At 65.9% G+C, this 114722-nt stretch carries 104 protein-coding genes (2 of these 104 only partly in view); 44 read left to right on the top strand and 60 right to left on the bottom strand.

Going from position 1 to position 114722, the window contains the following annotated elements; genetic code table 11:
• From LA521A_RS09800 to LA521A_RS09775, 6 genes are all read left to right on the top strand, one after another.
• On the top strand, positions 1-310 hold the end of the coding sequence (locus LA521A_RS09800; RefSeq protein ID WP_281778729.1) for an AfsR/SARP family transcriptional regulator. 371 nt of this gene lie to the left of the window's left edge; 310 of the gene's 681 nt are visible here — the last part of the coding sequence; its start codon lies off the left edge, out of view; it ends in the stop codon at positions 308-310.
• A 196-nt stretch (positions 311-506) separates the two neighbouring features.
• Positions 507-2915 (top strand): hypothetical protein, encoded by a 2409-nt coding sequence (locus LA521A_RS09795; protein WP_281778728.1) that lies wholly within the window; start codon positions 507-509, stop codon positions 2913-2915.
• Between the two features lie 5 nt (positions 2916-2920).
• Positions 2921-4177, top strand: a complete 1257-nt coding sequence (locus tag LA521A_RS09790; RefSeq protein ID WP_281778727.1) for a hypothetical protein — start codon at positions 2921-2923, stop codon at positions 4175-4177.
• Positions 4178-4193: 16 nt separating this feature from the next.
• The gene (locus LA521A_RS09785; protein ID WP_281778726.1) at positions 4194-4598 is read left to right on the top strand and encodes a hypothetical protein; all 405 of its coding nucleotides are present in this window, start codon (positions 4194-4196) and stop codon (positions 4596-4598) included.
• On the top strand, positions 4595-5728 hold the full coding sequence (locus LA521A_RS09780; protein WP_281778725.1) for a hypothetical protein: 1134 nt from the start codon (positions 4595-4597) through the stop codon (positions 5726-5728). The genes LA521A_RS09785 and LA521A_RS09780 overlap by 4 nt, the downstream gene beginning before the upstream one ends.
• Positions 5729-5750: 22 nt before the next feature.
• Complete coding sequence (locus tag LA521A_RS09775) at positions 5751-8210, top strand: OmpA family protein (RefSeq protein ID WP_281778724.1); 2460 nt, start codon at positions 5751-5753, stop codon at positions 8208-8210.
• Between the two features lie 137 nt (positions 8211-8347).
• Here the strand turns inward: LA521A_RS09775 and LA521A_RS09770 are convergent, their stop codons facing one another.
• Together LA521A_RS09770 and LA521A_RS09765 are read right to left on the bottom strand one after the other, a co-directional pair.
• Positions 8348-9376: an NADPH-dependent curcumin/dihydrocurcumin reductase gene (locus LA521A_RS09770; RefSeq protein WP_281778723.1), complete on the bottom strand. Its 1029-nt coding sequence runs from the start codon at positions 9374-9376 to the stop codon at positions 8348-8350.
• A gap of 21 nt (positions 9377-9397) precedes the next feature.
• Positions 9398-10675, bottom strand: a complete 1278-nt coding sequence (locus tag LA521A_RS09765) for an MFS transporter (protein WP_281778722.1) — start codon at positions 10673-10675, stop codon at positions 9398-9400.
• Positions 10676-10749: 74 nt separating this feature from the next.
• Here LA521A_RS09765 and LA521A_RS09760 point away from each other — a divergent pair, with 74 nt between their 5' ends.
• A complete protein-coding gene (locus LA521A_RS09760) occupies positions 10750-11745 on the top strand; it encodes an AraC family transcriptional regulator (RefSeq protein ID WP_281778721.1) in 996 nt (331 codons plus the stop codon).
• 167 nt (positions 11746-11912) lie between these two features.
• Here the strand turns inward: LA521A_RS09760 and LA521A_RS09755 are convergent, their stop codons facing one another.
• Positions 11913-13439, bottom strand: a complete 1527-nt coding sequence (locus LA521A_RS09755) for a hybrid sensor histidine kinase/response regulator (protein ID WP_281778720.1) — start codon at positions 13437-13439, stop codon at positions 11913-11915.
• A 140-nt stretch (positions 13440-13579) separates the two neighbouring features.
• Between LA521A_RS09755 and LA521A_RS09750 the strand changes: the two genes are divergently transcribed.
• On the top strand, positions 13580-15313 hold the full coding sequence (locus LA521A_RS09750) for an alpha/beta hydrolase (RefSeq protein WP_281778719.1): 1734 nt from the start codon (positions 13580-13582) through the stop codon (positions 15311-15313).
• A 3-nt stretch (positions 15314-15316) separates the two neighbouring features.
• On the opposite strand, the gene LA521A_RS09745 is transcribed toward LA521A_RS09750, so the two are convergent.
• Together LA521A_RS09745 and LA521A_RS09740 are read right to left on the bottom strand one after the other, a co-directional pair.
• On the bottom strand, positions 15317-15790 hold the full coding sequence (locus LA521A_RS09745; RefSeq protein WP_281778718.1) for a DUF6491 family protein: 474 nt from the start codon (positions 15788-15790) through the stop codon (positions 15317-15319).
• A 107-nt stretch (positions 15791-15897) separates the two neighbouring features.
• Entirely contained in the window at positions 15898-16356 is a 459-nt protein-coding gene (locus tag LA521A_RS09740; RefSeq protein WP_281778717.1) for an outer membrane lipoprotein, read from the bottom strand.
• 225 nt (positions 16357-16581) lie between these two features.
• Between LA521A_RS09740 and LA521A_RS09735 the strand changes: the two genes are divergently transcribed.
• Genes LA521A_RS09735 through LA521A_RS09725 form a run of 3 tightly spaced genes read left to right on the top strand, consistent with a single transcriptional unit; the run spans position 16582 to position 19565 of the window.
• Entirely contained in the window at positions 16582-18018 is a 1437-nt protein-coding gene (locus LA521A_RS09735; RefSeq protein ID WP_281778716.1) for a MipA/OmpV family protein, read from the top strand.
• A gap of 5 nt (positions 18019-18023) precedes the next feature.
• Positions 18024-19064 (top strand): AI-2E family transporter, encoded by a 1041-nt coding sequence (locus tag LA521A_RS09730; RefSeq protein WP_281778715.1) that lies wholly within the window; start codon positions 18024-18026, stop codon positions 19062-19064.
• Positions 19065-19106: 42 nt separating this feature from the next.
• Entirely contained in the window at positions 19107-19565 is a 459-nt protein-coding gene (locus LA521A_RS09725; protein ID WP_281778714.1) for a hypothetical protein, read from the top strand.
• A 4-nt stretch (positions 19566-19569) separates the two neighbouring features.
• Here the strand turns inward: LA521A_RS09725 and LA521A_RS09720 are convergent, their stop codons facing one another.
• Genes LA521A_RS09720 through LA521A_RS09710 form a run of 3 tightly spaced genes read right to left on the bottom strand, consistent with a single transcriptional unit; the run spans position 19570 to position 21889 of the window.
• Entirely contained in the window at positions 19570-20085 is a 516-nt protein-coding gene (locus tag LA521A_RS09720) for a hypothetical protein (protein WP_281778713.1), read from the bottom strand.
• Positions 20086-20115: 30 nt separating this feature from the next.
• Positions 20116-20574 (bottom strand): DUF6491 family protein, encoded by a 459-nt coding sequence (locus tag LA521A_RS09715; protein ID WP_281778712.1) that lies wholly within the window; start codon positions 20572-20574, stop codon positions 20116-20118.
• On the bottom strand, positions 20555-21889 hold the full coding sequence (locus tag LA521A_RS09710) for a tetratricopeptide repeat protein (RefSeq protein ID WP_281778711.1): 1335 nt from the start codon (positions 21887-21889) through the stop codon (positions 20555-20557). Before LA521A_RS09710 ends, LA521A_RS09715 begins: the two co-directional genes overlap by 20 nt.
• A 256-nt stretch (positions 21890-22145) precedes the next feature.
• Here LA521A_RS09710 and LA521A_RS09705 point away from each other — a divergent pair, with 256 nt between their 5' ends.
• The 3 genes from LA521A_RS09705 to LA521A_RS09695 are packed head-to-tail and all read left to right on the top strand — an operon-like array spanning position 22146 to position 26352.
• Positions 22146-23564: a basic amino acid/polyamine antiporter gene (locus LA521A_RS09705; protein ID WP_281778710.1), complete on the top strand. Its 1419-nt coding sequence runs from the start codon at positions 22146-22148 to the stop codon at positions 23562-23564.
• Positions 23565-23612: 48 nt separating this feature from the next.
• Positions 23613-24878, top strand: a complete 1266-nt coding sequence (locus LA521A_RS09700; protein WP_281778709.1) for an arginine deiminase — start codon at positions 23613-23615, stop codon at positions 24876-24878.
• 43 nt (positions 24879-24921) lie between these two features.
• Complete coding sequence (locus tag LA521A_RS09695) at positions 24922-26352, top strand: basic amino acid/polyamine antiporter (RefSeq protein WP_281778708.1); 1431 nt, start codon at positions 24922-24924, stop codon at positions 26350-26352.
• A gap of 9 nt (positions 26353-26361) precedes the next feature.
• Here the strand turns inward: LA521A_RS09695 and LA521A_RS09690 are convergent, their stop codons facing one another.
• The 12 genes from LA521A_RS09690 to LA521A_RS09635 all read right to left on the bottom strand — a co-directional run bounded on the left by LA521A_RS09690 (position 26362) and on the right by LA521A_RS09635 (position 41336).
• Positions 26362-27378: a sialidase family protein gene (locus tag LA521A_RS09690; protein WP_281778707.1), complete on the bottom strand. Its 1017-nt coding sequence runs from the start codon at positions 27376-27378 to the stop codon at positions 26362-26364.
• 2 nt (positions 27379-27380) lie between these two features.
• The gene (locus LA521A_RS09685; RefSeq protein WP_281778706.1) at positions 27381-28943 is read right to left on the bottom strand and encodes a sodium/sugar symporter; all 1563 of its coding nucleotides are present in this window, start codon (positions 28941-28943) and stop codon (positions 27381-27383) included.
• Between the two features lie 30 nt (positions 28944-28973).
• A complete protein-coding gene (locus LA521A_RS09680; protein ID WP_281778705.1) occupies positions 28974-29879 on the bottom strand; it encodes an SMP-30/gluconolactonase/LRE family protein in 906 nt (301 codons plus the stop codon).
• Positions 29876-30637, bottom strand: coding sequence for an SDR family NAD(P)-dependent oxidoreductase (locus LA521A_RS09675; RefSeq protein ID WP_281782069.1), 762 nt, complete (start codon positions 30635-30637; stop codon positions 29876-29878). The genes LA521A_RS09680 and LA521A_RS09675 overlap by 4 nt, the downstream gene beginning before the upstream one ends.
• A gap of 5 nt (positions 30638-30642) precedes the next feature.
• On the bottom strand, positions 30643-31791 hold the full coding sequence (gene dgoD / locus LA521A_RS09670) for a galactonate dehydratase (protein WP_281778704.1): 1149 nt from the start codon (positions 31789-31791) through the stop codon (positions 30643-30645).
• Between the two features lie 34 nt (positions 31792-31825).
• Positions 31826-32452 (bottom strand): 2-dehydro-3-deoxy-6-phosphogalactonate aldolase, encoded by a 627-nt coding sequence (locus LA521A_RS09665; protein WP_281778703.1) that lies wholly within the window; start codon positions 32450-32452, stop codon positions 31826-31828.
• 37 nt (positions 32453-32489) lie between these two features.
• On the bottom strand, positions 32490-33206 hold the full coding sequence (locus tag LA521A_RS09660; RefSeq protein ID WP_281778702.1) for a FadR/GntR family transcriptional regulator: 717 nt from the start codon (positions 33204-33206) through the stop codon (positions 32490-32492).
• A 90-nt stretch (positions 33207-33296) separates the two neighbouring features.
• The gene (locus LA521A_RS09655; protein ID WP_281778701.1) at positions 33297-34886 is read right to left on the bottom strand and encodes an exo-alpha-sialidase; all 1590 of its coding nucleotides are present in this window, start codon (positions 34884-34886) and stop codon (positions 33297-33299) included.
• On the bottom strand, positions 34886-37627 hold the full coding sequence (locus LA521A_RS09650) for a TonB-dependent receptor (protein ID WP_281778700.1): 2742 nt from the start codon (positions 37625-37627) through the stop codon (positions 34886-34888). Before LA521A_RS09650 ends, LA521A_RS09655 begins: the two co-directional genes overlap by 1 nt.
• Before the next feature lie 67 nt (positions 37628-37694).
• Positions 37695-38852, bottom strand: a complete 1158-nt coding sequence (locus tag LA521A_RS09645) for a cellulase family glycosylhydrolase (RefSeq protein WP_281778699.1) — start codon at positions 38850-38852, stop codon at positions 37695-37697.
• Between the two features lie 114 nt (positions 38853-38966).
• A complete protein-coding gene (locus tag LA521A_RS09640) occupies positions 38967-40112 on the bottom strand; it encodes an aldose epimerase family protein (RefSeq protein WP_281778698.1) in 1146 nt (381 codons plus the stop codon).
• A 300-nt stretch (positions 40113-40412) separates the two neighbouring features.
• A complete protein-coding gene (locus tag LA521A_RS09635; protein WP_281778697.1) occupies positions 40413-41336 on the bottom strand; it encodes a 2-dehydro-3-deoxygalactonokinase in 924 nt (307 codons plus the stop codon).
• Between the two features lie 156 nt (positions 41337-41492).
• On the opposite strand from LA521A_RS09635, the gene LA521A_RS09630 reads away from it, so the two are divergent.
• Positions 41493-42506: a glycoside hydrolase family 43 protein gene (locus tag LA521A_RS09630; protein WP_281778696.1), complete on the top strand. Its 1014-nt coding sequence runs from the start codon at positions 41493-41495 to the stop codon at positions 42504-42506.
• Positions 42507-42804: 298 nt separating this feature from the next.
• Here the strand turns inward: LA521A_RS09630 and LA521A_RS09625 are convergent, their stop codons facing one another.
• Positions 42805-43326, bottom strand: coding sequence for a TIGR00645 family protein (locus LA521A_RS09625; RefSeq protein ID WP_281778695.1), 522 nt, complete (start codon positions 43324-43326; stop codon positions 42805-42807).
• Between the two features lie 54 nt (positions 43327-43380).
• On the opposite strand from LA521A_RS09625, the gene LA521A_RS09620 reads away from it, so the two are divergent.
• The 3 genes from LA521A_RS09620 to LA521A_RS09610 are packed head-to-tail and all read left to right on the top strand — an operon-like array spanning position 43381 to position 49158.
• Positions 43381-44550, top strand: coding sequence for an efflux RND transporter periplasmic adaptor subunit (locus tag LA521A_RS09620; RefSeq protein WP_281778694.1), 1170 nt, complete (start codon positions 43381-43383; stop codon positions 44548-44550).
• Complete coding sequence (locus LA521A_RS09615) at positions 44547-47705, top strand: multidrug efflux RND transporter permease subunit (protein WP_281778693.1); 3159 nt, start codon at positions 44547-44549, stop codon at positions 47703-47705. Before LA521A_RS09620 ends, LA521A_RS09615 begins: the two co-directional genes overlap by 4 nt.
• Positions 47698-49158, top strand: a complete 1461-nt coding sequence (locus LA521A_RS09610; protein WP_281778692.1) for an efflux transporter outer membrane subunit — start codon at positions 47698-47700, stop codon at positions 49156-49158. The genes LA521A_RS09615 and LA521A_RS09610 overlap by 8 nt, the downstream gene beginning before the upstream one ends.
• Positions 49159-49177: 19 nt before the next feature.
• Here LA521A_RS09610 and LA521A_RS09605 read toward each other — a convergent pair whose 3' ends face one another.
• Positions 49178-49426, bottom strand: a complete 249-nt coding sequence (locus tag LA521A_RS09605; protein ID WP_281778691.1) for a hypothetical protein — start codon at positions 49424-49426, stop codon at positions 49178-49180.
• Positions 49427-49614: 188 nt separating this feature from the next.
• On the opposite strand from LA521A_RS09605, the gene LA521A_RS09600 reads away from it, so the two are divergent.
• The 5 genes from LA521A_RS09600 (at position 49615) to LA521A_RS09580 (ending at position 53947) form a co-directional block, all read left to right on the top strand.
• The gene (locus LA521A_RS09600; RefSeq protein ID WP_281778690.1) at positions 49615-49755 is read left to right on the top strand and encodes a hypothetical protein; all 141 of its coding nucleotides are present in this window, start codon (positions 49615-49617) and stop codon (positions 49753-49755) included.
• A gap of 86 nt (positions 49756-49841) precedes the next feature.
• The gene (locus LA521A_RS09595) at positions 49842-50510 is read left to right on the top strand and encodes a MarC family NAAT transporter (RefSeq protein WP_281778689.1); all 669 of its coding nucleotides are present in this window, start codon (positions 49842-49844) and stop codon (positions 50508-50510) included.
• 177 nt (positions 50511-50687) lie between these two features.
• Entirely contained in the window at positions 50688-52007 is a 1320-nt protein-coding gene (locus LA521A_RS09590; RefSeq protein ID WP_281778688.1) for a choice-of-anchor Q domain-containing protein, read from the top strand.
• 43 nt (positions 52008-52050) lie between these two features.
• Positions 52051-53409: a right-handed parallel beta-helix repeat-containing protein gene (locus LA521A_RS09585; protein ID WP_281778687.1), complete on the top strand. Its 1359-nt coding sequence runs from the start codon at positions 52051-52053 to the stop codon at positions 53407-53409.
• 100 nt (positions 53410-53509) lie between these two features.
• Positions 53510-53947, top strand: coding sequence for a nuclear transport factor 2 family protein (locus LA521A_RS09580; RefSeq protein WP_281778686.1), 438 nt, complete (start codon positions 53510-53512; stop codon positions 53945-53947).
• A gap of 15 nt (positions 53948-53962) precedes the next feature.
• On the opposite strand, the gene LA521A_RS09575 is transcribed toward LA521A_RS09580, so the two are convergent.
• The 7 genes from LA521A_RS09575 to LA521A_RS09545 form a co-directional block, all read right to left on the bottom strand.
• Complete coding sequence (locus LA521A_RS09575) at positions 53963-54424, bottom strand: hypothetical protein (protein ID WP_281778685.1); 462 nt, start codon at positions 54422-54424, stop codon at positions 53963-53965.
• The gene (gene pgaC, locus LA521A_RS09570) at positions 54421-55674 is read right to left on the bottom strand and encodes a poly-beta-1,6-N-acetyl-D-glucosamine synthase (protein WP_281778684.1); all 1254 of its coding nucleotides are present in this window, start codon (positions 55672-55674) and stop codon (positions 54421-54423) included. The genes LA521A_RS09575 and pgaC overlap by 4 nt, the downstream gene beginning before the upstream one ends.
• Positions 55671-57416 (bottom strand): poly-beta-1,6-N-acetyl-D-glucosamine N-deacetylase PgaB, encoded by a 1746-nt coding sequence (gene pgaB, locus LA521A_RS09565; protein WP_281778683.1) that lies wholly within the window; start codon positions 57414-57416, stop codon positions 55671-55673. The genes pgaC and pgaB overlap by 4 nt, the downstream gene beginning before the upstream one ends.
• 33 nt (positions 57417-57449) lie before the next feature.
• Positions 57450-59285, bottom strand: a complete 1836-nt coding sequence (gene pgaA / locus LA521A_RS09560) for a poly-beta-1,6 N-acetyl-D-glucosamine export porin PgaA (protein ID WP_281778682.1) — start codon at positions 59283-59285, stop codon at positions 57450-57452.
• Between the two features lie 131 nt (positions 59286-59416).
• Positions 59417-61771: an arylsulfatase gene (locus LA521A_RS09555; RefSeq protein WP_281778681.1), complete on the bottom strand. Its 2355-nt coding sequence runs from the start codon at positions 61769-61771 to the stop codon at positions 59417-59419.
• 289 nt (positions 61772-62060) lie between these two features.
• Positions 62061-63455, bottom strand: a complete 1395-nt coding sequence (locus tag LA521A_RS09550) for a DUF1254 domain-containing protein (RefSeq protein ID WP_281778680.1) — start codon at positions 63453-63455, stop codon at positions 62061-62063.
• A 216-nt stretch (positions 63456-63671) separates the two neighbouring features.
• Positions 63672-63914, bottom strand: coding sequence for a helix-turn-helix domain-containing protein (locus tag LA521A_RS09545; protein ID WP_281778679.1), 243 nt, complete (start codon positions 63912-63914; stop codon positions 63672-63674).
• 331 nt (positions 63915-64245) lie between these two features.
• Between LA521A_RS09545 and LA521A_RS09540 the strand changes: the two genes are divergently transcribed.
• The 13 genes from LA521A_RS09540 (at position 64246) to LA521A_RS09500 (ending at position 73776) form a co-directional block, all read left to right on the top strand.
• Complete coding sequence (locus LA521A_RS09540; protein WP_281778678.1) at positions 64246-65214, top strand: helix-turn-helix transcriptional regulator; 969 nt, start codon at positions 64246-64248, stop codon at positions 65212-65214.
• A 151-nt stretch (positions 65215-65365) separates the two neighbouring features.
• The gene (locus tag LA521A_RS09535; protein ID WP_281778677.1) at positions 65366-66055 is read left to right on the top strand and encodes a MarC family protein; all 690 of its coding nucleotides are present in this window, start codon (positions 65366-65368) and stop codon (positions 66053-66055) included.
• Between the two features lie 26 nt (positions 66056-66081).
• Entirely contained in the window at positions 66082-66891 is an 810-nt protein-coding gene (locus LA521A_RS09530) for a bestrophin-like domain (protein ID WP_281778676.1), read from the top strand.
• A gap of 210 nt (positions 66892-67101) precedes the next feature.
• Positions 67102-67371, top strand: coding sequence for a hypothetical protein (locus LA521A_RS09525; RefSeq protein WP_281778675.1), 270 nt, complete (start codon positions 67102-67104; stop codon positions 67369-67371).
• A gap of 117 nt (positions 67372-67488) precedes the next feature.
• Positions 67489-68196, top strand: coding sequence for a hypothetical protein (locus LA521A_RS09520; protein WP_281778674.1), 708 nt, complete (start codon positions 67489-67491; stop codon positions 68194-68196).
• A gap of 286 nt (positions 68197-68482) precedes the next feature.
• Positions 68483-68866 carry a hypothetical protein gene (locus tag LA521A_RS09515; protein WP_281778673.1) on the top strand — a complete coding sequence of 128 codons (384 nt, stop codon included), beginning with the start codon at positions 68483-68485 and terminating at the stop codon, positions 68864-68866.
• Positions 68867-69524: 658 nt separating this feature from the next.
• On the top strand, positions 69525-69917 hold the full coding sequence (locus LA521A_RS09510) for a hypothetical protein (RefSeq protein ID WP_281778672.1): 393 nt from the start codon (positions 69525-69527) through the stop codon (positions 69915-69917).
• Positions 69918-70369: 452 nt separating this feature from the next.
• Complete coding sequence (locus LA521A_RS19015) at positions 70370-70792, top strand: phospholipase D family protein (protein WP_425494504.1); 423 nt, start codon at positions 70370-70372, stop codon at positions 70790-70792.
• A gap of 466 nt (positions 70793-71258) precedes the next feature.
• Entirely contained in the window at positions 71259-71501 is a 243-nt protein-coding gene (locus LA521A_RS19010) for a type II toxin-antitoxin system Y4mF family antitoxin (protein WP_425494503.1), read from the top strand.
• On the top strand, positions 71498-71893 hold the full coding sequence (locus LA521A_RS19005; protein WP_425494502.1) for an antitoxin Xre/MbcA/ParS toxin-binding domain-containing protein: 396 nt from the start codon (positions 71498-71500) through the stop codon (positions 71891-71893). The genes LA521A_RS19010 and LA521A_RS19005 overlap by 4 nt, the downstream gene beginning before the upstream one ends.
• Complete coding sequence (locus tag LA521A_RS19000; protein WP_425494501.1) at positions 71890-72423, top strand: HAD domain-containing protein; 534 nt, start codon at positions 71890-71892, stop codon at positions 72421-72423. The genes LA521A_RS19005 and LA521A_RS19000 overlap by 4 nt, the downstream gene beginning before the upstream one ends.
• Positions 72424-72675: 252 nt before the next feature.
• Entirely contained in the window at positions 72676-72954 is a 279-nt protein-coding gene (locus LA521A_RS09505; protein WP_281778671.1) for a hypothetical protein, read from the top strand.
• A 282-nt stretch (positions 72955-73236) separates the two neighbouring features.
• Positions 73237-73776: an RNA 2'-phosphotransferase gene (locus LA521A_RS09500; RefSeq protein WP_281778670.1), complete on the top strand. Its 540-nt coding sequence runs from the start codon at positions 73237-73239 to the stop codon at positions 73774-73776.
• Positions 73777-74722: 946 nt separating this feature from the next.
• Here LA521A_RS09500 and LA521A_RS09495 read toward each other — a convergent pair.
• Positions 74723-75580, bottom strand: coding sequence for a DNA-binding protein (locus LA521A_RS09495; RefSeq protein WP_281778669.1), 858 nt, complete (start codon positions 75578-75580; stop codon positions 74723-74725).
• Positions 75581-75680: 100 nt separating this feature from the next.
• Between LA521A_RS09495 and LA521A_RS09490 the strand changes: the two genes are divergently transcribed.
• Both LA521A_RS09490 and LA521A_RS09485 read left to right on the top strand, forming a co-directional pair.
• Positions 75681-76760: a site-specific integrase gene (locus LA521A_RS09490; protein WP_425494500.1), complete on the top strand. Its 1080-nt coding sequence runs from the start codon at positions 75681-75683 to the stop codon at positions 76758-76760.
• 167 nt (positions 76761-76927) lie between these two features.
• Positions 76928-82291: an ATP-binding protein gene (locus LA521A_RS09485; protein ID WP_281778668.1), complete on the top strand. Its 5364-nt coding sequence runs from the start codon at positions 76928-76930 to the stop codon at positions 82289-82291.
• Between the two features lie 211 nt (positions 82292-82502).
• Here LA521A_RS09485 and LA521A_RS09480 read toward each other — a convergent pair whose 3' ends face one another.
• Positions 82503-83270 (bottom strand): hypothetical protein, encoded by a 768-nt coding sequence (locus tag LA521A_RS09480; protein WP_281778667.1) that lies wholly within the window; start codon positions 83268-83270, stop codon positions 82503-82505.
• Between the two features lie 356 nt (positions 83271-83626).
• On the bottom strand, positions 83627-84532 hold the full coding sequence (locus LA521A_RS09475; RefSeq protein WP_281778666.1) for a hypothetical protein: 906 nt from the start codon (positions 84530-84532) through the stop codon (positions 83627-83629).
• 329 nt (positions 84533-84861) lie between these two features.
• Between LA521A_RS09475 and LA521A_RS09470 the strand changes: the two genes are divergently transcribed.
• Positions 84862-85077 carry a hypothetical protein gene (locus LA521A_RS09470; RefSeq protein WP_281778665.1) on the top strand — a complete coding sequence of 72 codons (216 nt, stop codon included), beginning with the start codon at positions 84862-84864 and terminating at the stop codon, positions 85075-85077.
• Positions 85078-85106: 29 nt separating this feature from the next.
• Entirely contained in the window at positions 85107-85457 is a 351-nt protein-coding gene (locus LA521A_RS09465; RefSeq protein ID WP_281778664.1) for a helix-turn-helix domain-containing protein, read from the top strand.
• Here LA521A_RS09465 and LA521A_RS09460 read toward each other — a convergent pair.
• Positions 85434-85757: a hypothetical protein gene (locus LA521A_RS09460; protein ID WP_281778663.1), complete on the bottom strand. Its 324-nt coding sequence runs from the start codon at positions 85755-85757 to the stop codon at positions 85434-85436. The genes LA521A_RS09465 and LA521A_RS09460 overlap by 24 nt on opposite strands.
• 53 nt (positions 85758-85810) lie before the next feature.
• Here LA521A_RS09460 and LA521A_RS09455 point away from each other — a divergent pair, with 53 nt between their 5' ends.
• Together LA521A_RS09455 and LA521A_RS09450 are read left to right on the top strand one after the other, a co-directional pair.
• On the top strand, positions 85811-86815 hold the full coding sequence (locus LA521A_RS09455) for an SOS response-associated peptidase family protein (RefSeq protein ID WP_281778662.1): 1005 nt from the start codon (positions 85811-85813) through the stop codon (positions 86813-86815).
• Positions 86816-86818: 3 nt separating this feature from the next.
• Positions 86819-87103 carry a hypothetical protein gene (locus LA521A_RS09450; protein WP_281778661.1) on the top strand — a complete coding sequence of 95 codons (285 nt, stop codon included), beginning with the start codon at positions 86819-86821 and terminating at the stop codon, positions 87101-87103.
• A 1-nt stretch (position 87104) separates the two neighbouring features.
• On the opposite strand, the gene LA521A_RS09445 is transcribed toward LA521A_RS09450, so the two are convergent.
• The 8 genes from LA521A_RS09445 to LA521A_RS09410 form a co-directional block, all read right to left on the bottom strand.
• Entirely contained in the window at positions 87105-87341 is a 237-nt protein-coding gene (locus tag LA521A_RS09445) for a hypothetical protein (RefSeq protein WP_281778660.1), read from the bottom strand.
• Positions 87342-87802: 461 nt separating this feature from the next.
• On the bottom strand, positions 87803-88192 hold the full coding sequence (locus LA521A_RS09440; protein WP_281778659.1) for a hypothetical protein: 390 nt from the start codon (positions 88190-88192) through the stop codon (positions 87803-87805).
• A gap of 115 nt (positions 88193-88307) precedes the next feature.
• Positions 88308-88844 carry a hypothetical protein gene (locus LA521A_RS09435; protein ID WP_281778658.1) on the bottom strand — a complete coding sequence of 179 codons (537 nt, stop codon included), beginning with the start codon at positions 88842-88844 and terminating at the stop codon, positions 88308-88310.
• A 186-nt stretch (positions 88845-89030) separates the two neighbouring features.
• A complete protein-coding gene (locus LA521A_RS09430; protein ID WP_281778657.1) occupies positions 89031-89489 on the bottom strand; it encodes a hypothetical protein in 459 nt (152 codons plus the stop codon).
• Positions 89490-89944: 455 nt separating this feature from the next.
• Positions 89945-90976, bottom strand: coding sequence for a hypothetical protein (locus tag LA521A_RS09425; protein WP_281778656.1), 1032 nt, complete (start codon positions 90974-90976; stop codon positions 89945-89947).
• Positions 90977-91172: 196 nt separating this feature from the next.
• A complete protein-coding gene (locus tag LA521A_RS09420) occupies positions 91173-91520 on the bottom strand; it encodes a hypothetical protein (protein WP_281778655.1) in 348 nt (115 codons plus the stop codon).
• Positions 91521-91683: 163 nt separating this feature from the next.
• A complete protein-coding gene (locus tag LA521A_RS09415; RefSeq protein WP_281778654.1) occupies positions 91684-92388 on the bottom strand; it encodes a response regulator transcription factor in 705 nt (234 codons plus the stop codon).
• A 33-nt stretch (positions 92389-92421) separates the two neighbouring features.
• Positions 92422-92856: an EamA family transporter gene (locus tag LA521A_RS09410; RefSeq protein WP_281778653.1), complete on the bottom strand. Its 435-nt coding sequence runs from the start codon at positions 92854-92856 to the stop codon at positions 92422-92424.
• Between the two features lie 694 nt (positions 92857-93550).
• Here LA521A_RS09410 and LA521A_RS09405 point away from each other — a divergent pair.
• Positions 93551-95083 carry a DUF1254 domain-containing protein gene (locus tag LA521A_RS09405; RefSeq protein WP_281778652.1) on the top strand — a complete coding sequence of 511 codons (1533 nt, stop codon included), beginning with the start codon at positions 93551-93553 and terminating at the stop codon, positions 95081-95083.
• A gap of 212 nt (positions 95084-95295) precedes the next feature.
• Here LA521A_RS09405 and LA521A_RS09400 read toward each other — a convergent pair whose 3' ends face one another.
• The 4 genes from LA521A_RS09400 to LA521A_RS09385 all read right to left on the bottom strand — a co-directional run bounded on the left by LA521A_RS09400 (position 95296) and on the right by LA521A_RS09385 (position 98253).
• Positions 95296-95805 carry a hypothetical protein gene (locus tag LA521A_RS09400; protein WP_281778651.1) on the bottom strand — a complete coding sequence of 170 codons (510 nt, stop codon included), beginning with the start codon at positions 95803-95805 and terminating at the stop codon, positions 95296-95298.
• Between the two features lie 150 nt (positions 95806-95955).
• On the bottom strand, positions 95956-96420 hold the full coding sequence (locus tag LA521A_RS09395) for a hypothetical protein (protein ID WP_281778650.1): 465 nt from the start codon (positions 96418-96420) through the stop codon (positions 95956-95958).
• A gap of 397 nt (positions 96421-96817) precedes the next feature.
• The gene (locus tag LA521A_RS09390) at positions 96818-97258 is read right to left on the bottom strand and encodes a fasciclin domain-containing protein (RefSeq protein WP_281778649.1); all 441 of its coding nucleotides are present in this window, start codon (positions 97256-97258) and stop codon (positions 96818-96820) included.
• A 653-nt stretch (positions 97259-97911) separates the two neighbouring features.
• Complete coding sequence (locus LA521A_RS09385; protein WP_281778648.1) at positions 97912-98253, bottom strand: response regulator; 342 nt, start codon at positions 98251-98253, stop codon at positions 97912-97914.
• A gap of 882 nt (positions 98254-99135) precedes the next feature.
• On the opposite strand from LA521A_RS09385, the gene LA521A_RS09380 reads away from it, so the two are divergent.
• Positions 99136-99465, top strand: a complete 330-nt coding sequence (locus LA521A_RS09380; protein WP_281778647.1) for a hypothetical protein — start codon at positions 99136-99138, stop codon at positions 99463-99465.
• Between the two features lie 50 nt (positions 99466-99515).
• Here the strand turns inward: LA521A_RS09380 and LA521A_RS09375 are convergent, their stop codons facing one another.
• From LA521A_RS09375 to LA521A_RS09305, 15 genes are all read right to left on the bottom strand, one after another.
• The gene (locus LA521A_RS09375; protein WP_281778646.1) at positions 99516-99686 is read right to left on the bottom strand and encodes a hypothetical protein; all 171 of its coding nucleotides are present in this window, start codon (positions 99684-99686) and stop codon (positions 99516-99518) included.
• Between the two features lie 245 nt (positions 99687-99931).
• Positions 99932-100282: a hypothetical protein gene (locus LA521A_RS09370; RefSeq protein WP_158982971.1), complete on the bottom strand. Its 351-nt coding sequence runs from the start codon at positions 100280-100282 to the stop codon at positions 99932-99934.
• A gap of 15 nt (positions 100283-100297) precedes the next feature.
• Entirely contained in the window at positions 100298-101050 is a 753-nt protein-coding gene (locus LA521A_RS09365) for a hypothetical protein (protein WP_281778645.1), read from the bottom strand.
• Between the two features lie 44 nt (positions 101051-101094).
• Positions 101095-103476 carry an arylsulfatase gene (locus LA521A_RS09360; RefSeq protein WP_281778644.1) on the bottom strand — a complete coding sequence of 794 codons (2382 nt, stop codon included), beginning with the start codon at positions 103474-103476 and terminating at the stop codon, positions 101095-101097.
• An 870-nt stretch (positions 103477-104346) separates the two neighbouring features.
• A complete protein-coding gene (locus tag LA521A_RS09355) occupies positions 104347-104760 on the bottom strand; it encodes a GFA family protein (protein ID WP_484503023.1) in 414 nt (137 codons plus the stop codon).
• Between the two features lie 290 nt (positions 104761-105050).
• Positions 105051-105494: a BLUF domain-containing protein gene (locus tag LA521A_RS09350; RefSeq protein WP_281778642.1), complete on the bottom strand. Its 444-nt coding sequence runs from the start codon at positions 105492-105494 to the stop codon at positions 105051-105053.
• A gap of 219 nt (positions 105495-105713) precedes the next feature.
• Positions 105714-106076, bottom strand: coding sequence for a hypothetical protein (locus tag LA521A_RS09345; protein WP_281778641.1), 363 nt, complete (start codon positions 106074-106076; stop codon positions 105714-105716).
• Between the two features lie 288 nt (positions 106077-106364).
• Positions 106365-107618 carry a putative Na+/H+ antiporter gene (locus tag LA521A_RS09340; protein WP_281778640.1) on the bottom strand — a complete coding sequence of 418 codons (1254 nt, stop codon included), beginning with the start codon at positions 107616-107618 and terminating at the stop codon, positions 106365-106367.
• A gap of 223 nt (positions 107619-107841) precedes the next feature.
• The gene (locus LA521A_RS09335; protein WP_281782067.1) at positions 107842-108102 is read right to left on the bottom strand and encodes a DUF5985 family protein; all 261 of its coding nucleotides are present in this window, start codon (positions 108100-108102) and stop codon (positions 107842-107844) included.
• Positions 108103-108108: 6 nt separating this feature from the next.
• Entirely contained in the window at positions 108109-108366 is a 258-nt protein-coding gene (locus LA521A_RS09330) for a DUF5985 family protein (RefSeq protein ID WP_281778639.1), read from the bottom strand.
• A complete protein-coding gene (locus LA521A_RS09325) occupies positions 108363-108713 on the bottom strand; it encodes a hypothetical protein (protein ID WP_281778638.1) in 351 nt (116 codons plus the stop codon). Before LA521A_RS09325 ends, LA521A_RS09330 begins: the two co-directional genes overlap by 4 nt.
• A 162-nt stretch (positions 108714-108875) precedes the next feature.
• The gene (locus LA521A_RS09320; RefSeq protein ID WP_281778637.1) at positions 108876-109331 is read right to left on the bottom strand and encodes a hypothetical protein; all 456 of its coding nucleotides are present in this window, start codon (positions 109329-109331) and stop codon (positions 108876-108878) included.
• A 333-nt stretch (positions 109332-109664) separates the two neighbouring features.
• Positions 109665-112037, bottom strand: a complete 2373-nt coding sequence (locus LA521A_RS09315; RefSeq protein ID WP_281778636.1) for a winged helix-turn-helix domain-containing protein — start codon at positions 112035-112037, stop codon at positions 109665-109667.
• 463 nt (positions 112038-112500) lie between these two features.
• On the bottom strand, positions 112501-114273 hold the full coding sequence (locus LA521A_RS09310; protein WP_281778635.1) for a S8 family peptidase: 1773 nt from the start codon (positions 114271-114273) through the stop codon (positions 112501-112503).
• A gap of 71 nt (positions 114274-114344) precedes the next feature.
• On the bottom strand, positions 114345-114722 hold the final stretch of the coding sequence (locus LA521A_RS09305) for a YadA-like family protein (RefSeq protein ID WP_281778634.1). The gene runs 2784 nt beyond the window's last position; only the last 378 of its 3162 coding nucleotides appear in the window; the start codon falls outside the window, past its right edge; its stop codon occupies positions 114345-114347.

Here is a 114722-nt window from a genome sequence, read left to right as displayed (position 1 = left end):
CGCGCATTACGACGCGTTCCGCATCCTGCGCGTGCAGGCGCTGGAGGCGGCGTGCCGCACGCTGACCGCGCTGGGCCAGCACGATCTGGCGACGCAGGCCGGCGCCGCGGCGCTCGCTGCCGAACCGCTGCGCGAATCGGCCGCCGAAGCGCTGATCGACGCGCACCTCGCGCAGCGAAACCGCTACCAGGCCGTGCAGTGTTTCCGGCTGCTCGCGCAGCGGCTGGACGATGAACTGGGCGTCGAACCCGATCCCGCGCTCGCGCGGCGCGTCGGCGAGCTCGCGCACGCCCGCACGCACGCTCACTGAATCCGGCAATCGCAGTGCCCAGCTCGCGCGTGGACGCGTTGCGGACGCAACGGCGACGCAGCGCGACCGATACGCCGACGCCGCGTTGATGCGCGTACGACGCAGCGCGCACGGCCTAGCAACGCACACAGGTACGTCGCTGGACGGGCGCCGTGGTGGACTGCCCGCGTGCAAGCCACCGCCGCGGAGCCGTGTCATGACGATGATCCAGGAAGCGCTCGACCGGGAATGGAACGCGCAGTCCGAGCAGAATCCCTTCGCCGAGGCGATGGCCGAGGCGATGCCCGAAGCGGAATCGCCGCCCGCCGAGCGCATGGCGCCCGGCGACGAGAGCGCCTCGCCGTTCGCCGAAGCCATCGGCGAGGCGATGCCGCAATCCGAATCCGATCGCCTGCTCGCGCAGGCCTTCGCCGAACTGCGCGACGAGGCGTTCGATGAGGCCGTCGCGTTCCTGACCGAGGAAACCGAACAGACCGTCGCCGACCGCTTCACCGACGAGTCGCCGTCGTCCGCCGCCGAGCGCGAACGCTACGCCGACGCGCAGCTCTCGCCGGTGCGCTTCGAAGCCGGGCAGTACCTGGAGTCGCTGGAGCAGGCGCTCGCGGGGCAGGACCTCGAATCGATGGGTGAGGAGCAATTGTCCGAAGCGCTCGATCGCCTGGACCCGCAGACCGGGGAAATGACGCCGGCCGGCGAGGAGTTCGTCAGCGCCATCGTGCGCAAGGCGAAGAAGGTGGTGAAGTTCGTCGCCAACACCGCCAAGACGGTGGGCAAGGTGGCGGGCACGTTGCTGGGCCCCGTGCTGCAGCGCCTGAAGGCGCTCATCAACCCGCTGCTCAAGCGCGTGCTGTCGATGGCGATCGGCCGGCTTCCCGCCGCGCTGCAACCGGCCGCGCGCACGCTGGCGGCGAAGATCACTTCCGAAGCGTTCGATTCGGAAGGCACGTACGAAGCGTCCTCGCCGACGAATCTCGTCGACGTCGAATCGCTGGCCGAATCCTTCGACGCCGCACTCGCCGAAGCGATCACGGGCGAGGCGACCGGCGGTTACAGCGGCGAGTACGAGGAGCCGGAGTACGAGTCCGAGTCCGGCGAGGACGGCCGCGCGCTCGAACACCTCGCGCAGGCGCGCGGGGTGCTGATCGACCGCATCCGCTCGGCCGACGACAACGAAGACCTCGCACCCGCCGTCGAACAGTTCGCGCCCGTGCTGCTGGGCGCATTGCGCGTGGGCATCAACCTGGTGGGGCGCTCGAAAGTGGTGCGCTTCCTGGCCGGCTACCTCGGCAAGCTCATCTCGCGCTGGGTCGGCCCGCAACTGTCGGGTCCGCTGTCGAACGCGATCGTCGACACCGGCATGCGCCTGGTCGCGCTGGAAGCCGAGGACGGCACGCGCGAATCGCGCGCGGACGAGGCCGCGCCGGTCGCGCTCGCGAGCGTCGTCGAGGACACGGTGCGGCGCCTCGCCGAGCAGGAGGACTACGTGTTCGAGAACGAGGACCTGCTGCAGCTCGCTGCATCGGATGCGTTCGGCGAGGCGGTGGCGACGCACTTCCCGCAGAACCTCGTGCGCCCGCCGTTGCGGCAGGCGCCTTCGGTCGGCGGCACGTTCGTCGCGCGGCGGCCGCGCAGCGTGCGCACGTACCGCAAGTACAACCGCACGCCGGAGGTTGAAATCACCGCGCAGATCGCCGACGCGCTGCCGACCTTCGGCGGCTCGACGGTCGGCGCCGTGCTGCGTGCGGCGGGCGCGACGTTCCCGTTCCGCGCGCGCATGCACATCTACCAGTCGGCGGCCGGCACGACCTTCCCGCGCATGATCCGCACCGATCGCGGCAACGGCGCGCGCGGCGCAGCGGCTTCCTGGCGCGTGCATCCGCTCACGCCGGAAGCGGCCGGCCTGCTGCTGCGCGAGCCGAAGCTGGGCGTCGCCACCGCGCCGGCGTTCCTGCGTTCACGTCATCGCATCGCCGTGGGACAGCGCTTCTACCTGCTCGAACCGGTCAACGCCGCGGGCGCGCTGGCGATGCCGCCCGCAGCCACGCGCGCCGCGGCGTCGCGACTCGCGCCCAGCCGCGCGTGGATCGTCGTGAACCTGCGTCGCGCGCGCATCACCGTAGGTTTCTATCTGTCCGAAGCGGACACGCAGACCGTCGCCGACGGCATTCGCCAGGGACGCGGGCCGGTGCTGCTGCAGGCGCTCACGCGTGCGTATCGGGCGATGCAGCAGCGAACCGCGAGCGCGCCGGCCGGGCACGTGCGCATCGTGCAGGAAGACAGCGAGGATCATGAGGACGAAGCGGCGAAGGCGCGCGTGTCGATGCCCCCGGCCGTCGCCGCGGTGCTGCGGCGCCGGATCGATGCGTGGGTGCTGCCGGCGCTGGCGACGTGGGCACGCGCCAACGGCGAGGCGTTCGCGCGCGCCGCGGGGCATCCCGATGCGGGCGTCACGGTACGCGTGAGGCTGGGCGCAGTGCCGGGCATGGACCTGCTCGCACAGGCCGGGCAGGGCGCGGCGAGGGCGACGCCGGCGGCCATCGAGAACGCGCTGCGCGGCACGCCGACCGTCGCGATCACCGTTACCCCGGGGCGTGGCCGCAAATGAGCGCCGTGCAGTCCCTGGACCACGCGCTGGTCGTCGCCGACCTGCAACGCCAGGTGGCGCACTGGCTGGCGGCCGCGCGCACGTTCCGCGATGCGGAGGAGTTCGCGTCGCTGGCAGCATGGAAGTCGGTCGAACGCGACATCGGCGCGCCGCTGCGCCAGCAGTTGCACGCGATCGTCGAGGAGCTGATCGCGCTGGGCGAGGCGAGCAACGCGCTGATCGCCAAGGCACGACGCGACCCGTCGCTGCTGTCGCAGGCGGCATCGTCGGTGCAGCGGTTCCGCCGGCGCTATGTGCAGGTCGACACCACGCTGGATTTCCTCGGCGACGCGGTGAACTCGCGCACGAACCCGACGCTGTGCGCCGCGTTGTCCACGCTGGACCGCCTCGCCGTGGCGAGCATGGCGCCGGTGCTGCAACGCGCCGGCAAGCCCGTGCCGCGCGCGCTCGTCTACCAGGACAAGGGCACGGGTGCGTCGATCCTGCGCGCGGGCATCCGCCTGTGGGTGCCGGGCGCGATCATGCCGGTGGCGGCGATCAAGATCGTGCGCCACAACCTGTACCGCCCGACCTCGCTGTTCCACGAAACCGGCCACCAGGTGGCGCACCTCACCGGCTGGGTGCCGGCGATGCGCGACGCCCTCGCACGCGCGCTCGCCGACGACGCGCAGCTGCAGGCGATGTGGACGCCGTGGGCGTCGGAGATCGCCGCCGACGTGCACGCGTTCCTGTTGACCGGTTACGCGTCGGTGGCGGCGCTTTACGACGTCGTCGGCGATTCGCGCACGATCCTGCAATGGCCGATCGGCGATCCGCATCCCATCGGCTGGCTGCGCACCGCGCTGGGCTGCGCGTTCTCGCGCCTGTGCTTCGGCGCGAACGGCCCGTGGGTGCACCTGCAGCGCGCAATGCAGGCGCATCACCCGGTCTCCAACGCCGAGGCCAGCGTGCAGCCCCTGCTCGCGCGCTCGATGGCCGCGATGCCGCGCATCGCCGCGGCGTGCCTGTCCGCGCCCGTGCCGGCGCTGAAGGGCCGGCCGATGACCGACGTGCTCGATCCGCGGCGCGTCTCGCCCGAAGCGCTCGCGCAACTGGAGCGCAGCGCGGGCCCCGCGCTGTGGACGAGCGCGCATTGGCGCAATACCGACGGCATCCGCATCGTCGCGCTGGCCGGCCTGCGCGAAGCCGAACACCCCGAAACCGCGCCTGCGTGGATCGACCGCGCGCGCGCCTGGCTGACCCACGAAGTCCGCGTCGCCTGACGAAGGAAGGAAGACCATGCCCAAAGACACCCCCATCGCGCCGCCGGAAGACCCGATGTACGACCACCGGCTCCGCATGCTCGAAAGTGCGTTCCTGCAGTTCGCCGCGACCAGCTCGACCGAGAACGTCATCGGGGTCGGCTTCGGTTCCACGTCGGAATGGCTGGAAACGGTGTCCCGCCATCTGGAGAACATCAGCGCGCAGATGGCGCCGCTGGTGGCGCTCACGAAAACCCCGCCGCTCAGCCGCGAGCAGGAGCAACTGCTCGAATACCTGATCGCCGGCTGGCGCGCGCCGGACTGGAGGAGCCTCACCTCGCTGTCGTTCGACACCGCGCCGGTGAAATACATCGGCGACGACGTGCCGGGCCGCTGCGACCACGAACCGGGCAGCACGCCCTACGGGAGGACCGCGTCATGATCCAGCAACTCATCCGGCGCATCCACGACATCGGCCTGCTTTCGGCGGGCCCGGATTATCCGGCGGTGCCGCCCGGCAACCTGGAGGCGGCTGCCACCGCCGTGCTCTCGGCCGATCCGCTGGACCTGACGCTCTACATGGAGCAGGTGTGGGACGCCTTCGGTCCGTGGTCGCCCAATCCCGCGCCGGCCGGTCCCGCGCGGCGCCAGCTGTGGGTGCTGGGGCGCTTCAGTTCGCTCGGCACCAACGCCAATCCCGCGTGGGACCACCTGGGCTACAGCTACGTGCTGGAGAACACGCGCGCCGTGCAGATCCTGCGCCGCGTGGTGCGCGAATACCGCGCCGGCGAATCGCTGGGCATTCCGTCCGTGGCGACGCAGCGCTGGCTCAACGTGTCCGAAGCGCTGCTGTTCGGCGCGATCAACCCGATGACCTCGTGGCTGCCGGCGGGCGCGCCGGTGGTCGATCCCGAAGCCGCACGCCGCGCGGCCTACCACCGCCTGCTGGGCCTGGACCTGGCGTTCGGCGCCGAGGACAACCGGCCGTCGACGTACATCAAGGCGGCCGCGTCCAACGCCAGCTTCGTGCGCCTGTTCGAGGAACTGCTGTTCGAGCTGTGGCAGGCGATCGCCAACCGCAAGAACTTCGCAGGCGCCAACAACGCCGACAGCGACCGCATCTACCGCATCGCCGAAGAATTGCAGTTCGTGCTGCGTTCGCGGCGGCAGAACCAGATGCTGGCGCGCGAGGAACTCGCCTCCTCGCTGGTGCTGGGCTGGATTGACGCGACGCTGGCCACCAACACGCCCGTCGTGCAGGACCTCAAGGCGAACGCGACCTCGTCGGCGAACCGGTTGAAGCTGATCGGCGAGCGCGTGGGCCTGCCGTCGCACAGCAAGTCGGCGGAGTTCTTCTCGATGGCCTCGGAGCTGTCGCTGTTCCTGCGCACGCTCGAATCGCCGCTGATCGCGAACACCTCGTCGGTGCAGGTGCTCATCGCCGAAGGCACGGAGCTGGGCAACGCGACGCGCCGCGTGATCACCGAGTGGGCCGCCGCCACCGGCAAGGACCTCAAGACACGCGCCAAGCCGGTGGAGGTCGGGCGCCCGCGCCTGGCCGCCGTGCGCTGAACCCTTCGAACGGAGAACCGCCATGGCCGCGCCACCGATCACCCCGTACGACGAACTGGGACTGGATGCGCCGTTCGCCGAATCCGACACGACCTCAAGCCGCTTCGAAACCACGCCGACGTGGAGCGAACTGGAAACGCCCTACAGCGGGACGATCGCCGGCGAGGAGGAAGCGTCCGATACGCGCCATGGCGAATACGAGGACGAAGGGCTCGCCTGGCTCGACGTGGAAGCCGAATCGGACGTTACGACGAACGAAACGCTGGAAGGCGAATGGTCGCCGGGCGAATCGGAGTCCGAGGCCGACGTGCAGGTCGGCTGGTCGGAGGACGAAGCCACGCCGGCGCAGGAGCACGAAGACCGGCAGCGCCTGCCCACGCCGGTGGACTTCCGCGAGCGTGCCGCGCTGGAGCTCGACGGCTTCCCCGAATACATCACCGACATCACGCCGGCGCAGCGCAAGGCCATCGAGGACCTCGCGATCCAGATCATCCGCAGCAACGAGACCAGCCAGCCGATCTACGCCTTTCGCGTGGAAGGATTCGCCGACATCGCGCGGCGGATTCCCGACCCGAAGGAGCGCAAGTGGTTCGAGGATGGCATCAGCAAGGAGCGCGCCGAGAACGGCTTCACGCTGCTGGTCGATGCGCTGCGGCGCAAGGGCGGCAACGCCATCGCCGACCGCATCGCGCGGCGCTCGACGAAGTTCGGCCTCGGTTCGCAGCGGCTGAAAGTGCCCAACGCGAAGAACGAAGCGGAGTTCCGCCGGAACCGGCGCGTCGTGTTCATCGTGCGCCAGGTGACCTTCATCCCGCCGCCGCCGAAGCCGCCGGAGCGGCCGTCGTCGGTCATCGAAGACCGCTTCTCCGTGCAGCTGCTGCGTGCGGCCACGATCGGAGTGAGCGTGGCGACGGGCGTCGAGGTGCTCACCGTCGCGGCCGACCTGCAGATCGTCGACCACATGGAGAACAAGCGCGCGGTGTTCAAGGTCGAGACGATGGGCGGGGGATTCGGCATCGGGCCGACGAAGCTCGGCGGCTCGTTCAACTACAAAGAGGGGCCGCCGCGGAAGTTCCGCACGTTCCGCCTGCTCGGACGCGGCGCGCCGAACATCGGGCTGGGCAGCTTCGACGGCAAGGTCACGGTGTTCGTCGATCCGGGCGGCGGCGCAGGTCCGAAGACCGCCGGCGCGTCGCTCTCGATCTCCTTCGACGCACTGGAGGCCAACGGCGCGAACACGCAGCCGTCTGTGATCCCGATCCCGGGCGGCAACAACGCAACCATCGCAACGCCGGGCATTTCGTTCGGCCACGCGACGCACGGCTACATGCGCATGGTCGGCACGCCGGCACCGAGCCAGGAAGCGGAGCAACCCGAGTCGCTGGACGAGCGCGGCTTCGACGAGTACTTCGATGCAACGCCTTCGAGCGAGTACCAGGTCGACCAAAGTCAGCTCGATGAAAGCCGGCTCGATGAAGGACGTTTCGATGAAAGCACGGTCGCGCAGGCGCTCGAATCGATGTCATGGCAACACGCAGGCGCCGAAAGCGAATACGAAGACGAAGCACGGCGCCGCCATCCGCAGGACGCCGTGAAGACCGACCGCTGGTCGATCGCGTTCCTGTCGTCCGTCGGCGGCGGCGCGAAGAAGGTCGGCGGCGCGATCGGCCTGTTCGACCTGATGAACCGCGAGACCAACCGCGCGCACCGCATGTCGATCAGCGCGCTCGGCAAGACGTCGGGCCTGCCGGTGGGCGTGTCGTTCCGCGACTCGGGCTACGTGAAGTTCAAGACGCGCGTGCCGATGAGCTTCGCCGATTTCCACGACCGGCTCGCACGCCTGACGTTGAAGGATCGCATCGGGAAGTCGTGGCGCTCGGTCACCGTGTACGACGTCGACAAGGTGAAAGAGCTGATGCGCGTGGAGGTCGACAACTGGAACCTGACCGGCTGGCACGGCTTCAACGGCTTAGGACGCACGTCGATCCATTACGGCAACGGCAGGCCGACCGGCAATCCCGACTACGACCTCAAGCTCAACCTGCCGGCGAAGGAGGACGTCCCGGTCGGTTTCAAGGTGGCGACCTTCGATTTCGGCCTCGTCATCCGCGCGCCGGGCGACGTGCTGTTCGATTTCGACACCGACTGGCTGCATTACCAGGCCGACCAGACGCTGAGCGACATCATCCGCTACATCAACACGCTGCCGCCGGGCTATGTGCGCATCGGCGTGGAAGGCCACACCGACAGCGTGGAGAAGAAACCCGGCTACAACCTCGCGTTGTCGAAGCGGCGCGCGCAGAGCGTGCTGAACTACTTCACGCGCAACAAGTGGGCGTTCAACCGCGACTACGCCTTCGACGCGGCGCGCGGGTTCGGCGCGACCAAGCCGGTCGAGCCGAACCGCAAGCCGGACGGCTCCGACAACCCGGACGGGCGGGCGCGTAACCGGCGCGTGGAGATCTACCTGTATCGCAAATAGGACACGCGCCACGTGGCAAATGCCGCACCGTCCTGGGTGCGGCGTTCCGCCTTGCCGGGGCATTGAAGCGCGGGCGTTCGTAGCCCGGGTAAGCGAAGCGCCCCCGGGGCTTTCCCATCCGCCCACATCAACCGCGACTACTCCGAAACCCGCACCACCAGCTTCCCGAAGTTGCGCCCCTGCAGCAGCCCGATGAACGCGTCCGGCGCCTGTTCCAGCCGCTCGACGACATCCTCCACCAGCACGATGCGGCCCTCGTCGATCCACTGCGTCATGTCGCGCCGGAACGCCGCGAAGCGGTCGGCGTAGTGGTCCAGGATGATGAACCCCTGCAGGCGCACGCGCTTGCCCAGCACGGTCGCGAGCAGCTGCGTGCGCTTGTCGGTGGCGGCGCCGCCGCGCTCCTCGTTGTAGTGCGCGATGAAGCCGCACACCGGCACGCGCGCGTGCAGGTTCAGCAGCGGCAGCACCGCGTCGAGCACCTCACCGCCGACGTTCTCGAAATACACGTCGATGCCGTCGGGGCACGCGGCTGCGAGTCGCGCCTTGAGATCCGGCGCGCGGTGGTCGAGGCATTCGTCGAAGCCCAGCACCTCCACCGCGTGGCGGCATTTCTCCGCGCCGCCGGCGATGCCGATCGCACGCGCGCCCTTGAGTTTCGCGAGCTGGCCCACGACCGAGCCCACCGCGCCGGTCGCCGCCGCGACGACGACGGTTTCGCCGGGTTTGGGCTCGCCGATGTCGAGCAGCCCGACGTATGCGGTGAAGCCGGGCATGCCGAGCCCGCCGAGCGCCAGCGAAGGCCGCGACATCTCGCCCAGCGGCGTGAGGTCGGACCCATCGGACAGCGCGTACTCCTGCCAGCCCGCGCTCGACAGCACGAGCTGCCCGACCTGGAAGCGCGCATTGCGCGAGGCGACGACCTCGCTCACCGTGCCGCCGACCATCGTCTGGCCGAGCTTCACGCCGGGCGCGTAGCCGGGGCCGGCCTCGTCCATCATCCCGCGCATGTACGGGTCCAGCGACAGGAAGCGCGTGCGCAGCAGCACCTGCCCATCGGCGGGTTCGGGCGCCGGTTGCGTGTCGAGCTGGAAATCGTCGGGCTTCGGCATGCCCTGCGGGCGCGCGGCGAGGAGGAAGCGGCGGTTGGTGCGGGGTGAGGTCATGGTCGCGGTCTTCGTGATGGATCAATGCGTCGGCGTGACGGCTACCGGAGTGGAACCCCGCGGCCCGTAACGCAGCGTCAGGATGGCGCCGAGCGTCATCGCGATAACCGCGAACCACGGCCCGCCCAAGGCGCCGATGCGGTCCACGAGAACGCCGCCGCCGATGGCGCCGGTGGCGATCGCGGTCTGGAAGGCGGCGACGAGCAGGCCGCTCGCGCCTTCGGCCTGGTCCGGCGCGGCGCGCACGATCCAGATCTGGAAACCGACCGGGAACGCGCCGAACGCGAATCCCCACAGCACGATCGCCACCGACGCGACGCTGGCCGATTGCCCGGCCAGCAGCAGCGCGAGCGCCAGCGCGGCGATGAACACGCTGCCGAGCACGATCGCATGGCGCTCGCTGCGCCCGGCCACGTAGCCACCGGCCAGGTTCCCGAAGAAGCCGCCGATGCCGTAGCCCAGCAACACCGCGGAAATCGCGCCGATCGACAGGTGCGTGACGTTCTCCATCAACGGCCGGATGTAGGTGAAGCCGGCGAAGTGGCCGGAAATCACCAGCAGCACGACGACCAGCGCCGCACGCACGGGCCCGCGCGTGATGAGCTGGCCGAGCACGCGCAGGTCCGGTTGCGACTTCGGCGGCAGCGCGGGGAGGGTGATCCACTGCGCGAGGAGCGTGACCAGTCCGACCGCGCCCGCCGCGACGAACGCGCTGCGCCAGCCCCAGGTGTCGCCCATCCACGCGCCGATGGGCGCCGCGCACACGGTCGCGACCGACACGCCGGTAAGGATCAGCGACATCGCGCGCGGGAACAGCGCGTCGGGCACCAGCCGCAGCGCGAGCGGCGCCGCCATCGACCAGAAACCGCCCAGCGCGACGCCCAGCATCACGCGCGCGACCAGCAGCGTCGTCAGGTCCTTCGCGAACACGGCGATCGCATTGGACAGCAGCAAGGCGAGGGTGAGCGCGAGCATGACGCGGCGACGGTCCATGCGCCGCGTGAGTACGGGGATCGACGGCGCCGCGATCGCGCCGACCAGCGCGGTGGCGGTGACGGTCTGCCCCGCCGCGCCTTCGCTGATGTGCAGGTCGGCGGCCATCGCGGTAAGCAGGCTCGCCGGCAGGAATTCGGCCGTCACCAGGCCGAACACGCCGAGCGTGAGCGAGGCGACGGCCGGCCAGTTCGCGAGGGTGGATGCGGCGTCGCTGACGGGATCATTGCGGGCGACGTCATCGCGATCGACATCCGCGCGATCGACCTCATCGCGCTCAAGAACGGAACACTCGGTTGAGGACACGGGAAGCTGCCGATGGGGTGGGGCAGCGCAGGTTAGGCGTACGATGCAGGCGTTTGAATGCCGGAACCGCCGCAATGCATGACGATTCCTCCCGCTTCATCGGGGCCGTCCAACCGCCCGAAGCGAGTGACCTGCTGACCCGCGTGCTGCTCGGCCTGCGCCTGGACGGCGTGGAATACGGCCGTTGCGTCATGCGCGAGCCGTGGGCGATCGCCTTCCCCGCGCAGCGCGACGCGCGCTTCCACTTCGTCGCGCGCGGCGGGGCCTGGCTGTGGACGCCCTCCACCGAATGGAAGCCGCTGCATCCCGGCGACGCGGTGCTGCTGCCGCGCGGCAGTTTCCACGTGATGGCCAGTTCGCCCGACGTTCCGGCCGTCGACATCCACGAACTCTCGCGCGAGGCGGTGTCGGAAAACCTCTACCTCGTGCGTTCGGCCGGTGCGAAGCAGGACGACGCGGCGGATGCCAGCGTGATGTTCTGCGGCGCGATGCGTTTCAACCTCGATCCGCTGCATCCGCTGCTGGCGATGATGCCCGACCTCATGCACGCCGGCGCCCTGGTCAAGCGCGACCCGGCGGTGCTCGCGCTGCTGGAGGCGATGGAGCGCGAGGTGTCGCTCGATCGCATCGGCGCGTGCGGCATCCTCGCGCGGCTGGCCGACGTGCTCGCCGCCAGCATCATCCGTGCGTGGGTCGAATGCGGCTGCAGCGATTCCACCGGCTGGATCGCGGCGGTGCAGTGCCCGAAGGTCGGCAAGGTCATCGCGGCGATCCATGCCGACCCGGAGCGCAATTGGGACGTCCCGGAACTCGCGCGCCTGATGGGCGCTTCGCGCTCCCGCTTCGCCGAAGCCTTCACGCGCATCGTCGGCGAAAGCCCGGCGCGCTACGTCGCCAAAGTGAAGATGTTCCAGGCGCGGCGCTGGATCCAGCACGACGGCATGCGCGTCACCGTCGCCGCCGAACGCCTGGGCTACGACTCCGAAGCGTCCTTCAGCCGCGCGTTCAAACGCATCATGGGCATGCCGCCGAGCGCGGTGCGCACGGCGCAGACGCCGACATTGGCGTGACGCCGCCGCGCGGCTATGCGCCCGCGCGGAGTGCTCCATCAGCAATTCCACCGTCGCGCGCACGCCGGGCAACGGCCCGCGTCGATGCGCGGCAGGGCGACGACGATGGACCGGCCGGGCGGCCGCATGACGGAATGCCCGGACGCGCCCGTCGCTGGGCGTCGCGATCAGGAATGCGCCGAGCTCGCCAGCGGCGCGCGCAACGCTTCGATGATCGCGCCGGGTTCGACCGGTTTGACCAGGTGCAGGTCGAAGCCGGCAAGGCGGGTGCGCTCGAAATCGGACTGCTGCCCCCATCCGGTGACGGCGACCAGGCGCATGTCGTGGCCCCAGTCGCGCTCGCGGATCCAGCGGCAGGCTTCCAGGCCGTCGCGGCGCGGCATGCCCAGGTCGATGAAGGCGACGTTCGGGCGCACCGCTTCGGCCAGCCGGCACGCTTCCTCGCCGTCGCTGGCGACGTGCACCGTGTGGCCTTCCAGTTCCAGCAGCATCGCGAGGGTCGTCGCCGCGTCTGGGTTGTCGTCGGCGACCAGCACGCTGACCGCGTCGGGGCGTCGCGCGACGGGATGCACGCCCGGCAGCGGCGGCGCGTCGGCGGCGCGGGGGAAATACGCCGTCGCGCGCGTGCCGATGCCGTCGGGTGCGCGCTCGAGCTTCAACGAACCGCCATGCAGCTGCGCGATCTGCCGGGCGAGCGCCAGCCCGATGCCGAGACCTTCCGGCGCCTTGTGCGGCGGCGGCTCGCCTTTCTCGAACGCCTGCATCAGCCGCCCGGTATCGCCCGGATCGATGCCCACGCCGTTGTCGGTGACGGTGAACGCCAGCGTGTCCGGGTCGGCCACGATTTCCACGCGGATCGCGCCGCCCGGCGGCGTGAATTTCGCCGCGTTGTTGAGCAGGTTGGTGACCGCCTGCGCGACGCGCACGAGGTCGCCTTCCAGCGCCCAGTCGGGATCGGGCTCGACGATTTCCAGCTTGTGGCGCGCGTGCTCGATGAACGGGCCCGCGGTTTCCAGCGCGACGGCGAGCACGTCGGTCGCGCGATGCGTGCCGATGCGCAGTTCGAGGTTGTCGCGCGCGATGCGGTTCACGTCCATCAGGTCCTCGACCAGCCGGTTGAGGTGCTCCATCTGGCGGTCGATGGTGGCGAGCGCGTCGGGCGTGCGCTTCTGGTCGCGCCGCGCGACCTCGATCGCGTACCGCACCGGCGCCAGTGGATTGCGCAACTCGTGCGCGAGCGTGGCGAGGAAGCGGTCCTTGCGCTGCGCTTCGGCGGCGAGCTGCTCGGCTTCGGCTTCCATCCGCGCCTGCTGCAGTTCGCGCTCGTGCAGTTCGGACTGGAACAGCCGTTGTCGACTTCGCGCACGGTGCAGCGAATGGCAGGCCAGGCAGATGCCGGTGCCGAAGGCGAGGTAGAGCGCCATGCCGGTCTGGCTGCGCGGATCGGAGATGGCGAAGTTCTCCAGCGGCGGGAAGATGCTCCACGCCATGAACGCCGCGCCGAGCGCGAGCGCCAGCAGCCCCGGTCCAAGGCCGCCGTACCACGCCGACAACAGCACGGCCCCAAAGAACGGAAGGAACGTGGCCTCGTGGAACACTTCGGGCCACAGCAGCGAGCGCGCGACGCACGCGGCGAATATCGCGCCGATCGCCACTGCCCACTTTGGCCAGCCGTGCCGCTCTAGGATCTGCATGGCCACACTATAAAGTGCCGCGCGTTCGCATGGACGGGCGCTGCGCACACTGCGCGCGCATCGCACGCGGATCACGGAACCATCACGTCGCGTACACCTATCCTCGCGCGCGTCCCGTGCGACGCCATTGCGAAGGGACCATGCGCGAGGAGATGGCCGATCGGAACGGCATCGCCGTGGCGACGCGGAAGCGGGCCGCCGCGTTCGCGCGCATCCGGGCGCCGCTGTCGCCAGCCGGGCTCATCCTGGGTGCGCTGTTCCTCGTCGCATCGCTTACGCCGAGCCTGATCCCGCGCACGCCGACGATGCAGGGCGTGCTCGCGGGCGTGGCCTTCGGCGCGGGTTACGCCATCGGCGTGTTCCTGCGCTGGCTGTGGGAAACCTTCGAACTGCCGCCGTCGCGCGGCCGCACGCCCAAGCGCGTGAAGCATGCGCTGTACTGGATGTGCGCGCTCATCGTGCTGTGGGCGTTCTGGCGCGCGCCGCACTGGCAGAACCATGTGCGCGCCGCGTTGCGGATGGCGCCGGAAGAAGGCGCCGATTCGTTCACCGTCGCCGCGGTGGCGCTGCTCGCGTTCGCGGCGCTGCTCGCATTGGCGCGCGTGCTGCGCGGCATGGCGGTGGTGTTCTCGCTGTCCCTCGCGAAGGTGTTGCCGCCGCGCGTGGCGAGCGTGCTGGGCGTGTCGGCGGTGCTGGTGGTGGTGATCGTGCTCAGCAACAGCATCGTGCTGCGCATCGCGCTGCAGGTCATCGATTCGTCCTTCCGCCAGGCCGATGCGCTGATCCCGCCCGACACCGCGCCGCCGCGCGAGGCGTATCGCACCGGAAGTCCGGCCTCGCTCATCGCATGGGAAAACCTCGGGCGCATGGGGCGGCGCTTCGTTTCGTCCGCTCCGGGCGCGCACCAGATCGCCTCGCTCGCCGGCGAACCGGCGCAAACGCCGTTGCGCGTTTACGCGGGCCTGCCGTCAGGCGAGTCCGCGCAGGCGCGCGCGCAACTGGCGCTGGCCGAACTCAAGCGCGTCGGCGGTTTCTCGCGCGGCGCGCTGGTGATCGTCACGCCGACGGGGACGGGATGGGTCGATCCGGCCGGCATCGAGTCGATCGAATACCTGCGACGCGGCGACGTCGCCAGCGTGGCGATGCAGTACTCGTACCTGTCCAGCCCGCTGTCGCTGATGATCGAACCCGAATACGGCGAGGAAAGCTCGCAGGCGCTGTTCGAGGCGGTCTACGGCTATTGGCGCACGCTGCCGCACGATGCGCGACCGCGCCTGTACCTGCACGGGTTGAGCCTGGGCGCGATGAATTCGGAGCGTTCGCTGGAACTGGTCGACGTGCTCGGCGATCCGCCGCAGGGCGCGTTATGGAGCGGGCCGCCGTTCGCCGCGCGGCAATGGCGACGCATGACGCTCATGCGCAATCCCGGATCGCCCGCGTGGTTGCCGACCTTCCGCGATGGCCGCTTCGTGCGCTTCATGAACCAGCACGGCTCGCCCGTGCCGGCCGACGCGCCGTGGGGGCCGATGCGCGTGATCTACCTGCAATACGCGAGCGACGCGATCACCTTCTTCGATCATCGCGACGTGTTCAGCGCGCCGGCGTGGCTGCACCCGCGCGGGCCGGACGTCGCGCCGCAGATGCGCTGGTATCCGGTAGTGTCGACGATGCAGCTGGTGCTGGACATGATGCTCGCCGACGACGCGCCGATGGGCTTCGGCCACGTGTTCGCGCCATCGCACTACGTCGCGGCGTGGCGGCAGGTCGCGGGCATCCAGGACTGGTCGGCGCCCGACATCGCCCGGCTGTCGCGCACACTCGATGCGCGGCGCGCGGCGCAGATTGCCGGCGACGAGGACGAAGGCGGCGGTTGAGCGCTATTGCGCCGGCGCCTGGTCGTCGGCCGGCACGGTGCTGCGGTCGACCAGCTGCGCCTCGCGCAGTTCGCGTTTGGCGTCGCGAAGGGCGCTGCCGTCGATCGGGCGGATCGTGTCGATGCGGCACGTGTTGCGCATGCCGCCGGCGGTGCGCGGCACCACACTGTCCATGCGCGTCACGTTGCCCAGCGAATTGGTCAGCGAGATGCCGCCGGCCGACAGCATCGACGGGCATCGGCTGCGCAGCTCGATCAGGTGGCCGCGATTGGCGCTGGACCACACCGCCAGCGCCTGGTCGCCGAGCGGCGTCCATTGCTGCGTGCCCGTCATTCGGTCCAGGCGGAAGGACATGACCGGCGCACCGGCGTGCGCGCGGTACAGGTCCAGGCGCTCCTGCGTGGTGAGCGTCGGACCGGTGGCGCAGGCCGCCAGCGCGGCCGCGACGAGCGGGAGAACCAGCGTGCGGGTCGTCATGTCGCTATCGTCCCTGTTGGATGTGCGTGTCGAAGCAGGTCGCAACGTTCGAACGCGTGCAACGGCCGCGATGCGCGCCGAAGGCACCGCAGCCGTATAGCGCGGACTCAGCGCGTGACGCGCGTGGTCGTGCCGTCGGAGGAAACCTGCACGCGATCGCCGACGCGGAAATCGTTGCTCGTGCCGTCCTGCGCGACCGCGATGCTGCGGCCGGAGTCGAGTTCGACCGTGACTTCCACGCCTGCACGCTGCCCGCGTGCCATCGCGTTGCCCGCCGCGCCACCGGCGACCGCACCGGCGACGGCGCCGGCGGTGTTCGCGCGCGTGCCGCTGCCGATCGTGCTGCCGGCGATGCCGCCGAGCACGGCGCCCGTCGCGGTGGGGACGCCGCGCGAGTCGTTCTGGATGGTGATGTCGCGCAGGCCGCGCACCGTGCCCATCTCGACCGTGCGCGCCGCGCCGACTTCGGAGCGGTTGAAGGTCGATGGCGTGCTGTGCGTCGCGCAGCCGGACGCGAGAACCAGGCCGACGCCGAACAGCGCGGCCGCCATTACGTTGCGTTTCATTGCGGTGCCTCCATGGTCCTGCCGGCGCGGTGCCGGCCCCACAAGCGCTGACGCGTGGCGCCGGATTACTCCCGGTGCGGTGAAGTCATGGTGAAGTGCTCGTGACGACGGGCGACCGCAATGACGCGGATTTCACGCGGCGCCCACGCGGCATGGACGACTTTCGCGGCTCGTGCGCGAGGAATGCGCGCACGCTGCGCTCGGGCGTCCCCGGAGGACGATGCCATGACGAAGCCAGCGATCCGATGCCGCCGACCGGCCGCGCCGAAAGGACGCGCTTCGCTGCGGCGCCGCACGCTGGTCGCGATCCTCGCGACGCTCTTCGTCATCCCCCTGCAGGCGACCGCGCAGGACGCGATGATGGGCACCGTGCTCGACGAGCCCGGCAGCGCGGGCCTGGGCTTCGCCTTCCGCGCCGAATCCTCGCCATACCGCGACGGCGGCACGCGCGACGACTTCCTTCCGCTGTACCTCTACGAGGGCGAGCGCTTCTTCCTTCGCGCGAACGAAGCGGGCATGCGCCTGTGGCGCAACGACACGATGGGGCTGGAGGGTTTCGTCGAACGTCGTCTGGAAGGCTTCCCCGAAGACGAGGAGCCCGCATCGCTGGACGGGATGACCGTGCGCAACACCGGTGCGGACCTCGGCGTACGCTACTACCTGCAGCAGGGTGCGTCGCGTTGGGATGCGGCGGTCCGGCACGACATCGCCGGCCTTTCGCACGGCACCGAAGTGCGCGCCGGCTACGCGTACACCATCGAGCGCCAACGCTGGCGCCTGCAACCGGTGGCGATCGCGACGTGGCGCGACGGCGACCTCAACGACTACTACTACGGCGTCGCGCCACTGGAAGCGCGCGCCGATCGTCCTTCGTACGACGCGGGCGATGGCTGGAACGCGACGCTCGCGCTGTACGGGAAGTACCGCATCTTCCAGCACTGGAGCCTGGTTGGCGGCGCGTACGTGACCAAACTTTCGTCAGAGATCCGCAACAGCCCGGTGGTGGACGACGACCTGCAGTGGGGCGTGATGGCGGGCGCGGCGTACGACTTCGGCAACGGCCAGGTGCGCTGGGACGAGGCCACCGCGCCGACCTACGTGAAGGTGTTCTACGGCCGCGACACCGGCGACGGCTGCCACCTCGTGCGCATCATGACGCTACAGTGCGTCAGCCTCAACGACGAGGATCCCACCGACATCTACGGCGTGCACGTCGGCCGGCCGTTCGTGTCGCGCTTCAACGGCTGGCCGCTGGACATCATCGGTTACGTCGGCCTGCTCAAGCACGACGAGAAGGGCCTGCAACCGGACGGATGGCAGGTCGATGCGTACATGAAGGGTTTCTGGTACGGCTTCCCGTGGAGCCATCGCGTGACCACGCGCGTGGGCTTCGGCATCGGCGTGTCGTACGCCGAACGCGTGCCGTACACCGAGGTCGTCACGCAGGCGCAGCGCGAGCGCAACACCTCCAAGCTGCTCAATTACCTGGAACCGAGCATCGACGTGAGCGTGGGCGACCTCTTCGGCAACAAACGCTGGCACGACGTGTACTTCGGTTTCGCGGTGTCGCACCGCTCCGGCATCTTCGCCAGTTCCGAACTGCTCGGCACCGTGGATGGCGGTTCGAACTACCTGTACGCCTACCTCGAAGCCGCGTTCTGACGCGCATGCAGACCGCCCGCGCCCCCACGCCCATCGCGACGCTGCTCGGCATCGCCGCGGTGTTCGTGATCCTGCTCGCGCTGTACCTGGGGCGTTCGCTGTTCGCGCCGGTGTTCTTCTCCGTTTTCATCATCGCGCTGGTCTGGCCGTTGCAGAGCGCGATGGAGAAGAAGCTGCCGCGCGTGCTCGCGATGTTCCTCGCGGTGGTCGTCACCGGCGCGGTGATGGTGGTGATGGCGAGCCTGGTGCTGTGGAGCCTCAATCGCGCGGTGCAATGGGCGTTCGCCAACGCGAGCGCCTTCCAGGCGCAGTATCTGCGCATGGACGCGTGGCTGCAGGCGCACGGGTTGTACCTGGCGAGCGAGTTCGTGCACAACTTCGATCCGCGCTGGTTGTTCGCGGCGTTGCAACGGCTCGGCGCCGGCTTGCAGTACGTCGCGAGCTTCGTCGTGATCGCGCTGGTGTTCGTGATCCTCGGCTTGCTGGAAGTCGATTCGACGCGTCGCAAGCTGGTGCGCGCGGGCAAGGTCGAGCTGGTGTCGGCGTGCCGCGCGGTGGCGGGGAAGTTCCAGCGCTACATGGCGATCCGCGCGGTGATGAGCCTGGCGACTGGGCTGGGCGTCTGGGCGCTGACGTATGCGCTGGGCGTGGACCTCGCGCTGGAATGGGGCGTCACCGCGTTCGCGCTGAACTTCATCCCGTTCCTCGGCCCGCTGTTCGCCACGATGCTGCCGACGCTGTTCGCGATCGTGCAGTTCGACAGCCTCCTCGTGCCGCTGTCGATCTTCGTCGGGCTGAACGTGGTGCAGTTCTTGATCGGCAGCTACCTGGAGCCGCGCGTCGCCGGCGACCAGTTGTCCATCTCGCCATTCCTGGTGCTGTTCGCGGTGTTCATGTGGAGCATGCTGTGGGGCATCGCGGGCGCGTTCATCGGCGTGCCGATCCTGATCGCCGCGATGACGCTGGCCGAATACCACCCGACCGCGCGACGCTGGGCGCTGCTGCTCGCGGGCGATCCGTCGCGCCACGCGCGCGCGAACGAGTGACGCCGCCGGTCCCGACATTCCGCCCGAGCCAAGGAGACGTGCATGTACCGGGTATTGCTGTTGATCGCGATCGGCGTGGTGCTCGCGCTGGTGGGCGTATTCCGGCTGCCGCACTGGCCGACCGCGCAGTCGACCGGTAGCGCCGCCAGCTGCGTGGACCTCGCGCAACCGGTGACGCGTGCACAGGCGCGGCGCGAGCTCGAGCGCCGCCGCGCCGAGGTCGCACAGGGCACGGATGCGGCCCGGCTCGCCGAGCGCAGCGGCGGCGTCGCCGAACAACGCCGCGCCGGCGCCGTCTACGGCGCGACGCGCGCGAACGAGCGCGCCGACGCACCGTGCATCGCCGAGCTGGAGCACATCGCCAGCGGCGATCGGTTGAGCGAGGCGCGCGGCGAGTGGATGCGCGTCACCGCGCTGATCCTCATCCTCTCGATCGGCGCGCTGGTCGCGCTGTATTTCGGTCGCATCGCCGCGTTGCGGGGGCGCTGGCGACGCCGATGAGTGCTCAGGGCGCGGTGCGTTTGTTCGCCACCGTTTCGACGAAGGATCGCGTGACGGCCCGCGCCTCCGGCACGCCCGCACCGTTGAGCCGCGCCTGCGCGTAGGCAGCGAGCACCGGCGGCAGCGGCGGGATCGCTTCGGGCGGCAGGCCTTCGGTAGCGAACAGCGCCGCGTCGAGCACATCGACGACGTCCTCGGTGTGCTGCTTGTGGATCGCGTTGCGCGTGGACAATGCGAGATCGGCAACGCGATCCTGGTCGAGGCCGAAGCGCGCCGACACGCGCGTGATCGCCGCATCGGCGCGCTGGATGCGCGGCGTGTTCGACGGCAGCGTCCGGCCGCTTTCCTCGTTGAGCATGCGATGCCCCGGCGACATGCCGCGTTCCACGAGCGCGCCCGGCGGGGCGTCCTGGCTCCCGTGCCGCTCGAACAGCGAGAACGCGAGGATCGCGAGCGCGACGAGGATCGCCAAGCCGATCAGCGTGGCGCGGTGCGAGGCACCGGCGTGGCGCGGCGTCATGGCGGCGCTCCTGTCATGGCGGAGCTCCTGTCATGGCGCCGAGCCTTCGGTGTCGTCGACCTCACGCAATGGGCCCGGTGCGTCGGCGGGTGCATCGCGGATCGGGCTGATCAGCATGATCGGGCAGGGCGTGCGCTGCATCGGACGCGAACCCGGGATCGACACCACGCGCACGGCGTCCTGTCGCGAACGCACGCGGCCTTCGCTGCGTGTGAGCTGGATCGCGCTGGCCTGGTCGAGGCCGGGGCAGGGCGAGGCGAGTTCGACCAGGAAGCCCGTGTCGCGTCGCGGCCACACCGCGAGCGCCTGGTCGCCGAGCGCTTCCCATCGCATGTTGCGGACGTAGTCGATGCCGGCGACCGGCGTCCCCGCATGCTGCCGGTAGAGCGCGAGGCGTGCCTGCGGGTCGGTCGGTGCGTGTGCGCAGCCCGCGAGCGCGAGCGCCGCGATCAGCACGAGTGCGGATGCTTCAGAAATCCGCGCGGACATTCAGCCAGGCCTCCGTCGAGCTGTAATTGAGCGCGACCACGTTGCTCTGGTCGCGGATGTAGAGCAGTTCCGGGCGGAACGACCAGCCGTCCGCGAAGCTCCACACCAGGCCGGCGCCACCTTCGTACAGGTTGTCTTCGCGACTGAAGGTCATGGCGACGTCGCGCTCGTCGGGATGGAAGCGCACGTCGTCGGCGCTGAAGTCATCGCGCTCCCACCAGACGAAGACGAACGCGTCGAGCGTGTCGCTGAAGGTCCAGTCGAGGTTCGCGGTGGCGCCGAAGACGTCCGAGTTCCCGTCGGGACGCGAGGTCGCCGTGTTGCGCCCGGCATGCGCGGTGATGCCGAAGTTCGCCGCGCCGTCGTTGAACGAATGCGACCAGCCTATCGTGCCGGTCGTGGTGGTGCGGCTCCTGTCGCGCAGCGGGCCTTCGGGATAGCGCCGGCGCTGCACCGACAACCCCGTCGTGAGCTGCGAATCGACGTCCAGGTTGTGCGTGTAGTCGATGAAACCCGCGACGTCGTTGCGATAATCGCCATTGCCGCGATAGCTCACGCGCCCGCGCAGGCCTCCGGAAAAGCGGCTGTCGTTGAAGCCGTGGCTCGCGGCGAAACTCCAGCGCAGGTCGCGATCGTCGCGCGATCCCGCGTCGTACTCGCGATGGCGGTAGTCGAGGCTCGCATCGAGCGAGGTGTCGTTCGCGAACGCGTGATTGAGCCCGCCGCCGACGCGCAGGTTGTAGAACGTCTCGCGACGATCGCCGCCGCCGAACGTGTTGGTGCCGCGCGTCGAGTTCACGCGATAACGGCCGACGCCGGTCGCCGCGTAACCGAAGGTCGTGGTGCGGCGGCCTTCTTCCAAGGCCTCGCGCGCCGCATCGTCGTAGATCCGCACCTGCGTCAAGACGTCAGGCGGCAGGTTCTCCAGGTGCATCGCCACTTCGAACTGATTGAGCGCGTTCGCGTGCTGGTCGAGCGCGTGGTACGCGCGACCCAGCGCGAGATGCGCGTTCGTGTCGTCGGGATCCAGTTCGATGCTGCGTTCCAGCGCGACTCGTGCGCGTTCGGCCTCGCCCGCGCCGAAGGCCGCGCGGCCCAGCAGGTAGAAGTAGCGTGCGTCGCCGGCGCTGGTGGCTTCCATCGGCGCGAGCAGTTCCAGCGCCTGGGCGTAGCGTCGTTGTTGCAGCAGCGATTGCGCATCGGCCGAAGGCTCCTGCGCGCGCGCATCGGGCGCGGTGAGCAGCGCGGCGCACAGCGCGCAGTGCATGAGCGCAAGGCGGCGCATCGCCGCGGACGGACTGCTGGGGCGTCGCATGGCTCCTCCATGCCGCGGCGGCTCGGCGCATCTGGCGGCGCACGGCCTGCAGTGCGCGCGCGTGGGCTATCTGGCGTTCGCGGCCGTTAACGGCGCGTCAAAATCGCGCGATTCGCAGCCAGAATTCGTGCAACAACCCGCCACCGCATTCACGTAAGCGCCGCGACGCGTGCACCAATCCTTCACGGGCCCATGACGGTCTTCACGCCATCGTCCGGTGCGCTGCCTGTGTTCAGCTCACCGACAGGATGTTGCCATGGCGTCTGCACAGAAGATGTCGCGGGCACAACTGACCGCGATGGTGGTCGGCGGAATGGTGGGCGCAGGCATCTTCTCGCTGCCGCGCACGTTTGCCGGCGCGACCGGGCCGCTCGGCGCGGTCATCGCCTGGCTCATCGCCGGCACCGGCATGTACATGCTCGCGCGTGTCTTCCAGGCGCTCGCCGAACGCAAGCCCGAACTCGACGCCGGCGTCTTCATGTACGCGAAGGAAGGCTTCGGCGATTACCCGGGCTTCCTCTCCGCGTTCGGCTACTGGATCGGCAGCTGCATCGGCAACGTGTCGTACTGGGTGCTGATCAAGTCGACGCTCGGTGCGTTCTTCCCGGTGTTCGGCGACGGCAACACCGTCATCGCGATCGTCGTGGCGTCCATCGGCATCTGGTCGTTCCACTTCATGATCCTGCGCGGCGTGCAGCAGGCAGCGGCGATCAACAAGATCGTGACGATCGCGAAGGTCATACCGATCGTCGTGTTCATCGTCATCCTCGCCTTCATGTTCAAGGGCGACATGTTCCGCTTCAACTTCTACGGCGGCGACCTCACCGACAGCGTGTTCGCGCAGGTGCGCTCGACGATGCTGGTGACGGTGTTCGTGTTCCTGGGCATCGAAGGCGCCAGCGTGTATTCGCGCTACGCGCAAAAGCGCGAGGACGTGGGCTTCGCCACCGTCAGCGGCTTCTTCATCGTCACCACGCTGATGGTGCTGGTGACGCTGCTTCCGTACGCGGTGCTCGAACGTTCGCAGATCGCCGGCATGCGCCAGCCCTCGATGGCCGCCGCGCTGGAAGCCGTGGTCGGCCCATGGGGCGCGGTGTTCGTCAGCGTCGGCCTGCTGATCTCGGTGCTGGGCGCGTACCTGGCGTGGTCGCTGATCTGCGCCGAAGTCCTCTTCGCCGCGGCGAACAACCGCGACATGCCGCGCGTGTTCGCCACGGAGAACCCGAACAAGGTGCCGTCGGCCGCGCTGTGGGCCACCAACATCGTGGTACAGCTGATCGTCATCACCACGTACTGGTCGCGCGATGCGTTCGCGCTGATGTTGAACCTCACCAGCGCGATGTCGCTGATCCCGCTGCTGCTGGTCGCAGGCTACGGCTACATGGTCGCGCGGCGCGGCGACGGCTATGCGCCCGGCGAGTCGCGCAACCTCGACCTGTTCATCGCCGGGCTCGCGACGGTTTACACGATCTTCCTGCTCTTCGCCGGCGGCCTGAAGTTCATCGTGCTGTCGGCCGTGCTCTACGCGCCCGGCACCGCGCTATACGTATGGGCGCGGCGCGAGCAGGGCGTTCCGGTGTTCGCGCGCACGTCGGACTGGGTGATCTTCGCCCTGGCCGCGATCGGCGCGGTGCTCGGCATCTGGTGGATCGCCACCGGTTACATCGAGATCTGAAACGCATATGCGCGCTACCCCAGGCGCCCCGCACAGGAGGGCCCAGACATGGCCATTGCCGCAGACCCAAAGGCTGACCTCAAGTTCGGCGTGCATTCCGAAGTCGGAACGCTGCGCAAGGTGATGGTGTGTTCGCCCGGTCGCGCGCACCAGCGCCTGACGCCGACCAATCGCGATTACCTGCTGTTCGACGACGTGCTGTGGGTGGAGAACGCCAAGCGCGACCACCACGACTTCGTGCTCAAGATGCGCGATCGCGGCATCGACGTCGTCGAGATGCACAACCTGCTGACCGAAACGATGGGGATCGCCGAAGCGAAGAAGTGGATCCTCGACCACCAGGTGGTGCCGAACCAGGTCGGGCTCGGGCTCGTCGACGAGATCCGCGGCTACCTGGAAAGCCTGGAGCCGCGCGCGCTCGCCGAAACGCTGATCGGCGGGTTGTCGGTGGAGGAGTTCCCGGAGAAGTTCGGCGGCGACGTGCTCAAGGTCGTGCACGAGGCGGTCGGGCATACCGAGTACCTGCTGCCGCCGTTGCCCAACACGCTCTACACGCGCGACACCACGTGCTGGATCTACGGCGGCGTGACGCTCAATCCGTTGTACTGGCCCGCGCGCCACGAGGAAACCATCCTCGCCACCGCCATCTACAGGTTCCATCCGGATTTCGCGGGCAAGGTGAACGTCTGGTGGGGCGACCCGCTCGCAGACCATGGCCTGGCGACGCTGGAAGGCGGCGACGTCATGCCGATCGGCCGTGGCAACGTGCTGATCGGCATGAGCGAGCGCACCTCGCGGCAAGCCATCAGTCAGCTGGCCGGCACGCTGTTCGCGAAGGGCGCGGCGGAGCGGGTGATCGTCGCGGTGATCCCGAAGATGCGCACGGCGATGCACCTGGACACGGTGTTCACCTTCGCCGATCGCGACGTCGTGCTGCTGGCACCGGAGTTCATCAACCAGGTGCGCACGTTCTCGTACCGGCCAAGCAGCCATCCCAGCGGCGTCGAACTGCATCGTGAGAACAAGCCCTTCGTCGACGTCGTCGGCGAGGCGCTGGGCTTCAAGACGCTGCGCGTGATCGAAACCGGCGGCACGGCGTACCAGCAGGAACGCACGCAGTGGGACAGCGGCGCGAACCTGGTGTGCGCCTCGCCGGGCGTGGTGTATGCCTACGACCGCAACACCTACACGAACACGCAGCTGCGCAAGGCCGGCATCGAGGTGATCACCATCGTCGGCGCGGAACTGGGGCGCGGGCGCGGCGGCGGCCACTGCATGACGTGCCCGATCATCCGCGATCCGGTCGATTTCTGAGTGCCACGCGTTACCCGCGTGGCGGGTGACGCGATCGCGGGCGATGAGCACCACGACGGACCAGCGTCTTTCGTTCGCGGCGCTGATCTCGCTCGTCGTCGGTTCGATGGTGGGCTCGGCGATCTTCGCGCTACCGGCGGCGTTCGCGCGCGCGACGGGCGTGGTCGGCGCGGCGATCGCCTGGTGCATCGCGGGCGTCGGCATGCTGATGCTGGCGCTGGTGTTCCAGACCTTGTCGCGGCGTCGTCCCGAACTGGATTCGGGCATCTACGCGTACGCGCGCGCCGGCTTCGGCGATTACGCGGGTTTCGTGTCGGTGATCGGTTACTGGATGGGCTGCTGCCTTGCCGACGTCGCATGCCTGGTGCTGATCAAGGCGACGCTGGGGCAGTTCTTCACGGTGTTCGGCGACGGCACGACGGCGGTGGCGATCGTGTGCGCCTCGCTGCTGCTGTGGGCGGTGCACGTGCTGATCCTGCACGGCATCAAGCAGGCCGCTGCGCTCAACACCATCGCGACCATCGCCAAGCTGCTGCCCATCGCGACGTTCCTGTTCGTGGCCGTGGTCGGCTTCCGGCGCGACGTGTTCGCCGCGAACCTGTGGGGCGCCGACGCGCCCGGCGTGGGCGGCATCGCCGGGCAGGTGCGTGCGACCTTGCTGGTGACGGTGTTCGCCTTCGTCGGCATCGAAGGCGCGAGCGTGTACTCGCGCTACGCGAAGCGACGGGAAGACGTGGGGCTCGCGACGGTGTTGGGCTTCCTCGGCGTGTTGTGCCTGCTGGTGCTGGTGACGATGTTCTCGTACGGCATCCTGCTTCGCCCGGAACTGTCCGCGCAGCCCACGCCGTCGATGGCGGGCGTGATGGAGGCGGTGGTCGGCCCGTGGGGCAGGGTGTTCGTCAGCGTGTCGCTGCTGATCTCCGTGCTCGGCAACTACCTGGCGTGGTCGCTGCTCGCGGCCGAAGTGCTGCATTCGGCGGCGCGCGACGGCACGCTGCCGCAGGCGATGGCGCGCGAGAACGCGCGCGGCGTTCCCGTCGTCGCGTTGTGGCTGACCAACGCGTTGATCCAGACCTTCCTGCTGGTCACGTGGTTCGCCGAATACGCCTTCCTGCTTGCGCTCAAGATGACCAGCGCGATGACGCTGGTGCCGTACTTCCTCGTCGCCGCGGCGGGTTTCAAGCTGGCCTGGAGCGGGCAGACGTACGCAGCCGCGGAGTCGGACCTGCGACGCCGCGGCATCGCGTGCGCCGCCATCGCGACGCTCTACACGGCGGCGATGCTGCTGCTTGGCGGCACGCGCTACCTGCTGCTTTCGGCGCTGCTGTACGCGCCGGTGTCGGTGGCGTTCGTGGTGTCGCGCGGCGGCGGCTTGCGGGTGCTGCGCGCGGGCGAGTGGGCTGTCTGCGCGCTCGTGTGCACCGCGGCGATCGTCGCCTTCCACGGCCTGGCGGCCGGCTGGCTGTCGGTGTGAGCGCCGGGGTCAGAACGTGCCGATGCGGATCTTCACGCCGCCGCCGGGCGTTCCGTTGACCACGCCGATCTCGTCCTCGCCCAGCTGGTAGATCGCCGGCCACGAATGGCGGAAGCCGCCCGGCCACGCCGGCGGCGCCACGCGTTGCCAATGCGCGCCGTTGTCGTCGCTGAAGGTGACCTCGTTCTGGCACGAGGTCACGAACACCGTGCCGCGCGTGGTCGTGGTGAGCTGCGGGCCGCAGCGCTGGTCCGCGAGCGGCGTGCCGAGGCCGTCGGGCCAGGCGACGCCGTCGTCCGACGCCTTGGTGGAGACCGGACATTGCGGATCGTCGCCGCAGATCTCGAACACCAGCAGGTAGCGGCCGTCCTGCATGCGCGACATCACCGGCATGCCGGGGCGCAGCTTGCCGCCGCCGGCCTGCTTCACCAGGACCGATTTCGCGCCCCAGCTTGCACCGCCATCACGCGAGAGCCGCTGGGACACGACCTGGTTATACGACGGGTCGCCATCGGCGAGCGTTTCGTCTGCGTAGAGCACCGAAAGCGCGCCGTCGGCGAGCTGCGTGAACACGGGTTCCCACACGCCGCGATCCTTGCGGCCGCGCGGATCCTCGTTGCGGTCGATGGTGCTGAGAAAACGCCACGTCCGGCCGCCGTCGTCGCTGGCATGCACGTTCAATCGATACGACTTGCCTTCCACCAGCGAGCGCATGCCCAGCAGGATGCGGCCGCCCGGCAGCACGATCAGCTCGCCGTTGTCGATGTTGCGACCGGCTTCGGCGACGCTCGAAAGTTCCTGCCACTGCCGGCCCCGTGCATCTCCCAGCGAGATCGTCAGCGTGCTCGGCGTTGCCTTGCCGTGGAAGCGCGTGGTCACCGCAAGCCAGCGGCCATCGGGAAGACGCGCGAGCCGTCCCCACGCCGCGTTGCTCTCGGCGAGGGTGGCGGTGTCGGTCCACTGCACGCCTGCCGTCGCGCAGGGCGCGGCGGCGAGCAATGCGAGTGCGAGGACGAAGGCGCGCATCGTCAGTGCCAGAACGTCGCGTACAGCGCGACGAGGATCGCCAGCACCGCAAGCGAGGCCACGTTGAACGACGGCGCCGTCGCATAGCTCACATCGTCGGTGCGGATGCGATCGCGCGCACCGCTCGCGGGGGTCGCCAGCGCGACCACGGTGGCAAGCGCGAACGACAGCAGGAACACCAGCCCGATGCGGTCCATGAACGGAAGGTCGGGCCACAGCAGCTTCAGCGCGAGCGAGAGCACGAACGAGCCGACCGCCGCCGCGAGCGCGCCGGCTTCGTTGGCGCGCTTCCAGAACAGGCCCTGCAGGAAGATCACCACGATGCCCGGCGTGAAGAAGCCGGTGAATTCCTGGATGTACTGGAAGCCCTGGTCGAAGCTGCCAAGCAGCGGGCGCGCGGTGAGCACGGCGATGAGGATCGACACGGCGGCGGTGATGCGACCGACGCGAACCAGCTTCGGCTGCGACGCTTCGGTGTTGCGCTTGGCGTAGAAGTCCAGGGTGAAGATGGTCGCGACCGAATTGATCTTGGATGCGAGCGAGGCCACGATCGCCGCCACCAGCGCGGCGAACACCAGGCCCAGCACGCCGCTGGGCAGCAGGCGCATCATCGTCGGATACGCCGCGTCGGGACGTTCCAGCGACGGCGCCAGCATCACCGCGGCGATGCCCGGCAGCACCACGATCACCGGCATCAGCAGCTTCAGGAACGCGGCGAACACCACGCCCTTCTGCGCTTCGCGGATGTCCTTGGCGGCCAGTGCGCGCTGGATGATGTACTGGTTGAAACCCCAGTAGCTCAGGTTCGCGATCCACAGCCCGCCCAGCAGCACCGACAGGCCAGGCAGGTCCTTGTAGAAGGGGTTGGACGGGTCGAGGATCATCTGGAACTTCGCCGGATGCGTGGTCCACAGCGTGTGGAAGCCCGCGACGATGCTGCCGTTGCCGATCTGCCCCAGCGTGATGCCGGTGACCAGCAACCCGCCCAGCACCAGCAGGGTGACCTGGACGATGTCGGTCAATGCCACCGCCTTCAGGCCGCCGTAGAGCTGGTACGCCAGCGCGAACAACCCCAGCAGGATCAGCGCCAGCGTCTGGTCCATGCCGGCGACCTGCGATACCGCGATGGAACCCAGCCACAGGATCGAGGTCAGGTTCACGAACACGTACAGCCCCAGCCAGAACACGGCCATCAGCGTGCGGATGCGGTTGCCGTACCGTTCCTCCAGGAACTGCGGCATCGTGGTGACCTGGTTGCGCAGGAAGATCGGCAGGAACCACTTGCCGACGATCAGCAGCGTCACCGCGCCCATCCATTCGTACGAGGCGATGGCAAGCCCGATCGCGTAACCCGAACCGGACATCCCGATGATCTGTTCGGCGGAGATGTTCGCCGCGATCAGCGACGCGCCGATCGCCCACCAGGGCAGGGCGCGGCTGGCGAGGAAGTAATCCTGCGCCGATTTCTGGTGCCCGCCTTTCTCGCGCGAGACCCACTGCGCCAGCACGAAGATGCCTGCGAGGTAGGCCAGCACGATGCCGACGTCGAGGGGGGAAAGGCTCATTCGCAAAGTCTCCGCAGGGTGGGCGCGGCGTCAGCGACGCGGCGCGGCATCGGGGTCGCCGGCGAAACGCGGCTCGCGCAGGCCGGCCAGGCCGGGCTCGAACGCGAACACGTCGCCGGCATGGCGATCGATCGAGCGCGCCGCATCGGCCATGCCGTCGTGCGCGCTGGTGACGTAGAGCGTGGACAGCGTCGGCCCGCCGAACGCGGGACGCGTGGGCTGCGCGGTGGGCATCGCGACGACGCGATCCTCGATGCCATCGGCGCGATAGCGCACGACACGCGACGCGCCCCATTGCGCGTTCCACACGCCGCCTTCGCGGTCGACGCACGAGCCGTCGGGTTCGCCGCCTTCCAGCGCGGTGAGATCGACGAAGGTCGAGACGTTGCCGACCTCGTCGCCGTATTCGCAACGCAGGATTTTCTTCTGCAGCGAGTCGCAGAAGTACATCGTGCTGCCGTCCGGGCTGAACGCAATGGCGTTGGCGATGGCGACGCGCGGCAACGGCAGTTCACGCACCGCTAGGTCCGCGTCCAGGCGCAGGAACGTGCCGATCGCGCGCTTGCCGCCCGTCGACGGCTCGTGCAGCGTGCCGACGACGAAACGTCCGTGGCGGTCGCACGCGCCGTCGTTGGCGCGCGTCTGCGGCGCGATGGGGAGCGTACAGATGTCCCGGAGTTCGCCCGTGGCGATGTTGAAGAAAGCGAACCGCGTCGCGAGCGCGAGCAGCAGCCAGTCGTCGGCGACGCACAGCGCGAACGATGCCAGGCGCTCGGGCATCGGCCAGCTGCGCACGGCGCCGTCGGCGGGCACGTAACGCCACAGCATCGCAGCGTGGATGTCCGTCCAGTACAGCGCCTGCGCGCGATCGCACCACAGCACGCCTTCGCCGAGCCGGTTCTCGGCCTGCACGGCAACCCGCACCTCGATGCTCAAACCCAGCCTCCGTCCACGATGAAATCCTGGCCGGTGCACATGCGGCTGTCGTCCGCGGCGAGGAACAGCGCCATGCGGGCGAGATCCTCCGCCTTCAGGTGGCCGGGCAGGCATTGCGAACGCGCGATCTGCGCTTCGCCTTCGGCGTCGAGCCACAGGCGCTGCTGCTTTTCGGTGATCACCCAGCCCGGCACGAGCGCGTTGATGCGGATGCGGTCGCGGCCGAGTTCGCGCGCCAGTCCGTTCACCAGCCCGTGCACGGCGGATTTCGCCATCGCGTACATCGGATAGCCCGCGTTCTTGATCATCCAGCCGGTCGAACCCAGGCAGATCACCGAGCCGCCGCCGAGCGCGCGCATGTCGTCCACCACCGCCTGCGTCGCGAAGTACTGGTGGCGAAGGTTCACGGCGATGTTGCGTTCGAAGTCGGCCGGCGTGGTGCCGCCAAAGGCGTGGCGCACGTCGTTGGCGGCGTTGTTGACCAGCACGCCGATGCGGCCGATCCGCTCGCGTGCCTGGGCGATGGCGTCGTGCAGTGCGTCGAGGTCCGTCACGTCGCAGCGCAGGTAGACGGGCGCGTGTTCGGCGTCGGCCAACGCGTCGATCAATGCGCGCGCGCCTTCATCGTCGATGTCCAGGAACGCCACGCGTGCGCCCTGTCGCGCGAAATGCTCGACGAAACCCGCGCCGATGCCCGTGGCGCCGCCGGTGATCAGGACCGCGCGGCCCGCGAGGCTGGGGTAGTTCGCCATGGTCATCGGGCTCACCACTCCGCCACGCTGCCGTCGGCGTGGCGCCAGATCGGATTGCGCCAGCGGTGGCCCTCGGCCGCGCGCTCGTCCACGTAGTCCTGGTTGATCTCGATGCCCAGGCCCGGGCCCTGCGGGATCGCGACGTAACCGCCTTCGTACGCGAACGGCGCGCGGTCGGTGAGGTAATCGAGCAGGTCGTTGTTGGCGTTGTAATGGATACCCAGGCTCTGCTCCTGGATGAAGGCGTTGTAGCAGACGGCGTCGAGCTGCAGGTTCGCGGCCAGCGCGATCGGGCCGAGCGGGCAGTGCAGCGCGAGCGCGACGTCGAAGGCCTCGGCCATCGCGGCGATCTTGCGCGTTTCGGTAATGCCACCGGAATGCGAGGGATCGGGCTGGATGATGTCCACGCCGCCGGTCTGCAGCACGCGCTTGAAGTCGTAGCGCGAATACAGCCGCTCCCCCAGCGCGATCGGGGCCGGGGACAGGGCGGCGAGTTCCGGGATGCATTCCAGGTGCTCGGACAGCACCGGCTCCTCGATGAACATCAACCCGAACGGCGCCAGTTCGCGCATCAGCACCTTCGCCATCGGCTTGTGCACGCGGCCGTGGAAATCCACCGCGAGGCCGACTTCGCGACCGACCGCATCGCGCACGGCCTGCACGTTCTCCAGCACGCGCGAGACCTTCTCGTGCGTGTCGACGAACTGCACTTCCTCCGTGGCGTTCATCTTCACCGCACTGAAACCGCGCGCGACGGCGTCCTTCGCGGCGCGTGCGGTTTCGGCCGGGCGGTCGCCGCCGATCCACGAATACACGCGGATGCGGTCGCGCACCTGTCCACCGAGCAGCGCGTGCACCGGCACGCCCAGCGCTTTGCCGTGGATGTCCCACAGCGCCTGGTCGATGCCGGCCAGCGCGCTCATCAGGATCGGGCCGCCGCGATAGAAGCCGCCGCGGTACATCACGTTCCAGTGGTCTTCGATGAAGCGCGGGTCCTTGCCGATCAGGTAATCGGACAGCTCGTCCACGGCGGCGGCGACGGTGTGCGCGCGGCCTTCGACGATGGGCTCTCCCCAGCCGGTGATGCCGGCATCGGTGTCGATGCGCACGAAACACCAGCGCGGCGGCACGAGGAAAGTGGTGATGGCGGTGATCTTCATGCGTGTGGGGGTCCGTGCTCGTTGCGTGCGTCGGTCAGGTGCGGTTGATGGAATTCCAGCCGTCGACGAAGGCGCGCGCGCGACGCGCGACCTCGTTCGCGTCCAGGCCCGGCGCATACAGCGCCGAGCCGATGCCGAAGCCGGCGGCGCCGGCCTTCCGGTAGTCGCCCATGTTGTCGGGCGTGATGCCGCCCACGGGCAGCAGCGCGGTGCCGCGGGGCAGCACGCTCGACCATGCCTTCAACACGGAGGGCGGGAGTTGTTCGGCGGGGAAGAGCTTCAGCGCGTCGGCGCCGGCGGCGAGTGCGGCAAAGGCTTCGGTCGGCGTCGCCACGCCCGGCGTGCAGGTCAGGCCTGCGTCCTTCGCGGCGCGGATCACGGCCGTATCGCCGTGCGGCATGACGATGAGCTTTCCGCCGGCGTCCTTCACCTGCGACACCTGTCCGGGCGTGAGCACGGTGCCGGCACCGACGAGGGCGCGCTCGCCGAATTCGCGCGCGAGCAGCGCGATGCTCTCCAGCGGCTGCGGCGAATTAAGCGGTACTTCGATGACGCGGAAACCGGCGTCGAACAGCGCGGCTCCGACAGGCAACGCGTCCTGCGGGGTGAGCCCGCGCAGGATCGCAACCAGGGGAAGGGGTTGCAGCCAGGCGGTGCTCATGCGCACTCCGTCGATGTGGGGGGTTGCGTGTCCCGGGCTAGCGAGCCGCCTTGCGCGCGCGTCCCCGTCCTTTGATGTTCGCGCGCGAGTCCACGATCATCCCGTGCATCGCTTCGCGCGCCTGTTCGGGCCGCTTCAGCCGGATGGCGTCGTACACCGCGAAGTGCCGCGGCAGCGAGTACTTGAAGTCCACCGCGGTCTTCGCCGACAGGATGAAATACGCACCCAGCGCCGTGTCGATCACCGAGAACAGCGAGCCCATCAGCTCGTTGTTGGCCGCGTCGAGCACGCACTCGTGGAACTCCAGGTCGGCCTTCGCCCAGGCATCCAGATCCTGCGCGGCCGCCATTGCCTCGTACGCGGCCTTGATGCGCGCCAGCTGTTCCGGCGTACGCTTGCGCGCCGCCGCGGCAGCCGCCGCCGGTTCGATGATCTCGCGCATCTCCACCAGCTTCTCGACGAAGTCCTCCGTCGGCATCGACGCGCAGCGCCACGCCAGGATGTCCGCGTCCAGCTGGTTCCAGTAGCGCGTGTCGCGCACGCGTGAGCCGGTCTTCTGCTTGGTTTCGATCAGGCCCTTGGAACCCAGCACCTTCAGCGCTTCGCGCAGTGCCGTGCGGCTGACGGCCATGCGCTGCGCCAGCGCTTCCTCGCGCGGCAGCAGTTCGCCCGGCTTGATCTCGCCGCTGACGATGAGCCGGCCGATCTCCTGGATGACCTGGTTGTGCAGGTTGCGTACCGCGATCTGTCTCACTGGTCCCCCTCCGCGACGCATCCGGCGTCGCTCCTATTATCCGACAATAGGGGTATAGCATGAGTTCGGTTGCGCGTACCGCTTCGAAGTTCATGGCGATGCGACCCCGCGCGTCGGGGCACCGACCTGCAGCCAGTCGTAGTCCAACGGCCTGTCGGGGTTGGTCAGCACGAGGCGGTTGTGGCCGCTCTTCAGCGATGCGGTGAACGTCGCTTCGCGCCAGCCTTCCGACGTGGACGGCTGCACGCCGCCGCTCGCGATATCGCCGTTGACGCGCAGTCGCGGCGCGGCGGCGAACCCGATGTCGGCGAAGCGCACGGTGAGTGTGCGCGGCCCGGCCTCTCCGATGACCACGTCGAACGTCAGGTCGGCATCCTCGCCGCTGGCCAGCCGCACCTTGCGATACGCCGATGCGTCGACGTTGTCGATCTGTGCACCGCCACGACGCACCGCGTCCTCCGCTTCGTAGCGATCGAGCGCAAGCGGCGCCGCGGCGAACAGGATCTCGTTGGTCTCGTCGGGCGCAGGCGCATTGGCCGTGGAGGACGAGGTGACGTGCAGGAGCTTGCCGTCTTCGCGAGGAATCAGCGCCTGCGTCCAGCCCGCGTGGATGTTGCCCGTGCGCTTGCGCACCGGCGCGCCGGCTTCCCACCACGGGCCGCGACCGCCATCGGCGTTCCAGTAGAACGTGCGTCCGCCTGCATCGCCGCCGCCACCGGCGCGCTGCGCGGCGACGACGATCACGCCGTCGGGCGTTTCGCCGGGGAGCCAGCGGATGGTCGGGCAAGCGGCCGGATAGGCGCCGGACGCGGTCTGGATCGGCGTGCCGCGATCGGCCGCGTCGCCCCAGTCCAGTCCGTCGCGGCTGAACTTGATGTGCACCTGGCCGTTATGCGCAGCGCCGGTGTTGTCGATGTTCTCGTAAACCATCGCGTAGCCGCGGCCGGGAATGCGTTCGACGATCGCCATGCCCGGGCGCTCCACGCCGCCCGGCAGCGCGACGTCGAACACTTCCTTGCCCCAGCTGCGACCGCCGTCGGTCGACACGCGATGCGCGAGCAACTGGTTGAAGCCCCGCGCCTTGTGCTGTTCGGTCGAGTAGAAGACCACCATGCGGCCGTCGTCGAGCACGACGATGTACGGCTCCCACACGCCCTTGTTCAAACGGTCCGATGGCTGGCCGCCGCCCTTGACGATGCTGCTTCGGTACGTCCACGACTTGCCGCCATCGACGCTGGCGTACAGCTGCAAGTCCTGGTCGGTGATGCGTTCGCCGCCATCGCGACGGATCGCGTTCGCCGCCAGCAGCAGCGTCCCGGCGGGAAGATCGCCGCTGCTGCGCGCCAGTTCGCTCAGGTGCGGCTGCCAGCGCAGTGCCCAGCTTTTGTCGCCGCGATGCGCCGTTTCGTCGATCGAACCGACGCGCTTGAAGCTGTCGCCATCGTCGCGGCTTTCGAAGAGCGGCACGTTGCCGGCTTCGGATGGCTCGTACACCAGCAGCAGGCGGCCGTTGTCGCTGGCGTTCGACTGGTGCGCGAGCTTCACCGCCGACGCGTAACCGATGCCCGGCGCGAGCTTCTCGCCGACGACCTCATCGGGCGCGTCGGCCATCGCCACGCCCGTGCACAGCAGCACGGACGCGGCGAGCAGGCAAAGCGCGGGGGAGGGCGCGCGTCGCATCACAGCTTGAACCGGTAGCCCAGGCCGATGGTCTGGTCCTGGAAGCGGATGTCGCGCGGACGCGTGTCGCCGTCGCCCCAGAACTGGTGCAGGTTGTTGCCCAGCAGGTTGGTCGCCGACAGGATCACCGTCTGGCGCGGCGTCACGTCGTAGCTGATCGAGAAGTCCAGCGAACTGGCCGGCTCGACCTGGTCCTCGTTGCCCGCCACGGTGGGCTGGGTGAAGAAGTCGATGTAACGGCTGCGGTAGCCGTAGGCCAGTCGCGCCGACAGGCCGTAGTTCTCGTAGAACAGCACCGCGTTGTAGTTGTTCTTGGAGACGTTCTGCAGTGGGCGCGAGATCTCCGGGCCGCCGATGAACTGCGGCGAGCGCGTGGAGCCGTCGATGTAGGTGTAGTTGAACTGCGCGCCCAGGCCGCTCCATGCGCCGGGCAGGAAGTCGAAGGTCTGCTGCCAGGCGAACTCGACGCCCTGCAGGTGGCCGCTGCCGGCACTCTGCGGGGACGACAGTTCGAAGTCCTCGCCTCCGATGACGGTGTTGGTCACGTAGTTCTGGATGTAGCCGTCGATGTCGCGGTAGAACAGGCCCAGGCTGGTGTAGCCCACCGGCGAGAAGTACCACTCCAGCGACGCGTCGTAGTTCATCGACTCGATCGGCGTCAGGTCCGGGTTGCCCGACGAGGCGATGCCGGCGCGATTGATCGTGCCCGGGTTGAGCGAGATCGACGGATTGAGCGCGCCGAAGTCCGGGTAGCTCAGCGTCTTGGCCGCCACCAGTCGCAGCTGCCATTCATCGCTGAAGTGCAGGTTCATGCTGGCGTTGGGCAGCGTGTTGGTGTCCTTCGTGTTGCGCGCGATCGGGCTGTAGATGCCGGTGGAGGCATCGAAGGAGAACGCATTGAGGTCGCGCTCCACGCGCTCCACGCGCACGCCGACCAGGCCATCCACGCGCAGGCCGAACATCTCGGTGTCGTACTCCGCCTGCAGGTAACCGGCGAGCTTTTCCTCGCCGATGTCGAAGAAGCGGCCGGGGTTTTCCGCGGCCAGGCCCGGCTGCAGGCCGTACAGCGTGCGCAGGTAGTCGGCGCTGTCGATCAGCGTGTCGTAGCACGGCGTCAGCCAGCTCTGGTGCAGGGCGTCGTTGCCGCGCTTGCTGCAGAAGAAATCCAGGCCGGGCAGGCGTGCGATGACCTGGTTGTCCGGGTTCGGGTTGGCCGTGATGTTGCCCGTGCCGGCGCCGCCCGGCGGCGGCGTGGAGATCTCGACGGAACCCTTCGCCTCGGCGTTGCGGTCGGCGTAGCGCAGGCCGAACTGCAGCGAGGCGATGGGACCTTCGACGAAATCGAAATGGCCGTCGCCGCGCCAGCTGTTTTCCTCGCCGTAGGAATAGCCCCAGGTCTGGAACAGGCCATTGAGGTAGAAGCGCGACGGGTCGAGGGCCGGATCGCCCTGCAGGTACCAGTTCTGATGGCGACCGGAGGTGCCTTCCCACACGGTCGTGATGGGACCGGACAGGAACGTGTCGATGATGAAGTTCTCGTCGCGGTAGTAGCCGGATGTGCGCGAGAACTCGGTGGACAGGTGCAGCTGCTCGCCGTCCCACTTCAGGCCGAGCGCGTTCTGGATGTCCTGTCCGCGCTGCTTGTGCGCCTGCGTGCTGGTGGCCGCGTACGTGTCGCCGGTCCACACGCCGTTGGAGGCGTCGCAGATGGTCTGGCCCTGCAGCGCGCCTTCGAGCTGGTTCGGGTAGCAATGACCGCTCACGCCCAGTTGCTGCGGCGTCACCACGCCCACCGGGAAGGTGAAGTAGAACGCGTTCGAATAGCTGTCGCGCACCCAGTCGTACAGGCCTTCCAGGTAGATCTCGGTGTCTTCGCGCGGCTTCCACTGCAACGCGTAGTTGAACGCGCCGCGCTCGCGGTAACCGTCGTTGTAGGACGTGCCCCAGCCGTTGGGCGCGGCGATCAGGTTGCCATCGCTGGTGCGGATCGGATCGCCCGTGCCGTCGGTGACGACTTTCGGGAAATCGCCCCACACCGCGTCGTAGGCGTAGTCCTTGGCCTGGTAGCCGAAGTTGACCAGCACGCCGAACTCGCCGGCGTCGGTGTCCCAGCGATCGCTGAAGAGCAGGCTCGCGTTGGGGTCGACGCTGCCGCCGTACTTGCTGTGCGTCGCGGTGTAGGTGCCGGCGATCTCGCGGCCATCGAAATCGAACGGACGGCGCAGCTGGATGTCGACAAGACCGGCAATGCCGCCGAGAGGGAGGGAGGCCTCGGATGTCTTGTACACGCTGAGCGTCCTGACCGCGGTCGCCGGCAGGTTCTGGAATGCGAAACCACGGCCGGAGCTGGAGAAGATCTCGCGGCCGTTGAGGGTGGTGATGACGTTGGGCAGGCCGCGGATCACGACGCTGGTCGTCTCGCCCTGGTTGCCCTGCGCGATCTGCACGCCGGTGACGCGTTGCAGCGCGTCGGCCACGCTGTTGTCGGGCAGCTTGCCGATGTCCTCGGCGACGATGGAATCCACCACCATCGCCGCGTCCTGCTTGAGCGACTGCGCGGTTTCAAGGCTCTGGCGCAGCGCGGTCACCGTGACGGTGTCCAGTTCGGTCGCTTCCTGCGACGAGGCGGGCGCCTGTGGCGCCGTGGCCGTGGTGGCGTCCTGTGCGAGCGCCATCGGCGGCAGCACCAGCGCGGACAGGATCGACAGCGACAACAGCGAGCGTGGGAAGCGGCGGTTCATGGGATCGTCTCCGGAACAATGGCGTGGGTGTCCGCGGCGGCGACGCAGCCGCTGCGCGGATCACGGATCACAGGGCGGGAACTTCGTTCTTCGGTGCGCGGCTGAGGGCGCGGATGATCTCGATCTCGCGCGCGCGATACGGCTTTCCATCGCCATGCAGCAGATCGTGGAACCACAGGGTCGGCGGCTTCTGCGTGTACGGGCGCTCCCACGAATCCCACGGGAAGCGCGTCTGCGTCTTGCCGTCGACGAAGCCCCAGTTGTACATGCCGACGTTGAGCTTCTTGGCCACCGGCAACACGCCGTCGATGGTCGAACCGGCGCCGCGCGCGAGGTACTCGGTGCACAGCAGCGGACGGCCGTAGACCTGCAGCTCCTGCACGCGCTGGGCGAAGTCTTCCGGCCAGGCGTAGGTGTGGAACGAGATGACGTCCGACAGCTCGATCTGCGCCTGCTCGACGCGGTTGAGGCCTTCGAGCTTGTTCCAGTCGGGGTCGTGCCACAGGCCGCTGGTGAGCGGCTGCGTCGGCTTGCGCGAGCGCGCCCAGGCGAACGCCTTGGGCAGCAGCTCGGCGACGCGGTCGAACTTGTGCTTGCTTTCGCGCGGCTGGTAGAAACCGCTGCCGCCGCCTTCGTTGTCCGGCTCGTTCCAGATGTCCCACGCGAGCACGCGATCGTCCTTGGCGAAGCTGCCGACGATGTCCTTCACGTACGCCTCAAGGCGCGCGTGCTGCTTCGGGTCGTCCATTGCGGCCGTGCCCGGACCCTGCACCCAGCCGGAGTTGTGCACGCCGGGGATCGGCGGACGCTGCGGACCGAGTTCGGGATCCGGATCCCAGCAGGAATCGAACAGCACCAGCATCGGCTTGATGCCGTGTTTGGCGGAAATCTGCAGGAAGGTTTCCAGGCGGGCCTTGAAGCCCTTCGGGTCCTGGTGCCACGCCATGTCGTGCAGGAACACGCGCATGGTGTTCATGCCCATGTCCTGCGCCCAGCCCAGTTCCAGGTCGATGCGCGCAGGGTCGAACGTGTCGGCCTGCCACATCTCCAGCTGGTTGATCGCGTTGGCCGGGATGTAGTTGCTGCCGACCAGCCACGGCTGCTTCGCGTACCAGGCGTTCGCTTCTTCCTGCGACCAGCGTTCGCCCGGGGCGGCGTGCGCCGGTGCGAGGACGGCGCCGGCCAGCACGACGGCGGCGAGCAGTTTGGGTAGCCACTTGAACATCGGATGCCTCTCCTTTGTGCGTATGGGTGTCGTCTTTCCTGCCGGCATGCCTCCGGCATCCACGACGGCGTCGGCCGTCGCGTCGAAGGTGGCGCGGGGTCGAACGGGTCGCCGTTACGGCGTGGCGCTGGCGCCCCGATCGGTGGTGAAGCGATAGACCATGCGGTTCACGTACTGCTTGCCGGGCGTCAGACGCGCCGAGCCGAACGACGGCTGGTTCGGCGTGTCGGGGAACAGTTGCGGTTCGAGCACGAAGGCATCGCCCTGGCGATACACGCGGCCGCTCTTGCCGACCGTGGTGCCGTCCAGGAAGTTGCCGGAATAGAACTGCAGTCCGGGCTGCGCGGACGACAGCGTCATCACGCGACCGGAGCGCGGATCGTGCATACGCGCGACCTCGCGCGGCTGCTTCGCGATCGCGCGGCCCACGACCCAGTTGTGGTCGTAGCCGCGGCCGCGCAGCAGTTGCGGCTCCGAACCGGTGCGCAGGTCGCGACCGATCGGTTTGGCGTTGCGGAAATCGAACACGGTGCCGGCGACGGGCGTCACTTCACCCGTCGGGATCAGCGTCTCGTCGACCGGTGTGTACGCATCGGCGGCGATGGTGAGTTCGTGGTCCATCGCCGTGCCCGAACCCTCGCCGGAGAGGTTCCAGTACGCATGGTTGCTCAGGTTGACGATGGTCGGCGCGTCGGTGGTCGCGCGGTATTCGATGGCCAGCGTGCCGTCGCCTTGCAGCGCGTAGCTCGCGGTGACGGTGAGCTTGCCGGGGTAGCCCATGTCGCCATCCGGGCTCACGTAGCGCAGCGTGGCGCGATCGGGTTTGGCTTCGACCACGTCCCACACGACCTTGTCGAAACCGCGCGTTCCCCCGTGCAGCGTGTTGGGGCCGTCGTTGGTCGGGATGGTGTACGCCTTGCCGTCCAGCGTGAACCGGCCCTTGGCGATGCGGTTGGCGAAGCGGCCGACGATCGTGCCGAAGTACTGCGGCTTGGCGAGCGTGGCATCGAGCGTGGCGTCGGCCAGGATGACGTCGGCGTACTTGCCGTCGCGATCGGGCACCTGCAACGCGTGCAGCGCGGCGCCCAGCGTCCACAGTTGCGCCTGCATGCCGCTGCCGTCGCGCAGCGTGATGGATTCGACCTTCGTGCCGTCCGGCGTCGTGCCGATGACGGCGCGTTCCTGCGCGCCCGCCGCGCCCATCGTCGCGAGCGCCAGCGTGCCCAGGCACAACCGCGAGATCCCCTTGCCAAGCCCCATTGCCCTTCACCCTCCAACGGACCGCCATAGCCAGCGTGGGACAGACAAAAACATATAATCAGACAATATGCACGTTGCGGCGCAACACGGTAAGGACAGCAATCGCACAGGTCGGGGTGAAGGATCTGGCAGGAAATGCAAAGGACGTGCGCGGGCAGGGGCGAAATAGCGGCGCCGGATTACAGACTCTTCCAGCTTTTGTAGCCCGGGTAAGCGCAGCGCACCCGGGGGCGCGGCAAGTCCCTGGATGCGCGTGCGCTTACCCGGGCTACAAGAGCAGAGCAATGCGACTGCGGCGAATCAGCGAGCGCGGACGCGCGCATCGATCTCCACGAACCCGCGCGCGATCGCCTGGGCCGACGCCACCGTGCGCGACGCGATCCCCAGTTCCTCCAGCGCCGCCGCATACAGCGCGCACACCGCAGGCGAACCCACCAGGGGAATCGCAACGTCGTCGCCGCGCGGAAACAGGGCCAGCGCATCGGCGATTTCCGAGCCGATCAACAGCCCGCGCAGGTACGCGCTGGCGTCCGCCTTCGGCAGCAGCCCGCGAATCACCCGCGCACGCGCACCGAACAGGAGCGCGCCTAGTCCGAGCGTGCGCGATGCGCTCGTGCGGACGCCGTCGCGGAACGCATCGCCGTCCTCGCCGGGTCCCTCGACGATCGACGCGAGCAGCCCCGCGGCGGTAAGCCGGTCGTAGATTTCGCCCGACATCGCCGTCATGAACTCGATCACGCGCCCGTCTTCGATGCGCACCCATTTGGTGTGCGTGCCCGGCAGCGCGACGAGCGGGGCGTCGCCCAGATCGCCACCGGCGTGCAGGCCGAGCAGTTCGGTTTCCTCGCCGCGCATGATGTCCGGCGCGCCGTCGCGCTCGCGCACGCACGCCAGGCCCGGGACGATGCGCAACGCGAGCTCGCCCATCCGCGTGGGCACGAGCCCGTCGCACAACCGGTCGAAGCCGGCCGGGCAGTGCACGTAGCCGGCGTCGGTCCAGCCGACGTTCGAGCCGATCATCCCGGCGGCGTAGACGCGTGTGGCATGCGGCCATCGCGTGCGGACGCGTGCGGCCATCTCGACCATGCCGTCGCGCTGCACCGTCGCCACGCCTGCGGGCGCTTCAAGCGAATCGAGCACCGTGCCGTCCGACGCGATGAGGTGGGCGCGGAAGTTCGAGCTGCCCCAGTTGATGCCGATGAAGGAGTCGGAGGTGTCGCTCATGGCGCGTGGACCGGGTGCGGGCCGCGTCGTGCGGCGTGAGGGTGTGCAGCGGTAGCCCGCTGCCTTGCGAATTGTCCGATTATATGTTTACGTCGTCTGTCACGCGCAATGGCGTGTCGCGACGCATCGCGCGATGCCACGCAAGGAGAAGAACGCATGTCCGTCCGCATGACGCTGTTGTCCGCCACGCTGCTGATGACGCTTGGCGCGTCCGCCCAGGCCGCGGAGCCGGCGACCTTCCGCAATCCGCTGCTGCCGTCCGGGCCGGACCCGTGGATCGTGCGCGACGGCGGCACCTACTACTACATGGCCACGCGTGGCGACCGGCTCACGATCCGCAAGACCTCCGACCTCACGCGACTGGCCGACGCGCCCGAAACCACGGTGTGGACCCCGCCGGCGAGCGGCCCGAACGCGCAGTCGATATGGGCGCCGGAGCTGCATCGCATCGACGGCAAGTGGTACCTGTATTACACCGCCGCCGCGAGCGGCCACGACGACGATGCGCATCGCGGCATTTTCGTCCTGGAGAACGCCGGCAGTGATCCGGCGCAGGGGCAATGGGTCGATCGCGGGCAGCTGAAGACCGAACACACCGGCATCGACGGCACCACGTTCGTGCACGAAGGCAAGCGCTATTTCGTGTACTCGCCGTACGTCGGCCCGGACAGCGTCCTCTCAATCGTCGCAATGGCGACCCCGTGGACGCTCAGCGGGAAGGAAACGATCATCGCGCGCCCCGACCAATCGTGGGAGCGCCAGGGCGGTCGACAGATCCTCGAGGGGCCGGAGTACCTGGCCGGGCCGAACGGCGATCTGTTCCTCACCTATTCCGGCAGCGCGTGCTGGTCGGACGACTACGCGATCGGCCTGCTGCACGCCGCGCCAGGAAGCGATCCGCTACGCGCCGAGTCGTGGCGCAAATCGCCGCGACCGGTGCTCGCGAAGGACGCACAGCAAGGCGTCTACGCGCCGGGCCACAACGGCTTCTTCGAAGCGGCTGACGGCACGACGTGGATCGTCTACCACGCCAATCCCGGGCCCGACATGAAATGCACCGCGAAGCGTTCGCCGCGCATGCAGCCGGTGCAATGGAACGCCGAAGGCCACCCCGTGTTCGGCAGCCCGGCTGGCGCGTCGACCACCCTGAAGGCGCCCGCTACGCCTTGAGCGTCTGTAGTCCATAAGCGAAGCGCGCCCGGACCGCGCCTCAACCCGGTCGATCAGCTTCGTGACGACGGTATGAGCAAACCGTTGGCTCGGCGTGAGAAAGCCGATGATTTACCGTAAAACGCGGGGTTTTTGTTCGCGCGCCCTTCACGAATGCACTACGGCGGCTGAAGCATCGTCCGCGTGACGCATCTCGCGTGCCAGGGATCAGGTGATCGCCATGCCGTCGCCCCGTCCGGAAGGTTGCGATCTCGGCTACGGCGCCGTACTCACGCCGATGCTTGCAACGCGATCCGCATCAGGCGGCTGGCGGCACCACCCTGCGGTGTTCGGCGATGCGGTCGGAGATGCTGAGCACGAGCGCGGACAGGATCAGCGCGCCGTGGATCACCGTCATCCACAACAACGTGCGCTCGTCGATCGTGGTGCCTTCTTCCAGCTTCATGAAGATGCGCAGCAATGCGATGGCGGAGATCGCGGTGATCGAGCCCATCAGCTTGATCTTCATGCCGGCGAAATCGACGGTGCCCATCCACGAAGGCCGCGTTTCGCGGCCGGAATCCACGCGCCCGACGAAGTTCTCGTAGCCGGCGAGGGTGACGATCAGCAACAGGTTCGCCACCAGCGACAGGTCGATGAGGGCCAGTGCGAGGAGGATCGCGTCGGTCGGCGTCATGCCGCCGATGGCGAGCAGGCCATGCACGAGTTCGCGCACGAACACGAACAGCAAGGCCGCAAGCGCGACGACGAGGCCCAGGTAGAACGGCACCATCAGCCAGCGGGCGTCGAAGAGACTGCGGGACAGCAGCTGCCTTGCCATGGTCCGTCGGCCTCCTGCGGTGTCGGATGCGCGCTGCGCGCATCATGGCGTACTTTGCGGCGCGCGGGTGTCAACGTTTCTGCATCGCCGCGCGTCGCGATTCCCGCACTCGCGCTGGCGCTGATCGCCGGCGGCTGCCGTGGCGACGGCGATGAACCCGCGCGGCAGGGACCGGCCGCCGTCGTGCAGACCGAAGTCGTGCGCGGCACCGCCGTGCCGAACGTGGTGGAGCTGCCGGGTCGCATCGAAGCCGTGCGATCGGCGCAGGTGCGAGCGCGCGTGGACGGCATCGTCGAGCGCCAGGTCTACCGGGAAGGCACCGACGTCGCCGCCGGCGCCGTGCTGTTCCAGATCGACCCGCGCGACCTGCGTGCGCGACTGCAGCAGGCGCGCGCTTCGCTGGCGTCGGCGAAGGTGGCGCGCGCGCATGCGGCCACGATGTCGAACCGGCTGTCGATGCTCGTCGGCCGACGCGCCGTGAGCGTGCAGGAGAACGAAAGCGCCGAGGCCGCGTTGCGCCAGGCCGAAGCGGGGCTGCTCGAGGCGCAGGCCGCGGTGGAACGCGCCCAGCTGCAACTGGGTTACGCCACCGTGCGTGCGCCGATCGCGGGCCGCGCCGGGCGCGCGCAGGTCAGCGAAGGCGCGCTGGTCAGCGCCGGTGCGGCGACGCTGATGACGCAGGTGGACCAGCTCGATCCGGTGTTCGCGACGTTCAACCCGTCCAGCAGCGCGCTCGCCAGCCTGCTCGAACGCGTCGAAGGCGGCGACAGCGCCGCAAGCAAGCGCATGAGCGTGGCGCTGATCATGGAGAACGGCGAGCGTTTCCCGCACGAGGGCGTCGTCGACTTCACCGAGAAGGCCGTCGATCCGGTCACCGGCAGCCGCACCTTGCGCGCGCGGTTCGACAATCCGCAGCGCGTGCTGCTGCCCGGCCAGTTCATCCGCGGCATCGTCACCGCCGGCACGATTCCCGACGGCGTCAGCGTGCCCGAGCGCGCCGTCGCCATCGGCGCGGACGAAGCGAGCGTGATGACCGTCAACGACGAAGGCGTGGTCGCGCGCCAGCCGGTGACGCTGGCGGGGCAGGCGCAAGGGCGCTGGATCGTGGCCTCGGGGCTCAAGCCCGGCGAGCGCGTGGTCATCGACGGCTGGCACAAGGTGCAACCCGGCCAGCACGTCGCGGTGGCGCCGGCGGATGCGAAGGCCAAAGCAGCCGCTCCATGAGCAGCTTCTTCGTCTACCGGCCGGTGTTCGCGTGGGTGGTGGCGCTGTTCGCCATCCTGTTCGGCGGCCTGGCGCTGCGCGGGCTGGCGGTGGAGCAGTATCCCGACGTCGCGCCGCCGTCGCTCAACATCTCGGCGACCTTCATCGGCGCCGACGCGACGACGCTCGATCGCACCGTGACCTCGGTGATCGAACAGGAACTCAACGGCGTGGACGGCTTCCTGCACATGTCCTCGACCAGCCGCGCGAACGGCACCGCGTCGATCCGCCTGACGTTCCGCACCGGCACGGACCTGGACGTCGCGCGTTCGCAGGTGCAGGACCGCATCGCGCGCGTGGAGCCGCGCCTGCCGGAGGAAGTGCGGCAGATGGGCGTGCGCGTGACCGAATCGGCGACGGGCTTCCTCATGCTGATCGCGCTGCAATCCACGGGAGGCGTGCGCGACGCGCTGGAACTGGGCGACTTCGCCTCCACGCGCATCGCCGACGAGCTGCGGCGCCTCAACGGCGTGGGCGACGTGACGCTGTTTGGTTCCGGCTACGCGATGCGGATCTGGCTCGATCGCGAGAAGCTGGTGAGCTACGGGTTGTCCGCCGCCGAAGTGATGGCCGCGGTGCGCGAACAGAACTCGCAGACGGCCGGCGGCGGCATCGGCCTGCAGCCGCTCGCCGCCGGCACCGAGACCACCGCGCAGATCGTCATGCGCGGGCGCTTCACCACCGCCGAGCAGTTCCGGCAGGTGATCGTGCGCGCCACGCCGGACGCCGCCACCGTGCGCCTGGGCGACGTGGCGCGCGTGGAGCTGGGGAAGGACACCTACGCCTTCTCGCTCGCGCTCAACGGCACGCAGACGGCCGGGCTGGCGGTATCGCTCACCAGCGGCGCGAACGCGCTCGCCACCGCAACGGCGGTGCGCCACCGCATGGCGCAGCTGGAAACCACGTTCCCGCCCGACATCCAGTGGACCACGCCGTTCGACACCACGCCCTTCATCACCGAATCGGTGAACAGCGTGTTCGTCACGATGGTGCAGTCGATGGTGCTGGTGTCCATCGTCGTGCTGCTGTTCCTGCAGAGCTGGCGCACGATGTTCCTGCCGACGCTGGTCGTGCCGATCTCGCTGATCGGCGCGTGCGTGGGCCTGATGATGTTCGGCGTGTCGATCAACCTGCTGTCGCTGTTCGCGATGGTGGTGGCCATCGGCATCCTCAACGACGACGCGATCGTCATCGTCGAGAACGTCCAGCGCATCATGGTCGAGGACAACCTCGAAGCGAGGGAAGCCACCGCCAAGGCGATGGAGCAGCTGACCGGCGCGATCGTCGCGACCACGCTGGTGCTGCTGGCGGTGTTCATCCCGATGGGGTTTTTCCCGGGTTCCACCGGCGGCATCTACCGGCAGTTCGCGGTGACGTTGAGCGTGTCGCTGGTGGTGTCGACGATCCTCTCGCTGACGCTCGCGCCGGCGATCTGCGGCGCGATGCTCAGGCGTCCCGACGACGCACCCAAGCGCCGGCACCTCGGCCACCGGCTGTTCGACGCGGTGAACCACGGCCTGGAACGCAGCAGCGCCGCGTACGGGCGGGTGGTCGGGAAGATGCTGGCGCGCCCGGTGCCGTGGATCGCCGGCTTCGTGCTGGCGGTCGTCGCGACCGGCCTGCTGTACGCGCGATTGCCCGGCGGCTTCCTGCCGACGGAAGACCAGGGCTACCTGTTCGTCGCCTACAACGGCGCCCCGGGTTCGACGATGCAGCGCACGCAGCAGGCGATCGACCAGGCCGAGCGCGTGATGAAGGCGCAACCGGAAGTGCGCAACGTCGTGTCGGTCATCGGCTTCAGCTTCTTCGGGCAGGGACAGGGCGTGGGCATGTCCTTCGTCGACCTGCACCCGTGGGCCGAACGCGGCGGCGCGCAGCACAGGGCGATGGCGCTGGCGCAGCGGCTGAACGTGGCGATGGCGTCGATCCCGCAGGCGCAGGTGTTCGCGCTCAATCCGCCGCCCATCCAGGCGCTGGGCAACGCGTCGGGCTTCAGCATGGCGATCGAGGATCGCGGCGGCGCCGGCAGCCAGGCGGTGCAGGCCGGCGCGATGGCGATCGTGATGCAAGCAGCGGGCAATCCGCGCCTGGCGGGCGTGCGGCCGGAAAGCATGCCGCTCGCGCCGCAGCTGCAGGTGGAGATCGACCGCACGAAGGCGCGCTCGCTCGGCCTGCAGTTGTCGCAGGTGAACCAGGCGCTGGCGATCATGTTCGGCTCGGCGTATGTCAACGATTTCGTGCACCAGGGCAGCGTGTCGCGCGTGTTCCTGCAGGCGCAGGCCGACCAGCGCATGCGACCGGAAGACATCGCGAGCCTGCGGCTGGTCAACGCGCAGGGCGGCTCGGTGCCGGTGTCGGCCTTCACGCGTACGCGCTGGACGACGGGCGCGCAGCAGATCGATCGCTACAACGGTTTCCTGTCGGCGACGGTGTCGGGCCAGGCCGCGCCGGGCGTGTCCAGCGGCACCGCGCTGCGCGAGATGGAAGGCATCGCCGCTCGCGCGTTGCCCTCGGGCATGGGCTTCGAGTGGACCGGCACCGCGCGCGAGGAAAAGGAAGCCGGCAGCCAGGTCGCGATGCTGCTCGGGCTGTCGTTCCTGGTCGCCTTCCTGCTGCTTGCGGCGCTGTACGAGAGCTGGTCGACGCCGGTCGCGGTGATGCTCGTCGTGCCGCTGGGCGTGCTCGGCGCCGTGCTGTTCACGATGGTGCGCGGGATGTCGGCGGACGTGTACTTCAACGTCGGCCTGATCACGATCATTGGCCTGGCGGCGAAGAACGCGATCCTGATCGTGCAGTTCGCGCTGGACGAGGAAGCGCGCGGCGTCGACCTGCTCACGGCCGTGCAGCAGGCGGCGGCGCAGCGGTTGCGCCCGATCCTGATGACGAGCCTCACCTTCCTCGTCGGCATGCTGCCGCTGGTGTTCGCGACCGGCGCCGGCGCGGCGAGCCGGCAGGCGGTCGGCACCGGCGTGCTGGGCAGCATGTTCACCGCCACGGCGCTCGGCATCTTCTACACGCCGCTGTTCTACTTTCTGATCCGCCGGTGGCTGCAGCGGCGACGCGACGCGGCGGTGCCGAAGGCGGCACGCGACGCAGGAGTCGGCGCGGGTGGTTAGGCACGCGGCCATCGCGACGGCGTTGCTGCTCGCCGGCTGCAACCTCGCGCCGACGTACGAGCGGCCGCCGGCGACGATCGAATCGCGCTTTCCCGCGGCCGCGACCGCGGGCGTGCAACCAGCCGCCAATGCCGCGCAGCTGCACTGGTCCGCGTTCTTCGCCGATCCGGTGCTGCGCGAGTACGTCGGCCTCGCGCTGGAAAACAACCGCGATCTCGGCGCCGCCACCGCGCGCATCGCGCAGGCGCAGGCGCAGTTCCGCATCCAGCGCAGCCAGCAGTTCCCGGCGCTGGACGCCACGGCCGCCGGCCAGCGCCAGCGCGGTCCGGTGTCGCCCGTGGAAGGCGCGCCGCGCGTCACCGTGGACAGCGTCGCGGTGCAGGTCGCCGTGCCCGCATTCGAGCTGGATTTCTGGGGCCGCGTGGCGAACCTCAGCGAAGCCGCGCGCCGGCAGTACCTCGCGACGGTGGAAGCGCAGCGTGCGTTCCGCCTGTCGCTGATCTCCAACGTCGCCAGCACGTACTACGCGATCCGCTCGAGCGAGGAGGGCATCGTGCTCGCCGAAGCGTCGCTGCAAAGCCGCAACGAGACGCTCGAACTGGCGCGCATCCGCATGGAAGCCGGCGTCACCTCGTCCATCGATTACAACCAGGCCTACGCGCTGGTCGCGCAGGCGCAGACGCAGCTGGCGCAGCTGCATCGCAGTCGCGAGCTGGCCCAGCATCGGCTGCAGGTGCTGGTCGGCGTTCCGCTTCCCGACCCGTTGCCGCCCGGCCTGCGCGTCGAAGCGGCCATCCAGGCGCAGCCGCTCGCACCGGGCCTGCCGTCGGAACTGCTGGAGAACCGCCCCGATCTCCGCCTCGCCGAAGAGCGCCTTCGCGCCGCCAACGCGAACATCGGCGCGGCGCGTGCGCTGTACCTGCCGACCATCGCGCTCACCGGCGCCGGCGGTTACGCGTCGAGCGAGCTGTCGAACCTGGTGAGCGATCCCAATCGCGTCTGGTCGTTCGGCATCGGCGCGGTGCTGCCGATCTTCGACTGGGGGCGCCGCCGCGCCGCGGTGAACCTCGCGAAGGCCACGCGCGACGAGCTGGAACTGCAGTACCAGTCGGCGGCGCAGAACGCCTTCCGGGAAGTCGCCGACGGCCTGAGCGCCGAACAGCGCAACCGCGAGCAGATCCAGGCGCAGGAACTCACCGTCCGCATCCAGCGCGAGCTGGCCGACACCGCACAGGCGCGGTATGAAGTCGGCCTGACGCCGTACCTGGAAGTGCTCGACGCGCAACGCAACCTGTTCAGCGCCGAACAGGGCCTGCTGCAATTGCGCGCTTCCGCGCTGCAGGACCGCGTCAACCTGTACACCGCACTGGGCGGCGGCGACGACACGATCGACAGCGCCGCCTACGGCGAGCGCGTGACCGGACAGGCCGCAGGGCCCCGGCTCGGCGAATAGGCGCGACGACGGAAGACGGTCACTGCACCGCGAGCAGGCGCGCGACGCTTCCGCGTTCGGTTCGCACCGCTTTCGACATGCGCCAGCTCTGCTTGACGATGTGCCGCACCTGGTCCCACTCGACGCCGCCGGCGAAGCCGCTGGCGTACCAGCAGTACGCCAGTCGGTTCTCCACGTCGTCCCATTTCGCGGGCGGGTGCTTGCGCCCCTGGTGGCCGAGCGCTTCGAGGTAATAGCGCTGCATTGCAGTCAATCGAACGGTGTTCACGGGTCACCTCCGAGTCTGCCGGGCTCATCTTGCGCCGCGTCGTGTCGGAAACTCGTGTTTCCAGCGGTGGCATTGGCCGGCACGATTCCTGCCGGACGGGCGTGGCGCTGCCGACGTTTTTGACGCATTGCGCCATGCATCCGGACGGTGCCGCCCCGTAGGATGGAACCCGGAACAGGGGGAATCGAATGAGCGCTTTCATCCACCAGGCGGCCACGTGCGCCGCCGGAGCCGGCTGCGGGTTGTGCGCCGCGACGATCATCAGCTTCGCCTTCGGCATCGTCGATGCGGAAGAGGGACTGGCCGCCGTGAAACGCTGGCTGGCGTAAGTCGGCGGCGGGTCCTTCGCCCGCCTTCCGATGTACCCTCCGCCGTGACGTCGCGTTCGCTCACGCTCCATCACCGGAGATGGCCCATGTGGGAGTTGCTGAAGGCGGTGGGCATGGGGCTGGCGATGCTCCTGCCGCTCACCAACCCGGTTTCCACCGTCGCGGTGATGCTGGGCCTGTCGCGCGGCATGAGCGATCGCGAACGCAGGCGCCAGGCGACGCTCTGCTCGATCTACGTCTTCGTGATCATGGCAATCGCGTTCTACGCCGGCCAGGCGGTGATGGGCGTGTTCGGCATCACCATCTCCGGCCTGCGCATCGCAGGCGGGTTGATCGTGGGGTACATCGGTTTCCGCATGCTCTTCCCCGACGAGCGCGACGCGCCCGAAGTCGAGCACCGCAACGAGGAAATCCAGCTCCACCAGAAGCGCGACATTGCGTTCATCCCACTGGCGATGCCGACCACCGCCGGGCCGGGCACCATCGCGCTGCTCATCGGCACCGCGGCCACGATGTCGGACGAACGACCGTTCTCGCCGTGGGTGATGCAGGTGGCCCCGGTGCTGGTATTCGTGCTGGTCAGCGTGATCCTGCTGCTGTGCCTGCGCAGCGCGAGCACGATCATCCGCCTGCTGGGCCAGAGCGGCGTGGAAGCCCTGTCGCGGCTGATGGGTTTCCTGCTCGCCTGCATGGGCGTGCAGTTCGTCATCAACGGCGTGCTCGACATCATCCGCGACTATCCGCTGGTGAACTGATCCGCGCCGCGCCGCGCGCGATTGCGCCAGCGCGGCCCCACGTGCATGAATGCGAGACCGCGCCGCTCAGCGTTGTGAGCGCTGCGCGAGGGTGCCGCTGTTCACGATCTTGATACGGGCATTTTCGTCCCGGCAGGACGATACTCGCGCGGTGCGTTTCCACCGTCCGGAGGGAACATGGTCGCGCATCGTCTTCGCATCGCCCTGGCTGCGCTGCTCCTCGCCGGCGCCCCTTCGATCGCAACCGCCGCCACGCGCGTGGTGACCAACTGCAACGATGCAGGCGCCGGCAGCCTGCGCAACGCGATTGCCGTCGCGCAGAGCGGCGACAACATCGACCTGCTGCGTCTGACGTGCACGCGCATCGCCCTGACGACGGGCGAGCTGGTGGTTCCGCAGGCCTCGCTCACGCTGCTCGGCCGCGGTCGCGACGAGATCCTGCTCGACGCGAACACCCGCGGTCGCGCGATCCGGCACACCGGCACGGGCACGCTGCGCGTGTATCGCATGACCGTCGCCAACGGCCGCTACGCGTCCGCGTTCGCCGACGGCGGCTGCATCACGTCCGCCGGCGCGGTGGAACTCATCAGCTCGCGCATCCACCATTGCCAGGCGATCGCCACCGACGGCCTGGAGCCGTGGGGCATCGGCGGCGCCGTGCACGCGGTCGACGTGCTGCTGGCGCACACCTCGGCGTACGCGAACCTCGCCGACGGCGGCACCGGCGGCGCGGTGCACGGGTGGGGGCACGTCAACCTGTATTACAGCCAGGTCACGGGCAACTCCGCCTACGAGGCGGGCGGCGTGCAGGGCCACTCGGTGGCCGTCACCTATTCGTCGATCCGCAACAACCTCGCCACGCGCGGCGGCGGCCTGAGGGTGCTGGGCCGCGATGCGGTGCCGATGAGCCTGCTGGTGAACAAGAGCACCATCGCGCAGAACCGCGCCACCACGTCCGGCGGTGGCATCGAGGTCGGCGGCGTCACCTACGGCGTGCTGATCGTCGACAGCACGCTTGCCGACAACATCGCCGACAGCACGCCCGGCGCGTGGTTGCCCGCCGGTGCCCGCATCCACAACAGCACCATCGCCGGCAACGAGGAATGGCAGACGTGGCAGTGCGGCGGCGCGCTCCAGCCCGGAGGCGATCTCGAACTGGTGAGCACGATCGTCGCGGAGAACTACTGCGCCGGCGGCCCGGCCGTCGACATCGGGCAGATCTACTACCAGGGCGCGATCACCGGGTCGAACAACCTCGTCAACCGCTCGCTGGCGCCCTTGCCGCCGGACACGATCATGAGCGACCGCGTGCTGCTGGGCCCGTTGCGCGACAACGGCGGCCCGACACTGACGCGCGCGCCGGAGTACGGCAGCGCGGCGCTCGACCAGGGCAGCAACCCGATGAACCTGCAGTACGACCAGCGCGGCGCGGGGTATCCGCGCACACGCGGTTTGCCCGATATCGGCGCTGTCGAACGGGAGCTGCCCAACGACTGACGCGCCGCACGGCGCATGCCGATGGCATGCACAGGAGTCCGCCATGTCCCGCGATGCATCCACTTCGATCCTGGCCTGCGCCGCGCTGTTCGTCGGCGCGATGCTCCCCACCGGCGCGCACGCAGCGACGCGTATCGTCGCCAACTGCAACGACGCCGGCGCCGGCAGCCTGCGCAACGCAGTCGCCGGCGCGCTGAGCGGCGACACCATCGACCTGCGCGGCCTGGCGTGCACGCGCATCGCGCTCACCAGTGGGGAAATCGCGATCGCGCAGGGCACGCTCACCGTGATCGCCCGTGGCCGCGACGCGATGACGCTCGACGGACGGCAGACGTTCCGCATCTTCCGGCACACCGGCACCGGCACCCTGCGCCTGCAGGACCTCACCGTCGCGTGGGGCCGGCATCGCCCGGCGCAGGACGAATTCCCCAGCCGCGGCGGGTGCATCGCATCGGACGGCCATGTCGAACTGCATCTTGCGCGCGTGCACCACTGCCGCAACGAGGCCGGCGGCTGGCTCGATTCGCCACCCGGCGCCGGCGGCGCGATCAGCGCGCTGGGCGACGTCACGCTGACGCACAGTACCGTGTTCCAGAGCATGGCCACGTCGAACACCACCGGCGGCGGCATCGACGCCGAAGGCCGCGTGACGCTGCTGTACAGCCATGTCTTCGACAATTACGCCTTCTACGGCGGCGGCGTGCGCGCGGGGAAGGGCGCGAGCGTGACGTACTCGACCATCCGCGACAACGACGCCGCGCGCGAAGGCGGCGGGCTTTTCCTCCAGTCCGGCGACCTGCTGGTCAACAAGTCGACCATTTCCGGCAACCGCCTGCACCAGGAAGCGCCGCGTGCGTCGTTTCCGGCCGGAGGCGGCCTCTACGCCGAAGGGCCCGGCACGCGCACCATCGCCGACAGCACGCTCTCGGGGAACCAAGCCGTGTACGGCGCCGCGTTCCACATGGAGGGCGACGTGCGCGTCAACAACAGCACCATCGCGTTCAACGTGGCGATCTGGGGCGACGACCCGCCGACGCCGCCGTGCGAGGAGCGCGGCGCGATCTGGGCGGACGCGTTGACGCTGCGAAGCACGATCGTGGCGAACACCACCTGCCCGAACGGCGTGGGCCACGACGTGGGACGCGACGCGCCGGCCATCGCCGGCTTCGCGAACCTCATCACGCGTGCGGACGTGGCGGTGCCCGGCGACACGATCACCGCCGATCCGCGACTGGGCGCGTTGACCACGAACGGTGGGCCGACGCGCACGCACATGCTGCCCGGCGACAGCCCGGCCATCGGTCGCGGCAGCAACTTCTACCAGCGCGCCTACGACCAGCGCGGGCCGGGATTCCCGCGCGTGAAGGGCGCCTTCCCGGACATCGGGGCCGTCGAACGCTGAGGCGCCGGCGCGCCCCTGCCGTTGGCGCACAGGTCGAACGACACGGGACGGCCTTCGTGCGGGTTGCTACGTTTCGCGCTCCGCACGCAAGGAGTAGCCGATGTCGATGATGAGCCTGATGCTTGCCGCCGGCGCCGCGGCCGCGGGCACGACGCCCACCGCGATCGCCCCCGAGGTCCGCACCGCGATCGAGGCGACCTGCCTGGACTACGTGGACGGCCAGCTCGAAGGCGACGCGAAGCGCGTTGCCCGGTCGCTGCATCCGGACCTCGCCAAGCGCGCGGTGATCGGCGACACCCCGGACGAGCGCCTCGGACTTCGCCGCATGACGCGCGACGAACTGGTCGAGCTGACCCGGCAGGGCGCGCTGAAGACGCCGAAGGACCAGTGGGATCGGTCGTGCAAGGTGCTCGACGTCGCCGGCAACGCCGCGTCGGTCCGCGCGGAGACCCCGTGGTTCGTCGACTTCTTCCACATGGGCAGATTCGGCGACCGCTGGGTGATCGTGAACGCGCTGTGGTACCCCAAGCCGAAGTAGGGCGTCGCGACGCCGCTACGTGGGCGGCGCGTCGGCTTCGACGACCTCGCCGCCGCGTCCGGTGGACGGATCGACGCCGTGCACCGTGCACGCCGCACTGTTGTGCATGCGCGAGGCGGTGTCGATGCGAACGCCCAGTGCCTCGGCCTGGCGTTGCGGGTCCAGCGGCGCGGGCTGGCTGCGCGCGCGCCGCCGGTCGGTCAGGCGGTGCCAGCGTGCGACGACGAAGACCGCGAGCCACACGACCAGCAGCGCCACCACTTCCAGGAACGGCGCGGTATCGCGCCACATGCGTCCCGGCGACCACGGCGGCGCAATCTCCGCGCCGACCAGGCGCAGGAGCCAGTACGCGGCCATCCACACCATGTCGCGGATCGCGTAGAGGAGCAGCGCCCACGCGAGCAGCGTCGCCACCGTGTCGCGGGCGATGACCCACCAGGGCAGTCGGCTGTCGTCGATGAGCGGCGGCCAGTTCATGTGCGGAACCCCCGGTCGGGACTCGTCCACACGCCACGTCGTCCGCGCCGGAAGATCGCGCGCGGCAGGCCGACGACGGCGGTGGTCGCCTGCAGCAACCAGAACACCAGCGGATACCACACCACCCAGAACAGCGTGCGCATGATGCCGTGCTCGTACCGGCGGTCCAGGCTCGCCGCCACCACCGCCTGCAGCAGGTAGTGCACGGCCAGCAACATGCCGGCCTGTCCCGGGAAGAACCCGAATCCGCGCAGTTCGAACAGATGCCCGAACTGAAAGCCGCCGACCCACCAGGCGATCAGCATCACCAGCATCGCGTACGCCCAGGCGATCGAGACGGCCCAGTTCAACCACACCGGCCACATACGGAAGCCGGGCGCGCGGAACAGCGAGGGGAACGCGCGCAGCGCCACGTCGCTGCCGCCTTCGCTCCAGCGCAGGCGTTGTCGCCACAGCCCGCGCAGCGTTTCCGGCGTGAGGATCCACGCCAGCGCCTTGGGCTCGAAGGCCATGCGCCACCCGCACATCTGCAACCGCCAGCTGATGTCCACGTCGTCGGTGATGGTGCGCGGCGACCACCAGCCCGCGTCGTGCAGCGCACCCTTGCGATACGCGCAGACCGAACCCGACGCGGTGAACAGCGAGCCGTACACGCTCTGCGCGCGCTTGATCAGGCCGACGATGCTGGAGAATTCGCCGACCTGCAGGCGTCCGATCACGCTGGTGCGGTTGCGGATACGCGGATTGCCGGTGATGCCGCCGATGCGCGGATCGTTCTGGAATCGCCTTACGAACCAGGTGATGGCGTGCGGATCGAGCAGCGTGTCGCCGTCGATGGCGAGCAGTTCGTGCCGCGCCGCGAGAGCGCCGTAGTTCAGGGCGACCGACTTGCCCCCGTTGCGCGCCATGCGCACCACGCGCAGCCGCGGATACCGCGTCGCGAGCGTGGCCAGGCGCCGCGCGGTGTCGTCGCTGGAGCCGTCGTCGATCGCGACGATCTCGAAGTCGGGGTACGCCACGCGATCCAGCGCGGCGATGGTCTCGTCCACCTGGTGCGATTCGTTGTAGCAGGGGACCAGCACCGACACCGGCGGGTATTCGGCGAGGGCCGGCGGGCGGTCGAACGGCGGTTCGCGCCGCTCGCGCAACACCTGGAACAGCACGCCGCCGATGATCCAGTACCACGACATCACGTACGGATAGCCGAAGCACAGCGCCGCGAGCGCGAGTTCGAAGCCGGAGACGTTCATGGCGCGACGTCCCGCACGGGCGGCAGGCGATGCGCGGACAGCGTCGGCGCGATCGCCTGCGCGTTCTGCGGCGGGGCGAGCGCGTCGTCGGTGCCCCATGCGATGACGGTGCCGCCGTCGATCTGGAAGTCCCGCGCCGCCGTGGTCAACGTGCGTGCCGACATCGCGGACGATCCCGGCGCGCTGAAGAACAGGCCGATCCGCCGCGACGGTGCCGGCGCGGCAGCCTCCGCATCACGAGGTTCATCAAGCGTGCGCGGGACGAGTGTCACCTCCGCCAGCGCCGATGGCCGGTCAAGCGGATGGCCAGCAGGCGCGAGCCAGTACGCCTCCAGCCCGGGGCGCATGCGCGCCGCGACGAGGAACGCCTGCAGCGCGGTGGCGTCGTCATCCGGCCAGCCGACGGCGCGCTCCGATTCGCGACGACGCGCGACCTGCCACGGCGCGTCGTCCGCACCGGCGATCGCGTCGCCAAACGAATCCGCGTCTTCGAGCAGCAGTCCTTCGAACGGCACGTGGACGGCAAGTTCACGGTACAGCGCGAGCGTGCGATCGCGATCGCCGGTCGCACGCAGCACCGCCTCGTGCGGCAGGCGCAGGACGATCCCGACGCCGGTGCGCGCGCGGATCTGCGCGGCGAATCGCCCCAGCACCTCCGCGCGCATCGGCAGCTGCGCGTTCGGGAACCAGGTCGCTTCCAACCGCCCGTCGGGCGACACGACGCCCGCGTCGAGCATCACGTGCGTCACGCCGAGCGCGACGACGCGTTCGATCGCACGGCCCAGTCGCGCGTCGGTCTGCGCGGCGTTCGCGCCGACGAGTTGCGCCGTGTCGAACGCGGCGATGCGTCGCGCCGACGGCCACGGATCGCGCAGCAGCAGGTTCGACACCCACGTCTGCAGGTCGGGATCGCCGGTCGGCAGGAAACGCGCGATCGCAAGCGGTCGCGTCGCATCGGCGGGACCGGGCTCCAGCGTCATCGCGTACGCGAAGCCGACGTCGCGCGCCATCGCCAGCGCGTCCTCGTTGCTGCGGCCGTACGGCCAGACGATCGCGCGCGGCGCCCGCCCCAGCTCGGCCTGCATGCGCTCGCGTGAACGCGCCAGGTCGGCGCGGATGCGCGCGCGGAACGCCGCGTCGCTCTCGTGGCGGTCCTCGAAGCGGATGCGGTTCTGTCCGGCGGGCAACAGGTTGCCCTGTGGGTTGGCGCGCACCACCGTGTGCAGCGCCTGGCTGTGCGATGCGAACTCGACCCGGCCCGACGCCTGCATCTCGCGCGCCTGCGCCCAGCTCACGAACGCCGCGCGGGGCAGGGTGCGCTCGCCGTAATGCACGCTACCGTCCGCCGGCACGTCCATCCAGTCGCCGACCAGCGCCGCGACGATCGGGACGCGATAGGCCAGCGCCAATGGATACACGCGCGTGTAGAGGCTCGCCCGGCCATCGTCGACGGTGATGAGCACGGCCTTGCGCGGCAGCGGCGCGACACCGAGCCGCGCGCGCTCGATGTCGTCGAGCGAGACCGCCGTCCAGCCGTTGCCGATCAGCCATTCCAGCAGCACGACGAGCCGGTCGCTGGTGATGGCGTCCTCGTCGAGCTGCGCGGGCGTGTCGACCACGTCGTGGATCGCGATCGCCATGAAGGCCGTCCCGCCGTCCGGGGGTGCGGCGCGCAGCGGCGCACCCATCGCCAGCGCGACGGCGAGGAGCACGGTGCAGACCTGCAGGCCGATGCGCTTCATCTCAGAACCTCTGGTCCAGGCGCACGTAAACGCTCACGGTGCGCTCCATGTCGCCGTCGTAGGCCTGCGGCGCCACAGCCGATGGCGAAGGTCCGCCGTCAGGGAGACCGACCGGTCGCGTTCGGGATTGAAGTAGGGCGCGTCGCGCAGCGAGTTTCGCGAGGCGTACAGCGCGGGTCGCAGCACCAGTTCGACATTGGGCCGGGCGACCACCGTGCGTGCGAAATCGAGCACGCCTTCCCAGCGGCGATTGCCGTCGGTGAAATCCAGCGTCGTTGCCGACAGCGAAGCGACGGACGACGCGCTCCACGCATGCGTCGCGCTGACCGATGCCGCATCGGCGCGAATCCCTGCCTGCACCGCGCGCAGTGGCGTCGCGGACGAGAACGCCTGCGCGCCGATTTCGAGCGTCCAGCGATCGTCCGGCTGCCACTGCACGCTCGCGTCCGCGCCGCCGTGCGCGAGCAGTCCGTGGTTCGACCAGGCGACGAGTTCGAGCGTCACGTCGGGCCATCGCCCTTCGACGCCGGCGCCGTAGCGGTTGCGGACCAGACGCTCGTCGTCGGGTTCGTCGACCTCACGTTCGGCGGCGGCGAACACTCGCCAGCGCTCGCCCAACGGTGGCGTGTATGCGCGCAATGCGCCGGACATCCCGCTGCCGGGCGCGGTGAGGCCGCCACCTTCGGCCTTGCGCGGTTGCAGCGAGAGCACCAGCTGCGCACCGCGATACGCATCGAGGTCGGCCTGCAGATGCCGCAGCCTGTCGTTGCCCGGATCGATCGCGGCGAGCTGGCGTGCGCGGCGTTCCGCCTCGCGCCAGTGGCGCCGTTCGAACTCGGCCTCGGCCAGTGCGGTCGCAATGGGGACTTCATCCGGCGCGAGCGAATGCGCGATGCGGATCTCGTCGTGCGCAAGGCGCGGCCAACCGCGCTCACCGGCCACCTCGCCGTGTTCCAGCCGCAGGTACGGCGCGGCAGGCGCCTGCGATGCGAGCGGATGCAGCACCTGCCACGAACCAGCCGGCATGTCGCCGTAACGGCGCGATTGCGACCGCAGGATCTGCGCGTCGAGCCAGTCGGGGTTCGGCAGCGGTCGCGCGGTGACGCCGACCTGGCGCGATCGCGGCGATTGCGCCACCAGCGTGTCGGCCGTCGCGAATGCCGCGCCGAATTCCTCCGCCTCGACCTGCGCGTAGAACAGCCCCACGCGCGCATCGCGGTTGCGTGGATCGGACGCGAGCGCCTCCTGGTAGCCGGCGATGGCGTCTTCCGGTCGGCGCATCGCCAGCAACGCGTCGGCCTGCGCCTGCCGCACGTACGAGGGCAGCGGGCCTTCCTGCGCCAGCGTGTCGGCGGTCGCCAGCGCATCGGCCCAGCGCTCGCGATCGCGCAATGCGATCACGAGATCGCCGAGCAGGCGCCGTTCGAGCCCGATATCGCGAGCGGGGAGGGCGCGCGCCTCGACAAGCAGTGCGCCCAGCTGGCCGATCGCTTCGTCGGTTGTTTTGAAGCGCGCGGCCGGATCCGTCGCGACCTGCGATCCCCAGCGCACGCGTTCGCCCGCGAGTCGTGCACGCACGCCGATGTCCACCTCGGGCGCGAGCACGCGCGCGGCCGCCTGCGGTGCGCCGAGTTCCATCAGCACGTCGGCGAGGGCGCGACGCGCATCGCGGTCGCCGGGTCGTTCCTGCGATGCGAGCGAGAACTCGCGCAGCGCGCCGAAACGATCGCCCGCCTGGAGGAGCGCGCGTCCATGCTGCATGCGCGTATCGAACGAACGCGCGGTGCCGGTTTCGCCCGCAGCCGGAAGCGCGGTCGGGCTCATGACCGCCAGCAGCAACGACAACGCCAGTCGAACTGCAGCGCTCATGACCGGGACCAGCCGCGGTTCCGTCGTCCAGAAGCACCTTTCGCCGTTACGCACGCGTGAATTCGCGCACGATCAGTCGTGATTGATCGCGGATCCGGCCCGTTGTAATGCCGCAGGGTGCGCGCGACTGGCTACTGGCGCGCCAGGTACATGCGCATCTTCGACTCCATGTCCTCCACCGCCTCGCCGCTGACGTCCACCATCGCTTTCTTTACCTCGCCGGTGAAGGCGAACGGCGCGGCATAGTCCTCCATGACGGGCGCGCCGGTGTCGGCGCCCAGCGCGACACCGGCGGCCAGCCCCAGTTGCAACGGGATGGTCACCGGCAGATCGCCGCTGCCGATCTTCTTTCCGTCGACGAACAGCGCGATCTTGGCCGGAACGCCTTTTCCCTTCGCGATGTCGGGCTTGCCCGTGGGGGTGAACTCGAAGCTGAAAATGTGCTGGCCCTCGGGAATGGCTTCGTCGGACTGCACCTTGAAGCGTTTGTCGGCCACGTAGTTGTAGCCGTAGGTGAGCTTGCCGTCCTGCACGTAGAACGAGAAACCGCCGTCATTGCCGCCCATGCAGAACAGCACGCCTTCCGCGCCACCCGGCGGCACCTGCGCGTGCACCGACACCGAATGCGGGACGTTGATCAGCCTCGGCGCCGCGTTGCCCGGCACCACCTGCGTGCCGGGGTAGTAGACGTATTTCTTGCGGCCCACCGCGATCTGCGGGCGCTCCACGCCGAAGCGCAGCGTGCCGCGGCTGTCGATCGGCAGCACGTTGTACTTGCCGGCTTCGGCGTACCACATGCCGATCATCGCGATGAGGCGGTCGCGCTCGCGTTCGGCGAGATTGTGCGTCTCGGCGAAATCCTCGTTGAGGTTGTAGAGCTCCCAGCCCTTCGCATCGAGCTGGATCAGCATGTCGTAATCGATCGGGTCACCGAAGACGCGACCGGACTCCGCGAACGAGGTGCCCGGCCACGGACAGACCGCACGCCAGCCATCGTGGTAGAGCGAGCGGTGGCCGAACATCTCGAAGTACTGCGTGACGTGCAGCGCCGGCGCCTTGGCGTCGTCGAAGGAGGACTTCAGGCTGAAGCCCTGCAACGGCGCCTGCGTGACGCCGCGGATGTGCGTGGGCGGTTCGATGCCAAGGCAGTCGAGCACCGTGGGCACCATGTCGATGGCATGGCAGTACTGCGTGCGGATCTCACCCTTGGCCTTGATGCCCTTGGGCCAGCAGACGATGAACGGATCGGCGGTGCCGCCGCGATAGGTCTCGCGCTTCCAGCGGCGGAACGGCGTGTTGCCGGCGTGCGTCCAGCCCCACGGGTAATGGTTGAAGTATTTCGGGCCGCCGATGTCGTCGATCGCCGCGAGGTTCTGCTGCAGGTCGTCGGGCACGTTGTTGAAGAACTTGCCTTCGTTCACCGAACCGTTCGGCCCGCCTTCGGCGCTGGCGCCGTTGTCGGAGATCAGCATGATCAGCGTGTTGTCGTATTCGCCGATCTCCTTGAGGAACGCGATCAACTCGCCGATGTAATGATCGGTGTGTTCCAGGAAACCGGCGAAGACTTCCATCATCCGCGCGTAAAGGCGACGTTCGTCGGCGGGGAGCGTGCCCCAGTCCTGCACGTCGGGGTCGTGGCGCGACAGCTCGGTGTTCGCCGGAATGATGCCCAGCGCCTTCTGACGTTCGAACACCTTCCTGCGATACGCGTCCCAGCCCTCGTCGAACTGGCCCTTGTAGCGATCGGCCCATTCCTTCGGCACGTGGTGCGGCGCGTGCATCGCGCCGGTGCAGAAATACATGAAGAACGGCTTGTCCGGCGCGACCTGCTTGGCATCGGCGATCATCGCCTTGGCGCGCGCGACGAGGTCCGGCGTCAGGTGGTAGCCCTGTTCGGGCGTGGTTTCCGGTTCGACCTGGTGGTTGTCGCTGACCAGTTCCGGGTAGTACTGGTGCGTGTCGCCGCCGAGGAATCCGTAATAGCGCTCGAATCCGCGCCCCAGTGGCCAGCGGTCGTACGGTCCCGCGGCGGACGTCGCCTCGGCCGGCGTGAGGTGCCATTTGCCGAGCGCGTAGGTGTTGTAGCCGTTCTGCAGCAGGATCTCCGGCAGCATACCGTTTTCGAACGGGATGTAGCCGTTGCTGCCGGGATAGCCCATCGAGCCTTCGGTGATGCACGCCATTCCGTTGGAATGGTGGTTGCGCCCGGTGATCATGCATGAGCGCGATGGCGAACACAGCGCCGTGGTGTGCATGTTGTTGTAGAGCAGACCGTCGGCGGCCAGCGCGTCAAGATGCGGCGTGCGGATCGGACTTCCATAACATCCAAGTTGCCCGTAACCCGTGTCGTCCAGCACGATGAAAAGCACGTTCGGTGCGCCGTCGCGCGCGCGATTGGGCGAGGGCCACGCGGGCTGGGAGACATCGAAGGTCCGGCCGATCACACCGGAGAACGCCTGGCCTGGCTTGTATTCCTTGAGCGCCACGGAACACCTCCTTCAGAAGAAGACGTGCACGATGATTCGGCTCTGTCGGCGGCAGGTCCGTCGCCGCGAAATGCCGTCGATACTGGCACCGCAATCGTAAAGTCGGAGTGAGGCGGGCTGTTCAGCGCATGCGTGGTCTCGACGATGTCCGCCGCCAGCCTGAGCGTGAGCGCCGCCAGCAGTCATCGCGCACACCAGATCCACACCGTGCGGATCGGCACATTCGTGCAGGATCTCCCGCGTGTGCTCCACGTATCGTCCTCCTTCCGACGGAACCGCGATGCGCGGCTCAGGTCCGCTTCACGGCCGGGGGCTGCCAACTGCCGCCGGTGATGCCTTCCTTGCCCCAGTACGCGCGGATGTAGAGCGAGAAGTTGCCATCAGGCGCGGGGAGCCAGTTCTGCTTCTTGTCGTCGCCCGGCGACTTCGCGCCGACGTACAAGGTCAGCGACCCATCGTCGTTGCGCTTGAGGTTCTTGTTCTTGGTGCCGAGCGAATACCGGTTGAGCTCGTTGGGATGGAACAGGTGCCGGTCGTTGTACAGCGTCAGCGACCAGAATCCGTTCACCGGTGGCTCCTGGCCGGCAGGGAAGGTCACGCTATAGCTGGACGCGCCGCTCAACTGCTTTCCTTCGCCGTCGACGTCGGTGTAGAAGTACTGCGTTTCGGTCGGACGGTTGTCGAACATGTTCGACTTCGACGTGCCGGCGCGATTGAAGTAATCCAGCCCCGTCTGCGCGTTGCTGACCGAGCGGTTCCAGTTGTTCCCGGCCGCCTTGCCGTTGTGCTTCCACTGGAAGAACGGCTTGATGATCGTCTCTTCCGACTCCTGGGCAATCTTCACCAGCTGCTGCTTGATCGCCGGATCCTTGTCCGCCGCGGCCATCAATGCGCGGAACTGGGCGTACATCGCTTCCTCGCCCGGTAGCGGCGGCACGATCTGCAGCACGGCGCCGAACTGGTCCTTGTCGAAGAACTTGTCCGGGATCACCCACTTCGTCTCGCCATCGGACTTGGGGCCGGGCTTGGGAATGTTCGGAGCGGTCGCCCAGTCGATCGTCTTCATCTTGCCGTCGAACTGCGAGAGCGGATACGCCACGACCTGGTTGATCAGCGGCTGGATCGCCTTGCGGTCCTCGTCGGTATCGTCCAGGAAGACGCGCGGGATCGCATTGGCGAGTTCCGTCGTACTGCGCGCGACACCCGCTATGCCGGCAGGCACATCGCCTTTCCAGTTCGGGCCCGCAAGCAGATAGAACCCCGACTTGCTGCCGTACGGCTTGCCGATCTCGCCGAACTGGTTCGTGCGCGCGTCGTAGAGCGCGTACACCCAGAACCGATCGCCGAAATCCGGAACCTGGATGACCACGGGTTCCTCGTCGAGTGAGAAGAAGCCGAGGCCATATACCACGTCCTGGTTCGGACAGGTCACGAAGGTTTCGGCCGGGTCGATGTAGTTGTGCAGCATGCCGATCTGGCCGCGCGGCGCGGCGGGCAATACGCCGTCGAGCAGGCCCGGATGCGGTGCCTGTGTGATCGCCGCGCGGCGGTTGACCATGTTCACCATCGGCCAGCCCCACACATACGCCATCTGTGCGATCGCGCGGATGTAGCCTTCGTGGAGAACGGCATCCGGGTCCGGCTGGGTGAGTTTGGCTTCAGTCGGCGGTCTGGTGCTGGTCATGGGCGCGGCTTCCTTCGTGGCAGGGGCGGCAGTGGTTGCCGTGGGTTCGGGCGCTTGCTGGCTGCAGGCGGCGAGTGCAATCAAAAGCGTGCTGAAGACGACTCGTTTCATGGTCGTGTCCTGTCTGTCGTCGCGGGCTTTCACCTTGGGCGGTGATGCGCTGCTCCTGGATTTGCGTAACGTGGACTCGTGTATGGGGAAGGCAAACGTCGCGTGTTACGTCCACCCCTGATTTGTGCAGTCGACGACGCGGCGCGCGAGCGTGCAGCTCGGGAACTCGCCGAACAGCGCGTGATACTCGTGTGCGACACGACCGGCATCGCTCAGCCGGAGCGTGCAGCAGATCTCGCCCACGGTGCGCAGCAGCGGGTCGGCCATCAGCAACGCGGTTCGCAATTGATGCAGTCGGCGCAGTCGCAGATAGCGGCTTGGCGTCATGCCGAAGACGTCGTCGAACATCGTCCGCAACGTGCGCGGGCTGACGCCCGCCGCCGCGTAAACGTCGGTTAGGTCTGTCGGCGCGTATTCGTTGTGTTCGATGCACACGAGCACGCGTACCAGCGCGGCTTCACGCGATAGCCGTGGCCGCCCGCCTCGTTGACGAGGGTCGATCAGTGGATGTTGCGAAGCACGCATCCGGCCACCTGTTCAGTGTCATGCATCCAATGGCGTGTTCACGTCGCGGGCGCCGCTCCTTCACGGCCGCGTGACTATGCGCGCATGCATCCTTCATCCGCTACGTAAAGCTGGCAATAAAGACGCTCCCATCCGCGTGCCCTGGAGGCGCTCCATGGCGGGTCTGGTGTGCCGGGAATTCGACGAGTTCGCCGATGCGTTGCGCGGCGTGGATGGCCGTTACCTGCTGACGGCCCGCGCGACGCACGCGTGGAAGCTGCAGGTCGTGGATCTGGGCGACACCTCGCTGATGTGGGGGCAGGATGGCGCGGCCAACGTGTTCCACGCGGCGTGCCTGCCGAACGTGTATTCGCTCTTCCTCCCGCTCGTGCCGGGTGATGGCGTGATGGTCAACGGCTCGCTCATTAACGAGCAATGCGCCGCATGGCTTGCGCCCGGTGCGGAGTTCCACATGCGCGCACGCAGCGCGCAGCAGTGGCTTGCGGTGACGACAGAAGCGGGCGATGTGCTTGCGCTTGCCGAGGGGCAGGGCAGTGCGCTGCCGACGCATACGCACGTCGGCCGCGCTTCGCCGTATGCGATCGCGCGTCTGATCGGCTTGTCGTTCCGCATACTCGCGGCCGACAGGGACGCAGGCGGAATCGTGGAGACGGACAAAGAAGCGTTAAGGGCCCGCTTGGTCGCCGCGAGTGTTGAAGTCGCCCGCTCACTGGACGACGGATCGCATGGGCCGCGTGGCCGACCGGCGTTGCCGCGCGGGGCGATCATCGGGCGCGCACTGCGCGTGATCGATGCGCAACTGGATCAGATCATCCGCTTGAGCGATCTGTGCGAGGCGACGGGCGTCAGCGTGCGCACGCTGAACTCCGTGTTCCACGACCATCTGGAGGTGAGTCCGCACCAGTACATCATGATGCGGCGCCTGCATTGCGTACACGCGGCGATCCGTAGCGCCTCGCCCGACGACACGGTGTCGGATATCTGCAGCCGCTTCGGTATCTGGGATTTCGGGCGTTTCGCGCGCACCTATCGCTCGCGCTTCGGTGTTGCGCCGTCGCGCATGCTGGCCCGTATCCAGCGCGGGGGCGATGTCACCCGTCGCGTCAGGCACGGCGCCGGATGATGCATCGGCCCGGAGTTATTTCCTTTTTTACGTAGCGCGACCGGACGTTTGGACGCACCGTAGCGCGTGTTGAAACCATCGGCGCGCACCGGGTCCGCGTGTCGCGGATCCATCGCGAACATCCGCGCCATCCAGGAAGGGGACGCCACGCATGACCCCGAACATCGTTCCGCCCATCGCGCATGCGACAGTCTATTCGCTCGGCGCGGCCGAAGTGTTCACGCTCTTCTTCATCATGCTCGGCCCGATCAAAGTGATTGGGCCGTTCTTTGTCGCGACGCGCGGCATGGGATCGGGCGCGGCCCGCTCGCTGGCGTTGCGAGTGGCGATGATCAGCGCCGTCAGCATCGTGCTGGGCGCGTGGCTGGGCGTCGCGTTGATGACCAAGTGGCGCATCAGCGTGCCGGTGATGCAGATTGCCGCCGGCGTGGTGTTCCTGCTGGCGGCGCTCGCGGCGCTGTCCATGCAGTATCGCGCGCCGCAGCCCGCGGCCTCCGAACCTGCCGGCGCGATGCACCTCGCGTTCCCGGTCACGGTGACGCCGTACGGCATCGCGGCGGTGATCCTGCTGTGCGCGTCGAGCCACGACGCCGCCCGCATGATCCTCGTCATGGGGCTCGCACTCGCGGTCATCGTGCTCGACCTGTTGGCGATGCTGGGCGCTAGCTGGTTCATGCGTCATGTCGGCGCGGTGCCCTTGCAGATCCTGGGCGTGGTGCTCGGCGTGCTGCAGGTGGCACTAGCGATCACGATCCTGATCAGCGGCTTGCAGAAGATCGAACCGCCGCACGGCAGCGCCGGAGCGCCTGCGGCGCAGACTGTGCCCATCCCATCCCGCTAGCCGCGTCCGCGATCCGGAGATCACGCATGGGCTTGTCTTCGTCGTCTTTCCCGTACCTGCCGTTGTGGCTGTTCGGGGTGCTCTTCCTCGCGGCGCTGATCGTGGCGCGCGAGATCGGCAAATTCATCCGCGACCGCATCCCGCGCGGTGACGATGCGAAGGACGATACCTTCGCGATGACCTCGGTGCTCGGGCTGCTCGCGCTCCTGATCGGTTTCACCTTCTCCATCGCTCTGTCGCGTTACGACGCGCGGCGCGAGCTCGTCGTCAACGAGGCCAATGCGATCGGCACCACGTGGTTGCGGGCGGACCTGATGGAGGCAGCGGACCGCGACCGCATGCGCGACGTGTTGCGTCGCTACGTCGACGCCCGCATCGCGTTCGGCAATGCGCGTTCGGCCGACGAGGAAGTAGCGAACTACCAGCAGACGGAGGCGCTGCAGTCGGAGCTGTGGTCGACGATGCTCGCCGGCATCGCTTCGTTCCGCGACACCGAGCGCGCATCGCTGATCGTGAGCACCACGAACGATGCCATCGACGTGGCCGCGACGCGCTTCACGGCGCGCCAGTCGCACATCCCGCCGCGCATCCTGCGGATGCTGGGGATGTTCGCGCTGCTGGCCGCGGGCATGGTCGGCTTCGAACGCGGTGAACAGCGGCGCGCGACCACCATCCTGTTCGTGCTGCTCACGCTCGCCGTTACGCTTGTGATCGATCTGGATCGGCCCTCGACGGGAATGACCAACGTGTCGCAGGAACCGATGCTCCATCTGCGCGCGTCGATGGCGCCTGCATCACCGGCGATAGTCGCGCCGACGAATCCGACGAGCGATTGAAACGAGGGGAGGGCACATATCCGGTTCCAAACGACAACTAAACGAAGCGGACACAACGGTCACCGGTCACACATCACGCTGCAAAAATGGGCCATTCTCGCCGCACGCCTCGTCTTCACAATCCATCTACGTGTTCAGACGCAGGCTGAGGCCGGTCATGGCTCCAGCACAGGCCGCGATATTTCCGAGTCCAGACGAAGGAGGATTGGAATGTTTCTGACCAAGCAAAACCTGGCAGTGGCGCGTACGCTCGGCGTGGCGATCGTCGCCACCGTCGCCCTTGGTGGCTGCGCCACCTATAAAGAAGAGTTCGCGACCATCAACTCGCGACTCGACAACCTTGACGCGAAGGTGCAGAGCGCCGCACAGAGCGCCGAATCCGCCAATCAGTCCGCCCAGCAGGCGAACTCGCGGTTGGATGCGATCGAGGGCCGCGTTCAGCAGCTCGAGGCGGCGCCGCGCCGCGTGCCGCGCGGTTAATCGCTCCGGCGCAGTTGTCAGGTAGGGTTTGAACCCGGGACCCGGTGGCCTTGACTGGCCACCGGTCTCTTATCTTTTCCAGAATTCGTTCGAAGGTACTGTCTTATCAACACCAGCATGCACCCTGCGATCCGCGCCGCCGCGCTGGCACTCGCGCTAGCGAGCGTTGGCGTGGCGCGCGCGGAAGAAGCGCCCGCGCAACCCGTCTCCGCGGTCGACCAGCTTCCGCCTGGCCAGGAAGTGTCCGACACGGTGACCGAGCTCGCGGGCTGGGTCGTCGCGTCCCGCGATAGCGAGGGCTATCCGTTCGCGATCATCGACAAGGCGGCAGCGCAGATCCTCGTGTTCGGTGGCGACGGTCGCCTGCGCGGCGCGGCGCCAGGCCTCTTCGGCTCGGCCATCGGCGATCACTCGGCGCCGGGCGTCGCCGGGCTCGCACTGCGCGAAATCCCGGGCCGCGATCGCACCACGCCCGCAGGTCGCTTCGTAGGCGGTTACGGCCCCTCGACCGACGCCGGGCGCGTGCTGTGGGTGGACTACGACTCCTCGGTTTCCATGCATCCCACTGCCACCGGTGTTCCCGCCGAAAGGCGCCCGGAACGCCTTGCATCGCCGACGCCGGACGACAACCGCGTCACGCACGGCTGCATCAACGTCACGCCCGAGTTCTACGAGCAGATCATCCGACCGACCTTCGAAGGCGGCGGCGTGTTCTACATCCTGCCGGACACGGCGTCGCTGGCCGACACCTTCCCGGAATTCGTGCAAAGCCGCGCCACGGCGCAGCGTGAAGGCGGACGACGCGGGCGCTCGGCGCAGCGTTGACGCTGGGTATTGTTTGTCGCCACGGGCGTAGAGGGGAGTGCGGGTGAATGCCCGCATCGATTACGCGTATAGACGGGCAGGGACCGTAGTAGTCCCTGAAGCGTCTTGGCTCGGTGGGAGCCGTGGCAACGTGCAACGCCGCACTGGCCCATTCTTCATTTTGCATATTGCATAGCGGCCCGAGCGGTTCAGGGGCAGGGCGGACGGATGTTAATGTCCGCTTTCGCACCGAAGCGGACGTTCGCCGCCGCAAATCTGAGGTCACGGAGCCATGATGCGGGAGCCCATGACAGAGCTCGAGCTTACCTGTGCCCTTGATCGCGCTGACGATCTGGTGCGGCGTTGCGCATCTGGCGAGATGCAGTTCGGTGATTTTGTCTCCCAGTACAACAACTTCTTCTGGGCGTACGCGCTGGATGGCCATGAGGCGAATCCAGCCGAGATAGCGCTGTTCGCAAAGCTTCGTCACCGCATCGCGCCGCATGAGGCCGTGGCGCAGTCGATCCTCGCGAAGCTATGTTCCGACAATGATGCGAGTAAGACGGCTTACCTGAGCGAAGGTCGATTTGGATCTCAAAAGGCCCTCGAACGGCTCAAGGAAATTGCGGCGAGCATTCCCGGGTTGAGCCGCGACGTCGTCAGTGATCCAACGTCCGTTTCTGGCCGTTAGCGGACATCAGGCCGAGGCCACCGCCGCAGCGTGGTAACGTCGGCTTCCGACCTATGCCCGGCAGACGGATGAACTCTCACTGTAGGTCAGTGCAAGGCAGACACATCGTCAAAGCGATGATCGCCGGATTGGCAATTACCCTTGCGACCTACTTGGCGGCTCTGGCTTGCGCCGCCGCTCAGTTGCATTCCGCCGTTGTAGTCCTGGCCTGGCCGACATTTGCGATCACGCGTCTCTTGCCGCCCGGTGAGCCGGTGACCTGTTGCTCTCCATCGAGTCCATGGCTGCTTTTCAGTACGGTTGGAGTTGCGTGGCTGATTTACTCGGTGGCCTCGTATTTCTGGTTCAACCGTCGCGGCAACGAGGGGTGACCCGGCCGTATTGAGTGCAGCTCCGTGTCTGCTTTTGGCTGATAGCGGACATTCGAGCGGAGCGGTGCCGTGGAGGCGGTGCCAATGTCCGCTTTCGACCAAAGCGGACCCGAGGGAGACTGGAACGGATGCCTTTCAATCGATCAAGCCGCGTCAGCAGTCGAGCGTTGGGCGCATTGCTGGCGGCTTACCTCGGGACAGCATGCTCACCGGCGCCTGATCGCCAGCCTCCGTCAGACGAGCAGGCGGTGGGCGACTACGTAGAGAACCCAGCGACGGGATTGCCGATGAATCCCTCGAAGCGTCGCCTGCCGAGCTCCATCAAGATCGTGTCGGACGACGCCGAGTACTTCGGTATTGAACTATCGACGCTGACTGAAGAACAGAGACGGATTGTCGAGTCTGCTTGGACGAACTACGAAGTGATTCTCGCCGGCGGGCACCCTGATTGCCCGCAAGCGCCATTCGCTCCCGCAGACGGGGGCACGCTCATCTATTTTTGCGATGGCTACGATGTAGCGCGCGTACACAGCATGTCTGGCACAGAGGGAGCATTCGGGTACGACTACGGTCCAACGCTAGATTTCCTTAATGGGCAGCGTGTGGAACGCCTCAGGTTCATGACGGACGACGAGATGACCAAGTTCGATCAAGCGTCTACAGGGGAACCGAAGAAGTAAGTTCCAGTGCGGCAAATACGTCCGCTTTTGGCCGACGCCGTGATCGTGTAGCGGACATCAGGCCGCTATTTGGGCTGGCGCTGTGCTCGGGCTCACGGCGGTCGTCCATCGACTGGCAGAAGATCGCGCCGCTGGTAATCCGCTGCGGCGATTCGTTGGGACAGGGATGACCGGCCGACCAGCACGGCGGGCGTTCCATGACTCAGATCGCAAAAGTCGGTTGGAAAGTGCTGACAGCTGCGGCGAGACCCCGCAGGGCTCTGATCGGTAACTTCGCATAATGCATATTATGTAAAATCGCCGTAGGGGCTGGCGTAGGTGGATGTGTCGCTCTTACCAATAACTGTCGTTTTGATCCTATATATCGCATCTGCTTGATCTAGCGGTACTTCTATTCGCCGCGACACGAACTAAGCGCAAGTACTCATGTTCAACGTAGCAGCTGTTGGCCCATGATCCGCGTGCTCACGAGCCCTGAGGACATTGTTACAGCGCTCAGATCGGTCCTTAGAAGTTGCCGCGGCGCTAAAATTGCCGTCCCGTACTGGAGCGCAGCCTCTATCCACATTCTAGGGCTGAGCGAGCGCCGCCTAGCTGGGATGTGCGTCATCTGCAATTCATCTTCCGAGATGTGTAGCCCAGATGCGATCAAACACCTCCAGCGCTTGGGAGCTCATGTTCGCTCCCTCGGGTCGTTGCACGCGAAGGTCTATGCCGGTCGCCAAGGCGCTGTGGTGGGATCTGCAAACGCATCGTCACATGCTCTGCGCGCCTCGGGCTGGAACGAGCTCTGTGTGCTGACGAATGAACCGGGCGCGCTTAAGGCAATTGACACGTGGTTTGAACAACTTTGGAGGGCAGCTACCGATTTGTAGTCGCGCTGCTCCATTGCACCTCGGTAGCCCCCCGAGGCCCAGCAAAGCTGCCCACTACGGGACGCTGCCTAAGAGTCGTCGCCCGAGGCGCCCTGAACGCAGCCCCCCGGTTGCTCGCTTTGCTGCTGCGTTGTGTCCGATCACGCGAACGAGCCCACGCACACAAAGCTAATTCTGTTCTCGCAGTGGAAGGACTACTGCTGCGTCGGTCACGATTGCTGCGTCAGCGTGGTCCTCGCCATCCTATCTGCCCCATATCTTGGGGCTTGTCACTCTACGCTCGCTCACGATCGTTGCCCGAACTAGTCTTCTTGGAATCAAATGTATATGCGCCTAGCTATCGAGTCGTGGCTGTGATTCCACATTCCCGCTCGGGACAATTTGCGTCGAAATCAGCCCGATGAGGGTGTGATTTTCCCGCTCGGGAACGGCGCACATCGAGGTGCATCGCCGCATAGGAGGGTCCATGGTCATACGTGAAGCGGCCGACTTGGCAAATGCAGTACGGGCCGCCCGGCGACGGCATAAACTACGGCAAGCGGATCTGGCTGGTTTATCAGGTACCGGTTTGCGCTTCATCAGCGAGCTCGAGAGGGGTAAGAGCACCGTCGCGCTCAATAAGGTCATCGATGTACTTAATGTGTTGGGCCTGTGCATTCACGTGACGTCATCTCAAGAACTAGCCGAATCGCGAGGAGGCCTGGAATGACGGAAGATAGGACGCCAGCTAGCATTGTGACGACCGAAGCAGGTCGCACTGCGCTCCGCGTCTTCTTCCGGATCGCGATGGCGTGGGATCTTGCGGAATCGGACCAAAGCAAATTGCTTGGCGTTGGCAAGGTTCAGGTCGCGGCTTGGAGGGCTGGCGAGGTCTGCTCACCTCTCCCCAAGCATGTCGCTCTGCGTCTCTCGTACATCTTCGGAATCTACGCAGCGCTTCACACCTTGTTGCCAATCGCTGATCGCGCCGACGCATGGATCAAGAAGCCGAACTCATCCCCGTTGTTCGATGGAGGATCGGCTTTGCAGCGCATGCTAAGTGGCGAAATCGACGACCTTCGCTTGGTTCGCGCTTACCTGGACGCTCAAGTTCACTCATGACGAAACGCGACGCTCCAGTGATCTTGTTCCTGGACTTCGATGGAACACTGCACCCACTCTGGACCTATGAAGCCGGTCAGCGGACAAATGTAACGCGCGCGTATGAAGGCCCATGGCTATCGGAGGCCGCCACTCTTGCCAGCCTATTGGTCCCGCACTCCGCCAACCTCGAAGTTGTCATCTCTAGCCTGTGGGCGAGACGGCTCGCGCTGGAGGAACTGCGCGCCCTGCTGCCCTCCGACCTCCGAGGGTTGGTGCGGGATGCGATTTGGACGCCAGATGACAAGTCGCCGCCCCCTGTTGGCAAGTTCGCGCCAATCCAAGCCTGGCTCCAGCGGGCCGGGTGCCAGCAGGAATGGATAGCGCTGGACGACGACAACCGAAACTGGCCCGAAGACCAGTCGCATAGACTGGTCTGGGCAAAAGGAACATTGGCTAGCAGCGATGTGCAGCACGCCCTAACACGCCGTCTAGCCCAAGTTCTGCATGGCAGAGTTGCACGCGCATTCGATTCATACTATCCTATATAAATCAAATAGTTAGTTCGCATAACACATCTTATGTCTTAAGATGAGGCGCGGTCACTGCGGAGGTCAGATGCCCTCCTACCTTCTTCTGGACACGGAATGGGCTGACCCAGCGGGCGTCGAGCTCGTCAGCATTGCGCTGATTAGCGAGCACGGCCGACGCCGTTTCTTGCCGAGTGCGCACAGCTGCCAGAGGCTCCGACGCCTTTCGTAGCAGATGTGGTCTACCCGCTATTGGAACGCGGATCGGCATCGATGGACGGAAGTACTCTTCGCGAAGCGCTGTGGACATTTCTCACATCAAACGCCCCGGCTTACGTGCTGGCCGACTATCCGAACGATGTGCGTCTGCTGCGCTCAGCAGTCGCCGGCGGCACAACCGAAGGGCAGCTGCGATCAGGCATATCCACGACAGCTATGGATAAGGAAGGCAGGACGGCTGAGTGGGTCGAAGCTTGGTTTCGATCACGACCCATTCTGGCCGCGCGCCGCCATCACGCAATGATCGACGCACAAGCGTTGCGAATGGCCTAGCGAGTAGTCACAGGTCGGATAACTACCGACGAATGGAATGATGCCGATCGTAACTAGGCCCCTACTCTTCTCTCCGCGCTGCACTCGGAAGTTCTACGAGACGGTACCTCTCAAACTCAGCCGAGGATGGAAGTAGCCCTTGCCCGCCAAGGCAAGGTACCTTGGCGCCGGCTCGTGCTTGCCGTTGCAACTTGCAACGGCGTTCCCGCAAAGCGCCCGGGCTCTGGCGCGTCGCCTCACACCCAGGTCGTGCACGTTGAATGATCTCGAGCGGAGCAAACTATGGAAGTAGAACTTGTCCGCCTGAGCAAGGTGATCTCTCGGGCATTGCGCCATCGCCCCGAAGCGATCGGTATCACCTTGGATCGAAACGGCTGGTGCGACGTACATGCGCTGATCGACGCGCTAATCAAGCATGGCACCCCTATCACGCGCGAGCAGTTGGACGTGATAGTTCGAGGCAATGACAAGGCGCGCTTTGCGCTGTCGGAAGACGGCGCGCGCATTCGAGCGCAGCAAGGACATTCGGTCGAGGTGGACCTCCAGCTGCGGCCGAAGATCCCTCCGCCGGTGCTGTATCACGGCACTGTGGCCGAGCACCTCGAATCGATCCGAAAGGCTGGCCTTCTTCCCATGAAGCGCCATCACGTGCATCTGTCGCGAGACTCTAAGACCGCCGCGGACGTGGGGGCGCGCCGCGGAAAACCCGTGATCCTCTTGGTTGATGCTTACCGCATGCATCGCGACGGACATCGCTTCTTCTTGTCGGGAAACGGTGTGTGGCTGGTCGAGAAAGTACCGCCGCAGTACCTCACGAGTTAGGGCGCGCAGGTCCTCTGCCCTACTCCGCTCCACTGCATCATCACAATCCACGCCGCTTTTCTTGTCGACTTGGCGAAGGGTTCGACCGTCGGGAAGTACTCGTTCGTATGCACCGCTACGGATACCGCTTCTTCCTGTCTGGTAACGATGTGTGGCTCCTCGAGCGAGTGGTCACCCCAGTACCTCTTGGGCGAGGAAACGCTATCCCTGATGTTCACAGGCTCTCCATGGTGGCCGCTTCATTCCGGTCTTGGGCAAGCGTGCCGATGTACTGGCTCGCAGAAGCTTGCGCAGCCCTGGGCTCGCGGTTCACCTGATGTCCGCACGATACGCGAATAGCTTGGGGCCTGCTGAGGCAGCCCACCTCACGCCCAGTTGCTCGACCTTAACATTCAACTTTCCCGCTTAACGCCAAGCATGTTAAGCGGAGCTCGCAACGTTATGGACAATTGCTGGCCGCTATCGGCAGGAGCGGACATTCGCATCAAGGGTCCCCGACGCAGAGCCTGCCAGAGGGCGCAGTAACTCAGGCTGCCGATACGCACGTGTTTGTGAGCTCCGACCGGCACGGGGACCACATTCAGGCCACGCGACGACGGACGAAGGGGACTCAAGGCAAGGGCAGTCTTGCGAGATAGCGCTGTTTACACCCACAAGCGCTTACCGCAGGAGTGCTCTCTGACATCGCGTTGGCGCTCCCCGACCCGTCTGCGTGTGCGGATCGGCACGGCACTCGTCTGCAATACTGCGTAGCCAGCCGGGGCCCAAAGGCCCCGGCTATTACTAATACCTTCTGGGCTCCCAACTAGCGCCTTCTGGGGTACCCCACAATCCGGCCAGCATTTGAAGGATTCGCTCGTAAACTTCAAAAGCTACCCGCGCTTTTGAAGTTTACGAGCGCTCGTGAATTGCCGCAGGGTGCCGCTCGGCGGAAGAGCCAGCGCCTTCACTTGGGGCGCGCGGGTAGGCGGCGTCCCGTAGTTGGCGATCCTTTCGGCGTTCGAATGTCTCGCCGCTGCGCCGATGAAGTTTGAGCTTTGAGACGCCCAGCTTGTTCGGCGATGGTGCGTTCGGCTTTTTGCAGTGATTGCTGCAAGGCCTGCTCTCGACGATGCGCAGTCTTTCCTGCGACTAGGCCCTCGGCTTTGACGATCTTAAGTTCCTGTCGGGCGCGATCGATCTCCCGCGCCGCGCGGTCCTCTAGCGCCCGAATGTGGGCGCCCCACTCCTCCCGTTCGCCCCTGGCGTTCATCTGTTGGGCGGTCAGTTCTTGGCGCAGCAAGGTGAGCTCGCCCTCAAGGCGGCCCCCTCTCTCCTGCAGGCTGCTGCGCTGCTCGCGCAATTCGGTCAACTGTTGAGCCTGTTGCTCGAGCAGTTGCTGCAGGTCCAGCAGACGTTGCGCCCCCTGCTCTGCCGCGATGCGGGCATCGGCCATGGCTGCTTGCGCCTGCGTTACCTCATCGCCTTGCTGCGCAGCCTGATCAATCAACTTTTGGGTCAACGTCGCCAATGCGGCGCGTTCGGAGGCGACTTCCCGCTCGGTCGCAGCGCGACCACTTGCCACGGCGTACTGCCAGACCTGGGCAAATGCTGATGCCACATCCTCCGGCAAATCTGGCAGCGCCGAATTTCCGACCAGGCGTCCGCCCAACGTTCCCCACCACGTATCCAGCCAACGAATAACCGTGTTCGGTGATCCTGTGCCCAAGTGCGCACGGATGCGTTCCACGGTGGGACGCTCGCCCGCGGCCACCAAAGCATCAGCGGCGCAGTGGACGTCGGATTCGCTGATGCCCTTGGCCATGCGACCTCCTACAGTGAAAGCGGTGCGGTGAGGCGCGTACTCGCGATAAGGGATAATTATCGCTAGTACGCGCCCTCTTTCATAATTTATATTACATATTATGAATCGAAATAGCGCATTGCCCGCCATGATGGCGACGGCTGCGAACCTGGTGCTGCCCGAGCAACTAGCCCAACAGGCCGCCGACGCGGTGCGCGAACTGCTTGCCGAAGCCGCTGCCGCCAACACGACCCGCAGCTATGCCACCGCCCTGCGCTACTGGGCCGGTTGGCACCAGGCCCGCTATGGAGTCCAACTGGCCTTGCCTGCCAGCGAGGCCGTGGTGATCCAGTTCCTGGTCGACCACATCCAGCGCAAGAGCAAGGCCGGGCTGGTCAGCGAGCTGCCGCCGGCGATCGACCAAGCTCTGGTGGCTGCCGGCCTCAAAGGCAAGGTCGGACCGCTGAAGCTGTCGACCGTGGTCCAGCGGGTGGCCGTTCTATCGACGGCACACAAACTCAAACGTCTGATTAACCCGTGTGAGCTGCCGAGCGTGCGCACCCTGCTAAGCCGGGCACGGCGCGCGGCTGTCAAGCGCGGCGAGCGGCCGACCAAGAAGACCGCGATCACCCGCGCCGAGTTGGAGGCGATGCTGACCACCTGCGACGACAGCCTGGAAGGCCTGCGCGACCGTGCCCTGCTCTGCTTCGGCTTCGCCAGTGGTGGGCGCCGGCGCAGCGAGATCGCCGCGGCCGATATGCGCGACCTGCGCCAAGTCGGCGAGGACGGCTACATCTACCGGCTGGAGTATTCCAAGACCCAGCAGGCTGGGGTGACCGTAGATTCGACGCCGGACAAGCCGATCCTAGGGCGCAGTGCTGATGCACTGAGCGCTTGGCTGGAAGCGGCGGGAATCCGTCACGGGGCAATCTTTCGGCGAATCTGGAAGGGGCGGGTCGGACCTGCCCTGCTCCCCGGCTCTGTGGCTACCATCGTGAAGCGCCGCGCCCGTTTGGCGGGCTTGGAGGGGAACTTTGGGGCGCACAGCCTGCGGTCCGGGTTCGTGACCGAGGCGGGCAAGCAAGGGGTTCCACTCCCAGCGGTGATGGCTATGACCGAGCACCGGTCGGTGGCGAGCGTGATTGGCTACTTTCAAGCTGGGGCAGCCGAGGACAACCCGGCTGCACGGCTATTGAAGTAGAGACTGCTGGCAGCATTTGTTGGAATGCCTTATCCGTGTTTTAGCTATAACCATCTTGCATGCAGAGGAATCGCATAGGCGCAATGCGTGCGGCCTGACGGCGTCGGAAACGTTAGGTTGGTGCTTCTGACGCAATCGAAAAGTAGACAACGAAGGATCTGTTGGGTATGCCGCAATCTCCAGAACTTGCCGGCGGTGAAGGGTTCACGTACGAGGGCGACGCGGCTGCGTACTACTTGGCGGCGTTGCTGGCCGAAGCGTACGCCCCTGGCGTCGATGACCGCATCGTAGTGCGCCTCTCCGTCCAACAGCGCGATTTCGGCGAACCGCTGGATGATGTGATCGTGGACTTTGCCGATGCGACTGGGCGGATCGCCCGCCTCAGCCTGCAGGTCAAGCGCGCTTTGACCATCAGCGCGGCCGCCACCAATGCGGACTTTCGCGACATTGTTCGCGACGCCTGGGCGACGCTGCACAAGCCCGACTTCCGCGCCGACATCGATCGTTATGGCGCCGCCGTCGGCGAAGCCGCCCTCGTGCCGAGCCGCGCTTTGAAGACCATCTGCGACTGGGCGCGCGACAGCCTGACGGCCGACCACTTCGACGCGCGCTTTGCGCCGGAGGGAAGCGCGAGCGAGGACCATCGGAAGGTCAGGACCACCATCGAGCAGTTGCTTGCTGCGGCGAAAACAACCGCCTGCACCCGCGAGGAGCTGCATCGGTTCTTGGCCCACTTTGTCCTGGTCCAGTTCGACTTCTTGCGTGAGGGTTCGGTGGATCCGCCGCACGCCATCAACCTCATCCGCAGCTGCTTGGCATCCGAGTCGGCCGGAGACGCGCCGATGGTGTGGTCGCGCTTGGTCGAACTGGCCCGTGCCGCGGCCGGGACCTCCGGCCAGTTCGATCGCGCGCGTCTGGTCCGCGAGCTCGCGCCGCTGACTCGGCTGCGCGCCGCGCCCTCCCTGCAAGCTGACCTCGGCCGCCTCACCGAGTTGGCCCACAGTCAGGCGAACCTGATCGTCGACGACATCGGCGGCGCCTGGATCGATCGGAGCCACTACCTGCAAGCACTGGACGCGAAGTTCGTCGACGCCCGCTTCGTGCAGGTGCGCGGCTTGCCAGGCAGCGGCAAATCGGCGGTGGTGAAACAGGCAGTACGGCGGGCGCTCGCGCAGGGGCCGGTGCTCTTCCTCAAGGCCGAACAGGTCGACGCCGTCAGCTGGAACGGCTATGCGATCTCGCAGGGGCTGTCAGCGACGAGTTTGGAAACGCTGCTGGTGGAGATCGCCGCGGTGGGCACGCCGACGCTGTTCATTGACGCGATCGACCGGGTCGCCACTGCGCAGCAACCGGTGTTCCTGCAGGTTATCCAGACCATCGCAACATCGCCGGAACTGGCGCATTGGCGCATCGTCGCCTCCTTGCGTGACACCGGCATCGAGGTGCTGCGCAATTGGCTCGGCGAGGCCTTGGCCACTCTCTCGGTCGAAACGCTCACTGTCGGCGCGCTTAGCGAGGAGGAGGCCGATGCGCTCGCCGAGGCCAAGCCGCACTTACGGCCGCTGCTGTTCGGGGCGGAAGCCGTGCGTGAGATCGTCCGTCGACCCTTCTTTGCCAAGGTGCTCGACCAGAGCTTCGTCGCTGCACCCGACGGGCCCGAGTTTGCCCCACGGGCGGAGGTCGACCTGATCGAGCACTGGTGGACGCGCGGCGGATACAACGCGGCCGGGCAAAACGCGCTTGCGCGCCAGCGCGCCTTGCTCGGCCTGGCGCGCGCGCGCGCCAAGGAGCTCAGTCGGCCGATCCGGCTGGGTGACCTCCCGTCGGCAGACTGCGTCGAGGAGCTCCGAGCCGACGGCATCCTTCAACATGCGCGGCACGGCATCAGTGTCCAGTTTGCCCATGACATCTTCTTCGAATGGGCGTTCTTCCACGTACTGGCGGACCTGGGGCCGGACTGGATCGACGCGATCCGCGCAGCCGGTGAACCGCCCGCGGTTGCGCGTGTCGTCGAGCTCGCCTCGCAATGGGAGTACAGCCACGGCGACGCCTGGGCCGCTTACCTGGCGCAGACGCGAGCCTCCGATCTGCGGGCCCAGTGGACCCGGGCCTGGTTACTGGCGCCATTGGGCACGGCCGCCTTCGAAGCGGACCCGGCTCCCTACTGGGCGGTGGTTGCTCAGGACGACTTCGCTTTGCTGCGCAAGGCGCTCGTCTGGTTCCAGGCCGAGAAGACGACGCCGAATCCCGCCGTGCTCGCCGGCACGCTTCCGGACGAGCGGCGCCAGCGCGTCGCCGATTTGCTGGGCTGGCCCTCCGATCTCGCGTCAGCGCGCCGCCTGCTCGTGTTTCTGTTGGTGCGGATACCGGCGATTCCGCAAACGCTGTACCCGGCCGTGCTCGCCGTATTCGAGCTCTGGCAAAACGCTTTCGAGGGCTACCCGAACGCGATCTCGCGCCGGCTGCTCGGACAGTGCGATCAATGGCTCGGGGCCTTGGACGCGATCAGCAACGCCCGCGGCCCCGACGAGAACTCGGCCTTCTGGCAGAAGGTGCAAGACCTTGGTGCGTTCCGAACGTCGCTGATCCAGCTCATCCTGCGCTCGTCGCTCGCCGAGCCGAGCATCGCCGACGCCCTCCTGCTACGTGCGGTTGCCTCGCACCGCATTCGTCGCGACGCATTCGAAGGCATCGTCGCGTTCTCACCGCGCTTGGCCCAATCGCTTCCACAACGATTGGTCGAACTGGCATTGGCGTACCTGCGCGAAGAGCTACCGGAAGACCGCGTTGCACGCGAACAGGCAGAGCAGGAGCGCACGATCGCGGCGCGACAGGCCCTCTTGAACGACCCGGCGAGAACGCTGAGCCGCGTCGAAAGCGCGAGGTGGTCCGCGGTCCACTTCCGCAGTGTCGGTGAGTTCAGTTCCTCGGACTGGGAGCAGTTGGCGATCCACGACGATCATCGCAGTTTCTGGCCGCCGTCGCCGCTGCGCGAGCCCTTCGCCTCGCTGTTTCGCCAGTCACCGCAGAACGCCTTGAACTTGCTGCGTGAGTTGTGCAACCACGCCATCGCGGCGTGGCGGCAGTTGCATCGTCTCGACCACGAGTCGCGCGGCACGCCGCTGCCGCTGGAGCTCTCGTTCCCATGGGGGCGGCAGACGTTCTGGGGCGGCGAACGCGAGTACCTGTGGTGCCGCTCGACGTGGGCCCCGAAAGCGATCGGCTGCGGCTTCCTCGCCTTGGAAGAGTGGTGTCTTGGCGAGATCGAACGCGGCACACCCGTCGATGACCTCATCCAGCAGATCGTGGCGGGCAACGATTGCATCGCGATCCTCGGTACCGCGGCAATGCTCGCCCTGCACACTGGGACGGTGTCCGCCACGACGTTACCGCTCTTCACGTCGCAGCGTCTCCTGGCGGCCGACCGCCAGCGCGTCGCGGCCGACCTATCGCCCAGCAATCTGATGGGATTCACCCACGCATCGGACCGGCCTCACCACGACGCATTGCGGACCGCAAATGCACGCCCGGTCCGCAAGCTCGAACTCCGGGGGATGGTGCCCCGGTTCGTGTTCGCCGCGGAACCGCTGGGATCGCAAGCGCGCAGTGCCATCGAGGCATTCGCCGAACGGCTGCCCTATGAGTACGAGGAGGATCGTGAGGATCCCGAGGTGCAGCGTGAACTCGCCGAGCAGGCAACGGAGTACGCCGAGCTGGCCGACCAGTCCACCTACCAGGCTTACCGCACCGACAACGAGCACATCGCTTTGGTGCACGTCAGCCCATCCGCCGCCAAGCCAGAGAACGTCGCTAAACTCGAGCAAGCGACGCAGTACCTGTCGATCGCCAATCTGTGGACGTGGGCGTCCACGTCCTTTGAGAAGCACGCGCCTGACGGCCGGCTCAGCCTCCGTGATGCCGTGGTGGCCGCTAGAGGGTTCGACGCGCCAGACCTGTTCGCGGGATCGAGGGGCGATCGCGCTGACTCCATCGCCATGCATCGAGGCGCGGTGGCGTCAACGGCCGCGGTCGCGCTGACCTTTCGTGCGGGGTCCACTGACGACCAGTTGAAGTGGGCACGCGGCGTCCTGTGGCGTGCGGCCCGACTGAAGGAGGAAGCCGATTCTTGGTGGTCGCCGAGCTCGGTGATCCCATGGCATCACGGCATCTACGCTGCCCACGGCCTCGCCGCAGACCTGCGCGCGGGAACCGCGGCGCGCACCGCTGCCGGCGACCTGTTGGCCCTGGTGGCACATCCCCTCGAAGCGGTTTCGTTGGCCGCCGTTGGAGAGGCGTGCAACTTGTGGGCCGTCGACCCGAAGCTGACGATGGCGGCCTTGTTCCTCGCGTTCTCGCGGTGTCACGTGCCGCATACCCGACGCGGCAGCCGTCCGCATGCCGGGGTCATCGAGCCGTCCCCGCTAGCGGTGGAAGCGCTGCGCATGGCCGGCGTGCATTACGACCGCGGAACCGATTTTTCCGCCATCCCACGTCCACCGCCGGCATGGGTCAAAGCAGCACCCAGGGCGCGGCGCGGACGGGAATCGTATGAAGATTACGAAGTCGGCGATGCGTCGAATCCCGAGGAATGCTGGACCGAACCTGCCAGCCACTGGCACTCCGCGTACGCCGCCGAAGTGCTCGCACGGGCGCCTATAAGCGGGATCTTGCAAAGCGACACGCGCAACTCGTTGCTCGATTTCCTCGCCGACGTTCTGTCTTGGACGATCCAGAAGAACGCGCCGCCCTGGGTGGAGCGCGGACGGCGCGACCGAACGGCCACGCGCATCTTCGAATGGACGCACGCGCTCGGGTCTCAGCTCGGTAACGTAGCCGGCTGCGTGCCCCTTTCGGATTTCCAGCCACGCTTCCTCGAACCAGTGCTGCAACTGGAAGGCGAGAACTGCTGGGCCATGCTGGGTCCGTTCGCTAGTGCGTATATCTGTAGGTACATCTACGATGCGCAAGCCGTGCCGGCTGACGCAGTCGCCGTGGTCGATCTCTGCCTGACACGCCTTTTGGCGGACCGGACGTTCAAGCGGGACAGTTATCGCGCGGGCGAGTTGTCCGGGCTCGATTTGCCCAAGCTCGTCGAAACCTTGATGTTCGTGTCGATTGAGCGGGCCGAGCTTGCCAGCCGTTACGTAAATGGCGACTGGTCAGAGATTGGAAGGATCATGCCGCTGGTGGATCGGTACGTGCGTGCGGCGGGTTGGGCAGTTCCCGTCATGGATTCGTACCTTACGCTTTGCGAACGATCGAGAGCGCATTACCCCTCCGCTGCGTTCGCGGATCAGGTGCTGGCGATCCTTACACTTGGCCCCGAGGCGCTGCCAGGCTGGCGCGGCACATTGTTCTACGCACGAATCGCCGGCCTCATTCAGCACTTGTCCCATCGGGACGCACCGATGAGCGCCCCTTTGGCGCAGGCCTTCCTTCGGACACTCGACCACCTGATCGACATGGGCGACCGTCGCAGCGCCGCACTGCAACTGGGAGAGGGGTTTCGCGACATTCGTCTGAACACCTGAAGAACGCGACGCCGTGAGTCGCTCCGGTTAATAGCCTGCGCATAAGCCGGCCACTCGTGGGCTAAAGCCGTCGGTCGCATCCAGGAATTGGTCTCGCCTACCCCCGATAAAGCTTCCTAATCCCCTGCCCTCGCGGGCTTCCGCTGCCGGCCACATGCGGACAGGCAGCAACGCCTGAATCAAGCCGAGCCACGATGCGGCTCGGCTTGAATTAGGTGGCGGCCTCATTGCTACCGAAATGCAGCGGCTCGGCTGGATACTTTGCATGCTTCCAAATGGCCCTGCAGAGGACTTCAAGGCTTGAGCTGAGCTGTGAAAGTTCAATCAGAGGATCTTGTGGCTGCTCAGATAGTGGTGTTTTGCTCAATGGCTCGCCCAATCGAATCTTTGAAACCGTGCCGAGAGATGTCTGAACTTGCTCGAGAACGAGGCCTGCTACCGACCTATTAGCACTCATTGGAATGCGATGTAGCATCTCATTGCGTAGATCCCCCATTCTCCGTAGCCAGCCAGGAGCCGTCTTAGATCCGAGGGCATCCAGGAGGGCGTGGACCATGGGATTTTGTGCGTGACTTTGATTCACAGGTTTTTCAATCCACTCTACAAGTCGCGACAAACTTTCTACTCGATTGGGCGCACCAACATGCATCGCAGCAATCATGGCTACATGGTCCCTTGCAGAGGACAGCTCAGAAGCAAGGGAATGGAAGTTGGCGTATATGTTTTGCAGAGCGGCATTTGAGAACCAAGTGTCCGGAGCTCTTTTCTCTGCCAAGGCCCAGTTGAGCTGTTCGTGGTAACCGTTAGAGACGTCCCGAAGGCGAAGCCCTGCTGCTCTTAGGCTCGCACTTACATAAGACGCAGCTTCCGCGTACCCCGTATCGCCAGCTTTGGCTGCTTGATGCCCGATAGTTGCCCAAGAATCAGCTGCACCTAATCGGTTCTGCGGGTCTCGCGCACCAAACTCCCAGACATCCATGGGCGGCGAATTGGCCCCCGATACGTACCTAATGCAGGTGCCTAGGTACCTTAGGCCACAACCTCTAGTGGCGAACTCGAGGTGATCTTTAGGTGCTTTAAAGACGATTGCATCTGAATCCTTATCGTCAGATACGGGAAACAGGGCCCACCCAAGATTTGTGAGTGCGCCCTTAAGGCCGCCTGAGAAGTGAACCTCCTCCGTCGCATAAGAACTTCCCATCTTTACGTCTGAAATTTCGACGTCCATAGTCGCCTTTAGATAAACGGCTGCCCGTAATCACTCAACCGCCACCTAACGTCGGAAGCTGAGCCGCAAGTGGCGGCGTGCCGGCTCTAGTCGGATCGAGCGACCTGTTAGAGCTCACCCTCACCTTCGCCAAGAGCATTCCGAAGCCATTGCAGTACATCACGAGACATTGCGACCGCCTGCTCGCTCACGATCGGCTCGGCACCATGGATGATCGAGTTGCGGAGCGTGATCAGCTCGCGGAGGTGCGCGAACAGAAGTTTGTCGATGCGCTCGTTCCGGTAGAGGATCTCTGCCAACCTTGTGTTCGAGATGTGTCGCGGACGACCGCGGTCGATTGAGACCGCGACTGATTGCTGGTATGGATGGCCAGCTGCATTCAACAATGCCTCGATCTGGTTGTAGTTCGTCAGAAACTCTTCGAGGCTACCTTTGCTCTTTTCAGAGCGAAAGGGATCTACCTCGTCCTGAAGGCGTCGACTCGCTTTCTCAATGCGTCGCGGAGATATAACGTCGAACACGAAGTAGGCAACTGCCAACAAGCTAGTCGCGAAGGCAGCCTGCCCCGCGTTGATGATTGCTGCGTTTCCCAACGTTGGACCCGCGGCCTCTCTCGCGATTGCCAGATTTGCGAGAAAGATCGTCAGGAGCACCAACAGGGTGATGAACGCGAGAAGCACGAAGTACCTCTCTTTCAGAGCCTCCACTGCTTCAGCCAGCGTTTCATCTTCGAGCTCCTCTCGACTCAGCTCATTTCTAAAGAAGATGAACCCAGTCAGCGTAAGGCCGTAGACGGCTGCAATGACCTGGCCGGTGGTAGAGAACAGATACAGGATCTGGTTCTCGTTCAGCTTCGTCGCCAGCGGGCTCAGTCCAATGCTCGTGCTAAGGATCGACATCACCACGAACAGCGCGGTGAAGTACAAGATCGCCGGAATTTCTTTCCAGTGACTCCGCATATGAGCTAACGCCTTTGTCTTGTCTTTCCCCCAGCCGGTGCTCGCGCCCTGCACTCGGACAGTTGGCCAGGGTCTCCCTCGAACTGATAAGCGTGGGCTTGGGCACGATGCTCTCGGCCCGCCAACTCTATCGGAGGATGGGGCATGACGGCAGTGGGCATCGATGCCCCCCACTCTCACAGATACGTACGAGAAGGTCGATTCTAGACATGTGGAACGGTCCTTGCCCCTCAGGACTGACCGCTTCGGGTCGGAAACCGCCATGGCCCTACCCCCGATAAATCCCCCTAATCCCTACTCCACTCGGTTCCGTTTCGGGCGGACAGCGGACGCAATCGGGCCGCGGCATGCGAGCATGGGCCGAACGATTGAAAGGGCACCCCATGTCCGACGACGAATCCATGCTGGAGCTCTTCGGGGCGCTCACCCACTGCCTGTCCCGTGCGATTGCCCAGATGACGCTTCGCCAACTCGATGTGTACGAGGCGGAGGTCGTCGAGATGCTTCGCTCGCGTGATGATGAGTCCCCTGCTGCCAATGCGTTCCGGTCGGTGATCCGAGACATTGCGAGCCGCCGGGCGCACCACTTTCTCCAATAGGTGCCAACATCGCCCGGGGGATATCGGCCATGCGTATCAAACCCCAAGCGGAAAAGGCGTCGTGCGTGAATGACTTCCTGGATCTGGCGCGCGTCCGGCAAGGCATGAGGACAGACAGGGAGCTCGCGGAAGCTCTTCAGGTCGGATCGCCTGCCGTGTCGAACTGGCGTCACGGATCGAAGGGCCTGAGTCCGATGACCTGCATGAAGCTTGCCGAACTGGCGGAGCTGCCCCTCGGGCTAGTCCTCGGCACGATCTGCGAGGCCAATGCACCGAACGAAGAGGAAGCGTTGGTTTGGCGCAAGCTCGCAGACGAATCGGTCGCCGCCAAAGCAGCAGTCGCGGCGCTTCGTCAATCAGCCCGGCAAAAGCGGAATTGATGGACCGGCACGCGAGGGGGCTACCTCTAACACCCAGCGCCCCTTCTCGTCTTCGTGCCAGCGGCCGGACCGGATGCTGTATCCCGCGGCGTCCTCGATGTCGACGAAGCGCCCGGATCTCTCGGGACCGGCGGGCGGCCCGTCGAGCACGATTCGCATCACTAGCTGTTCCGGAACCCATGCCCACAAGAAGGCTTCCCACAGCCTGTACTTTTCGTCGTCTGGTAGCTGGCCGTACTCGCGCGTACGCAGAAACGCGGCGAACGCGTCCCGGGCTCTCGGATCGTCTTGCGCTTTCATCGGCCAATCCCTGTTTGGCCAGGGCAAATTAGCCGCTGGTCAGGACAGGCTCCGTGACCGTGGCGCAATATTCGGGTGAAGAGTCTTCAGCCGGAGCGGCCATGTGCTATTCCGCCCAGATCTGGGCCGACTACAAGAAGTTCACTCGCCAGTTCGGAGCGATCCTAAGCATCGGCGACTTCACGCGGATCTTCTGGGAGCGCCGGGAGGGCGGCAGCCCGAAGATTCCCAAGGGAATTGAGCTGGCCTTTGCCGAGCCACGGGATGCGTTCGAGGCCCAGGTGAAGCAGATGATTGACGAGGCTCGGGAGGCCGAACTGGGCCGCATCGATGAGCGCATCGCCATTCAGCAAACAAAGATCGCCGAGGCTGAGGCCGCCCTCCAGAAACGGGTGACCAAGAAGTCCCAGGAGATCATCCGTGTCGCGAACAACCGGATCGCGGCCGAGCGCCTGAAGGCCGAAAAGCTTCAGCGCACCGAGCCCGCGGACGACGACGACCGCATCTGGCCGGGCGACTACACCTTGGTGATGGTCGTCGAGGACGGGCGAAAGATCGTCAAGCCGATGCGCTACCAATGCCGCCTGCCCGGCTGGACCGTGGCCGACGAAAAGGCCAAGCCGGGCACGTATAACGCCCGCCGGGATAGCCTGCGAAGCGTCTGGAAGCGCCTGTATGGCTACCACCACGGGATCATGGTCGCGACGCACTTCTACGAAAGCGTCGGTCGCCACGACTACGAGCAGCGCGCACTATCCGGCGGGGAGCGCCCGAAGAGCATGGAGCTCGAGTTCACCCCGCAGACGGGCGAGCCGCTCTACATCCCGGTCCTCTGGTACGCCTGGACGGACGGCATCGAGGAGCTGCTGTCCTGCGCCGCCATTACGGACGACCCGGAGCCTGAGGTCGCGCTGACGGGGCATGATCGGACCATCATCAACATCAAGCCGGAATACGTGGATGCTTGGCTCAGTCCAGATCCGAAGAACCTTGCCGCGATGGACGAGATTTTGGAAGACAAGCGGCACCCGTTCTATGAGCACAAGGTTGCGGCCTGACAAATGAGCGATTCTTCCAAAGGTGAATCTGGCCTTGATGCCAACGAGATCCTCGGCGCGAGGTTGTATGCGATCGACTCGCTGATGATCGTGGTGATCACCATGCTCGCCGCGCGGCCCGAGTTCCGGGCCTCGATTGATTCCTTGATACGAACGATGCAGGACGCGCCGCTGCCTATCGATTCTGACAAGGGGCGCGCGTACATGCAGGTCGTACTCGACCAACTTCCCTACTACCAAGAGATAGCCAATTCTGGCGATCGAGCGCTGGAAGGTCGAAAGCAATAACTCAATGCTGCCGCTCGTGCTCCGGCACATATCCCAGATCGATCAGAATGTCCGTGATCCGAACGCTTGCGTCCTCGATGCAATCGTCATTCGAGGCCTCCCGCGCAGCATCAGCTAGGTCAGCGAACCTAGGGAAGAATTGATCCTCTTCCGGGAAACGTTCCTTCAGGTCGTCCGCACACAGGCGCAGCTCATGCAATCGAAGCTCGATCTCGGGCCAGGCAAATTTAGTCACCATCAAGAAGCTCCAGGTCAGCGGCGCGATCGGCGCCTGCGGGGATGAGTGGTGTGGATGCCCTTTCCGCGAGCGATCATCAAATGCGCAAAGGGGTCTCCGGCATTCCGGACGCTCTCCCGGATCTGAGCCTCCCACTTCACCGCCCATGCGGTCATATACCTGACGGCCTGCTCCTCCGTGTCATGGAACACGTACCTCGGAAGGCCCGACGGAAACGTACACGTGCGCCAAGGTGGACTGGGGTCGTAGTTCGCAGGACAAGTAGTGGCGACCAAACGCTCTCCGAGGTAGAGGCCTGGCCCGCCCACATAGGGCTCAAAGTGGAATCCGTCGGGAAGCATGGCGTCATGCTACGGGCGCTTGTCGCATGGACTGAGACCGCTCGGCGGATGCTTCAGGAATGTCCGCTATCGGCCAGAAGCGGCCCTTCGTGTTGCCGCTCTAGCCCCCCCCCAGCATCTTCATTCATCCGTAGATGAACTACTTCCGCGCTCGAACTCGGCTCTGGCTCCCTCTGCCTCAAGCCGCTCCTTTGCAGCTTGGTCGAACAGCACGCTCATCGAAACCTGCGGCAACGCTGCCATCCCGATGCACTGCTCACGAGTGAAGGTCTTTCCACTCGATGGCGCCTGTCGAATTCTCTCCACGTAATCCGCAGACAACGCAGTGTGGTTTGCCTTCACGTAGCCAAGGATGGACTCGTCGATGCGCTCCTTCAAATCAGGAAACGCATCTGAACACTCATGCGTCAACGTGACGAGCACGTCCTCATAGAACGAGTCTAGTTCTTGCCCAAGCGCTGGCAGAGCGCCGGCGAGCAATCCCACGGTAAAAACTACGCGAACCAGCATCTCAGTTCCCCATGTGTGGACCCATCTCGACCCAGCTCCAATATGGCCGCTTTGGGTCGAAAGCGGACATTTGCAGCCCGACCGCCGGCCGTCGTGTCCGAACGTCCGCCATCGATCAGGAGCGGTCAGTCGCCGCCGATTTCCTCGAGCCGTGGGGGGGCGACTGGGGAGAATGATCAGGTGAGGGCAGACCTTCATTACAGAAGTTGCTCAAGCGAGCCGTCTCGACGATTTCGGTGGGGTATCCGCGGAAGGTAGAAATGCCAACTCGAACGCGGTGCTTATAAATGCGCTCTACCATCACGTGTGCCTGCATCGGCTCGCCGAGCGTAAAGACCGCAACGATCCGCTTCCCTGGTGCCGCGATCTCATGCGGGAGCATCCCGAACCGGTTGGCGAAGCGCTCAACCCCACGAATTGCCTCCACATCGTCCTCGCACACCTGGACAGACCCAAGCTCGAATATTTCAGGCTTGTCGCCGTTGGCTTGGGGGTAATAGGGCGTGTGCTCGGGGTCTGCGCCGAAGCATCCCGTCAGCATCAACGGGAGCGCTGCTGTCAGATGCAGCAATCGCGAGATGGCTGTTGCCCGTTGCACTGCAGACGGCATCTCACGACAACTTCGCCTACGGTCGGACAGGAGGTTATGCATGGCCGCGCACGCCTTGGATTCGGAGCCAGTGTCCCTTCCGCAAGTGAGCTCTTCATGAGGTGAGCGTGAAGTCGACCTCGCGTCCGTTATTGGCCCGCAGCGGACGCCCCGCCATCGGCTGTAGGCAACGGATCCTGGCTATTGACGTGGGCCGACCTCCACTCTCACACGAGTCCAACCGGCGGGCTATGGGGTGATCTCTTCCACGTCGCCACAGTTGGAGATGAGCAGGTTTCGTCTCTTCACCTGGCTCGAGACGTTCGATCCGTCCCAATTCGCTCGATACGAGACGCGCACGAAGGCGCGGCGTGCGCCACTCAATCGCTTCGAGGGCGCGATCTCCAGATTGTCCGGTCCTTTCTGCGAGAACGTGCAGCACTCAGGATTGGCCCGGGAGAAGTCCGCATAGGATGCGTAACCGAAGCCGTTGTTGACTGTCTCGATGACTTGGCCGTCGACGCCACGCGCCGTCTGGATGTTCCGTGCCTTCAGGTACTCGTATACGCGCCGCACCTCCTCGTCCCGGTCCAGCCTGCGCATCTCTGGAACGCAAACGCCTGCGACGTTGGCAAGGGGCCGGGCTGCCACGGCAATCAGGGCCAGGCCAACGAGGACGAACAACCTCGACATTCCGTTGTGGGACACCCAACCCTCCTTTCCGTGTCCGATTCGCATCGAACGGTCATCCCGCCCCCCACCACCCGGACGTCCGCTATCGGCCAGAAGCGGACGTCGACGAAGCTTGATTCACGTCAGGCTGCGGAGTGACCGGCTTGCGTGGGTCCTCAAGCGTGCCATGGCCCCATCTGGCCAGGAACGTGGATCGCAGCCTGGCGAACTCCGAAACGATGGCGTCGGTCGTGCACTCGCCTTCACGCCCGGGATTGTGCTTCAGCGTCGGTACTCCGCCCGCGACGTGAAGCACGGTGAGCTCATGCTTGTCGCGGTATCGTCCGTCAAGCGACGTCAGGACGAACTTCGATGAGGTCATTGGCAGCGCAATCGTGGAACGCACTCGCCACCTCGGAAGCTCATCCTCGAAATCCGCTGGCATTTCCATGGCAGCCCGATGCATCAGTTGCCTTGCCTGCAGGACCTGCTCATCGTTCTCTACGCGAAACGTGAACTTCGCGCACGTGACAACCGGATCCATCCTCCCGGTGTCCTTGCAGGCGGATATCGCTACTGCGACAGCCGCGCAGAAGATGAGGATGAAAGCGTGCGGGGGCTTCATGCGGGTCGTGCTCCATAGCGCGGCTGCTGCTCCGACGCCCTCTCTGCCAGCCAATCACAGCGAGCGACGTTTCCTCGCCATCCAATGGCGTCATGATCGGGAGAGAGGATATCAGCACCGCCGCGCGGCCGACGTCCGCTATCGGCCATAAGCGGACACTCACTTCTGGCGGCCGAACGGATGGCGTTTCATACCTCTGCGCGTCCGCGGAAGAGTCGGCGACCAGTTCCCCCACGCAAGTAATCGAAAGCGTTGGACGATCGAGATCGTCCTTCAGCATGAAGGTGTCCTGAGCAAGTTCCGAATGATGGAAGTGCCCGCGCCAGTCCACCGGGCCCCTCTCCTTCAGCACCACTTCGTGCACCTGGCGCCCTGCTTGGTCGAGCAGTCGGGCGAGCCATCGCTCGGCGTACCCGGACGCAAGTTGGCGGTATACACGTATCCGTCCTTTGCGACCCGGAAGCGAGCGCGCGAGCTTCGTTCGCTCCATTTCCAGCATGAAGCCGTGCTGGCGTACCGCGGCGGCAGCCTCAACGATCGGCTTGGAGTCTGCGCCGTGCATTGAGGCCAGATATAGAAGGCGATCCTCTGTCAGCTCGAGTATTTGCACCTCGCGCTGCCTAGATGACATCGCGTGATAGGCCGCAAAGTCAAAGGACTCCACATAGATCTCGGTGGCTCCGAGCGCTTGCAGATGCTCTGGATCGATCTCGCGACGTGGACCCAACGTAAGCTGTACAACCGAGGATCCATCCAAGGTGAAGTCGCGCGGCAGGAACTCCTCGAGGATACTCACAACATGATGCGTGGTCTCGCGAAACAGGAAGCCCGGAGCCACCATGCCGCGATCCGAGACGAGAGCGCTGGCCTCGACACGTACTTCCCTCAACCTGGCCATGCAATGCCTCTCGGGGACTGGACGAGCTGTGGCAAGTGCTGCCTCCATGGCAATGACCGCTTTGGGTCGAAAGCGGACATTAGCATCGCCACGACGGGCTCGTTCGGACGAACGTCCGCTATCGGCCAGAAGCGGCCATTCGCAAACAGCAGGGTGCGAAGCGCCGCGAAAGTAGCGCCGACGTGAGGTGGGTTCGCTACCAGAACTTCCACCAAGGGCGCTGCAAGATCACTGCCTCGTTGTACTCGCCGTCCTTCTGCGTAACGCGGATCGTCTTTCCCGCAATAGAAAACTCCATGGCCTCTGGTCGCTCAACAAGCTCGATGTTTCCCGGATCCAGCCAGTACCCTTGGTTGAGCGAGTCGACATGGACATTCAGGGCGAAATCCTCGGACAGCGGCCCCACTGTCTCGACTCCAGTAAGCGACGGGGTCGTAAACCCATACACGGTTCCTTCCAGGCCAGCGATCTTTGCTTGGGCCGTTTCTGGACCTTCCTTGATGCGAACTGTGTCGCCGAATCCAAATGCGTTGGCGTCTGTCATGCATAACCTCTATCCCAGTTCATCGGACGATTCGACGTGTCCGCTTTGAGTCGAAAGCGGACATTAGCACCGCCATGACGGTCTCGGGCCGGCGGAACGCCCGCTATCGGCCACAAGCAGACGTTAGGCGCCAAGCCAGTGATGTCCCACAAAGCCGATACGGTCAGTTCTCCAGGCCGCGTTCTAAATCCTCCGAATGCGGCTCTGCGATTCGGTAGCCGACACGCGAAACTGTTTGAATCAGCTTCGTCGGAAACGGACCATCAACGCTTTGCCGCAGGTCGTAGATGTGGGAGCGCAGCATATTGCCATCGGGCGGCTCATCGCCCCATACCGCGTGTTCAAGACGTTCACGGGGAACAGTTGCGGGACTGGCACGCATGAGAACCTCCAGCAGCTTTCGCGAAGCCGGATACAGCGCGAGGATGCGCCCCCCGCGCTCAGCTTCAAGCTTACTTACGTCGTACGTTAGGTCCGCCACCCGTAAGAGAGTCAATCTGCCGCGACCCTTCGCCCGCGCGACCAGCGCCTCAATGCGGACCTCAAGCTCTGGCAGCTGAAACGGCTTAGTCACGTAATCGTCGGCCCCTGCTCGAAAGCCGGCGATCTTGTCGGGCAGCTCGTCTTTGGCGGTCAGCATTATCACAGGCGTATCGCGCCCCACCTCTCGGAGGCGGCCAAGCACCTCAGGGCCATCCATACGAGGCAGCATCCAGTCCAACAGAACAACGTCGAACTCTTGGTTTGTGGCCAAGTGCAGGCCCGTAACGCCATCCGGTGCCGCATCCATGGTGTAGCCACGCGCTTCGAAGTACTCGAACAGATTTGTGACAACACTTAGGTTGTCTTCAATGACAAGCACGCGCATAGAGTTCATCCGTATGTGTGCGAGGCGAAGCGCTCATCTCTTGAGCACCAGCATTCCAATCCCCACAAGCACTAGTGCAATCGCAGTCCAGTCCCTTCCCGATGGGCGCTCGCCGAGAAGTACGAATGCGAACAAGATCACGAGTACCACACTGGTTTTATCCACGAGCGCGACCTTGGTCACGTCGGCGAGTTGCAAGGCGCGGAAGTAGCACAGCCATGACGCGCCCGTAGCCGCAGCGGACAGTGCGAGGAATGCAAGTGTGCGTGGCGGCAATGAGAACGGATTGGACCATTGACCTGTGGCCACGACGGCGGGCACCAGCAGAAGAACTACGATGATCGTGCGAATTGCCGTAGCTAGGTTGGAGTCCACGTCCCGAACCCCTAGTTTTGCTAGGACTGCCGTCAGTGCAGCAAAGCAAGCGGACAATAGCGCCCAGGGTACCCAACTTGACCAAGGTGGCACGGCACGCCTCCTTCAGAGATCGACCGAAGAGTACATCGCCACGTGTACGGTTCCGCACTTCGCGCTCCATTGCGTTGACGCAATGACCGCGTTGGGTCGGAAGCGGACATTCGCAGCCCTGCCGCCGGCCGTCCCGCCCCATGTCCGCTTTCGGCCAGGAGCGGACATCGCGCCTACCTGCTCATGATGACTAGCTTCGCGAACCCTTCCATGAGGAGCGGCGCTACGAGAAAGCTGCCGAGCGTGAGGACCGTGCAGTCTGTGTGGAAACGGGCCCGATCGTCCTGCCGGGCGGGCAAGGCCAATATCACGAGCTGACATAGGCAGAATCCAGCGCCCCACAATAGGACGGCCAGGAGTGCCGCAATGGCTGCTGGCCCCGTCGCGAGCATCGCGAGCACAGCAAGTACCGCCAACATGGTCGCCGTGTAAGGCAGATACCCACTCGTGAACTTCTGGGCGACCGTCATCCTTGTATCCATTGGCAGCATCCGCGGCGTCCGCTTCGGGTCGAAAGCGGACATTAGCAGCCCGGTCGCCGGCCGTCCCGGCCGAACGTCCGCTATCGGCCAGAAGCGGACTTCACACCGCGGTCACCCTCGCGAGGGCATCAGGTCGATACCGCCGGTGGCCTGACATACCCTGCCATCGGATTCGTCGCTCCATGTCAGTTGACCGTTACGAGGGGAAGGCCATGCGTTCGCTGCATATCGCCGTCGCTGCATTTGCGTCCAGCGCCGTGCTCCTCACCAGTTGCCAGCGGACGGACACGCCGCCCTCGACAGCCGCCTCGCCCACGACGGTCGCGCCCGCCGAAACGGTCGCGACGACGCAGGTGCCTGCGCCCAACTCCGCGGCCGGCATTGCCGGCACCCCATCGGGCACGGTGATGACGCCGGGCTATATCGAAACCATGGGCCGGATGATCTACGTGTGGGGCTGGCCGTTGGTAAACCACTACAACCGCGCCATGGCGCTTGCGGATCTGCCCGAGCCCGGCCGCAACGGCGGCGTGTTGCCAGTGGCGCCACCGGGCTCCATCAGCATGCTGACCGACTACATCCAGGCCGACCAGAAGTTCGTAACGTGTCCCAATCAGGACACCGTCTACGGGGCCGGCTATCAGCACCTCGACACGCAGCCGGTCGTCATCCAGGTGCCGGATTTCGGAAAACGCTTCTTCGTCTATCAGATGGCCGATTCGCGCACCGAATCGTTCTGCTCGATCGGCCAGCAGTACGGCAGCAAGCCCGGTTTCTATCTTTTGGTCGGACCGAAGTGGAAGGGCGATGTACCCAAGGGGATCACTGCCACATGCCGCTCATCGACCGATCTGGTCGCAGTGCTGCCGCGCATCTTCATGGACGACACTCCCGAGGACCGCGCGATCGTGCGTCCTTTGGTCAACCAAGTGGTGCTGTACCCGCTGGATCAGTTCGATGGAAAGATGAAGGTAAAGGACTGGTCGAAAACCCCGGTCTTCCCCGCGCCAAAGGTCGAAGGCCCGGGCGAAATGAAGTTCGTCCTGCCTGAGAAGTTCTTCGACGAACTGCCCGCCGTCATGAAGGGCGTTCCGCCGCTACCGGGCGAGGAAGCCCTATACGCGACCGCACAGTCATTGCTCGACGCAGCGGCGAAAGACCCGAAGATCAAGGAACAGTTGACCCGGATTGCCGTGGCGACCGAAAAGGACGTGATCGCGCCACTGTTCGAGTTCCGCAACAATGGCCGGCCGGTCGGCAATGGCTGGACGTCTCCGCCCAACGGCGCGCGGTGGGGCTTCGACTACCTCTCGCGCACGGCATCGGCGAAGTCCAACATCTACGACAATGCGCCTAATGAAACCCGCTATATCTATACCGACGTGGATGCCAGCGGCACGCGGCTCAACGGGGCGAGTGGGAGCGCCTACACCGTAACGTTCCCGAAGGGTCAGACGCCGCCGGTGAAGGGGTTCTGGTCGCTGACGCTATACAACAAGCACCACCTGTTCGAGCCCAACTCGCTCAACCGCTTCGGCGTGGGCACCAAGAACAAGGACCTCAAACTTGGTGAGGACGGTTCGTTGACGCTGTATGTCCAGCACGCCTCGCCCGGTCCCGACCTGGAGAGCAACTGGTTGCCGGCACCGGCGGATGAGTTCTCGCTCTATATCCGTGCGTACTGGCCGGAGGCTGCAATCACTGAAGGCCGTTGGACGCCCCCTGCAGTAACCCGGGTGCGCTGATTCGAGCGTCCGCTTTGGGTCGAAAGCGGACATTAGCACTGACAGCGCCCCCGCTCTCCTCGAATGTCCGCTGTCGGCCAGAAGCGGACATTAGTCAGTTCCCCCCAGCCGCCTTCCAAGCCGCAGTTTGGCGGCCGCCCACTCTCACACGATCGACTGACCGCCCTCTCAGTCGTCGCTCCCCAGTCACTTGAAGCCTCACTGCGGTCTCCCTACTTTCCGACGTAGGCGCGCTCGACTATGAGGTAGCTGGTGAAGCTTTCATCGACGTAGGTCTTGCCCGAGACCGACACCTCCAGTTCGTATCGCCCACGATCAAGATCAATCCGTTCGAGTTCTGTGGTGATGGTCGCCGAATTCCACGAGGATGGCCGCGAGTTCACTGCCGTAAGCCTGATCCATTCTCCAGGCGAGTCGCCTTCGACCCTCCTTAGCGACACAGACGCATGGCCGGGCGATTCGTGATATCTCAGAAAAGCAAAGGCGCGCTGCTTCGTAGCTGGATTCGCTTTAGCAAGAACTGCTTCGATGGCCACCGAATAGAACGCGTGTTCGCGCACCTCGAAACTTCCCCTCACGACCGGCCGGTTACCGAGAGGCGCGCGGAAAAGCGTATGGTCGCCGGATGAGCAGGCCGTCATTCCCCCCAACAACAGTGCGCCTGCGGACAGAACGCCCCTGATTGCATGTTTCGCCGGGGTCAGGCTCGCGATCAGATGCATGTTGCTCCCACCTCGCGAGACTCGTTCGGATCACGATCCATAACTCTTTCCTTGAGGCGCGGGCCGGCTGCGGCATGTCCGCATTGGGTCGGAAGCGGACATTAGTCCATTGTCGGCGACCGAGCCAGCACCTTGGCAGGCTTTCAAAGATCAGTAGATGCCCCGCGTGCAGTTTCCCCGAACTTCAAGGGCCTCGAATGTGGTCGGAGGCAAGCCTGAGCGGAGATCGACGAGTTCGACCTGGCACTTCGATTCGGATGCTGTTTGCCTCAACGAGTAGACGTGCCCCAGTTCCGGGGTGAAGGCGATCAGATTGTTGCAATACCTCGAACCCACTTCGATCAACTCCCCCGCCACGCGAGCGCCCGACGTGCGTTGAAAGGTCGCGAGCACGTGCAGTGGTTTACCTGGCTGAACCAGCAACGTCCGACTGTTCTCCTTGCTGAAGTTGAACGCGGCCATCACGTATCCAGGCGCCGTGCATTCCGCGTCATCGAATGAGCTGAACATCTGCGCGCTCATTAATCCGCTCTGGTCGGACGCGATGCTCAGCATTGCATTTGGCTCTGTGACGGACGGCTGTTTGTAGTTGTAGTTGCCGCAGCCGGACAACATGAGTGCCGTTCCGACGACTAAGGCCTGACAAAGTGGCGCAACGCCCATCGCAAGAGATCGCATCCGTGTTTTCCCCTAGTGAAGCTGCAGACCAGGACCCCGCCCTGGCCGGGGGGATGCTCGCACGGGCCGGAAACGCAGGCAACACGCCCAGCCCATGGACGGGGCGTCCGTTTTCGGCCAGAAGCGGACGGTCAGATATCAGCCCCATCGTCGGCGAGCAGCGGATGATCTAAATCGTTCGGCCAAATGGACAGTCCTAGCGCCAACCCTAGCCATAGTCCCAGCTGCGCGTGTCTCAAATATCCAACAGCGGGCAAGGCGTGGGGCGGGCGCCGAGTCGTCCAAACGAAGAACGGCGGGCAAGCCCGCCGTTCTAACGCTCAGTCCGACGAAGTTACTGCTTGGTTGGAATGTTGACCTTGTCGATGCCGTGAATGACCCCGTTGCTGGAGGCGATGTCGGCAGAGGTGACCTGAGCGCCGTCGATGCTGACCTTGTCGTTGGCCAGCGTGATCGGGGCGGACTGGCCGTTCACCGTCCTGGCAGCCTCCCACTTGCCGACATCTGCCACTGACTTGCGACCGCTGACCACGTGGTAATTCAACAGCGAGACGAGTTCTTCCTTGTTCTCGGGTTTGAAGAGATTGTCCAGCTTGCCGGACGGAAGCTTTTCGAATGCTGCATCGGTCGGTGCGAAGACCGTGAACGGGCCGTCGCCACGGAGGGTTTCGCTCATCCCAGCGCGTTCGATGGCCTTGCCGAAGGTCTTGAAGGACCCGTTGGCCGCAGCCGTGTCGACGAGGTTCTTGGTGTTGTTGTTGGTCATGGTGCTCATTTAGACGATTGCCTTTTATGTGGATCCGAAGTGCACGGAATCGAGGGTGGCCGAAGCCAGGCTCCTGCCGTCGGCAGGGGCTATAGGACTCAGTGCGGGTGGGGAGTGGGTAGTACTGCGCGGCTGAGTGGCCGTTACGACATTGCGCCGTAGTGCCAGTGGAGAGTGCGCTAACGAGTGTTACTTGTTCGTGATGCGAAGCTGGACGATCGCGATTGCGTTCATAAGACATCGTGCGCCGCCTTCCGGGCGCCGTTCGCATGCAGCATTCACGGATAGATGCGCAAACGGCTGCGAACGGATCGAAGGTACTGCATTCAACTTGCACCGCGACCTCGGACGCGCCTTCAAGCCTGCCTGGACAGACTTTTCGTGCGCATTGTGAGCGAAATCCGACATCGAACTGCGCAGTCCGAGGGGGAAGGTCACCGGAAGATGCTTGAACTCTGTTGAGCGTTGCGTTCTCAGCTCGAGCATTTGCAATCTTTCCTGACCTGTCGCCCAACGACTACAGCTATGTTGAGGCGATAAATGCCTTTCTGCTTAAGGCTCGCGGCGTGGCTGTGTGCCTGGTGCGCCAGTGGGTGTCCCTGATCTGCGTCCACATCAGCCATCAACATCGGGAGTGCCAGGCGTTGCCGGGCCAGGTCAGGCTAATGTGCCCCCACTTTGTTGACCAGAGCAAGTAGTGCCTCAACCGTGAACGGCTTTTTCAGGATCAGATGACATCCAAATCGGGCTGGGAGTTCCGTCCGGTCGGAGCCGGTGGAAAAGAAGAAGGGAACGCTTCGCTTCGTCAGGAGGTCCGCAATTTCTGCGGTGTCCTCGTGCCCGAGCCTGAAATCGAGAGTGGCACAATCGAAGTGGCCTTCGCACACCCACTGTAGGGCACGCCTCGCATGTCCGGTGTACCAGACGGCGTGGCCGTCATGTGTCAATGCTTCTGCCATGGCCTCGGCCAATGGCAGTGAGTCTTCTACAACGAGGACCTGCATGACCATGACTCCTGCTCGATACACAGCCGAGCAGGACTATGCCCCTCCGCAGGGAAAGATCGTGCCTACCGGGTAGTGACCTGCGTGTGAGCCACTCATACTCACGCGCCCTGACACTGGGCTGGCGTATAAGTTGTGATGCCTTAGTCATAGCTGGAGTGCGAGATTGATTGCCAAGGTTTCACATCAGGCGTGCGCGTATAAGACCCTGCTCCAGGCGATCGGGGAAGGTGCACACGATCTATACGGCTCGGACTGGGAAATGGCGGAGGCCTCGACGATCGAATTGTGGCCCTCCTACGCACTGAGCACCGGCCTGTCCTGGGTGGACGTTCGCACTCAGATTCGATCCGCGTGGGAGCGTTCCTGTTCGAACCCTGAAGCGTAAGCGTCGCCAACCATGGTTGAGAGGTTGAGTCCAATCCGAACCCAACTTCGTAACCGCCTGCTAACGGGGAAGAGGTCACACTCTCGTTGCTGTAGAACGCAAACTCCTGACCGAATCACTCAGAGCACAGCGCGTCAGAGCTATAAGGTCAATTGAACCTGACCAAGCCCACGATTCGAGTCCACTGGAGTCATTGGCGAAGCTCACTGAGCTTCGCCAATGTCGTTCTGGCATTCCTTTCGCCCAGTGACAGAAGCCTTCTCACTCGCGTCGGGAGCGCAATCCTGGACAAGAGAAGCTGATGCATTTGCCCTTAAGCACTAAAACTCGCCATCGCGACAGGTCGTGATCTTACGGTAGTCCGGTCCGCAGCCCTGCCGTGGAAGCGGCGAACAACGTCGGATCTTCGCGCGGCCACTGAGACCATACTCATTGCCGGCATTCAAGCCATCTACGCAGGAACTCATAGTGTTCTGCTCCTCAATCGATCGCTCATGAAATGGATCACCACAATCGCGTGCGTGTCTTTCGCAGTCACAATAGCAGCGGAGACCGCAGTGTGGACAATGTTCCTGCATCGTTTAAAGAACCGATATCCTCAGCAGTGGCTGCATGCTGCGCAACCGCTTATGTGGCAGGACAGAACCCTACTAAGCGCGCGCAGCACGATGATGTACCTGTCCAACCGCGACTACCTCGAAAGCCTCGATCTGGACGGGGCGCACTACTGCGGTCGTTATCGCAGTTTGCTGCTTGCGACCTACTGGTTGACGGTCGCAGCAGGTATGACGGCGCTCACGGCATTGGCGTTCCACGGCCGGTGATCTGCGGACGTGCTGACTCGCCGCGCGCTCGAGGAGAAGGCTTGGTGGGCTCACCGGGATGGATCGGCCTGGCGGTCAATCTCTTGTTTCGCTTCTTCGACGGCCTGCGCATATGCACCATCCGCGCCTGTGACAGTGCTGGCGATTCCCTCGAAGAACATCCGCGCCATGACTTTGATCTCGTGCCGCGAGGATATCGTCACCTGTGCCGCCGAAGGCATTCCTTGCGCTTCTCTGCGAGCTCGACACGAATTTCGCGGTCGCGGTCAATTCACGGAACGCTATTCCAGACTACGCCGTCCTTGGGAAGGCCGCCCGCTAGTCAACGGCAGTGGGGCGGTCGCGGACTGAACCAGACAATGACGGCTTCGGGTCGGTAGCGGACATTAGCACCGCCGACGCGGTTCCTGCCCAATGTCCGCTAACGGCCATAAGCGGACCCCCCACGCGCCGCCAGCCCCGGTGCTTACCTGAAAAGCAGGATGAGATGCGTCACCCGCCAGAAGAGCACTACATAGGCGGCGATAAGCAGCGTCTGCCACAAACGCGGCAGACCTGACTTCGAGAGGCGGTGTATGCCATCGGCGAGGTTCAGTAGCACCAACCCCGTGCCCAACACAGCAACGACATAGCCGGTCGATCGGAAGGCCAGCGGCCCGATGTCGCGAGGGTCGTGCTCTATCGCTTCCAGCCCCGCGGCCAGGACCAACGTGGCGACGACCAAATTGCGCGTGTGCTCGAAGATCGTGCGTGAGACGTCGCGCTCGAAAAGCACATCCCGCATGCGGCGCAACCAGTCAGCGTTCCATAACGTCACATCCAATGCTCCGCGTCAGAACGCGAATCCATATCCGATTGCCGGCCCCTTGATCACCAGATCCGTGGAGACGCTTCGCGCCTGCGCGTCTACGTCGAGGTAGCGGTAGCCGAAGTACCACGCGCCAGATTTCATTCTGTAGTTCGCGACGATGCTCGTGTTCCACGTGCCATCCGTGTCGCCCCAGGATCCGTCAGCGCGCAGCGTCAAGCCCCAGCGCCCGCCAAAGGCCCATGTGTAGCGCGCGCCGAACATGAAGTCGTTGAACGACTCGTCCAGTTCCACGCGAAACTGCGGAACGCCGAGGGGCCCGGTCGGCGTGATCGTGCTGGCGATGTCAAGATCGAGGTAACGAAGCCCGGCGAAGACCTCGGTTCCCGTGAAGCGTTGCCCGCCCGGGCTCCACACGGCAGCCGCCTCGAAAAGGCGCGTGTCCAAGTCGGAATCGGCCTGGAAAATGCGCCGCGTGGCGTCCTGCGACAAGCCCAGATAGGTGAAGTCGGCGAATAGTCCGAAGTGCTCGCCCTGTCCCTCGGCATGCATCTGGAACGCGCCGTCGAGCTTGTCCACGACATCGCCGAAGCTCAGTCGCCGCGAAACCACCGCCGAGGCCGGCGGCGGGGTCTCGAGGTCCGTGCTGATATCGACCGCCCATACGTAGGGGGCCACGATCCAGTCCCAGCGATCCTGGGCAGCTGCGGTGCCGCACGAGATGAGCAGCGCGACTGCAACCGGCATGACCCGCGTATAACGCTTCATCGCGATCATAGCCATCTCCTCTTCGTGGCGATTCTCAGGTACATCGGACGATGCTACTTGAGGTACTTCACGTCGAGCCGGTCGATCGCGCCGTTATAGGCGAAGGGTTTCCGGTCGAAGTACGCCAGCGATACCGGCGAATAGCTGTCGCGGCCCACGTCGAACGCATCGTTGGCCGTGAACGTCAGCGGCGCCGAGCGCGGCACACGGCCCTGCGCCACGGCCTTGCCATTCACTCTTACTTCCACATCGAGCGGGCCGGCGTGCTTGTCATCCGCCTTGCGCGTTTCGACCTCGATCCTGACCTTGCCGGACGGAAGCGGCGCCGACGAAGCCAGGTTGGTGCGTTCGACTTCGAACAGGTTGTACTCGTAGTTCAGCTTGCCCTGGTCGACCCACAGCGCGACCCCTCCCGAGAACGCGCCCAGTGCGTACAGCACGCCTTGCGAATCCGGCTTCAGTTCTGTTTCGATGGTGACCAGGTTGCTGCGTGCGCCCACCTTTGGTGCGGTGAACTCGGGTACGGCGACCACTTCCTGCGTATAGCTGAACTCGGTGGCCGGGTTCGACGGCGCGTCTTCGGGATGGAACACGACCGACCAAAGGCCGCCACCGACGGGCCAGACCTTATTCGCTTGTGCCTGCGCGTCGAACGACGCCTTGAGCGAGGCCACCTTGTCGGGATGCTGCGATGCGACGTCCTTTGCCTGCGAGTAATCCGTGCGCAGATCGTGCAGCTCCCACGCATCCTGGTCGGGCGACCATTTGAAGATTGCCGGATCCACGCCCGCCTTCCACGGCGTACGCGGACCGAACACGGAGGCGATCCACTCGTCCTCGTAGTATGCGCGACTGCCCATGATCTCGAAGTACTGGCCCTTCTTTCGACCGGGTGCCTTCGCCGAATCGAAGGTGTAGGCCATGCTCACGCCGTCAAGCGGGTCCTGCGAGACTCCGTCGACGAGCTTCGGCGGCGTGATGTCGAGCACGTCGTAGATCGTCGGCACGATGTCGTTGACGTGGTGGAATTGCGAGCGCGGGGTCTTGTCAGGCTTGATCGTTCCCGGCCAGGAAACGACCAGCGGAGTCCGCGTGCCACCAAAATGCGCGGCGACAAGTTTGGTCGAACGGTGCGGAGTCGAACCGGCCCACGCCCAACCGGCGTGATACATGTTGTCGGCCTTCGGCGATCCCAGCACGTCCATTCCGCCGAGCTCGTTCATCGTGCGGATGTGATCCTTGATTTCCGTAGCGATGCCGTTCTGCGCCAGCAGCTCGCTGATGGTGCCGTTCTGGCCCTCCGCGCTGGATCCGTTGTCGCCCCACACATAGAAGACGAGCGTGTTGTCGCGGATGCCCATCTGGTCGAGTGCATCGATGATGCGCCCGGCCTGCGCGTCGGCGTGCTCGGTGTAGCCGGCGAACACTTCCATCAGGCGGCGCTGGAACGGCTTCTCGTCATCGGGAATGTCGGACCACGCGACGAGTGTGTCGGGTCGCGGCGTCAATTCGGTGTTCTTCGGGATCCATCCCAGCTTCTTCTGTCGCGCGAACACGTCTTCCCGCATCTGGTCCCAGCCACCGTCGAACTTGCCCTTATACCGGTCGGCCCAGTCGTTGAAGATGTGATGCGGCCCGTGCGCGGCGCCGGGCGCCCAGTACATGAAGAATGGACGGTCCGGCGTGAGCGCGTGCACCTGCTTCATCCAAGCCACGGCCTTGTCGGTCATGTCGACGGTGAAGTGGTAACCCTCCTTGCCGTGCGAGGGATCGATGCGCACCGTGTTCTCCACGATTGCCGGCTCCCACTGCGACGATTCGCCGGCGAGGAACCCGTAGAAGTAGTCGAAACCGATGCCCTCGCCCGCGGGCCAGTCGGTGTATGGTCCGATGGCTGTGGTTTCGTTCGCCGGCGTGTTGTGCCATTTGCCGAAGGCCGCCGTGGAGTAGCCGTAGTAGCCCAACACTTTCGCGGCGGTGGCCGACGTGCGCGGAATTCGGCCCGTGTAGCCGTCCCAGTCGTTGGCCAGTTCGGCGATCTGCCCGTTGCCAACGCGATGGTGATTGCGCCCGGTCAACAACGATGCGCGCGTGGGCGAGCACATCGCTGCGTTGTGGAAACGGTTGTAGCTCACGCCCTGCTTGGCCAGCCGGCTCAGCGTCGGAGTATTGATGACGCCGCCGAAGGTGCCGGGCAACGCCGGCCCGACGTCGTCGAGCATGATCACCACGATGTTCGGCGCGTTGGCCGGCAAATGCGGTTTCGCCGGGAGTGGGCTGTAGCTGGATTGTGCGATTGTCGGCCCCGCCTTGCTCCCGGACGGCTTTCGCGGGAAAGGCAGCGACTCCTGCGCGAATGCTGGCGCTGCGAAAAGCAGCGAGCCCAGGGCGAGAGCGAGGTGGCGGACCTTAAATCGGCTGCGACTGGCGGGCATTCGAACCTCCGTCGGCACGCAGAGCGGGGGCTCTGCGCAGGTCTCATGGGCGCTGCCGCCAAGCTTTTGAACCCGGACCGCGGAACGCTCGGTACCGGCGCTTACGACCGCGTTCAAGCGGCGGTCAGCCTTATCAACTCGGCGTGAACAGTCAGTGAAAAGGCTCGTCAGTCCCACCGACGGCTGCTGAAAAACGCACTTGAGCTGTCCAAGTGGCCAGATGCCCGCTATCGGCCAAGAGGGGACATTGGGGCTCGGGGTCACGCTACGCCCTCTGCGTGGCGTCGACCTCATTTACCGGGCGAGTGGGATGAGATAGAGATCGGCCGCACCGAGCGTACTCGGACTCGTGCACCACGCATCATTCAGCGCGCACTGGACCACCTTGGGTTGCCGCGCGACGAGTACAGCCCATCGAGTGGACTCGGAAAATGGAAACGAGATACTCACGGTGCCGCGTGGTTTCACTACCTCGAACACGTGTTCGTGGCTCGTGCCACACGTCGATTCCCACCGCGGAGTGTCCTGACCACACAACAGGACGTAATACCGCTGGCCTTCCCGAAATGGGTCGATGCGGTACTTGAGCTTGACTTTGATCGGAGTTCCGTAGGCTACGCGACTGCCACTCGCGGGCTTCATTGACGTCACGTACAGGTCCGGATCAATCGACCACAGATGCTCAGGAATGAAGGCAGAGCATCCCGATAGCAGTGCGGCCATGACAATTGCTCCGACTCGAAGCTGATCCCGCCTGACTGACATGCTGAGCCCCATGGTCTACGTCCCAATGTCCGCTTTGGGTCGATAGCGGACGTTAGCTCTGACCGACCTGCCCGCCTCAACGACCGCCATGGGTCAACAGTGGACTTACTCGTCAGGGGGCGGTGGCATCCGCTGATGCTCCACTAGTGACAGTTCCAGTGCTGCCCAGGGCGGGCGCTGGCTCACGAATAGCGCCGCCTCCGGCACGAACGCCGCGGAGTCGTCGAGAGTTCCCGCATAGATCGTCACCAAGTCCGGAGCGGACTCCGGCGTGCCAAAAAGTAGGCTCCCGCACTCGATGCAGATGTTGCGAACGGCTGAATGCCCGCTGCCGCCCATCGTTCGCACCTGCTTGATCGGTCCGATGCCGGTAAATGACGCGCGCTGCACACCCAGCACCGGGACGCCTCCGCTGCCGGATGCGCGTTGACAGTCGCGGCAATAGCACACGATGGAGAACAATCCGGGACCCCGCGACTCGTAGCCGGCTGCACCGCATAGACAGCGTCCGGTTATCACTCGTCTACCTCCGATGGCTGGATTTCAAACTCACGCACACCGCACATCGCGAGATAAAGCGCAGCCTGGAAACAGATACGAGCGGGGCTCCGATAGGCGGATCAGATGCTCCCGCGTGCTGGTCCACCGATTCCTCCGGTTGCCAGCCCGGCCCCGAAGGCAGCGGCACTCATCGCAGCGATGCAGAACAGCAAGAAGGCCACGAAGATCTTGCCATTGGATCAGTTCCCTTTGGTTCGGAGCTCATGTAGTCCACCGACAGTCATTCAGTAACAGTCACACGAGTATGCCTAAGGGAAGGGAGCCGCCGCTCTCCACTTGCTCCAGTAGTGCACCAGCAGTGCAACACCGTCGGCTCGCTGGAAGGATGTCCGGGTAACTGGTAGCGATTCCTGCCACCTCGCCTGGGCTAGTTCCTGCAGGGCAGTGATCGGCGGTCTGCAGAATCCCATGTGCCAGCTTTCGAACTGCCGAATAGCAATCGGTGCATTCAAGAGCTCTCTTATGTCGGCGTGGCTACGTGCCTGTCTGATCCGCTCATATACCGCATTCACGCTGACGCTTAGGCCTTCGAAATACTGAAAAAACTCGGTACCGTTGAACAACAGCACCCCAGTGACCCCGGACATTGCGTTGAACCCACGGGCATCGAGCAACAGACCATCGATCTCGACGGACTGCAACTCCCGGGTCGCGGCACTGATATAGGCAATCGCGTGCAATGCGTCGCTCAAGGAAGGTCATCCGGACAGGGGGGCTACCCTGGGCACGAGACTGGCTCAGGGTCTCAGCCTAGATTGGCAGTCGGTAGTTCACAAGATCTCCGCCTCCCCGTGCCCTAGGTGCGAATTGCGAGGCGGGGCCACCGCAGTTGTCCGATGATCGTCGATGGCGGACATTGGGGCGGTCTGTGAAGCCGGGGGGGAATGTCCCCTATCGGCCAGAAGCGGACGTTATCCGTGGCTGTCTCTCCGGACCAGCATCCTTGAGACTCCATGCATGAAACCGCCCAGAAACAGGGCTGCAACCGACGAGAGCAGGATCACGCTTCCCCAGAATGCAGCCGGTGTGTCGGCAGCACTGAAAGCATCGACCGGACGCCTGCGCCAGATGCATGGGAGATACCCGGTGCCCATCGCTTCCAGAACCCAAAGCCCGGGAAAGGCAGCGAACAGAAGACAGCCGAAGCCGCCGACGCACGCACCGATCCTGCGCGCCGGATTCGCATGGCGCCGCCAGAACCAGATCCATGAGGTCGTCGCAATGGCCAACATGAGAAGAGCGATCGACAGGAGCGAGGGAAGCCCGATATCCATGAGCAAACATTCCGTGTTGTCGCCTCGTGGCGGATGTCCGCTTTGGGTCGAAAGCGGACATTAGCACTGCCGGCGCATTCCATCAGTTTGAGCCACAAGTTCGCCCTTCCCTACCCCCGATAAACAGGCCTAATCTCATACCCTACCCCGCCCTGCCGTGTCCGCTGTCGGCCAGGAGTAGACGTCACCCCTCAACGGTCGGCTGAGGTTAGAAGTGGACACTACCAGCGGTCGGCGCGTCCGTCCTGCCCGAACGTCCGGTATGGGCTCGAAGCGGATCCGCACTCATTACAACGCTGCGAACGCCGCAGCGGCGATCGCAGTCGGCACCAAGGCGCCGGCGAGCAGACCGCCCGCACTGATGGTTTCGTCGGAGAACCCCTTCTCCAACAACGAAGCCCCCGCGGGATTCGGGGCATTAGCGATGATCGTGAGGCCGCCGCCCGCGACGGCGCCCGCGACCAGCCAATATTTCGCGTCGTCGCTTATCTGTCCTGACAGCGAGCCTAGGTAAGTCAGGGCGGCGTTGTCGGTGATGGCCGTAAGCGACAGTGCGCCGAGGAATAGCTGAAGATCATCAAGCGAGCCAATCACGGGCTGGAGCCACCACCGTTGCAGTCCGCCGAGAACGACGAGCCCTGCGAGGAAGAAACCGACCAGCAGCGCCTCGCGCAGGATCAGGGGATCCTGGTAGCGCTCGTAGGCATGCGCGATCCCGAGGAACATCAGTAGGAGACCGATGAAGATGACCGGATGGTGCGCGAACGCCACGATGCCGCCTAGCAGGGCGAAATGCACTAGCACAATCGGAAGCGGCACAGGATCGACGACGCGCTCCTGCAGTGCGACGCGCGGAAGATGGCGGCGGAGCACGGCCACCGCGATCGTGGCATTGACTACGACGGCCAGCCCCGCCTTCCAGCCGAACGTCGCGAGCATGAAGGGCGTCGTCCACCCCCACGTCTCGGCGACCATGAGGATCGGCGGGGCAGCGTACGAGCTCAGCGTCCCACCAATGGAGATGTTCACGAACAGCACGCCAATGGCAAGGTACTTAGGCGCTTCAGGAATTTCGCGACGGAAAGCAATCGGCGACAGTAGCAACGCAGCGATGGTCATGGCGGCCGGTTCGGTGATTAGCGAACCAAGCAGCGGTACCGCGGCCAGGCCGAGCCATGCCTGCGCCAAGGACATGCGCAACGGCAACCAGCGCGAGAGCGTGTTCACCGTGTTCGCCACCGTGCTCACCACGGGACGTGACGCCGCGACCACCATGATGGCGAAAACAAATAGCGGCTCGGTGTAGTTGCGCGACTCCACGTACGCAACGACGTGGTTCTGGCCTTGGAACATGGCCAGGACCGCCATGAGCATGATGGCCCAGAAGCCGAAGACGACTTCCACTTCGCTCAACAGATGCAGGATGCCCGAGTGCCGCGGTGAACGCCATGCGAGCCGCTCGAGTTGCTTCGCGGCGAAGGTGTGGAGGACGGCGAGCGCGAAAACGCCGGATGCGATCAGGTCGAAAGGGGTCGGCTGCATGGATCCACTCGATTGCGGTCCTGCGTGGCGGCCCGACCGACGCTGATCCTGCCCTACCGGGCACCCGTGGCCAGTCTAGCAGCACATGTGAGGGCAAAACCAAGCGGAACCGCTGCACACGCGGTATGCGCGGCTAGGACCAGACGCGGCAAAGCAACTTTGCTCATGAGCGAGCTGCGACGTGCGCCGCAGGAAATGTGGCCCATTGGCCGCAGCGGCTAGCCTAGCGCGGCGCAGGTTTTCCCAAGTTCTTGTCTGCAACGCCGCCAATGATTAAGAGGAAAAATAAAATACGAGCAAGCAGATAGGGCAGCGCAGCTTCATCCCCGGCACCCTGCCAAGCGAACACGGCACGATTCATCGCCTCGAGCAGGAAGGCCGCTGCGAACCACAAGAAGAGACGTTCATGGCTGATCCGCCAGAAGCGCAAGAAGAGAAGTGCGACAACGGCGGATCCCATTGAAATCATGCCTAGCATGAACATCTGCACTTAGCGTTCCTCCATGACCAGACCGTAGATAAGGCTGCCGACCGCCAGCAGTGATAGTCCGGTACGCACTGGCCATAGCGCGATTCCAGGAAACACCAAGAAGTCGAGCACAAGCACAATGTTTGCAGCGGCCAGAAGGGCAAAGCAGACTGCGCTCCAGACCAACATGCGCGAACGCGAGCGGCGCGCCCCTAGCGCAAGCAGCCAGGCGCATGCGAGGGCAGCTCCGGCACAAAGCCCATAAACCAGCGAAGTCATTTGTCCCTCCGAAGACGAAACGCGTCAGCGAAATCTTGGGCCTGTCGCTCAAGTGCGGAATGAATGAGCTCCGTCACTGCCACGACGTGACGACTGTAGATCGCGGCGATTCTCGAAACCATTTCATCGACATCTCGTGATGACGGAGCGTAGCGCACCATGCCGTCATCGAACGATGCAAGCCCTTCACTGCATAGCTCCTCGATAAGCGTCATGACGCGCGCCTCGGGCAGATATAGCCGCGCGACGAGTTTGGGTACGCGCCACTCTTCAGCGGACGAACGCACTAGTAACAGCGCCTCAAGCATTGGCACCGAGCGTATGCGCGCGACAACGAAACGGCGCATGTCGGGTGTAAGGTCCGCGATAGGCATCGTTGTATGGTGATTGCGTAAGCGGCCGCCTGCAAGTCGTAATCGTTCAGCGCCGAACTGAGGCAAGCGACGCGCTTGAGCAGGGGCGCGTCAGCGAAGGAGCATGGGTGCGATCCCGCACAGAGCAAACGCTCTTCAGTGCCACGCACCGCCCACCTGGACGATAACGGTTTCGTCCTGTGGTCCCCAGGCGTAGTCCGCGCCGACATACATACCCAACGTCCGAGCGATGAAGTAGCGCGCCCCAAGCCTCTTGCTCGCCGCCGAAGATGCGTCGCTGAAGCTGGCGCGATCGCACCAGGCCTTTCCCACGCCCGCGAATCCGACTACCGCCCATCGACGCGTGAAGTTCCAACGCAACTCCAACTCCAACACACCGGCGTTATCGTCCTGGTAGCGAGCTGATGGGATGCCGCGCAGGTCAATGTACGAGAGGCGGTAAAAGGGGACTTCGCCACTCACAAGACGCAAGTCGGCTCGTCCGCCCAGGATGAGGTGCTCCCCTAGCGGCCAGTACCCGTAGCTGCGCGCCCTGTAACTCTGGAAAGACACATCACTTCCGAAAGCCGAGGAATGGAAGTTGCCTTGCACTTGCAGGTCGTAGCCGCGAGAAGGTGTAAAGGGATTCCTGGGCAGTAGCAGAATCGAAACTGGGCGAATAGCGCGCGCTACCATTGGATCGACCGTTGCGCCGCCCAGGGCGAGTGCGTGACGTGTGAAGGCGTGCAGGACGGCTGACGGATCGCGTCGATCCGTAAGGGGCGCGCATGCGCGTCGTAGCCCGCTATTGGGAAGTGGCGGCCAGTTGCTAGTCACTACGCTTCGTCTTGATGGGCGCGTAAGGTGCGCATTAGCCTGGCGACATGGTGTCGCGCTCCTTTGACGAGCTCGATCCAACGCTACGTCCGTGATCGTTCGGAGCCGTTACAACGTCGGCTCAAGGTTCGCCTGTCGCTCCCCCCGCAAGGAATCCATGCCCAAATGCGCTCGTTCGGCCATGGCTGTGTTGCCGACGTGCCGATAGAGCGTCCAGGCGAGCCAGGCGGCCCGATAGTCGGCAGTCACATAGGCATCCAGTTCGCCAAGTACCGCGAACGCAGTTTGCGAGTCCTCACCGTCCAGCAATACCAAGGCGCGGATGATGCCGGCACGCACCCGATCGTCGGGGCTACCTTCCCGATTGGCCAGCGCCATGGCCTTGTTGGCGGCAGCCAATGCGGCATCGCGTTCGCCGAAACGTCGTTCGACAATGGCCGAGGCGAAGGATCGAGCAAAGGCGCGATCTGATAGGCGCTCGGAGGGCTGATTCGACAAACGATCGCGCCAGGCACGAGCCACTGCAGCATTGCCTGCAGCTTGGACGGCCATAATCGCCAAGTCTTCCTCGACCGGCTTGGACGCTGGAGGGATCCGCGCCGCAAGCGCAGCGGCGCGCGGTCGATCGCCGCGTGCGATCGCCAAGGCCATCTCCAGCTCGGCGACGACACCTTCCCGCTCCTTCTTCACCTGGGGCGAAAGCGTCTGCAGGAGGTTGGCGGCCTCGTCAAGCCTGCCATTGTGCAGTGCGACTCGGATTCGGATCGTAGCTAGGAAGCTTAGTAGCGTTGCGTCTTCGATGGAGGGAACGAGCCGCTGTGCGCGCGCGATGGTCTCGGTGGCCTCCGCGGGTTCAACCAGTGCAAGCTGGGCGGATGCCTTGGCCCCCAGTGTTGCAGCGAGATAGTCACGCACCTCGAAGCGTTCGAATACCTCGATCGCCTTGTCGTATTCCTGTACCGCCTGCGGCCAATGATTGCGAACCGCTTCGATACGGCCGACGTTTGAGCCGACCATCGCGGCCGAAACCACGTCTCCGTCTTCCTGCATGGCGACCCGAGCCAATCCCATGTCGCTGACTGCGCTGGCCAACTTCCCCTGCTGTATGCGTGCGACACCGCGACCGTTATATGCGTCTCCGAGCAACCCGACGTCCTCGTTCCGCACATCGCCCCGCAGCACGTCCAATGCATCCGTGTAGCGCTGTTCCGCCTCGAAGGGCCGTTCCTGGCGAAGAGCAACCGAGCCCATTCCCATCAAGCCCTTTGCACGGGTCGGCGCATCTTCCGCAATCGCGGGGTGCGAGATCGCGCGTTCGAACAGTGTCTTCGCCTCGGCAATTCGTCCGGCGCGATACTCAAGCTGTCCCTCGCGTACCAGCATCCTGGGGGAGGTGCGATCCTTTGCGGGCGCTGCAGCGATCTGTTCACGGGCCGCATCAAGCTGTCCCGCATCGAGTTCCGCATCAATACGACGCAGGCGCTCTTGGAATGGCGTGGGTGAAGGACGCACGGACGTAGCACGGCCGATGCGACGCAACCAAGCATCGGTGGCGATAGCCATTGCTTGCAACGGGGTATCACCCTGCGCTTCCAGGCGAACATCGGAGCGATGGCCGACAGCGCGCAACTGGACTCGCCACCGATTTCGCTCCTGAAACGCCTGCGGAACGAGCAGCCACTGCGCGCCGCTCTTCGCGAGCAGGGTCTGCAACATCGCGTCGTCCGGCCCGGCCCCTCCGCCCGGCGTTGCCCGGTCGCGAGATGCGGCCTGCAAATGGAGCGTCTGCTCGCTAGGTGCCACCTTCAGCGCAGAGCCACGGAGGCGATCCGCGGCATACTCCATCGCGCCAAGCCGTACCCAACTGTACTCACGATCCGGTGGGTCGACGGCCACTGGCAACACCATCACCAGACCGTCGCTCGGAACCATGTCATGCGCTGCCTTCTCACGCGTCGAAAGGTAAGCCAGGCCGCCTAATACCAAGCCGACCAGCACCAGGAAGGCACCGCCGAACAGGCGGCGAGGCAGGCCGCCTGGCGTTGAAACCAAGTCGGCGTGCGTCTCGGCTGCCTCCGATGGCGGGGCTGCGACCGGGCCGCGCAAAGGCTCGCCCACGGCGGTGACGGGCTTGTGCGTCGCTTCGCTATCCGGGGAATGGTCAAGTGCGTCGACCGCCGCGATCCAGCGGTATCCGAATCCCGGGATCGTGCGCACAATGGTTTGGCGGTTACCCGCGTCGTCCAGCGCCCTGCGGGCACGCCGCATGGTCTGGGTAATCACCGTGTCACTCACATCGGTGCGGCCCCAGACAGCGGACACGAGCTCATCGCGTCCCACCGCCCGTTCGCGGTGGGCGACCAGATAGGCCAGGCACTCCAGCGACTTCAATGGCACCGGCAGCAGTACACCGGCACGCCGCAGTTCGCGCGATGCGGGGTCGAACTCGAATTCGCCGAACCGATACCGGGTTAGGCGCATGCGCCCGACCTGCCTTGAGACTATTTCTGATTGGCCATCCTAAGGCATCTTGTCGGCGCGATCAGTCCACCCGGACACGGAACTCGACAAGACGCGGCCGTTCGCCCGAAACGTCCTGCTGGCACTCAAATCGCAAGTGGCCTTGGCCGTTGCGCATCGCGCGCAGCACCCATTGGGTGCGGCGCACGGGGCGGGCAGGCTCTTGCTCGACTTCCAGGATCGCGTCTGCCGGGCTCTGGATCCAGCATTGGGTACCTAGACCGGTAGCGGCCGGCAAGGCGACCGCCAATCGCTGACCGAGGTGCAAGTGGACGTCACGCCCAGAGGCGCTCTCGTCCAGTTGCACTTCCGGCGCCACGGTTGGCACGGATGGAAGACGAGCCATACCTTTCACCCAATGCCATCCGCACAGAACGACCACGAGCGTCCCCACGACGGACCACGGCGTGGACCCGCGCTTCAATCAGTTCACCTTCACCAACAGACGCGCGCCGCTGGTGTCTTTGGTCGCACTCAGCGCGAGGTAGTAATGCCCCGGGGCCGGATTGGCGACGGTGATCGCCTGGTTGATGCCCGGGCGTGCCGAAGCGCCGACGTTCGAGTTTGGCAACGGATCGGCCTCGTACCCCAGCAGCAGCTGTACTTCGCCGCGACCGCCGTAGGTGGTGATGTCGATCTTCGTCGCGCCGGCGGGCACGTCGATCGTGTACAGCTCGCGCTCGCCCGTCGCCATCGGCGGCAGCACCATCGCAATGCCCGGCGTCGTCGGCAGGCCATTGATGGGCTGGCCGAAGCTACGCGCGCGTTCGACCGCGGCGGCCGCGTCGAGCAGGCCGGCGCCGTTGGCCTGCGTCTGCTTCACCGGGAAGGCGCGCGTGGTCGCTTTCAGCAGGCCTTCGACCTGCGCCGGTGTCAGCGGCGTGGTGACCACGCTCTGCATTAGCGCGACCACGCCAGCTACGTGCGGCGTCGCCATCGACGTGCCCGTGTAGCCGGCGTAGATGTCGCTGCCCGGGACCGTAGTGCCATTGTTGAGGGTCGACCAGATGTAGCCGCCCGGGACGCCTTCGGTGCCCGCACCACCCGGCGCGGCCAGGTCGACGCCCGCACCGTAGTTGGAGTAGCTCGCCCGCTGTCCTGACGCGCCGGTGGCGCCGACGGTGACGACGTTCGCGCAGCTGGCCGGCGCGTGGCCGGTGACCGGGGAATTGTCGTTGCCGGCCGCCACCACGATCGTCGCGCCGAGCCCAACGGCGGCGTTGATCGCCGTCTGCGTGTCGACTTCGCACTCGTGCGCGCCGCCCAGGCTCATGTTGATGACTTCTGCGGGATTCGGGTTGTCCGGCACGCCGTCAATATGGCCGCCGGCCGCCCACACGATCGCGTCGTTGATGTCGGAGGTATAGCCGCCGCAGCGGCCCAGTACGCGCACCGGCACGACCTTCGCGTTGTAGGCGATGCCCGCACCGCCCACGCCGTTGTTGGTCACCTCGGCGATGGTTCCCGACACGTGTGTGCCGTGCCAGCTGCTGTTCTCGGCCGGCGCACCGGCACCGCACTCGTTCGCAGCGGAGTAGTCGCCGGTGTCCCAGCCGCCCGGCACGCGGCCGTCCGTGGCACGACGCGAGACGAAGGCGTCGGTGATGAAGTCGTAGCCCGGCAGCAGGTTCGGTTCGAGGTCGGCGTGGTGCGTCGCGCCGGTGTCGATCACCGCCACGACGACGCCCGCGCCGCTGGCGCCCGAATCCCACGCCGTGGTGACACGCGCGCCGCCGGCACCGGTGCCGTAGTGCCACATCTGGTGGCTGGTCAACACCGGGTCGTTCGGCAGTGCGGCCGCGTGCATCAGACGGTCGACAGCGACGGACTCGACGTTCGGATCGGCGGCGATGGCGCGCATCAGCGCTTCGGCTTCGGTGCGGTTCAGGCGCTGCGTGGCCTTGACCACGTGCTTGCCGCCGACGGTTGCGCGCAGCGACTGCACGTGCAGCGCCGCGTTACCCTGCAGCGCGGCGATGCGCGCGCCCATCTGCGGACGCGCACGCGTCGCGGCGGCGTCGAGCGAACGCTGGCGTGCATCGGACTGCGCGCGCTCGGCGCTGCCGGACTTGTACTTGACGATGAAGCGCGGCGACAGCGTGGCGTCGTCGAGAGAGGTGAGGTCCACGGTGCCGGCGAACACCGGTGCGCAGGCGCCCGCGATCAGTAGGCTGAGGACGGTACGGCGAAAGATCATGGCGATTTCCTGGAGTGCGAAGGAGTGGTCACGGCGCCCGCGATGGGCGCCGTGCGTTGTCGTGGGATGGGTTAGAGGTCGATACCGAAACCGACGCCGGCGGAGCTGTCGTCGCTGCTGAAGGCACCGCCGATGCTCATCGACGCGCGATCACCGATCGCTTTCGAATAGCCGACCGACAGCGCGCTTTCGCCGTTCTGCCAGCCGGCACCGACCGCGACACGACCACGCGGGCTGCGACTGCCGGCGGCGTTGATCGCCATGTTCATCATCGCGCTGCTCATCGCGCCCTGGCGATCGATGCGTTCGTCCTGCTTGCCCAGCCGGTAGCCGATGTCGTTGCGCAGGTCGTCGAAGTTGTCGTTCCAGGCCTGCATCTGGCTGTCGGTATAGGCGTTGGCGCGCGTGAGCGTCTGCGTCGCGGTGGTGTCGGTGTAGGCGTTGGCCGA

The sequence above is a fragment of the Lysobacter auxotrophicus genome, assembly GCF_027924565.1.
GTDB classification, from domain to species: Bacteria; Pseudomonadota; Gammaproteobacteria; order Xanthomonadales; family Xanthomonadaceae; genus Lysobacter_J; species Lysobacter_J auxotrophicus.
This window is presented reverse-complemented; position numbering and strand designations above follow the sequence as displayed.

What these genes read in the sequence shown, in the direction of transcription:
- LA521A_RS09495 (WP_281778669.1), bottom strand. Translation starts at nt 75,580, where the DNA reads ATGGCCAAGGGCATCAGCGAATCCGACGTCCACTGCGCCGCTGATGCT.
- LA521A_RS09500 (WP_281778670.1), top strand. Translation starts at nt 73,237, where the DNA reads ATGGAAGTAGAACTTGTCCGCCTGAGCAAGGTGATCTCTCGGGCATTG.
- LA521A_RS09735 (WP_281778716.1), top strand. Translation starts at nt 16,582, where the DNA reads ATGACGAAGCCAGCGATCCGATGCCGCCGACCGGCCGCGCCGAAAGGA.
- LA521A_RS09595 (WP_281778689.1), top strand. Translation starts at nt 49,842, where the DNA reads ATGTGGGAGTTGCTGAAGGCGGTGGGCATGGGGCTGGCGATGCTCCTG.
- LA521A_RS09600 (WP_281778690.1), top strand. Translation starts at nt 49,615, where the DNA reads ATGAGCGCTTTCATCCACCAGGCGGCCACGTGCGCCGCCGGAGCCGGC.
- LA521A_RS09400 (WP_281778651.1), bottom strand. Translation starts at nt 95,805, where the DNA reads ATGCATCTGATCGCGAGCCTGACCCCGGCGAAACATGCAATCAGGGGC.
- pgaB (WP_281778683.1), bottom strand. Translation starts at nt 57,416, where the DNA reads ATGAAGCGCATCGGCCTGCAGGTCTGCACCGTGCTCCTCGCCGTCGCG.
- LA521A_RS09360 (WP_281778644.1), bottom strand. Translation starts at nt 103,476, where the DNA reads ATGCCCGCCAGTCGCAGCCGATTTAAGGTCCGCCACCTCGCTCTCGCC.
- LA521A_RS09470 (WP_281778665.1), top strand. Translation starts at nt 84,862, where the DNA reads ATGTCCGACGACGAATCCATGCTGGAGCTCTTCGGGGCGCTCACCCAC.
- LA521A_RS09460 (WP_281778663.1), bottom strand. Translation starts at nt 85,757, where the DNA reads ATGAAAGCGCAAGACGATCCGAGAGCCCGGGACGCGTTCGCCGCGTTT.
- LA521A_RS09415 (WP_281778654.1), bottom strand. Translation starts at nt 92,388, where the DNA reads ATGCGCGTGCTTGTCATTGAAGACAACCTAAGTGTTGTCACAAATCTG.
- LA521A_RS09420 (WP_281778655.1), bottom strand. Translation starts at nt 91,520, where the DNA reads ATGACAGACGCCAACGCATTTGGATTCGGCGACACAGTTCGCATCAAG.
- LA521A_RS09740 (WP_281778717.1), bottom strand. Translation starts at nt 16,356, where the DNA reads ATGAAACGCAACGTAATGGCGGCCGCGCTGTTCGGCGTCGGCCTGGTT.
- LA521A_RS09330 (WP_281778639.1), bottom strand. Translation starts at nt 108,366, where the DNA reads ATGACTTCGCTGGTTTATGGGCTTTGTGCCGGAGCTGCCCTCGCATGC.
- LA521A_RS09385 (WP_281778648.1), bottom strand. Translation starts at nt 98,253, where the DNA reads ATGCAGGTCCTCGTTGTAGAAGACTCACTGCCATTGGCCGAGGCCATG.
- LA521A_RS09585 (WP_281778687.1), top strand. Translation starts at nt 52,051, where the DNA reads ATGTCCCGCGATGCATCCACTTCGATCCTGGCCTGCGCCGCGCTGTTC.
- LA521A_RS09340 (WP_281778640.1), bottom strand. Translation starts at nt 107,618, where the DNA reads ATGCAGCCGACCCCTTTCGACCTGATCGCATCCGGCGTTTTCGCGCTC.
- LA521A_RS09490 (WP_425494500.1), top strand. Translation starts at nt 75,681, where the DNA reads ATGAATCGAAATAGCGCATTGCCCGCCATGATGGCGACGGCTGCGAAC.
- LA521A_RS09615 (WP_281778693.1), top strand. Translation starts at nt 44,547, where the DNA reads ATGAGCAGCTTCTTCGTCTACCGGCCGGTGTTCGCGTGGGTGGTGGCG.
- LA521A_RS09520 (WP_281778674.1), top strand. Translation starts at nt 67,489, where the DNA reads ATGCACCCTGCGATCCGCGCCGCCGCGCTGGCACTCGCGCTAGCGAGC.
- pgaA (WP_281778682.1), bottom strand. Translation starts at nt 59,285, where the DNA reads ATGAGCGCTGCAGTTCGACTGGCGTTGTCGTTGCTGCTGGCGGTCATG.
- LA521A_RS09580 (WP_281778686.1), top strand. Translation starts at nt 53,510, where the DNA reads ATGTCGATGATGAGCCTGATGCTTGCCGCCGGCGCCGCGGCCGCGGGC.
- LA521A_RS09650 (WP_281778700.1), bottom strand. Translation starts at nt 37,627, where the DNA reads ATGAACCGCCGCTTCCCACGCTCGCTGTTGTCGCTGTCGATCCTGTCC.
- LA521A_RS09745 (WP_281778718.1), bottom strand. Translation starts at nt 15,790, where the DNA reads ATGACGACCCGCACGCTGGTTCTCCCGCTCGTCGCGGCCGCGCTGGCG.
- LA521A_RS09785 (WP_281778726.1), top strand. Translation starts at nt 4,194, where the DNA reads ATGCCCAAAGACACCCCCATCGCGCCGCCGGAAGACCCGATGTACGAC.
- LA521A_RS09310 (WP_281778635.1), bottom strand. Translation starts at nt 114,273, where the DNA reads ATGATCTTTCGCCGTACCGTCCTCAGCCTACTGATCGCGGGCGCCTGC.
- LA521A_RS09645 (WP_281778699.1), bottom strand. Translation starts at nt 38,852, where the DNA reads ATGTTCAAGTGGCTACCCAAACTGCTCGCCGCCGTCGTGCTGGCCGGC.
- LA521A_RS09675 (WP_281782069.1), bottom strand. Translation starts at nt 30,637, where the DNA reads ATGACCATGGCGAACTACCCCAGCCTCGCGGGCCGCGCGGTCCTGATC.
- LA521A_RS09540 (WP_281778678.1), top strand. Translation starts at nt 64,246, where the DNA reads ATGGCGGGTCTGGTGTGCCGGGAATTCGACGAGTTCGCCGATGCGTTG.
- LA521A_RS09435 (WP_281778658.1), bottom strand. Translation starts at nt 88,844, where the DNA reads ATGCATAACCTCCTGTCCGACCGTAGGCGAAGTTGTCGTGAGATGCCG.
- LA521A_RS09375 (WP_281778646.1), bottom strand. Translation starts at nt 99,686, where the DNA reads ATGCCTTCGGCGGCACAGGTGACGATATCCTCGCGGCACGAGATCAAA.
- LA521A_RS09545 (WP_281778679.1), bottom strand. Translation starts at nt 63,914, where the DNA reads ATGTTCGACGACGTCTTCGGCATGACGCCAAGCCGCTATCTGCGACTG.
- LA521A_RS09315 (WP_281778636.1), bottom strand. Translation starts at nt 112,037, where the DNA reads ATGCGCCTAACCCGGTATCGGTTCGGCGAATTCGAGTTCGACCCCGCA.
- LA521A_RS09755 (WP_281778720.1), bottom strand. Translation starts at nt 13,439, where the DNA reads ATGCAGATCCTAGAGCGGCACGGCTGGCCAAAGTGGGCAGTGGCGATC.
- LA521A_RS09780 (WP_281778725.1), top strand. Translation starts at nt 4,595, where the DNA reads ATGATCCAGCAACTCATCCGGCGCATCCACGACATCGGCCTGCTTTCG.
- LA521A_RS09505 (WP_281778671.1), top strand. Translation starts at nt 72,676, where the DNA reads ATGGACGGAAGTACTCTTCGCGAAGCGCTGTGGACATTTCTCACATCA.
- LA521A_RS09445 (WP_281778660.1), bottom strand. Translation starts at nt 87,341, where the DNA reads ATGGTGACTAAATTTGCCTGGCCCGAGATCGAGCTTCGATTGCATGAG.
- LA521A_RS19010 (WP_425494503.1), top strand. Translation starts at nt 71,259, where the DNA reads ATGGTCATACGTGAAGCGGCCGACTTGGCAAATGCAGTACGGGCCGCC.
- LA521A_RS09440 (WP_281778659.1), bottom strand. Translation starts at nt 88,192, where the DNA reads ATGCTGGTTCGCGTAGTTTTTACCGTGGGATTGCTCGCCGGCGCTCTG.
- LA521A_RS09665 (WP_281778703.1), bottom strand. Translation starts at nt 32,452, where the DNA reads ATGAGCACCGCCTGGCTGCAACCCCTTCCCCTGGTTGCGATCCTGCGC.
- dgoD (WP_281778704.1), bottom strand. Translation starts at nt 31,791, where the DNA reads ATGAAGATCACCGCCATCACCACTTTCCTCGTGCCGCCGCGCTGGTGT.
- LA521A_RS09625 (WP_281778695.1), bottom strand. Translation starts at nt 43,326, where the DNA reads ATGGCAAGGCAGCTGCTGTCCCGCAGTCTCTTCGACGCCCGCTGGCTG.
- LA521A_RS09635 (WP_281778697.1), bottom strand. Translation starts at nt 41,336, where the DNA reads ATGAGCGACACCTCCGACTCCTTCATCGGCATCAACTGGGGCAGCTCG.
- LA521A_RS09530 (WP_281778676.1), top strand. Translation starts at nt 66,082, where the DNA reads ATGGGCTTGTCTTCGTCGTCTTTCCCGTACCTGCCGTTGTGGCTGTTC.
- LA521A_RS09345 (WP_281778641.1), bottom strand. Translation starts at nt 106,076, where the DNA reads ATGGATATCGGGCTTCCCTCGCTCCTGTCGATCGCTCTTCTCATGTTG.
- LA521A_RS09705 (WP_281778710.1), top strand. Translation starts at nt 22,146, where the DNA reads ATGGCGTCTGCACAGAAGATGTCGCGGGCACAACTGACCGCGATGGTG.
- LA521A_RS09720 (WP_281778713.1), bottom strand. Translation starts at nt 20,085, where the DNA reads ATGACGCCGCGCCACGCCGGTGCCTCGCACCGCGCCACGCTGATCGGC.
- LA521A_RS19015 (WP_425494504.1), top strand. Translation starts at nt 70,370, where the DNA reads ATGATCCGCGTGCTCACGAGCCCTGAGGACATTGTTACAGCGCTCAGA.
- LA521A_RS09550 (WP_281778680.1), bottom strand. Translation starts at nt 63,455, where the DNA reads ATGACCAGCACCAGACCGCCGACTGAAGCCAAACTCACCCAGCCGGAC.
- LA521A_RS09685 (WP_281778706.1), bottom strand. Translation starts at nt 28,943, where the DNA reads ATGAGCCTTTCCCCCCTCGACGTCGGCATCGTGCTGGCCTACCTCGCA.
- LA521A_RS09510 (WP_281778672.1), top strand. Translation starts at nt 69,525, where the DNA reads ATGAATCCCTCGAAGCGTCGCCTGCCGAGCTCCATCAAGATCGTGTCG.
- LA521A_RS09750 (WP_281778719.1), top strand. Translation starts at nt 13,580, where the DNA reads ATGCGCGAGGAGATGGCCGATCGGAACGGCATCGCCGTGGCGACGCGG.
- LA521A_RS09575 (WP_281778685.1), bottom strand. Translation starts at nt 54,424, where the DNA reads ATGAACTGGCCGCCGCTCATCGACGACAGCCGACTGCCCTGGTGGGTC.
- LA521A_RS09775 (WP_281778724.1), top strand. Translation starts at nt 5,751, where the DNA reads ATGGCCGCGCCACCGATCACCCCGTACGACGAACTGGGACTGGATGCG.
- LA521A_RS09535 (WP_281778677.1), top strand. Translation starts at nt 65,366, where the DNA reads ATGACCCCGAACATCGTTCCGCCCATCGCGCATGCGACAGTCTATTCG.
- LA521A_RS09795 (WP_281778728.1), top strand. Translation starts at nt 507, where the DNA reads ATGACGATGATCCAGGAAGCGCTCGACCGGGAATGGAACGCGCAGTCC.
- LA521A_RS09690 (WP_281778707.1), bottom strand. Translation starts at nt 27,378, where the DNA reads ATGCGCGCCTTCGTCCTCGCACTCGCATTGCTCGCCGCCGCGCCCTGC.
- LA521A_RS09760 (WP_281778721.1), top strand. Translation starts at nt 10,750, where the DNA reads ATGCATGACGATTCCTCCCGCTTCATCGGGGCCGTCCAACCGCCCGAA.
- LA521A_RS09700 (WP_281778709.1), top strand. Translation starts at nt 23,613, where the DNA reads ATGGCCATTGCCGCAGACCCAAAGGCTGACCTCAAGTTCGGCGTGCAT.
- LA521A_RS09365 (WP_281778645.1), bottom strand. Translation starts at nt 101,050, where the DNA reads ATGATCGCGATGAAGCGTTATACGCGGGTCATGCCGGTTGCAGTCGCG.
- LA521A_RS09395 (WP_281778650.1), bottom strand. Translation starts at nt 96,420, where the DNA reads ATGTTGTCCGGCTGCGGCAACTACAACTACAAACAGCCGTCCGTCACA.
- LA521A_RS09770 (WP_281778723.1), bottom strand. Translation starts at nt 9,376, where the DNA reads ATGACCTCACCCCGCACCAACCGCCGCTTCCTCCTCGCCGCGCGCCCG.
- LA521A_RS09695 (WP_281778708.1), top strand. Translation starts at nt 24,922, where the DNA reads ATGAGCACCACGACGGACCAGCGTCTTTCGTTCGCGGCGCTGATCTCG.
- LA521A_RS19000 (WP_425494501.1), top strand. Translation starts at nt 71,890, where the DNA reads ATGACGAAACGCGACGCTCCAGTGATCTTGTTCCTGGACTTCGATGGA.
- LA521A_RS09335 (WP_281782067.1), bottom strand. Translation starts at nt 108,102, where the DNA reads ATGTTCATGCTAGGCATGATTTCAATGGGATCCGCCGTTGTCGCACTT.
- LA521A_RS09425 (WP_281778656.1), bottom strand. Translation starts at nt 90,976, where the DNA reads ATGGCCAGGTTGAGGGAAGTACGTGTCGAGGCCAGCGCTCTCGTCTCG.
- LA521A_RS19005 (WP_425494502.1), top strand. Translation starts at nt 71,498, where the DNA reads ATGACGGAAGATAGGACGCCAGCTAGCATTGTGACGACCGAAGCAGGT.
- LA521A_RS09450 (WP_281778661.1), top strand. Translation starts at nt 86,819, where the DNA reads ATGAGCGATTCTTCCAAAGGTGAATCTGGCCTTGATGCCAACGAGATC.
- LA521A_RS09525 (WP_281778675.1), top strand. Translation starts at nt 67,102, where the DNA reads ATGTTTCTGACCAAGCAAAACCTGGCAGTGGCGCGTACGCTCGGCGTG.
- LA521A_RS09730 (WP_281778715.1), top strand. Translation starts at nt 18,024, where the DNA reads ATGCAGACCGCCCGCGCCCCCACGCCCATCGCGACGCTGCTCGGCATC.
- LA521A_RS09655 (WP_281778701.1), bottom strand. Translation starts at nt 34,886, where the DNA reads ATGCGACGCGCGCCCTCCCCCGCGCTTTGCCTGCTCGCCGCGTCCGTG.
- LA521A_RS09465 (WP_281778664.1), top strand. Translation starts at nt 85,107, where the DNA reads ATGCGTATCAAACCCCAAGCGGAAAAGGCGTCGTGCGTGAATGACTTC.
- LA521A_RS09630 (WP_281778696.1), top strand. Translation starts at nt 41,493, where the DNA reads ATGTCCGTCCGCATGACGCTGTTGTCCGCCACGCTGCTGATGACGCTT.
- LA521A_RS09485 (WP_281778668.1), top strand. Translation starts at nt 76,928, where the DNA reads ATGCCGCAATCTCCAGAACTTGCCGGCGGTGAAGGGTTCACGTACGAG.
- LA521A_RS09405 (WP_281778652.1), top strand. Translation starts at nt 93,551, where the DNA reads ATGCGTTCGCTGCATATCGCCGTCGCTGCATTTGCGTCCAGCGCCGTG.
- LA521A_RS09715 (WP_281778712.1), bottom strand. Translation starts at nt 20,574, where the DNA reads ATGTCCGCGCGGATTTCTGAAGCATCCGCACTCGTGCTGATCGCGGCG.
- LA521A_RS09590 (WP_281778688.1), top strand. Translation starts at nt 50,688, where the DNA reads ATGGTCGCGCATCGTCTTCGCATCGCCCTGGCTGCGCTGCTCCTCGCC.
- LA521A_RS09640 (WP_281778698.1), bottom strand. Translation starts at nt 40,112, where the DNA reads ATGGGGCTTGGCAAGGGGATCTCGCGGTTGTGCCTGGGCACGCTGGCG.
- LA521A_RS09515 (WP_281778673.1), top strand. Translation starts at nt 68,483, where the DNA reads ATGACAGAGCTCGAGCTTACCTGTGCCCTTGATCGCGCTGACGATCTG.
- LA521A_RS09380 (WP_281778647.1), top strand. Translation starts at nt 99,136, where the DNA reads ATGAAATGGATCACCACAATCGCGTGCGTGTCTTTCGCAGTCACAATA.
- LA521A_RS09480 (WP_281778667.1), bottom strand. Translation starts at nt 83,270, where the DNA reads ATGGATGTCTGGGAGTTTGGTGCGCGAGACCCGCAGAACCGATTAGGT.
- LA521A_RS09325 (WP_281778638.1), bottom strand. Translation starts at nt 108,713, where the DNA reads ATGCGCCGTTTCGTTGTCGCGCGCATACGCTCGGTGCCAATGCTTGAG.
- pgaC (WP_281778684.1), bottom strand. Translation starts at nt 55,674, where the DNA reads ATGAACGTCTCCGGCTTCGAACTCGCGCTCGCGGCGCTGTGCTTCGGC.
- LA521A_RS09390 (WP_281778649.1), bottom strand. Translation starts at nt 97,258, where the DNA reads ATGAGCACCATGACCAACAACAACACCAAGAACCTCGTCGACACGGCT.
- LA521A_RS09725 (WP_281778714.1), top strand. Translation starts at nt 19,107, where the DNA reads ATGTACCGGGTATTGCTGTTGATCGCGATCGGCGTGGTGCTCGCGCTG.
- LA521A_RS09710 (WP_281778711.1), bottom strand. Translation starts at nt 21,889, where the DNA reads ATGCGACGCCCCAGCAGTCCGTCCGCGGCGATGCGCCGCCTTGCGCTC.